Genomic DNA, 115,343 nt, shown 5'->3' on the forward strand with positions numbered 1-115,343 from the left:
CGACCACCAGGTTGTTGTAACCGAAGCAAGAGCCGCGCTCACATAGTATGATCTCGTCGTTACCCGCCTCGTTAAACTTGGTGATGATATGACGCATCTCATGGGGCGCCAGGAACTGCGGCTTCTTCACGTTGATGATGGCGCCAGTCTTGGCCATGGCGACCACAAGATCCGTCTGGCGTGCCAGGAAGGCGGGCAGCTGGATAATATCCACCACCTCGGCCACCGGCTGGCACTGGTAGGGCTCGTGCACGTCGGTGATCAGCGGCAGCTTAAAGGTATCTTTAATCTCCTGGAAGATCTTCAGTCCCTCTTCCATGCCTGGGCCACGGTAAGAGTTCACCGATGAGCGGTTAGCCTTGTCGAACGATGCCTTAAACACATAAGGGATCCCCAGCTTCTGAGTAACTTCCGCATAGGTCTCTGCGATCTGCATGGCCAGGTCTCGCGACTCGAGCACATTCATGCCGCCAAACAGGACAAAAGGCTTGTCGTTTGCAATTTCAATGCTACCTAACTTTATGGTTTTATTACTCATCGCTACTTCTCTCTTAAGAAGCCGGGGCAAGCCCGGCAGGAATCAAATTCTTTATTGGGCCACGACCTGCAGTATCTGACCACACACCCACGCCATATAGGTGCCTACAGCATAGCCTAATACGGCCAGGAGTACACCGACAGGTGCCAGCGCCGGATGGAAGGCCGCGGCCACCACGGGCGCCGAGGCCGCGCCGCCGACGTTGGCCTGACTGCCCACCGCCATGTAAAACAGTGGCGCGCGGATCAGCTTGGCCACCAGCAACATGAAACCGGCGTGGACTATCATCCAGATGATGCCGATGGCGAAATACCAGAGGTTGGCCGGGTCAAACAGTTTGAACACATCCATATGCAGGCCGATAGTCGCCACCAGGATATAGAGGAACGCCGAGGCGACCTTAGAGGCGCCCGCCGCCTCGAGATGACGCACAGGGGTAAAAGACATGGCCAGGCCTATGGTTGTCACCGTCACGATCAGCCAGAAGAACTTAGAGGTCAGGCTGTAATCGCGAGTCCAGGGATAGTTGGCCTCGAAGAAGGGCCCAAGGAAATCGGCGATCACATGAGCCAGGCCCGTGATACCAAAACCCACGGCAACTATCATCATCAGATCTCGCAGGCTGGCGATACGGGCGTTTTCGGCGTGATACTTCTCTACCTTCTGCTTGAGGGTCTCGATGGCGCGGGTATCGGCGCCGGTCTTGGCATCGATCTCCTTGGCCTTAGAAGCCATAAACAACAGCACCGCCATCCAGATGTTGGCCACGATCACATCGACCGTCACCATGATAGAGAAGATGTTGCCACCGGCCTCATAGATCTCCTTCATCGCCGCCTGGTTGGCGCCGCCGCCAATCCAGCTGCCGGCCAGGGTAGTCATACCGCGCCAGACCGCATCTGGGCCAGTCACTCCGAGGATCTCAGGGTTGAGGGTCGACACGATAAGTAAGGCAATTGGCCCCCCTATCACTATGCCGACGGTACCGGTTAAAAACATCACGATCGCCTTGGGGCCCAGGCTTAGGATCGCCTTGAGGTCGACGCTTAAAATCAGCAGCACCAGACAGGCGGGTAACAGGTAACGGGAGGCGACAAAATAGAGGTTTGAGGTATCGCCATCCAGGATATTAAAGGAGTTGAGCAGCGAAGGCAGAAAGTAGCACAGCAGCAGCGCAGGAATAAAACGATAAAACTTCACCCAGAATGGGTGCTGGCTGCTGTTGGTATAAAACACGAATCCTAAGATCACCGCCAACAGGCCCAGGCCCGTGGCATCATTGGTGACTAATGCCGTGGCGTCATTGCTGACTAACGCGGTACTGCTCATCTCATCTCCCTTTTATTTTGTATGGGTTATTTATTGTTGTAGTTATAGTGGTGGCCGCTAAAGCCGATTGGCAATCGCGGCAAATTTCGCCCCCGCGGCAGGCCATCCTGGCCTGGACGCTAAGGGTTAATGATAGACCTCAACCTCGTCGTTAAGCTCTTTTAACTGTAATTTGACCAGCTCGGTCACTGGGTCATGGGGACTGTTATCGACAAAGTGTCGCAGGTCCGCCGCCGCGACGCTGATACAACCTAGCTGCTGGGCGATAAAGGCCCGCTCCCGGTTAAGATTCAGATCGTCTTGGTGCCACTGCAGCAATAAGTTACAGCACTCCATGGCGCTCTCAAACTTGCTCGCCAGGATGGCGCCGGCCTTGAGCTCATGCAGCATGCGTGACAGCAGGCGCTTGAGGCTCGCAGGCTTCAGATAACGCGGCTTAAAGGGCGCGCCATTACCTAACTCGCCGCGCACCAACACGTGAAGTTGATGACGAGTCAGGGATTGCCCGGTGAGCGGGTCGATATAGCGAACCTTATCGTCGATACGACAGCTCAGCACTGTGGTGCCCGGCAACAGCAGCGGCTGCAACACCAGGTCCAGCTGCTTACCCAGCAGCATAAGCACGCTTGCCAGCGTGGTACTGTTCCCCTGCCGCGTGGTGATGCAGCTGGCGAGATCTGCCGCCTCGATACTGAAATAGGACTCTCGCGCACAGAAGCCGAGATCCTGATAGAACCACTGCAACAGCGCCTCGAGACGGGCTTCTCTGTCGACCAGATAGTGGCTAAGTACAGCGCCTGCCAGTTCAAACCAGGCCCACTTAGCCGCTTCCTTATCGGAAAATCCCAGATGCTCGGAAATATCAAAGGCGCTCTCTGGAAGGGAGAGCGCCTCGTTTAAGATCAGGTTTGTCATTAGCTCATTAATATTGCTTGTTTAAACATGGCAATTTTCGCAGCGTACATCACCCAGGCCAGCGCGCCTAGGGCGGCGAAGGTCTTGAAGAGTTTGTTACGGTTAGCCTTAAGCGAGATAGCCGCCAGGAAGATGTAAGCGATCACTGCGCCTATCTTCTCGGTCAACCAAGCATCCTGAAACGGATACTGCTTGATGATGAAGCATAAGGTTAGGCCGGAGAGCAGCAGGAAGGTATCGATCACATGGGGCGCGATCTTAACAAATTTCTTGTCCATGATGGCTGATTGTTTAAGATGCAGCACAAATCGTACGATAAAAAACAGCACACTCACGGCAATCAGGGTGAGGTGTATATGCTTAATAGCTGGGTATAAACTGTCCATTATATCTTCTTTCGTGGCTCGCAAAGGCGCTAGTGTACCCGATCAAAGGCCGGGGCACCAATATCATACTCTTGATTCTTAGCAATAATGCCGCCAGATAATTTTCATACAGGAAACGTCACTTGAACACTGATAGCAAAATTAACTTTACCCATGATGACTCCGATGAATTCGCCGACAGGGTGAAACAAAAAATCGCCGAGTTTAACTGGCAGCGTTGGGAGGTGAGCGAGCGCTTACCCCTGGGGCTTAAGCTAGAGAATGAGGCGGGAGAGATGGTCGCCGGCCTGTCGGCGCGCACATTCGGCAACTGGCTGATGATAGATAACTTCTGGGTGAGCGAGTCGCTCAGAGGACAACAGATCGGCAGCCAGATGTTAGAAGAGGCCGAACGTATCGCCAGGGAACGCGGCTGCATCTACGCCATCTTGGACACCCTAAACTTTCAGGCACGTCCCTTCTACGAGGCCAGAGACTATCGACTTGAGTGGACTCAGGAGCAATACCCTAAGACGGGCTGTAAATACTTCATGACCAAGACGCTCTAAGCAATTAAATCTAAGCGAGCAAATCTAAGCTAACCAAGCTTAGAGAATCAATTTTGACCGCCTGAGGCTTCTTCAAACATTAACGGCCTCTCTTTTAAGCGCTACTGGCCCTCGGCTTCTTTTAACGCCTTGGCCCGCTTCTCGGCCTCCTGCTGCATCAGGGCGTTCATCTCCTTATCGAAGGTGGCGATTTCATCCGGGCGGGTCGGCACCTTAGGACCTGTGCCTTGAGTGGCCTCCAGGGCCGCCTCGGTCTGCTCGCTGAGCACAGGTTGCTTGGCGAGTTGCTGATAATACAAGAGGCCGATGATTAACAAGGCCAGTAACATAGCGATCATTTTCATGGTGTTTTCCTGAGACGCTAGGTCAGCCCTAGCCTGCGACCTGTTGAGTATGGACTATCCTGGGAGGCATTAAAACAGAACGACAATATTACGAAAAGAAAACGCCACAGGCTCAGGCCCATGGCGTTTTTAGTGTCGCGCGGTGAGGTGCTATTGCTGCGGCTTAAGCTAAGAAGCTACCAAATCCAACTATCTTGGCCAGCGACCCAGGGTACACCTGTCGTTGCTGCCAAAATCGCGTACTGTAGCGACCGCCTCGTAACCCAGCTCGATCATCTTATCGCGCACCGTAAGAGCCTGGCCGAAACCATGCTCAAGCAGCAGATAGCCGCCGGGCGCCAGATAATCGCGAGCGGCCTCGGCGATGTAGAAGAGATCCGCATAGCCATGTTCACCTGCGGTGAGCGCGCTATGGGGTTCGAAGCGCACGTCCCCTTGGGACAGGTGCTCATCTTCCTCATCGATATAGGGCGGATTGGAGACGATCAGGTTGAAGTCATAACGATTGATGGCGTCGAACCAATCACTCTGCAGCACCTCCACCTGAGGCAACTTGAGATTGTCGCGGTTGGCCTTTGCCAGGGCGACGGCCTCGAGCACCTTATCTACAGCGGTGATCTGCCAGTGGCTACGCTCGAAGGCCAGCGACAGGGCAATCGCCCCGGTGCCAGTCCCCAGGTCCAGCACCTTAGCATTCTCCGCCAAAGGCAGATTAAGGGCCGTCTCTACCAAAATCTCGGTATCCGGACGCGGGATCAGCGTGGTGGGATTAACCATGAAGGGCAGCGACCAGAACTCCCGTTCGCCGACGATATGGGCGATGGGGGTGCCTAACTCGCGGCGACCAACCATCTGCTTATACTCGGTCACCTGCTCGCTGGTCAGACGCTCATCTGGCCAGGTATAGAGATAACTGCGCTGCTTATGAATGATATGCAGCAGCATCACCTCGGCATCGAGCTTGGCACTGTCAGACACATCCTGGAGTCGAGTCGAGGCCCATTCGAGGGCCTGTGCTAACGTCTGGAACAAAGCATATCCTTAATCACCTAGCGGCAATGATAGCAAGATTAACCTTCGGAAAGGGCTGCTAACATGTCGGCTTGGTTTTCCTGCATCAAGGGGCCGAGGATGGCATCGAGGTCGCCTTCCATCACTTCGCTGAGGCGATAGAGGGTCAAGTTGATTCTGTGCTCGCTCACACGTCCCTGAGGGAAGTTATAGGTACGCACACGCTCCGAGCGGTCACCACTGGCCACCAGGTTACGACGTGTCGATTCCTCTTCGCTGCGGCGCTTCTCATCTTCCACCGCCTGAATACGGGCGGCCAAGACGCTCATCGCCTGGGCGCGGTTTTTATGCTGCGAGCGCTGATCCTGACACTCTACTACGATACCCGAAGGAATATGGGTAATACGGATGGCAGAATCTGTCTTGTTAACGTGCTGACCACCGGCACCTGAGGCGCGGAAGGTGTCGACCTTAAGGTCGGCAGGATTGATTTCGATCGCCTCGGCTTCTGGGATCTCAGGCATTACCACCACGGTACAGGCCGAGGTATGCACACGCCCTTGAGATTCGGTTTCAGGCACGCGCTGTACGCGGTGTCCGCCCGACTCGAACTTGAGCTTGCCATAGACGCCATCGCCTGAGACTTTAACGATGATCTCTTTGAAGCCACCATGTTCGCCTTCGTTGGCGTTCATGATCTCCATCTGCCAGCGGTTTGCCTCGCAATAGCGACTGTACATGCGGAACAGGTCACCGGCAAAGATAGCCGCCTCGTCACCACCGGCACCGGCGCGGATCTCAAGGAAGGCGTTGTTGTCATCTTTAGGATCTTTTGGCAGCAGCAGGATCTGCAGCTCGCCTTCCAAGACGTCCAGGGTCGCCTTGGCTTCTTTAATCTCTTCTTGCGCCATCTCTTTCAGATCGGCGTCATCTTCGGCGAGCATCTCCTGCGCCGAGGCAAGATCTTCTTCTGCCTGACGGTAAGCCTTAAAGCTCTTTACCACGTCTTCGAGTTGAGAATACTCTTTGGACAGAGCGCGAAAACGCTCCTGATCGGCGATGATTTCCGCATCACTCAGCAGCGCCAAAACCTCTTCATTACGCTCAAGCAAGCCTTCGAGCTTGCGAATAACACTGTCCTTCATTACAACGCTAACCTTAGTCTTTATCTAGTCCGAGCGCTGCTCTTAATTGTCCTAAGCTATTGAGGTCACCGCGGCGACTCGCCTGGGTGAGCGCCTGGGTCGGGGCGTGGATCAACTTATTGGTCAACTTGTTCGCCAGTTCCAGTATTAGCTGCTCGCTATCACCACCCTGGGCCAACTTATTGATCGCTCGCTCAACCAACTCATCTCTGATCGCCATGCTCTGGCTTCGGTATTCACGGATGCTGTCGACCGACTCTAGCGATCGAATCCACTCCATGAAATGATGAGATTCCTCTTCAACAATTAATTCAGCTTTCTCGGCCGCCTCACGTCGGGAGGCCATATTCTGTTCAATGATGCTTTGCAGATCGTCAACCGTGTATAAGAAGGCATCGTCCAGATCGGCAACTTCGGCCTCGATATCTCTAGGAACTGCTATATCAACCAATAACATAGGTTGATGACGACGCTGCTTAAGCGCTTTTTCTACCATGCCTTTACCCAGTATAGGTAATGGGCTGGCGGTAGAGGATATCACGATATCGGCCTTAGGGAGAAAATCTGGTATCTGTTCGAGCGTAATTGCCGTCGCACCGAACTCTTCACACATGGCTTCGGCGCGGGAAATGGTACGGTTGGCGACTATCATGGAGTCGACACCATTGTCTTTCAGGTGGCGCGCCACCAGCTCTATGGTCTCACCGGCGCCGATCAGCAGCACCTTAGTGGCGCTCAGCGCCGAGAAAATATGTTTGGCCATGCTCACGGCCGCAAAGGCGACCGATACGGCGGCGGCACCGATCTCTGTCTCGGTGCGCACCTTCTTGGCCACCGAGAAGGTATTTTGGAACAGTCTGTCCATGGTGACGGCAACCGTACCGGCCTCTTTGGCCTTCATGAAAGATTGCTTCACCTGACCTAAGATCTGCGGTTCGCCGAGAATGAGCGAGTCGAGTCCCGACGAGACTCGCATCAGATGCTGTACCACCTGCTGCCCCTGATACTTGTACAGGCAGGGCAATACGTCATCGTGAGATAACTGATGATAAGACTCCAGCCAGCTGATCACATCCGCCTCATCACCCGTGTTGCAATAGAGCTCGGTGCGGTTACAGGTTGAGACGATCACCGCCTCCCCTGTCTTAGTCCGACTGGCAAGACTCTTCATCGCTTCATGAATTTTATCAGGCGCAAACGCTACCTTTTCTCGTAGGTCTACAGTGGCTGTTTTATGATTAATACCGATTGCTACAAGGCTCATCTGACTCTTTCTGGTCTCTAGGGTCTGTTAATCTTGCGAGTTCATTGACTACCGGCCATAGGCCCGAATCATCTCACTTAATGCCAGTCATTCTACGCAATTGAGTCGACTAAAAACAGAATACGCTTAACAAAACCGAACAATAATCTGGCTTGTCACAACTTTTTTCTATTAAACCTGAGGCTTAAAATCAAGCCCTCAGGCTCAAGCGAAAATTAGCCATTGCTAACCCTAGCCTAGGCTGGCAGGAAATTTGGGATTAGTCGTTGGTATTTAAAGTCAGCCCTCGTATGATATGCGCTAGTGATTTTAGCCATAGATGAATAATTTGAACTACTTCACAAAAATTTCGGCAAGCTGTGCGGCCTTAGCGCTAATGACCCTCGCCGGCTGTGCCTCCCACAAACCGATCGACTACGCCCCCACACAGGTAGAAAGTGCTAACCAGGCAGAGGCCTGGGAGCTGCAGGGCAAGCTGGCGGTGCGCACCCCAGACGATAAATTCAGCACCAACCTCTACTGGTTTCATACCCAGACTAACGACGACCTGACCCTGACCACTATGCTAGGCACCACGGTCATGACCCTCAACAAGACCCCTAGCCAGGCGAGCCTAGAGATCGAAGACAAGGTGTATCAGAATAGCGATGCCGAAGACCTGCTCAGGCGCCTCACCGGCTGGTCAATACCGGTCGACACCCTGCCCCTGTGGATCACGGGGCAGGTTTCCGCTCAGGATGAGGTGGTCGCGGTCGACGAGCAGGGGCGCCCCAAGGAGGTGCTCAACCACACGGGCAGCAGCCCCTGGCACGTCAGCTTCAACAGCTGGCAAGAGCAGAGCGGCGCCGAGCTGCCGAGACTGCTGCAGCTAGAGCGCGACGAAATTCGTTTAAAGCTACAGGTCAGCCAGTGGCAGGCACTGACACCCAAGCGCGCATCACAACCGGAATCGACAGATGACAAGCAATAGATCCACCGCCTGGCCGGCACCGGCTAAACTCAACCTGTTTCTCCACGTCAACGGCCGCCGCGCCGATGGCTACCACGAGCTACAGACCCTGTTTCAGTTTATCGACTACTGCGACTACCTGGATTTTGCCGTCAACGACAGCGGCAGCCTCACCCTGCATTCCGAGATGGAAGCTGTTGTTGCAAATAGCGATAACTTAATTCTAAAAGCTGCAAAATCTTTGCAGGAGTACACAGGCACCCATCAAGGCGCCGAGATCTGGCTGGATAAAAAACTGCCAATGGGCGGCGGCATAGGTGGCGGCTCATCCGATGCGGCCACCACACTGGTCGCCCTGAATCATCTGTGGCAGACTCAATTATCACAGGATGAACTGGCAAAGATAGGCCTGTCTCTCGGTGCTGATGTCCCTGTTTTTATTAATGGTTTAGCGGCATTTGCCGAAGGGGTCGGCGAGAAGTTGATCCCGGTCGAGGCGCCGGAAAATTGGTACCTGATCCTGACCCCGGATGTTCACGTTTCCACCGCCGAGGTGTTTAACGATCCCCTGCTGCCACGGGATACGCCTAAGCTCTCCATGGATGATTTAATGAGCAGCGACTGGCACAACGATTGCCAACCCAGAGTCGCCGAGCGATACCCCCAAGTTGCCAAAGCATTGGCGTGGCTGATAGAATATGCGCCGTCCAGAATGACGGGGACCGGAGCATGTGTATTCGGTATCTTCGACACACGCCAGCAGGCAGAGCATGTTTTTGCCAAATTGCCGGCGGGTTTGTGCGGTTTCATCGCCAAGGGGACAAATAAATCACCATTAGTGTTGCGGTTAACGCAGCACTAAGTTCATGCGGGATAGCCTAGGTTATCCCGACAATTACAATGAAGCATACGCCTGAGGTCCATACAGTGCCTGACATTAAACTATTTGCTGGTAACGCAACCCCCAGTCTCGCCAAGAAGATAGCAGATCGCCTATTTTGTAAACTCGGAGACGCTGAGGTTGGCGTTTTCAGTGACGGTGAAATCAGTGTCCAGATTAACGAAAATGTACGTGGGGCGGATGTATTTATCATTCAATCTACGTGTGCACCTACTAACGATAACCTGATGGAACTTATCGTTATGGTAGACGCGTTACGTCGCGCATCTGCTGGCCGTATTACTGCGGTTATTCCTTACTTCGGTTACGCTCGTCAAGACCGTCGTGTACGCAGTGCTCGTGTACCTATTACCGCTAAGGTAGTCGCCGACTTCCTATCAAGCGTTGGTGTTGACCGCGTATTGACCTGTGACCTGCACGCCGAGCAGATCCAGGGCTTCTTCGATGTACCTGTAGATAACGTATTCGGTAGCCCTGTGCTGCTGGAAGACATGCTGGCTAAGCAGCTGGACAACCCAGTCGTGGTTTCACCAGACATTGGTGGTGTGGTACGTGCACGCGCCGTAGCCAAGCTACTGGACGACTCAGATCTGGCTATCATCGACAAGCGTCGCCCACAGGCAAACGTTGCTCAGGTGATGCACATCATTGGTGACGTTCAAGGCCGCGACTGCATCATAGTCGACGACATGATCGACACTGGCGGTACCCTGTGTAAAGCAGCCGAAGCACTTAAAGAGCACGGTGCTAACCGCGTATTCGCCTACGCCACTCACCCAGTATTCTCAGGCAACGCGCCTAAGAACATCGCCGAGTCTGTGATCGATGAAGTGATTGTGACCGACACCATCCCACTAAGTGAAGAGATGGCGGCACTGGATAAAGTGACTCAGCTGACCATGTCTAGCGTGATGGCCGAAGCTATCCGCCGCGTAAGCAACGAAGAGTCTATCTCTGCGATGTTTAAGCACTAATCACAAGCTTCAAGGGTAACGAAAAAAGCCACTCAATCGAGTGGCTTTTTTGTATCTAGCATGACTTAGTGTCAGCGAATGCTTATCTATGCCTACTCTTATCTGACCGTGCGCCTCAAGGCGTCATCACGCACCGCCAGGGTAAGATCATAGGCGATGGTGCGGCGCAGTTTGACCAGCCAGCCACTGACCTTGTCCATGTCGACGTCACAATTCTTGGTGCAGCCTTCGCGCTTGGCATCGATCAGCGTGATGGCGATGCCCTTGTCACTCTCAACCAGCTCGACGTTTATCTCGTAGGTCTTGTAGCTCAGTCTGGCGAAGCGTTTGTCCCCCTCACGCTCGAAGCGCCAGTGGTTGCGAGACACGGCCTTGTCCAGCATATCGTCGTAATCTGCCACATAGCTGCCCAGTGGAATAGGATCTTGATAGAGGTGCAGCCCCTGTGCCTGCAATGGCGCTGCAAGGCTTAGACCTATGAGCATTCCTAGCATAATCTTTTTCATCTTCACGCTTCCTTAACGCATTTGCAGCTGTCTGGCGATGCTGGCTCTGAGGTTCTTGATGTAGTTGAAGTAGCCTCGGCCATTCTTATAGCAGATCCCGTCGATAAGATTTGCGCACTGATAATCGCCCAGGGCATCTTGATACTTGAGCTGCACCAGGGACTCGTCGTATTCGATGCGCATCACATTGGTGTCGCCGCGATAGTCGAAGCGCGCCAGAATATAACCCTCGCCCTCGCCGTCATACACCCAGGCGAAGCCCTTGGTATTCAGCATGCCCATCAGGATGGCGTAGCGGGTCTTATCTAACCCTATGTTATGGGTCTCTATCTCTTGATGCACCGCGCGAATATAGCGGTCTGAAGACTTAGGCTTGGTGTTTTGTTTTATCGTTAGCGCGCTGGGCTGTGCCAGCACCAGAGGGCTAATCATAAAAGAGCTAAGCGCCAGCAGGCTCAGGCCGCAGACTAATGTTTTAATGCTCAAGGTTGTCACTCCCTGTGATAATAAAAAACTCATGCTATCACAGGGGCCTAGCAGCGACTAGCCAGTTAGATCAAAGCTTGAGTCGGCTTGTGACTTGAGGGCTTCACGCAAGGATTGAAGCGACGCTTAAATCTCGAATCAGAGGGGGCAGATTCTGGCCTGACAGGCAACTGATAGATAAACAAATGACGGATAGGTAAAAGACAGATACAAAAAAGCCTGTCACTTGGACAGGCTCTTTGCAATCTTAATAATGGTACGGGAGGAGAGACTTGAACTCTCACACCTTGCGGCACCAGAACCTAAATCTGGCGTGTCTACCAATTCCACCACTCCCGCATCGCTTTACATCTGATTAGATGGCTTAGTTTAACATCTTAAGCTAGATAAAAATGGCTGGGGTACTAGGATTCGAACCTAGGAATGCCGAGATCAAAACCCGGTGCCTTACCGCTTGGCGATACCCCAACAAGCTCGGCTTAGATTACAGGATACACCTATAACCTCAAATAATGGTACGGGAGGAGAGACTTGAACTCTCACACCTTGCGGCACCAGAACCTAAATCTGGCGTGTCTACCAATTCCACCACTCCCGCTTAGCATCTAGTTTTATATCTTGATGAAGATTCTAGTCATATGTCTGAGCCGAGGCTCAACTAACTAGCAGACCTCAAGTTTTACATCTTGAGCAGATGGCGCCGATAACGGCGGATTTACCTGAAATAAGATGGTAGCTATGGCGGGACTTGAACCTGCGACCCCAGCATTATGAGTGCTGTGCTCTAACCAGCTGAGCTACATAGCCACATTTATCTTACTGATAAATGGCTGGGGTACTAGGATTCGAACCTAGGAATGCCGAGATCAAAACCCGGTGCCTTACCGCTTGGCGATACCCCAAGAATCAAATTAAGCAAGAGGAAAATGGCTGGGGTACTAGGATTCGAACCTAGGAATGCCGAGATCAAAACCCGGTGCCTTACCGCTTGGCGATACCCCAATTTTCTTGCTTAAGACTAAAGGTAGACAACCTCTAGTCAAAAATAAATGGTACGGGAGGAGAGACTTGAACTCTCACACCTTGCGGCACCAGAACCTAAATCTGGCGTGTCTACCAATTCCACCACTCCCGCACTGCTTCTAGTTTTACATCTTGAACAGATGATGGCGTCTGCCACTATCAATTTTACATCTTGAAAGGATGGTAGCTATGGCGGGACTTGAACCTGCGACCCCAGCATTATGAGTGCTGTGCTCTAACCAGCTGAGCTACATAGCCATCGATATTTCGCGCCCCTCTTGCTGAGGAACGGGGCGTATTATGCTTATTCAGCGTAGGCAGGTCAACAGCTTTTTTTCGCTAATTTAAACTATCTTAGCCGTTCGCCTATAAACTCACCAAAGTGAACAGGCCTTATGCAATTCGCCCCTAAAAACCTGCAATTAACGCCTATTTTTCCCCATGGGAGAAAGCAAAACGGCCCGATATGAGTATCGAGCCGCCTAAGCGTTTATTGGTTTTCGCCGCCAAGAACGACGTCAACCGCTAAACGTTGAAGAGGAAATGCATCACATCGCCATCTTTAACCACATAGGTCTTACCTTCGACGCGCAGTTTACCCGCTTCTTTGGCACCTGCCTCACCCTTGTAGGCGATGAAATCGTCATAAGACATCACCTGGGCACGAATGAAGCCACGTTCGAAGTCGGTGTGGATAACGCCAGCCGCCTGCGGCGCACAGGCGCCAACTGGCACTGTCCAGGCGCGAACCTCTTTCACACCGGCGGTAAAGTAGGTGTGCAGATCCAGCAGTTCGTAACCGGCGCGGATCACGCGATCTAGACCAGGCTCTTCCAGGCCAAGGTCGGCCATGAACTCGTCACGGTCTTCAGGATCCATCTCGGCCAACTCAGATTCGATAGCCGCACACACGGCCACGACTACCGCATTCTCTTTCGCCGCGATCTCGCGTACCGCATCCAGGTGTGGGTTGTTCTCGAAACCATCTTCGGCAACGTTAGCGATATACATGGTTGGCTTGAGGGTCAGGAAGTTAAGGTAGTTAACCGCCGCCAACTCCTCTTTGCTCAGATCCATAGAGCGCAGCATGTGACCTTCATCCAGTACTGGGCGCATCTTCTCGAGTACGCTCACCTCGAACTTAGCATCTTTGTCGCCGCCCTTGGCACGCTTTTGCTGACGCAAGATGGCGCGCTCGCAAGAATCTAAGTCAGCCAGTGCCAGTTCGGTGTTGATCACCTCGATGTCGCTCGCAGGCGAAACCTTGTTGGCGACGTGTACGATATTCTCATCTTCGAAACAACGCACCACGTGACCGATAGCATCGGTTTCACGAATGTTTGCCAGGAACTTGTTACCCAGGCCTTCCCCTTTCGAGGCACCGGCTACCAGGCCGGCGATATCGACGAATTCCATGGTAGTCGGCAGAACACGTTCAGGCTTAACGATTTCCGCCAGGGCCTCCAAACGTGGATCCGGCACAGGTACCACACCCGTGTTAGGCTCGATCGTACAAAACGGGAAGTTTGACGCTTCGATACCCGCCTTAGTCAAGGCGTTGAACAGAGTCGATTTACCTACGTTTGGTAGGCCGACGATGCCACATTTAAAACCCATATTATTACCTTTATTTAATTAACCTTATCGCCGAGGCGATAATGAAGCTGTTCATTGCCGACGAATCGACTCAACCGGCCTTGTAAGAGTGCAACCTGTGCATCGCCTTACTCATGTCTTCCTTAAAGAGCACCTCGGTGGCGCGCACCGCCTCGTCAATCACCTCTTCGATGAGGCGTTGCTCGGTCTGCGGCGCCTTACCCAGCACATAGTTGCTGACCATGCTCTTGTCGCCTGGATGGCCAATGCCAATCCGCAGGCGATAGAAACCTTTGTCGTTTGCGAGCTTGGCGATGATGTCTTTGAGGCCATTATGGCCACCATGACCGCCGCCCAACTTAAACTTAGCCACACCTGGAGGCATATCCAGCTCATCGTGAGCCACTAAGATCTCATCGGGAGCAATACGAAAGAAGTTTGCCAAGGCCGCCACCGACTTACCACTGAGGTTCATAAAGGTGGTTGGGATCAAAAGGCGCACATCTTTACCGTACAGGGTCGCCCTTGCGGTCAGGCCATAGTATTTGCTGTCGGCCACCAGGCTGACACCGCATACCCGTGCCAGCTCGTTGACATACCATGCACCTGCGTTGTGCCGAGTCTGCTCATATTTGTCGCCTGGATTAGCCAAGCCTACGATAAGCTTTATATTGCTCATTTCACCCTTGTCCATTCGCAAGTGCCAATAAAAAACGCGGCATTTTAGCACTCAATCGAGTCGGCAACAAATTTATCCCAGACAAGGGCAATATGGCCGGAGCTTATAGCCCCATGGCGTATTTCAGCACCTTCTGCTTGATGGGCCCGTCTATGTTAGCCAGCTTGAGGGCGCCGTTTCTAAGCAGTTTCAGCGGCAACAGCTCGTTACTAAAGCCGGCGTAGAAGAGATCCATGGTGGTCATCATCAGCTGATTGTCGGTGTAACGCTTAGCCTGATAGGCCTTGAGTACCTCGTTATCCCACCAACATTTATGGTTAGCGATGGCATCGGCGAAGGTGTCTATCAGGGCGCTGACATCCTTAAAACCCAGGTTGACGCCCTGGCCGGCCAGCGGGTTGATGGTATGGGCGGCGTCCCCCAAGATGACCAGGTGATCGTCAAAGTAGCGCTGGGCGTGGCGACGGGTCAGCTTGAAGCTTCCCTTAGAGAGCACCTTAAACTCACGCGCCAGACGTTTAGGAAAATGGGCATCTATCTGCTCATACAGCGCCTGATTGCTTAGGCTTTGTAGCTGAGCGATACGACTGGCATCGTCGTACCACACCAGGGAGGCGTGCTTACCCGGCAGCGGCAACAGGGAGCGCGGCCCCTTAGGGGTAAACTGCTGCCAGGTGACATCCTGCTCGTCCTGCTCGGTGGCGATATTGATCAGCATGGCCGACTGGGCGTAATCCCAACCCGTCACGCCGATCCCTGCCCACTGGCGTACCTGAGAGTTGGCGCCATCGGCCCCCACCAACAGCCGCGTCTCTATCTCGCTACCATCCTCCAGGGTGAGGCGAATGCCGCCTTCCATGCGGGCAAACTGGCTGACCTTTGCAGGGCAGAGCAGACTGAGATTGTCATGTCGGTCAAATTGTTGCCACAGGGCCAGCTGCACCAGACGGTTCTCGACGATATGACCAAGGTGAGAGGCGCCAATCTGGTCGCTATGAAACTGGGTGATGCAGCCTTCCATCTCCCAGGTCTCCAGACCTTTGTAGGCCACCTGACGCATCTCGCCGAGTGCAGTCAAGGCGTCGAGGCGCTCGAGCAACTGCTCTGAGGCCACGCTGATGGCCGATACCCTAAGATCCAGTTCCTGCTCACTGTCGTAGGCCTTGGGCACATAGGCCTCAACCATCGCCACCGACAGGCCAAGCTGCGCCAACCCGAGGGCCGTCGCCGCCCCCACCATACCGCCGCCTAACACGACAACATCTTTCACTAAGGTCTTGCGCTGGTTCTGACTCACCTTGGGTTCGACTCCCTACTTCTTATTACCAAATATGTCACATCGACGGATTGCGTGTATAAATGTTACCAGGCAGGCAACTACTCACACTCAGTTACAAAGGCGCGGCGCATAACGCCATTTGCGACTTTACACTCTCAGTTCACAGCTAACTTGCAATACAGCTAACCATTACTGCTGAGTGTCACGGAGTGTCCTATGAAAAAGTTACTGCTAGCCAGCCTAATCACCGCCGCCAGTCTAATCTCGGCCTCGGCCCTTGCCGCGCCCACCTCTGGGATGGAGAGGATTACTGTAACCTATCGCAACTCGCTTGATTATGCCCTATATCAATATACGATTGAATTAATGAGCCATTATAGGGCGGAGATCCAAACAAGCATACAGCGTCAGGCCAAAAACAGCAGCCAGGCGATGGCCGATGCCTTCTTTACTCAGACGCCCGAGGCGCAGGTCGCCCTGGTGGATTTCCCGGTCAAAGGATCCGCGCGCACCGAGTAAATTCACCCTTATGACGTGCAAAAGCTAGCCAGCAGGCGGCGCAGAGGGTAAAATGTCGCGCTATTTTTCCCAGTAGTTGCAACAACGGCGCAAAACTGATGAGTAAGAAACTCCACATTAAAACCTGGGGCTGTCAGATGAATGAGTATGACTCATCAAAGATGGCCGACCTGCTCGACGAATATCAAGGCTACACCTTGACCGAAGAGGCCGAGGAAGCAGATGTACTGCTACTCAATACCTGCTCGATTCGCGAAAAAGCACAGGAAAAAGTATTCCACCAGCTGGGTCGCTGGAAGACGCTAAAAGACAAGAACCCTAACCTTATCATAGGTGTAGGTGGCTGTGTGGCGTCTCAAGAAGGTAAGGCAATCAAAGATAGAGCTCAGTGTGTCGACCTGATCTTCGGCCCACAGACGCTACATCGTCTGCCTGAGATGATCGAACAGATCCAGCAAGGCGGCAAAGCCGTCATCGACGTCAGCTTCCCCGAGATTGAAAAGTTCGACCGCCTGCCAGAGCCGCGCGCCGAGGGCCCGAGCGCCTTCGTCTCCATCATGGAAGGCTGTAGCAAGTATTGCTCTTTCTGCGTGGTGCCCTACACACGCGGTGAAGAGGTGAGCCGTCCGGTGGACGACGTGATCCTAGAGATCGCCCAGCTCGCCGAGCAAGGCGTGCGTGAGGTTAACCTGCTAGGTCAGAACGTGAACGCCTATCGCGGCGCGACCCACGATGACGATATCTGTACCTTCGCCGAGCTGCTACGTTATGTGGCCGCCATCGACGGTATCGATCGTATTCGTTTCACCACCAGCCACCCGATCGAGTTTACCCAAGACATCATCGACGTGTATGAAGATACGCCTGAACTGGTGAGCTTCCTGCATCTGCCGGTGCAATCTGGTTCGGATCTTATCCTCACCCAGATGAAGCGTGGCCACATGGCTATCGAATACAAATCGATCATCCGTCGTCTGCGTAAGGCCAGACCCGACATTCAGATCAGCTCTGACTTCATCGTCGGCTTCCCTGGCGAGTCTAAGCAGGACTTCGCCGATACCATGAAGCTGATTGAAGATGTGCAGTTCGACCACAGCTTCAGCTTCATCTACAGCGCACGCCCGGGTACACCGGCATCGGATCTGCCCGACGATGTCTCGCTGGATGAGAAGAAGGAGCGCCTGGCGATTCTGCAAGACAGAATCACCCAGCAGGCGATGCGCTACAGCCGCCAGATGCTAGGCACAGTGCAGCGTATCCTGGTAGAAGGCCCATCGGTGAAGAACCCTATGGAGCTGCGTGGCCGCACCGAAAACAACCGAGTAGTGAACTTCGAAGCCGATCCTAAGCACATAGGTAGCTTCGTCGACGTCGAGATCGTCGATGTGTTTACCAACTCGCTGCGTGGCAAATTCATTCGCGGCGAAGATGAGATGGACCTGCGCCGTGACCTGCGTCCATCAGACATCCTGGCCAAGCATAAGAAAGATGACGATCTTGGGGTGACACAGTTTATCCCTTAGGCATCTCTAAAATGCGAATTGAAAGCGACCCCAGGGTCGCTTTTTTATTGCGCATTTCTATCGTGCATTTTTACTGCGCCTTGAATCCATAAACCTTTTAAGGGCGGCGAGTTTTCGATCAAATGGTGTAATCAAATAGCATTAGCAATTAAACTTAATGCCTCGTAAACTGTCACTATAGTCTGTCGGGCATGACACCCGACGGCACACGCATTCACGACAAACGCAACTGGAGCTATTTTTGTCAAACAAACTCACCACGCTCAATCTGTATCTCGAGCCGTCTGATACCCGTAGGCTAGCCTCACTCTGCGGCCCCTTTGATGACAACATCAAACAACTCGAGCGTCGCATCGGCGTCGAGATCAACTATCGCAATAACCATTTTCAAATTGTCGGTCAGGCCCGCAACTGCCTGACGGTCAATAACCTGCTCAAAGAGCTCTATATCGAGACGCAGCCGGTACGCGGCAGCACGCCAGACCTCGAGCCCGATAAAGTGCACATGGCGATACAAGAGGCGATCGCCCTGGAGGCCGACGCCCCCCGCGACGACAAAGAGCTATATATCAAGACCAAGCGCGGCGTGGTCAAGCCCCGCAACCCTAACCAGAGCGATTATGTCGCCAACATAGTGCGCCACGACATCACCTTCGGTATCGGCCCGGCCGGTACGGGTAAGACCTACCTGGCGGTCGCCGCAGCGGTCGATGCCCTGGAGCGTCAGGAAGTGAGACGCATACTGCTGACTCGCCCTGCGGTCGAGGCAGGAGAGAAGCTCGGCTTCCTGCCTGGCGATCTCAGCCAGAAGGTCGACCCTTACCTGCGCCCCCTGTATGACGCCTTGTTTGAGATGATGGGTTTCGAGAAGGTCGAGCGCCTGATCGAGCGCAGCGTCATCGAAGTCGCGCCCCTGGCCTACATGCGTGGCCGTACCCTGAATGATGCCTTCATCATCCTGGACGAGAGTCAGAATACCACGGTAGAACAGATGAAGATGTTCCTCACCCGTATCGGCTTCAACTCCCGCGCGGTGATCACCGGCGACATCACTCAGATCGACCTGCCCAAGCATCAGAAGTCTGGTCTGCGCCATGCCATCGAGGTGCTTAGCGAAGTCGACGAGGTGAGCTTTAACTTCTTCCAGGCCAAGGATGTGGTGCGCCACCCCGTGGTTGCCCGTATCGTCGAGGCCTACGAGGCGCACGATCAGAAGGTAGCCAGCGAAAAGGCCAAGCGTGAGAGCCAGTTTAAGGCGGAGGAGCCTAAGCACCATGATGCCTGATAGCCCAATAGCACTGCACCTAGATCTGCAGGTTGCGACCCAGGCCGAACAATTGCCGAGCCAGGAAGAGTTCGAGTCTTGGGTACGTCTGGCCCTTGGCAATGCCATGCCCGAGGCCGAGATGACCATACGCCTGGTGGATGAGGCTGAAAGTCAGCAGTTAAATCATACCTATAGAGGCAAAGACAAGCCGACAAATGTGCTATCATTCCCGTTCGAGTCGCCGCCTGAGGTTGAACTGCCTCTGCTGGGCGACTTAGTTATCTGTGTGCCTGTGGTCGAGCAGGAGGCTGAGATCCAAGGAAAAAGCCTTACAGCCCACTGGGCCCACATGGTTGTACATGGTTGTCTGCATCTGCTAGGGTATGATCATATTATCGATAGCGAAGCAGAAGAAATGGAGTCTTTAGAGACTCAACTTATTGAAAGTTTGGGATTTCCCAATCCTTACAAGGAGCAATAGCCGGCCAATTCTGGTCAGGAAATTACTATGAGTGACGATAACCCACCGAGTAGCAACGCCCATAAGAAGGGCTGGTTTGAAAAAGTAAGTCAGTTATTCCAGGGCGAACCACAGAGTCGCGACGAGTTAGTGGAGGTGATCCACGACGCTGAACAGAGAGAAGTGATCAGCGAAGACACGCGCGAAATGATTAAAGGTGTTTTAGAAGTCTCCGATCTGCGCGTGCGTGACATCATGATCCCACGGGCACAAATTGTGGCGCTAAAAATAGACAACACGGTAGAGGAGCTGCTGTCGACCGTCATAGGCTCGGCCCATTCCCGCTTCCCCGTGGTCAACGAAGATAAAGATCATATCGAAGGCATACTGCTGGCTAAAGACCTGTTGCAGTATGGCTTTAAAAATAACGACGAGCCCTTTTCCCTCGAGCAGGTGATCCGTCCGGCCGTCGTGGTGCCAGAGAGCAAACGTGTCGACGTGCTCCTGAAGGAATTCCGTTCCCAGCGTTACCATATGGCGATCGTCGTCGATGAATATGGTGGCGTTTCCGGTCTGGTCACCATCGAGGATATTCTCGAAGAGATCGTCGGCGAGATCGAAGATGAGTTCGATCACGACTCCGCCGAAGAGACAGAGATCCGCAAGGTGGGCAAACAGATCTATATGGTCAAGGCACTAACCCCTATCGACGACTTCAACGAGACCTTCGGCACTCAGTTTAGTGACGAAGAGTTCGATACCGTCGGCGGCCTGGTCTCCCACGCCTTTGGCCACCTGCCCGAGCGCAACGAGAAGATCACCATAGATGAGATTGAATTTAAGGTGATTAGCGCCGACACCCGCAGGCTGGTTCAGCTCAGGGTGAAACTTCCCGATCCCCAGACCGAAGAAGAAAACGCGTAAACCTTCGGTCCCCTGATGAGGCTATAATGCTGCTACGACTTAGGGCAATTGCCCATCATCCTGTAATACGGCTGGTACTCGCCTATCTGGCAGGTGCCAGTACCGCACTGGCTTTCGCCCCCTATGCACTTTGGCCCATCTATCCGCTGGCCATGGCGTTCGCTCTCGGGCACAGTCGCCGGCTTACCCCGAAACAGACATTTCTCTACTGGCTAAGCTTCGGCTTTGGCTGTTTCTCTGTGGGGATCAGCTGGGTGCATGTCAGCATAGACACCTACGGTGGCCTGCCGCTTATCGCCTCACTGGGTCTGATGGCCATCCTGGCCCTCTACCTGGCGCTCTACCCGGCGCTGGCGGCCTACCTCAGCATCAAGCTGGTGCCTAAGTCGCTCACACTGCGCTTTCTCGCCGTCTTCCCCGCCGCCTGGGTGCTGACCGAGTGGGCCAGAGGCTGGGTGCTGACCGGATTCCCCTGGCTCTGGGGCGGCTATAGCCAAACCAATGGACCACTGGCGCCCCTTGCCAGCAACATAGGCGCCCTGGGGCTCAGCCTTGTCCTAGCCATGATCGCCGGCGCCTTAGCCCTCGCCTTTACCCATAGCACTGATAGGCTGGACTCAAATGGAGTGAGCTCAAATGGGCCGCGCTCATTTAGCTTGCGAGTAGCACCGCTGCTCCTTATCGCCGCCCTTGCCGGCCTGGGGGCTTTCGCCAGCGCGCAACTATCGCCCATTACCCCTACGGGCAAGTCGGTCAAGGTGGCGCTGGTGCAGGGCAACATCGCCCAGAGCATGAAATGGCAGCCCGAGGCGCTCTGGCCCACCATGATTAAGTATATGGATCTCTCAAGGCCGTCGCTGGCCGACACCGACCTTTTTATCTGGCCTGAGGCGGCGATCCCCGCCCCCGAGTATATGGTGGAAGAGTTTCTCGACAACGCCAACAAGGTCGCCAACCTGAATAACAGCGCCATCATCACGGGCATCATCAGCAAGCAGCAGAATCGCTTCTATAACTCGCTGATCGTCCTGGGTAACCACCAGCAGCTACAACAAGAGAGCGCCGATTATCGCGGCGATGGCAGCAACGAGTTTCGTAAGCACCATCTGCTGCCCATCGGCGAGTTTGTGCCGCTGGAAGATCTGCTCAGGCCGCTGGCGCCCTTCTTTAACCTGCCCATGTCCTCCTTCGCCAGAGGCGACTTCCAGCAGCCTAACCTAGACGCCGTAGGGCATCAGCTGGCGCCGGCCATCTGTTATGAAATAGCCTTCCCCGAGCAGCTCAGAGCTAACGTCAATGCCGGTACAGAGCTGCTACTCACCGTCTCCAACGATGCCTGGTTCGGCCGCTCAAATGGGCCGTTGCAGCACATGGAGATCGCCCAGATGCGCGCCATCGAACTGGGCAGGCCGCTACTAAGAGCTACCAACAATGGCGTCACCGCCGTGGTCGACCCACAGGGCAAGATCACCCACAGCCTGCCGCAGTTTGAAACCGGAGTGCTCAAGGCCGAGGTGCCGCTGGTGTCCGGCAGCACGGGCTTCGCCCACTGGGGCCAGACGCCACTCCTGCTGCTGTGCACCATCATCTTAATCGGCGCCGTGATCCGCAGACTAAGGCTCTAGCTCTAGCTCTAGATTTAGTGCTATAACTGGCCCTCCAACATTTTTCGAACAGATATAAAAATCCCCGCTATCGCGGGGATTTCTTTGTGAGCCGGTTAGACTCACAACTCAGGTTAGATGCTTATGGGTCTGGCGCTCAGGCATCAAGCGCTCAGCAGATTAAGGTGCCAGCGCCTCACGGGTAAACTGATCGCCATCGCACTCGGGGCAGTCGGGGATCACCCCGGGGAATTCGATGCGCATCTCATGGCCGCAGCCGGTGCAGACCATCACCCCCTGACCCACTATCTCGCCGCTCTGATAATAGCCGTGATGTTTGAAGTCTTGGGTCACCTCGTGCCACTCCACCTGGCTCCTGTCGGTAATCTCACTCAACCAATGCCACAGGGTATTCTCGGCGGCGATGACTGTGGGGCTGTGGCTGAGATCCGTGGCGTTCTTTTCGGCCAGGTAGCTGCCGATATCACGCTTTAAAAATTCTTCCACCAGGGCAAGCTCCTCCTCCTTGGCCTGCTCTTTGAGCAGCAAGAACTCCTTACTCGCCGTGACGGTCTTATATAATTCCTTTGCAGTCATTGAGTTATCTTCAGAGAAATCCGATTTCACCTGCTCGAATAGGGCCTGGTAAAGCGCTAGCAACTCGGTACTTCTTTCACTCATGTTCTATACTCCTTCATGCGAACCTTTTTAATGACTCACTTCTAGTTTATTCTATGCAGATCTAACTCGCGCGCAAGATGCGCAAGATCAAATAAATAGGCGGCATGGCCGGGAATCATCAATGCAAGAGCAATATCTACCTTCAGAGATTGAAGCTAAGGTGCAGCAGCACTGGCAAGACACTAAAACATTTGAAGTAACCGAGGACGAAAGCAAAGAGAAGTTTTACTGTCTCTCTATGTTTCCATACCCTTCTGGCCGACTGCATATGGGCCATGTCCGCAACTACACCATAGGCGATGTCGTTGCCCGTTACCAGCGTCTGCAAGGAAAAAACGTATTACAACCCATAGGTTGGGACTCTTTCGGTCTGCCTGCTGAGAACGCTGCCATCAACAACAAGACGGCGCCAGCCCCTTGGACCTATGAAAACATCGATTACATGAAAAACCAGCTGAAGATGCTGGGTTTCGGCTACGACTGGAGCCGTGAGATCGCCACCTGTACGCCTGAGTACTACCGCTGGGAACAGTGGTTCTTCACCAAGCTGTACGAGAAGGGCCTAGTCTACAAGAAGACCGCCTCGGTTAACTGGTGTCCAAACGATGAAACCGTACTGGCCAACGAGCAGGTTCAAGACGGCTGCTGCTGGCGCTGTGACACCCAAGTGGTGCAAAAAGAGATCCCTCAGTGGTTCATCAAGATCACCGACTACGCCGAAGAGCTGCTGAACGACATAGACCAGCTGGACGAATGGCCAGAGCAGGTCAAGACGATGCAGCGCAACTGGATCGGCCGCAGCGAAGGCATCGAGATGACCTTCCAGGTCGAGGGTAGCGATCAGAGTTTCGACATCTATACCACTCGCCCAGACACAGTAATGGGCGTGACCTATGTGGCGATCGCCGCCGGTCACCCGCTGGCGCAGCAAGCGGCCGAGAACAACCCTGTGCTGGCCGAGTTTATCGAAGAGTGCAAGAACGCCGACACCACAGAAGCCGCCATGGCCGCCATGGAGAAGAAGGGTGTCGACACAGGCCTTAAGGCCATCCATCCGCTGACAGGCAAGCTGGTGCCTATCTGGGCCGCTAACTTCGTGCTGATGAACTATGGTACTGGCGCCGTGATGTCGGTACCGGGTCACGACCAGCGCGACTACGAATTTGCCACTAAGTATGGCCTGCCGATCGAAGGCGTGATCAAGCCTGCAGATGGCGAGCTGGATATCAGCGAAGAAGCCTACACAGAGAAGGGGATCCTGTTTAACTCTGGCGACTCATTCCCAGAGCTTGACGGCCTGGACTTCCAGGCGGCGTTCGATGCCATCGACGCTAAGCTGGCCAGCGAAGGCAAGGGTAAGCGTCAGGTGAACTATCGTCTGCGTGACTGGGGTGTCTCCCGTCAGCGTTACTGGGGCGCGCCAATTCCTATGGTCACCCTGGCCGACGGTACGGTAATGCCAACGCCTGAAGATCAACTGCCGGTGATCCTGCCAGAAGATGTGGTCATGGATGGTATCCAGAGCCCAATCAAGGCTGACAAAGAGTGGGCCAAGACCCAGGTTAACGGTCAGGAAGCCTTCAGAGAAACCGATACCTTCGACACCTTCATGGAGTCTTCTTGGTACTATGCCCGCTACTGTAGCCCTAAGGCCGACCAGATGCTGGATCCGGCCAAGGCCAACTACTGGCTGCCGGTGGATCAATATATCGGTGGTATCGAGCACGCCTGTATGCACCTGCTCTACTTCCGCTTCTTCCACAAGCTGCTGCGTGACATCGGCCTGGTTAACAGCGATGAGCCAGCCAAGCGTCTGCTGACCCAGGGCATGGTGCTGGCCGATGCCTTCTACTACACAGACGACAAGGGTGCCCGCGTGTGGGTATCGCCAAACGATGCCAAGGTTACCGAAACCGACGACAAGGGCCGTATCGTCAAGGCCGTCGACAGCCAAGGTCATGAACTGGTTTACACCGGCATGAGCAAGATGTCTAAGTCGAAGAACAATGGTATCGACCCGCAAGAGATGGTGGACAAGTACGGCGCCGATACCGTGCGTCTGTTCATGATGTTCGCCTCGCCACCAGAGCTGACCCTGGAATGGCAAGAGTCGAGCGTCGAAGGAGCTCACCGCTTCATCAAGCGTCTGTGGAAACTGGCCCATGACCATGTGTCACAAGGCCCAACTGTTGCCCTGGATGTTGCCTCACTCGATAGCGCTCAAAAAGAGCTGCGTCGTGAACTGCACAAGACCATTGCCAAGGTGGGTGACGATATTGAGCGTCGTCAGATGTTCAACACCGCCATCGCCTCTGTGATGGAGCTGATGAACCGTCTGCAAAAGGCGCCGATGGAGAGCGAGCAAGACAGAGCCCTGATGCAGGAAGCCCTATGCGCCGTGGTGCGTCTGCTCTACCCTATCATCCCGCACACCAGCTTCGAGCTGTGGCAGGCACTGGGTCACGAAGAGACGATTGAAAACGTGCTTTGGCCAGTCGTCGATGAGTCGGCGCTGGTCGAAGACAGCAAGCTGATCATAGTACAGGTGAATGGCAAGCTACGCGCCAAGGTAACAGTGGCCGCCGACGCCGACAAAGAGACGGTGGAAGCCGCCGGTATGGCAGAGGAAGGCGTTATCAAGCACACCGAAGGCAAGACGGTACGTAAGGTGATTTATGTACCTGGTAAGCTACTCAATATCGTAGCCAACTAATTGCCCGCTTTACTCGGCCACCTCTGGTGGCCGAGTCTTATCAAACATGGAAATAGATGGCTTAGCCTATGCTTATTAAACGCTTATGTTTTGCAATCTTAGCCCTCTCGGTGCTGCTTAGCGCCGGATGTGGTTTTAAACTTCAGCGCAGCTACTCGATCCCAGATTCTCTTAAGACGCTCACCCTGAGCAGCCAGGACGAATACAGCGAGCTGACCCGCCTGGTGCGCGAACGCCTGCGTCTCAACAGCATCGCAGTGGTGGAAGATGACGCCAGCGTGCCTACCGTGCGGATCCTCAACGACTCGCTGGACAGAAGCACCCTCTCCCTCTACCCCACAGGGAATGTAGCGGAGTATGAGCTCAACTATCATGTGCGTTTCGCGGTGCAGTATCCCGAGCGCGAGGCCAAGGCCTTCGATGTCGACATTCACCGCGACTACCTCGACGATCCCCGCACCGCACTGGCAAAGAGCCGTGAGATGGAGCTGCTCGTAAAAGAGATGCGCATCCAGGCCGCCGACCAGATCATCCAGATCTTGGCCTCTATCGAGACCAACTGATGCGCGTCTACCCGGACCAACTCGCCAAGCAGCTCTCGCCGCTCAAGCCCTGTTATCTCATCTTTGGTGATGACCCTTGGCTGTGTGAAACCAGCAAGCGGGCGATCTTCGATCAGGCCAAGCGAGAAGGTTTCGAGGAGCGCATAGTGCTCACTCAGGAGACTGGCTTTAACTGGCGTGAATTGCAGGATGAGTGGAATACCATGAGCCTGTTCGCCAGTCGCCGCATCATAGAGCTGCACCTGCCCCAGGCCAAACCCGGCAGCGAGGGCAGTAGCCAGCTACAGAGTCTGATGGCGCAGGTGAATCCGGATATTCTGCTGGTGATCACAGGGCCAAAGCTTGCTAGCGAACAGACCAAATCGAAATGGTTTAAGCAGCTGGATGACAAAGGGATTTATATCCCTTGTGCCACGCCAGAAGGGCCACAGTTTCAGCGCTGGTTACAGACCCGCATTCGCGAGGCAGGGCTAAACCTGACTCCGGACGCCCAGCAGCTGTTGCTGAGTCTGTATGAAGGCAACCTGCTGGCGGCGGATCAGGCGATACAGCTACTGATGCTGCTCAGCCCCAGCAGCCAGATCACCAGCGAGCAACTGCAAAACTACTTCGAAGATCAGTCCCGTTTCAGCGTGTTTCAGCTGGCCGATTGCCTGCTGGCTAATCAACAGGAGAAGGCCCAGCATATCCTGGCCCAGCTCCAGGCCGAGGGCACGGCCCTGCCGATACTGTTATGGGGCCAGTTTAAGGAGCTGACCACACTGTTACAGCTCAAGCAGGCCCAGGAGGCGGGAACGCCACTACAGAGTCTGTGGAGTCAGTTCAGGATCTGGGACAAACGCAAGGGACTATATCAGGGCGCGCTGTCGCGCCTGAGCCTAAGTCAGATAGAGACGGCTCTGGCCAGCGCCTCGAAGATCGAGCTAAAGCTCAAGCAGCAGGGGGCTGAGGATTGGACCGCCATGAGTCACCTCTGCCTGCTGTACGATCCCAAGGCCCACGCTCATCTTAGCCATATCGAACTCGGCTAGGGATAAGCAAGATGAAGATTGGCATACTGGGCGGCACCTTCGACCCCATTCACTATGGTCATATCAAGCCATTGCTTGAGGTACAGGCCGCCCTGGGACTCGACGAAGTCTGGCTGATGCCCAACCATATTCCGCCCCACAAGGACGGCACCAACACCTCGACTCAGCATCGCCTTGCGATGGCCCAGCTGGTGTGTCAGCAATACCCGCAACTCAAGCTGTGTGACATAGAGGCAAACCGCGACCAGCCCTCCTATTCGGTAGAGACCCTGAAGCACCTGCGTCAGACCCACGGCCAGGATCAACTGGTGTTTATCATGGGGATGGACTCCTTCGTCGGCCTGCCGACCTGGTATCACTGGCAACAGCTGTTCGACCTGTGTCATATCGCCGTCTGTCAGCGCCCCGGCTGGACACTTGCTGATGACAGCGAGATGGCCACACAGCTTAATACCCGCCGCGCAGACAAGGCGGGGCTTGATAAGGCAGCCGAGTCAGATTGCTACGCCGGTCTCATCTTCCCGGTGACCATCACACCTCAGCCCTACTCCTCTACCGAGATTCGCCAGCAGCTGGCCCAAAATCAGCTGGCGACCGATGCCATGCCGCAAGCTATCGCCGACTATATCGCCGCCCATCGGCTCTATCGCTAACAGCCAGATAACAAGGCTTCAACCTTTAGCCAAACTCACGCCGGTTAGGGTGCAGACAGGCATTTCGCGCACCGCTATTAGCAATTACTTTAGGGGCATAACCTGTTATACTGCCTCGCTGTTAAAAATGAATGAGGAATTTAGCGTGCAAAGCGCCGAGCTTAAACAGTTTGTAGTCGACAAGGTCGAAGATTTAAAAGCAAAAGATGTTGTAGTACTGGAAGTCACCGACAAGTCGAATGTGACCGACTATATGGTGGTCTGTTCGGGTACTTCTAAGACCCACGTCAGAGCGATCGCCGAGAACGTGGTACTCGAGGCCAAACGTGCCAACCTACATATCCATGGCGTCGAAGGCCGTGACAGCAGCGAATGGGTGCTGGTCGACCTAGGCGACGTGATTGTTCATGTGATGCAAGACAAGACCCGCGACTTCTATCAGCTTGAAAAGCTGTGGTCTGAAAAGCCAGCTTAATGAAGTTACAACTCGTTGCCGTGGGCACTCGCATGCCCGCCTGGGTCACCACAGGTTTCGAAGAATATCAGCGCCGTTTCCCCAGGGACATGGCGTTCGAACTTATTGAGATCCCTGCCGGCAAGCGCGGTAAGAATGCCGACATCGCCCGCATCTTGCACAAAGAGGGCGAACAGATGCTGGCGGCTATCCCTAAGGGAAACCATATCGTCAGCCTAGATCTACCGGGAAAAAACTGGACCACGCCCGAGCTTGCCACTCAGCTCAATCGCTGGCAACTGGACGGTCGCGATGTTAGCCTGCTTATCGGCGGCCCCGAGGGACTGGCCCCCGCCTGTAAACAGGCGGCGAATCAGAGCTGGTGTCTATCGGCCTTGACCCTGCCCCACCCCTTGGTACGCGTCTTGGTGGCCGAGAGCCTATACCGTGCCTGGAGCATCAACAACAACCACCCGTATCATAGAGAGTAGTGCGCCGCGCGATACTCGAGTCAATCGAGGGATAGACGATGATAGTGACAACCAACATACTGCCGGAGAGAGTATAATTGGCGCCACGTAAACGGATGGCCATGCATGATCATGCAGCCGAAGCCTCGCTGTTCAAACGCCGCGCCATCTTCACCTTTGGTTGTGTGATAATCCTACTGAGCATACTGCTGGGCAACCTCTATCATCTACAAGTCTTGTCCTACAAAGACTACGAGACCCGCTCCAACGACAACCGCATCCGTGTCGTGCCAGTGGCGCCAAGCCGCGGCCTGATCTACGACAGACACGGCCAACTGTTGGCGGAGAATCAGCCCTTCTACTCGCTGGAACTGATCCCCGAGAAGGTCAAAGACATTCCCGCGACCCTGGATGAACTCGCCAAGGTCGTCGAGCTCAGCAAGGATGACAGAGAAAGCCTGGTCGCCTCCCTCAAATACCATCGCCGCTTCAAGCCGATAACGGTCAAGAACCGCCTGTCGGAGGAGGAAGTGGCGGTCTTTAGCGTGAACCAACACAGATTCCCTGGCTTCTCCATCGACGCGGGCCTGAAACGCCACTACCCCTACGATGGGCTGCTGACCCATGTGCTGGGTTATGTGGGCCGCATCAACAACCGAGATCAGGCCGCATTGCAGCGCAACGGCCAGTGGCAAAACTACGCCGCCACCAAGGATATCGGCAAGCAGGGGATCGAAAAGTTTTATGAGAGCCTGCTGCACGGCATGCCGGGTCATCTCGAAGAAGAGGTCAACAATCGCGGCCGCACCATTCGCACCCTTAAATCTGTGGCGCCAGAGCCGGGCCAGGACATCTACCTGACCCTGGATCTTCAGCTGCAGAAGAAGGCGATGGAACTGCTGGCGGGTCGTCGCGGCTCAATCGTGGCTATCGATCCCCGCGACGGTGGCATACTGGCCATGGTCTCCAGCCCCAGCTATGACCCGAACCAGTTCGTGCACGGCATCAGCTCCAAGGCCTATAGCGATCTGCTCAACGCCCGCTCACGCCCTTTGATCAACCGCGCTACTCAGGGGCAGTACGCCCCGGCATCGACGGTGAAGCCTCACATGGCGCTGCTGGGCCTGGAAGAAAAGGTAGTGACCCCTAAGACCCGGGTGTGGGACCCAGGCTTTTGGCAGATCCCCGGTGTCGAGCGCAAGTATCGCGACTGGAAACGTTGGGGCCACGGCTGGGTCGATGTCAACGGCGCCCTGGTGCACTCCTGTGACACCTACTTCTACGACATGGCCTACAAGACAGGCATAGATAAGATCAGCAACTTCATGCAGCAGTTCGGCTTTGGCGAGCGCACCGGCGTGGACATCTTCGAGGAATCGGCCGGTAACATGCCATCCAAGGACTGGAAGCGCCTCAAATATAATCAGCCCTGGTATATCGGCGATACCATCTCGGTGGGGATCGGCCAGGGTTACTGGACCACAACACCCCTGCAGCTGGCCAACGCCACCGCCATCATGGCCAATAAGGGCGAACGTTTCGTGCCGCACCTGCTGAAGTCGATCAAAAATGATACCGTCAAGGTCGACACGCCGGTAGATAAGATGGCGCCCGTGGTGCTTAAGAGTCCACACAACTGGCAGATCATCAACGAGGCGATGAGAGATACCGCCCATAAGTCGCGCTTCGTCGACGCCGGCTATACCGCGGCGATGAAGACGGGTACCGCCCAGGTCTTCAGTGTAGCCGAAGATGAAAAGTATGACGCCGAAAATATCGACGAACACCTGAGGGACAACGCCTTGATCGTCGCCTACGCCCCCTATGAGGCGCCGCGTATCGTGCTGGCAGTGGTACTGGAAAACGCCGGTTGGGGTGGCGCCAACGCAGGCCCCGTGGCCCGCGCCCTGCTGGATGAGTATATGCTTCGCGACAACCTGCCCTTAGAAACCGCCGGGAGCCCACACAATGAACGCCCATAGCCATAGACCCAACATCTGGCAGCGCATGCATATCGACCTGCCACTGCTTCTTGGGCTACTGGCACTCATGTGCTATGGCCTGTTCGTCATCTATTCCGCCGGTGGCGAAGATATAGCGCTGATGGAGCGTCAGCTGATCCGCATGGGACTGTCGCTGGGGATCATGCTGTTTGTCGCCCAGATCAACCCCGAGGTGCTCAGGCGCTGGGCCTTCCCCATCTATATTGCCGGGGTGATCTTGCTACTAGGGGTGCATTTTTTCGGTGAGATTAACAAGGGCGCCCAGCGCTGGCTCAACCTGGGCTTCATGGAGTTTCAGCCCTCAGAGCTGATTAAGCTGGCCTTCCCCATCACCATGGCCTGGTATATCAGTAAGTTTCCCCTGCCGCCGAAGAAGCGTTATCTGGCCGGTGCCGGGGTAATTCTGCTCATTCCGACACTCTTGATTGCCAAGCAGCCGGATCTCGGTACCTCTATCCTGGTGGCGGCCTCAGGGATCTTCGTGCTGTTTCTCTCCGGCATGAGCTGGGCCATCGTCGGCAGCTTCATCGGCGGCGTGCTAGCCATGCTGCCTGTGCTCTGGTTCTTCCTGATGCACGATTATCAACGTACCCGGGTATTGACCCTGCTGGATCCGGAAAAGGACCCACTGGGCGCCGGCTACCATATTATTCAGTCCAAGATCGCCATCGGCTCCGGTGGGATCTGGGGCAAGGGCTGGCTCGACGGCACTCAGTCTCAGCTGGAGTTCCTGCCTGAACGCCACACAGATTTCATCTTCGCGGTTATCGGCGAGGAGTTTGGCCTGATCGGCAGCCTTATTCTGCTCTGCCTCTACCTCTATGTGATCGGCCGCGGCCTGGTGATCGCCTCGCGCGCGCAAACCAGTTTTGCCCGTTTACTCGCTGGCAGTATTACTTTAACCTTCTTTGTATATGTCTTTGTGAATATTGGCATGGTATCGGGGCTACTCCCCGTGGTCGGTGTGCCCCTGCCTCTCATCAGTTACGGCGGTACCTCTATGCTGACCCTGATGACAGGCTTCGGCATCCTGATGAGCATACATACCCATAGACGATTCATTGACCGTTAAAGGAAGACGATTTGAAACCAGTTTCAAAGCTATTTTTCACCCTGATGCTGGGCGGCGCCAGCTTGCTGGCCCAGGCCGATGACAAGGTGATCCCCCAAGAAGGTGATATCAGTGAATTGAAGACAGCCTTCACCGAGCAGCAACTCGGCGCCGGCTTCACCCAGGCAGAGATAGACAGCTTTCTCAGTAGCGCACAGTACAACCAGAAGGTGATCGACGCCATCACCACCCCTTGGGAAGCCAAGCCCTGGTTTCAATATCACCCCATCTTCCTGACAGATAAGCGTCTGGAAAAGGGACTGTCCTTCTGGCGCACCCATGATGCGACCATCGCCAAGGCGGCAAAGACCTACCAGGTAGATCCTGAGATCATCGTTGCCATTATCGGCATCGAGACCTTCTACGGCGGCTACATGGGCACCTATCCGGTGATAGACGCCCTCTACACCTTGGGCTTTCATTACACGCCACGAGCCGACTTCTTTCGCAAGGAACTGGCCCAGCTACAGACCCTGGCCAAAGAGGAAAAACTGGACCTGAGCTCGCTAAAAGGCTCCTACGCCGGCGCCATGGGTTATGGCCAGTTCATTCCCTCCAGCTATCGTCATTTCGCGGTGGATTTTAGCGGCGACGGCCGCCGTGACTTGGTCGGCAATCCGGTCGATGCCATCGGCAGTGTCGCCAACTATTTCCATCAACATGGCTGGCAGAAAGGCGCCCTAGTCACACTACCTTTGACCACACATCATCTGCCCGCGCATCTCAAAGCCTGGTCCGGTGAGAAGCTCTCCTATAAGGTTGCCGACATCCTGTCGCCAACCATCTCCCTGGCACAGAATGTCGATCTCGACGTGCAACAACCCGCACTACTGGTTGAGCTTGAGCAGCAAGACGGCAAAGACTACTGGCTGGGACTGAACAACTTTTACGTGATCACCCGCTACAACCGCAGCCCGCTATACGCCATGGCGGTGTATCAATTTAGCCAACAACTTAAAGATGCTTATGCGAAACAGTAACGCCCTGTCACTGCTCTCCTTCATCCTGCTACTGGTTTTGGCGGGCTGCTCGTCGCAGAGCGGCCGATATAAGATTGCCGACGACTTAGCGCCGACCGACGCGCCCGACGTCTCCAAGGTCGAAGATGCTCACCCTAAGTTTGAGCCCTACAGCCGCGGCGGCAACCGCAAGGAATATACGGTACTGGGCAAGACCTACCGGGTGCTCGACACAGGCAAAGGCTATCAGAAGACGGGCATCGCCTCCTGGTATGGCGCCAAGTTTCATGGTCACCTCACCTCCAATGGCGAGACCTACGACATGTATTCCATGTCGGCGGCCCATAAGACGCTGCCACTGCCGAGCTATGTGAAGGTAACTAACCTGGCCAACGACAAATCGGTAGTGGTGAGGGTCAACGATCGCGGCCCCTTCCACGATAACCGTATCATAGATCTCTCCTACGCCGCGGCGCATCGCCTGGACATGCTCAAGACGGGCACGGCCAAGGTGCAGCTCGAGGTGATCTACATCGAAAATCCCGAGTCGGTGGCTTTGGCCGCACTGCAGGAAACCAAGCTTCACTATGTGCAGGTGATCGCCTCCTCAGATAAGGGGCGCATCGATCATCTGGCACAGACCCTGGCGGACCAATATCAGGTGCAGACCCGTATCCAGCAGAGCGGCAACCTCTATCGCCTGCAACTCGGCCCCATAGGACGCCAGCAGATCGCCGCCCAGCTGCATCAGACACTGCAGCAAAACGGCTACCCCCAGAGCTATCTGGTGACAGAATAAGGTAACGACCCGAAATCGGTGCGCTTTTCCTTAAGATTAAGGAACCTTCACTGATTTCGATGGTCGACTAATGTTATACTCGCCCGACATAGCGCCCAAATTTTTGCATTCAACCAAAAGACGTGCCTTGATAATATGAAATTACTGAATCACAGCTTTAAAACACTCCTCCTTGTCTCCTCTCTCTCTATCACGGCAGCCAACGCGGCACCCGTTGTTACGCCTGATGCACCTAAGGTGGCAGCCAAAGCCTTTATCCTGATGGATTACAACTCGGGCCAGATCATCGCCGAAGAGAATGCCTATGAGAGCCTGAACCCGGCCAGTCTGACCAAGATGATGACCAGCTATGTGATAGGCCACGAGATCAAGGTGGGCAACATCTCACCACAAGACAAGGTGACCATCAGTAAGAATGCCTGGTCGAAGAATTTCCCCGACTCCTCCAAGATGTTTATCGAGGTGGGCAAGCAGGTCTCTGTCGAAGAGCTCAACCGCGGCATCATCATTCAATCGGGTAACGATGCCTGTGTCGCCATGGCCGAACATATTGCCGGCACAGAAGATGGTTTCGTGGATCTGATGAACTCCTGGGCCAAGCAGCTGGGCATGCGTGACAGCTACTTCGAGAACTCCCATGGTCTGGACTCGGAAAATCACAAGACCACAGCCTACGACATGGCGCTACTGGGAGCCGCGCTGATCCGCGACGTACCCGAGGAGTACCGCGTCTACTCGGAGAAGTCTTTCACCTATAACGGCATCAAGCAGTACAACCGTAACGGTCTGCTGTGGGACAAGAGCCTGAACGTCGATGGCATCAAGACGGGCCACACCTCTGGCGCCGGTTATAACCTGGTGACCTCGGCGACCAAAGATGGCATGCGCCTGGTGTCTGTAGTCTTGGGCACCGCCAGCGAGTCGGCCCGTAAGGCCGAGAGCAAGAAACTACTCAACTATGGTTTCCGCTTCTTCGAGACCATCACCCCCTACAAGGCAGGCGACAGCTTTGTGACCCAGAAGATCTGGTACGGTGACAGAGAATCAGTGGATCTGGGCGTGCTGACAGATACCCCTATCACCATCAGCCGTGGCCAGGCGAAAAACCTCGAAGCCAACTACGAGTTGAACAAGGAGCTGACCGCCCCTATCGCCAAGGGCGAGACAGTAGGCCGCATCTACTTCCAGCTTAACGGCAAAGACATTGCCCAGTTCCCGCTGGTCACCCTGCAAGAGGTGAACGAAGGCAGCTGGTTCAGCAAGCTGATGGACTACTTTAAGCAGATGTTTGCCAGCTGGTTTAACTAATTCCACAGCGACAAATGCATGAGATAGTAAAAAGTCACCTAAGGGTGACTTTTTTGTTTTTAGCCTCTCAGGCTTGAATTAGGTATAATAACCCCCATTTTATAGCCATTAAGTTAGGCAAGAGATAGACACCTATGTTAGACACCAAATTTCATGAACTCCTAGACTTCCCCGCGGCCTTCCCTTTCAAAGTCGTGGGCGACGCCAGAGACACACTCGCCGATGACGTTGTTGCCGTTGTGCAGCGTCACGTGCCAGGCGACTATATGCCAACCTCCAGGGCCTCAAGCAAAGGCAGCTATCATTCGATCACCGTCAAGGTAACGGTTCACAGTAAAGAGCAGATCGAACTGCTTTACATCGAGTTAGCGGCTATCGAAGGGGTTAAGCGCGTCCTCTAAGATGCGCCCTCCTGGTAGGAAATGTGATCTACCTTACATTTCCTGATTTCGCGCGTATAATAGGCGCACTTAAACGCTGAGGGGAGAGGTTGCCCTTGAAAGATACGGTTTTACATATTCGTCATCTTGGTCGCCAGGATTACGAGTCGGTATGGCACGCCATGCAGGAATATACCGATAATCGCGATGAAACGAGCCGAGATGAGCTTTGGATAGTCGAACATCCTCCGGTGTTCACGCAAGGCCAGGCAGGCAAGAGTGAGCATATTCTCAACCCCGGCGATATCCCCGTCATTCAAGTCGACCGTGGTGGCCAAGTGACCTACCATGGCCCAGGACAGCTAGTCGCCTATCCACTACTGGACATCAAACGCCTCAAAATCGGCGTTCGCCAACTGGTGACCGACATAGAACAGAGTATCGTCAAGATGCTCGCCCTCTATGGCATCGAAGCCTATCCCAAGGCCGACGCTCCTGGCGTCTATGTCGAGGAGCGCAAAATAGCCTCTCTGGGTCTGCGGATCCGTAAAGGCTGCTCCTTCCACGGCCTGGCCCTGAACGTCGATATGGATATGTCCCCCTTTCAGCGCATCAACCCCTGCGGTTATGCCGGATTAGAGATGGCTCAATGTAAGCCGCTCAAGGGGCCCCAAAGCGTCGAAGAAGCCGGCGAGAAACTGATACAAACCTTTAGCCAAGAATTGGGCTATCAACATCTAGAACATCATCAAGGGTTAACAGACTAATATGAGTAGGCCTGAAAGATTACAACCCGGAGTCAAGTTACGCGATGCCGACAAGGTCTCTCGTATTCCGGTCAAGGTCGTGCCTTCCGAGCGCGAAACCATGCTACGCAAACCCGATTGGTTGAGAGTCAAGCTCCCGGCATCGAATCAACGTATCGTCGACATCAAACAGGCGCTGCGTAAGAACGGTCTGCACTCTGTATGTGAAGAGGCCTCCTGCCCTAACCTTGCCGAATGTTTTAACCATGGTACCGCTACCTTCATGATCTTGGGCGCCATCTGCACCCGTCGCTGCCCCTTCTGCGACGTGGCCCATGGTCGTCCACTCAAGCCTGATGCCGAAGAGCCGGTAAAACTGGCACAAACCATCAGAGACATGAAGCTGAAATATGTGGTGATCACCTCTGTGGATCGTGACGATCTGCGTGATGGTGGTGCCCAGCACTTTGCCGACTGTATTCGCGAGATCCGTAAGCTCAACCCAGAGATCAAGATTGAGATCTTGGTGCCCGATTTCAGGGGCCGCATCGACGCCGCCTTGGAGATTCTGGCCACAGAGCCACCCGATGTCTTCAATCACAACCTGGAAACTGCGCCTAAGCACTACCGTAAGGCTCGTCCAGGGGCGAACTACCAATGGTCACTGGATCTGTTGAAGAAATTCAAAGAACAACACCCACATATTCCGACTAAGTCGGGCCTGATGATGGGTCTGGGTGAGACCAACGAAGAGATCGCCGAGGTGCTTCGCGACCTGCGTGCGCACAATGTTGAGATGCTGACACTCGGTCAATACCTGCAGCCTTCTAAATTCCACCTGCCGGTAGAGCGTTACGTGCCGCCAGCCGAGTTTGACGAGCTGAAAGACTATGCCGAAGAGATAGGCTTTACCCATGCCGCTTGTGGTCCTATGGTGCGTTCTAGCTACCACGCCGACCTGCAGGCCCAAGGTAAAGAGGTTAAATAACCTAAGGCCTTAGGCACGCAATTGTCTTTAGCGTTCAACGCTTAGAAACAAAAATAGCGCCCTTGCGGCGCTATTTTTTTATTCCCGAGTACAAACCCAAACGGCTAGAACAAACGCTCCATCAAGATAGCGTCTTCTTTCCCCTGTTCCAGCTGATAATAGTTGGCCCGCATTCCCGTCTGCTCGAAGCCCATCTGGCGATATAAGGCGATTGCCCTTTCATTAGAGGCTCTCACCTCTAACATCATACGTTCGGCCCCCTGAGTGGCTGCCAGCTCGATTAACGCCTCGGTGAGGCGCTTACCCAAACCTTGCCCCTGAGCGTCTGGCCTGACGCAGATATCCATCAGGGTGGCATCTTCGAACAGTTGATGCAGAATGCTGAAGCCCAACAGCGTCTCATCATCATAGAGACCGATAACATGGTAGAAACGCCCGAAACAGGTCTCAAGGTTACTCAGGGACATGGGGAAACTATGGCAGGCCGACTCCAGCTCATGCAACTTAGGAGCGTCTTCTTTGGTCAGCGTCTTAAGCGTTAGCGTCATAGGCATCGCTCTCCCAAATATGCTGCCATAGCTCGCGCTTGGCCTTAGATTCTTGCTCGAGAACGGCTATAGGTGCAGAGCTGATGGCACATGCCAGCTTAGGTAACCTGAGACTTCGCATATCCCAAAACACCTCTTTGGTGCTGCTAAGCGAATCGCTGACGACGACCTGCTTATCCTGCTCGGGAAAGAGCGCCAATACCTGGCGGATAAGCGGGTGGTCACCTGAGACGCTCGCGCCTCGATCCACAAGAATATGGTACAGGGGAAGCTCGGCTCCCTTCTCTACCCAGCGGGTTATACCCATCACATCTAAATATGCACTCGGTTCCAAATCGCCTCCAGACAAATGCTAACCCCTTAAGGATAACCTCTGCCCAGGCGAGTGTCACGACGACCAGAGACTATATGAACTTGAGTGAAATGATAAAACTCAGAAAAGCAAAAAGCCGTTCATTTCTGAACGGCTTTTCTAGAATGTGGCAGGGGTGGCAGGACTCGAACCCGCAACCATCGGTTTTGGAGACCGCTGTTCTACCAATTGGAACTACACCCCTGTTGACGTGGGGCATTATGCTAAAACCCCTCCCAAAGGTAAAGGACTTTTTATGGCTAACTCGCTCAATTGCGGCTTTTTCATGCAAGATAGCGAATATTAAGTCATATCCTCACTTTCCCACTCAAAAAATGGCCATCCATACCATCATTCAACCTGCTTTTAATGACGTTATACGTCACTGATTAATGGCATATCGAGCCTGAAATCCCCCAAGCAAGTTCTATTAATGATTACCTTCGTAGGCAAATAACAGCCCGGCCTATAGCATCCAAAATAAAGCCTACATAATTTTGCATCGAGCCTCTTCGAGACTAGCATTAGGGGACAAATACATAGAGACCTGCTACCCGCACCTTCCTCTTTCTATCCTAGGCACCACAAACGAAAACCTTACTAGCTATTCCACAGATCAATACATCAGCTTTTAGTGACCAAGCCACCATATGAGAACAAAATAGGGCCAAGACACTAAATAGCAACAGCGCAAAAACAGATGTTCTTGCGAGCCCTCCACCTCACGAGAAGGCATTCGCCTTAAATAATCGAAGCGTCGATATAGAACAAAGGGTTGAAGATATAGAGGGAGATATAGGTCCATTTTAACTAGACGGCTGAAGCACAGATTACAGGGTTGAATGCTAGGAAACCGCTATCTAGTCATATCTCGAAAAATGGAATCCGCCGAAGGTTTCTCACGTGGAGCAGAGAAGTCCTACTATAGATGCGCAGCATCCAAGGCCTTTGTAGCGCAAAGCACAGACTGAGCAGTCGCTACAAATAAAAGAAAGGCATTTACATAGCCAGCTCCTAGCCAGATACCAGATACCAGATACCAGATACTAAATCGCCCAATCTCACATGGAGACGTAAGGCAATCTTTTATCAAGCGAAGCTTGATGGATGACAGGAGCGCGAAGCAGCCAGGCTGTGAACCGGGGCAAGGCACATGGATGTGCCGAATGCCATAAACGCAGGATGCAGTTTATGCCCAAGCTCAGCGGTGGGCGACCGTCATGGATGGCGGAAGTATCTATATATAAGGAGTATTTATCGACCGACATCGGGATTAGGCGCTTGTCATCGCCAGCTTCGAGTCAGACATCAGATACTAACTCCCATCTATCTCACATGGGGTGTAAGGCATCCGTTTATCAAGCGCAGCTTGTGGCACGAAGCAGCTAGGCTGCAAGCTGGGGGGCTAATGAATACAGAGAAAAGGCGCCTGTCATGGCCAGCTTCGAGCAGAGCTCTCCGCGTTCAGCCCTTGCATCAAACTTTGTTTGATAAACGCAAGAGCTTCACCCTACTTCACATGGAAATGCACCTCACTACGTTCGGGCTCTTTATATTCCCCATGTTCGAGTAGATATTTCAAAAGCTGTTAAACGAAAAAATCCCCAGCACAGTGTGCTGGGGATTTCTCGTTTATTAGGCGTCTGGAAATGACCTACTCTCACATGGGGAGACCCCACACTACCATCGGCGCGATTGCGTTTCACTTCTGAGTTCGGGATGGGATCAGGTGGGACCACAATGCTATGGTTTCCAGACAAATTTGGAAATTCGGAAAGCTGTACTCTTATCTAAGAGTCAATCTGAGTTCGCACTTCAATCAAGTACTTTTGTATTCTTTTGATTACGTAAAACCATCTTACGAAACCCTTTTGGGTTGTATGATTAAGCCTCACGAGTCATTAGTACAGGTTAGCTCAACGCCTCACAACGCTTACACACCCTGCCTATCAACGTCCTAGTCTCGGACGGCTCTTTAGAGACCTTAAAGGTCTAGGGATGACTCATCTTAGGGCTCGCTTCCCGCTTAGATGCTTTCAGCGGTTATCGATTCCGAACGTAGCTACCGGGCAATGCCATTGGCATGACAACCCGAACACCAGCGGTTCGTCCACTCCGGTCCTCTCGTACTAGGAGCAGCTCCCTTCAATCATCCAACGCCCACGGCAGATAGGGACCGAACTGTCTCACGACGTTCTGAACCCAGCTCGCGTACCACTTTAAATGGCGAACAGCCATACCCTTGGGACCGACTTCAGCCCCAGGATGTGATGAGCCGACATCGAGGTGCCAAACACCGCCGTCGATATGAACTCTTGGGCGGTATCAGCCTGTTATCCCCGGAGTACCTTTTATCCGTTGAGCGATGGCCCTTCCATTCAGAACCACCGGATCACTATGACCTGCTTTCGCACCTGCTCGACGTGTATGTCTCGCAGTTAAGCTGGCTTATGCCATTGCACTAACCGTACGATGTCCGACCGTACTTAGCCAACCTTCGTGCTCCTCCGTTACTCTTTGGGAGGAGACCGCCCCAGTCAAACTACCCACCAGGCACTGTCCTCAACCCCGATTCAGGGGCCAGAGTTAGAACATCAACACTACAAGGGTGGTATTTCAAGGATGACTCCACGAGAACTGGCGTTCCCGCTTCAAAGTCTCCCACCTATCCTACACATGTAGGGTCAATGTTCAGTGCCAAGCTATAGTAAAGGTTCACGGGGTCTTTCCGTCTAGCCGCGGGTATACGGCATCTTCACCGCAATTTCAACTTCACTGAGTCTCGGCTGGAGACAGCGTGGCCATCATTACGCCATTCGTGCAGGTCGGAACTTACCCGACAAGGAATTTCGCTACCTTAGGACCGTTATAGTTACGGCCGCCGTTTACCGGGGCTTCGATCATGAGCTTCTCCGAAGATAACCCAATCAATTAACCTTCCGGCACCGGGCAGGCGTCACACCGTATACGTCATCTTGCGATTTTGCACAGTGCTGTGTTTTTGATAAACAGTTGCAGCCACCTGGTATCTGCGACTCCCGTCAGCTTAGAGAGCAAGTCTCATCACCAACAGGAGCGTACCTTCTCCCGAAGTTACGGTACCATTTTGCCTAGTTCCTTCAGCCGAGTTCTCTCAAGCGCCTTGGTATTCTCTACCCGACCACCTGTGTCGGTTTGGGGTACGATTCCTACTAACCTGAAGCTTAGAAGATTTTCCTGGAAGCATGGCATCAACTACTTCATCACCGTAGTGACTCGTCATCAACTCTCAGTATTAGGTACCCGGATTTGCCTAAGTACCCTACCTACAGCCTTAAACGCGGACAACCAACGCCGCGCTAGCCTAGCCTTCTCCGTCTCTCCATCGCAGTTAGCAGAAGTACGGGAATATTAACCCGTTTCCCATCGACTACGCCTTTCGGCCTCGCCTTAGGGGTCGACTCACCCTGCCCCGATTAACGTTGGACAGGAACCCTTGGTCTTTCGGCGAGGAGGTTTTTCACCCCCTTTATCGTTACTCATGTCAGCATTCGCACTTCTGATACCTCCAGCGTGGGTTACCCCTTCACCTTCAACGGCTTACAGAACGCTCCTCTACCGCACCAGCGCAAGCGCTAGTACCCATAGCTTCGGTGTATTGCTTAGCCCCGTTATATCTTCCGCGCAGGCCGACTCGACTAGTGAGCTATTACGCTTTCTTTAAATGATGGCTGCTTCTAAGCCAACATCCTAGCTGTCTAAGCCTTCCCACATCGTTTCCCACTTAGCAATAACTTTGGGACCTTAGCTGATGGTCTGGGTTGTTTCCCTTTTCACGACGGACGTTAGCACCCGCCGTGTGTCTCCCGAGTAGTACTCATTGGTATTCGGAGTTTGCAAAGGGTTGGTAAGTCGGGATGACCCCCTAGCCTTAACAGTGCTCTACCCCCAATGGTATTCGCTCGAGGCGCTACCTAAATAGCTTTCGAGGAGAACCAGATATCTCCCGGTTTGATTGGCCTTTCACCCCCAGCCACAAGTCATCACCGCATTTTTCAACATACGTGTGTTCGGTCCTCCAGTTGATGTTACTCAACCTTCAACCTGCCCATGGCTAGATCACCGGGTTTCGGGTCTACACCTTGCAACTAAACGCGCAGTTAACACTCGGTTTCCCTACGGCTCCGCTATTCGCTTAACCTCGCTACAAAATGTAAGTCGCTGACCCATTATACAAAAGGTACGCAGTCACGGTCTCAAGAACCGCTCCCACTGCTTGTACGTATACGGTTTCAGGTTCTATTTCACTCCCCTCACAGGGGTTCTTTTCGCCTTTCCCTCACGGTACTGGTTCACTATCGGTCAGTCAGGAGTATTTAGCCTTGGAGGATGGTCCCCCCATATTCGAACAAGATATCACGTGTCCCGTCCTACTCGTTTTCACCTAAAGTTAGTTTTCATGTACGGGGCTATCACCCTGTATCGCTGTGCTTTCCAACACATTCCACTAACACCCTCTAGGCTTAAGGGCTAATCCCCGTTCGCTCGCCGCTACTAGGGGAATCTCGGTTGATTTCTTTTCCTAAGGGTACTTAGATGTTTCAGTTCCCCTCGTTCGCCTCACTAAGCTATGTATTCACTTAGTGATGACACCTTATGGTGCCGGGTTTCCCCATTCGGACATCGTTAGCTCAAATGCTTGTTACTAGCTCGCCAACGCTTTTCGCAAGTTACTACGTCCTTCATCGCCTCTGACTGCCAAGGCATCCACCGTATACGCTTAGTCACTTAACCATACAACCCAAATGAGTTTCATCTGAGCTGCATCGCAACTAACGGTTTCTACTTTCGCCAAAAGAATACTCAAGTCACTTGATTAAAGTGTGTTTTGAGAACTCAATTATTTTTCGCAATAACCTTTCGGTTATTACTATCAGCTTTCCAAATTTTTAAAGAACAAGCATCGCCGCTCGGACGTGCCACTCGCTCTAACAAGAACAAGTTATCTGTGTGAACACTCAACAAATATCAGTCAATCGTATAGGTAAGGAGGTGATCCAGCCCCAGGTTCCCCTAGGGCTACCTTGTTACGACTTCACCCCAGTCATGAACCACACCGTGGTAAACGCCCTCCCGAAGGTTAAGCTATCTACTTCTGGTGCAGCCCACTCCCATGGTGTGACGGGCGGTGTGTACAAGGCCCGGGAACGTATTCACCGTGGCATTCTGATCCACGATTACTAGCGATTCCGACTTCATGGAGTCGAGTTGCAGACTCCAATCCGGACTACGACCGGCTTTGTGAGATTAGCTCCACCTCGCGGCTTCGCAACCCTCTGTACCGACCATTGTAGCACGTGTGTAGCCCTACTCGTAAGGGCCATGATGACTTGACGTCGTCCCCACCTTCCTCCGGTTTATCACCGGCAGTCTCCCTAAAGTTCCCGGCATTACCCGCTGGCAAGTAAGGATAAGGGTTGCGCTCGTTGCGGGACTTAACCCAACATTTCACAACACGAGCTGACGACAGCCATGCAGCACCTGTCTCAGAGTTCCCGAAGGCACCAATTCATCTCTGAAAAGTTCTCTGGATGTCAAGAGTAGGTAAGGTTCTTCGCGTTGCATCGAATTAAACCACATGCTCCACCGCTTGTGCGGGCCCCCGTCAATTCATTTGAGTTTTAACCTTGCGGCCGTACTCCCCAGGCGGTCTACTTAATGCGTTAGCTTGAGAACCCAGTGTTCAAGACACCAAATTCCGAGTAGACATCGTTTACGGCGTGGACTACCAGGGTATCTAATCCTGTTTGCTCCCCACGCTTTCGTACCTGAGCGTCAGTCTTTGTCCAGGGGGCCGCCTTCGCCACCGGTATTCCTTCAGATCTCTACGCATTTCACCGCTACACCTGAAATTCTACCCCCCTCTACAAGACTCTAGTTGACCAGTTCGAAATGCAGTTCCCAGGTTAAGCCCGGGGCTTTCACATCTCGCTTAATCAACCGCCTGCGTACGCTTTACGCCCAGTAATTCCGATTAACGCTTGCACCCCTCGTATTACCGCGGCTGCTGGCACGAAGTTAGCCGGTGCTTCTTCTGCGAGTAACGTCACAGCTAACGGGTATTAACCGTTAACCTTTCCTCCTCGCTGAAAGTGCTTTACAACCCGAAGGCCTTCTTCACACACGCGGCATGGCTGCATCAGGCTTGCGCCCATTGTGCAATATTCCCCACTGCTGCCTCCCGTAGGAGTCTGGGCCGTGTCTCAGTCCCAGTGTGGCTGATCATCCTCTCAGAACAGCTAGGGATCGTCGCCTAGGTGAGCCATTACCTCACCTACTAGCTAATCCCACCTAGGTACATCCAATCGCAGAAGGTCCGAAGATCCCCTCTTTTCCCCCGTAGGGCGTATGCGGTATTAGCAGTCGTTTCCAACTGTTATCCCCCTCGACTGGGCAGTTCCCTAGGCATTACTCACCCGTCCGCCGCTCGTCAGCAAAGAAAGCAAGCTTTCTTCCTGTTACCGCTCGACTTGCATGTGTTAGGCCTGCCGCCAGCGTTCAATCTGAGCCATGATCAAACTCTTCAATTAAAAGTTTTTGTGTTTGGCTTGCGCCAAACGACTCAATGAATTCTGATTCACATAAATGACTCGGAAGAATCATCTATATGTTTGTACATATTGCTATGAACACTCATCGTTGCATTGAGATTTAAATCGTTTTCGATTAACTCAATACCTGCGAGTGTCCACACAGATTTCTTGTTTTATCTTGTTAAAGAACGTTCGCCTCATACTGGACTCCAGCGGGCTAGGGCTGCGTATTCTACGCTTCTCCCTGTCGGCGTCAAGCGCTTTTTTCAAAAGATTTTTAAGTGGTTAATTACTGTGCTTTCGCGTTGTAACTACCGGCTTAAAAACTCGAACCGCTTATCGCCTTGACTCGACATTCGTTACCTACTCACTTGGTAAGTAGCGCCGTTTGCCGTGTCAGTGGGAGCGCATTATAGGGAGCCAAATCTTTTGCGCAAGGGCTTTTTTAACGAAAAACATCGATCGAACAAAAAACATGCAAAACGAGATAGATTCAGCGAAAAGCCACACACAAAGGCAACATGCGAGTAACGACAACACCACAAACTATCGATTGGGCGACTCGCTTGTTTGAAACCGGAAAATAAGTTTGGCACAAAAAATTCGACTCTGCCAAAAATCTGAGCAGCCTGATTGCAAGGCTGCCCTGTTGGCTTATTTACACTATATAGCAAGCCCCCTTATGTCGCCTTATCTCTGTGTCGCCTTCTTTTGGCTACTTATATGGGTATAGGCTTAGAATATAAGCTTATGGGTTACTGCTTCTTATCGGCATCTGAATCATCTTGCTCAGTTTGTTTAGATTCATCAGTCTCTTGAGTAATATCTATATCGGTTTCGTTCTCATCGCCCACCACATGGCTCACCTTTAACTTCTTCACCGTGCGTATGGTGTAGATGGGACCAGAGAGTGCGTAGAGACTAAAGACGATAAACAGAATAGTGGCCGGTTGAACCGAAACCACCACAAACAAGCCCACCAGGGCCAGGATCACCATGAAGTTAACCCGGCCTCGCCAGTCATAGTCTTTGAAAGAGTAGTAGCGGAAGTTACTCACCATCAAGAGACCGGCACCAGCTGTCATTAACAGCGCCAGTATGCTGACCTGCTGACCCTCTATCTCATAATAGGTGCCTGTCCAGATGGCGCCGGCAATAATTGCCGCGGCGGCCGGGCTCGCCAACCCCTGAAAGTAGCGCTTATCTGCGACGCCGACCTGGGTATTGAAGCGTGCAAGCCTGAGCGCGGCGCCGGCACAATAGATAAATGCCGCCAACCAACCTACCTTGCCCAGATCGGCCAAGGCCCAGTTATAGGCGATTAACGCCGGGGCCACCCCGAAGGAGACCATGTCGGCCATGCTGTCATATTCGGCGCCGAATGCACTCTGGGTATTGGTCATCCTGGCGACACGGCCATCGAGGCCATCGAAGATCATGGCGACGAAGATGGCAATGGCTGCAGCCTCGAAGTGACCATTCATGGAGGCGATCACCGCATAAAAGCCGGAAAACAATCCCGCCGTGGTGAACAGGTTAGGTAAAAGGTAGATACCGCGGTTCTTCACCGTCTCTTTGTTTAAATTTTGCATATACTAAGGAGCAAGGTTATCTTGATAAAATAAAAAGATAACACAGATTTAAGCTCACTTTTTATACGGACCTCTAATTGTTGGCAGATGAGTCACTCCTGCACTCTCTCCCGGCCTAGATATGGATACTATGATGACCGGAAAATTTTATCTCAGCGCACTGTTAAGCCTATTCCTTTGCGCCCCAGCATTTGCAACGACCATCTATAAGTGGGTGGACGAAAACGGTGTCACCCACTACAGTCAGGAAAAGCCCCCCGAGGCAAAGACAGAAAAACTCTATAGCGAAGATATCGAACAGAAGAAGGTTGGCTTCACCGCACCTAAGGTCGTCGAAAAACAGGGCGAGCAGAAGAGCGAGGCCGCATTAGCCGCCGAGGCAATCAATGAGAAAGATAAGGCACAGGCCAAGGCCATCTGCGAAAATGCCAAGCATCAGTTAAATGTGCTTGAGACCCATACTCGCCTGACACGTAAGAATGAAGAAAATGGTGAAATGGTGCGTATGACAGAGGAAGACAGGCAGTCAGAGATCGCCGCGCAGAAACAGCGCATTAAGCTCTTCTGTGGCAAGTAGCTCTGCTACTTTATACACTCCTTCTAAATATACACAGCCCGCCTGGCTGCGACTCCTCTATTATAGAGAAGTAAAAAAGTAGAGAAGAAATAGAGAAGCGACAACCAAAATGAATCTGGTTGTCGCTTCTTGTTTTTAGGTTTACCGTCCAAAAAGCCTTAACCGACCGAATCTAGCCGCTCGCTTTCACCGTATACATAGAACGGCTCACCCCATCCTGACAGGCCTGAGTACCGGCGTCCCAGCCTTTATCAAACTCGCTCAAACCATCCAACACTTTATCTTTCATTCCTTCTAAGGTATCGGCGCCTGGGTTTTGCTTCAAGTAACCGGCGCTGCGGCATCCCGTGTTGTAACCATAGTGATAGAGGCTGTCATAATCGACACTGCCGACGCCGACAAAGGCCGGGCCACTGCTTTGCATTGGTGCTGAGCTACAGGCCGTCATCAACACGGCCAGAGATGCTATAACTGCTAACCTTGCTTTCATCCAGTACTCCTTCACAGTATAAAAACTTAAATTAGGAAGAGATCTCACCCTTTGCAAGCTAGTGCAAATAATAGCCAAAAGCAATCTGATACCAGTGATAAAAAAAGCCCAAACCTAGGTTTGGGCTTCTTGCATAAGGCTAAGGCTTATTGATGGAAGGCGAGTTCGCCACCCGCGGCTTCGACCTTGATGGGCGCGCCAGGTAACAGCTCACCACTCAAGAGTTTCTGAGCCAGTGGATTTTCCACCTCTTGCTGCAGGGCGCGTTTCAGCGGCCTTGCACCATAGACGGGATCGAATCCGGCCTGAGCAATCAAGGCTAAGGCATCGTCACTCACCTCAAGCTCAAAGTCTTTCTCCGCTAGTCGCGCCTTCAGATTGTCTATCTGGATCTGCGCGATATGGGCGATATGTTCAGACTCAAGCGGATGGAAGACCACGCTTTCATCGATTCGGTTGAGGAACTCGGGTCTGAAGCTGTGGGTCACCACATTCATTACCTCGCTCTTCATCTCGGCATAACTGGCGATACCGAAACGCTCCTGAATCACATCTGAGCCCAGGTTAGAGGTCATGATCACCACGGTATTACGAAAATCGACCGTGCGTCCCTGGCCATCGGTCAGACGACCGTCGTCCAGCACCTGCAACAGTATGTTGAACACATCGGGATGAGCCTTTTCCACCTCATCGAGCAGGATCACCGAATAAGGCTTACGTCTCACCGCCTCGGTCAGATAACCGCCCTCTTCATAGCCAACATAGCCTGGAGGCGCCCCTACCAGACGCGACACCGAATGCTTCTCCATAAACTCGGACATATCGATCCGCACCATGGCCGCTTCGGTATCGAACAGGAACTTCGCCAGCGACTTACACAGCTCGGTCTTACCCACACCGGTAGGACCGAGGAAGAGGAAGGAACCGATAGGACGATTCGGATCCGCAAGGCCAGCGCGGCTACGGCGAATGGCATTGGCCACCGCATCCACGGCCTCGTTCTGGCCAATCACCCGGGTATGCAGCGCCTCTTCCATGTGCAGCAGCTTCTCTTTCTCCCCTTCGAGCATCTTAGATACAGGGATACCGGTCGCCTTAGACAGCACCTCGGCGATCTCCACATCGGAAACCTTGTTGCGCAGCAGCGTCATATCCTGCATCTCTGCCTGAGCGGCCAGATCCAGCTGTTTCTCCAGCTCTGGAATACGGCCATATTGCAGCTCAGACATGCGCGTCAGATCCCCTGCACGTCTGGCCACCTCAAGATCCATGCGGGCCTGCTCGAGATCTGCCTTGATATGCTGAGTGCCCGCCAGCGCAGCCTTCTCGGTATGCCATACTTCATTAAGTTCGGCCGCCTTGGCCTCGACCTCGGCAAGCTCGCTACGCAAGGTGGATAGTCGACGCAGACTCGCCTCGTCACTCTCCTTGCTTAGGGCCTGCTCCTCCAGCTTCAGCTGTATGGTGCGGCGCTCTAATCTATCCAGCGGCTCTGGCTTAGAGTCTATCTGCATACGAATACTGGACGCCGCCTCATCGATAAGATCGATCGCCTTATCGGGCAGCTTCCTGTCAGAGATATAACGATGCGACATGCTGGCCGCCGCCACGATAGCGGGATCTGTGATCTCCACATGGTGGTGCAGCTCATAACGCTCTTTCAGGCCGCGCAGGATGGCGATGGTGTCTTCGACACTCGGCTCATCCACCAGCACCTTCTGAAAACGTCGCTCGAGGGCGGCATCTTTCTCGATATATTGACGATACTCATCTAAGGTAGTCGCACCTACGCAGTGCAGGTCGCCCCTGGCCAAGGCAGGCTTGAGCATATTCCCCGCATCCATGGCGCCATCGCTCTTACCGGCGCCCACCATTGTATGTAGCTCGTCGATGAAGAGGATCACCTGCCCCTCTTCCTGAGCCAGCTCATTGAGCACCGCCTTGAGACGTTCCTCAAACTCACCGCGATACTTGGCCCCGGCTACCAGGGCGCCCAAGTCGAGTGACAATACCCGCTTATTCTTGATCCCCTCAGGCACCTCGCCATTGATGATGCGTTGGGCCAGCCCTTCGACGATGGCCGTCTTACCCACACCCGGCTCACCGATGAGCACAGGGTTATTCTTGCTGCGGCGTTGCAGCACCTGGATGGTACGACGGATCTCATCATCACGACCGATCACTGGGTCTAGCTTGCCCTGCTCGGCGCGCTCGGTGAGATCCACGGTAAACTTCTTCAGCGCTTGGCGCTGATCTTCGGCATTAGGGTCGTCGACATTCTTGCCAAGACGCACCTCTTCTATCGTCTTCTCCAGCAGCTCCTTGGTAGCGCCAGATTTCTTCAGGCACTGCGCCAACGCATCGCTCCCCTCGAGGGCGGCCAGCACGAAGAGTTCGCTGGAGATATATTTGTCTTTGCGCTTTTGCGCCAGCTTGTCACACAGGTTCAGCAGACGAATCAGTGCCTGCGAGAGCTGCACATCGCCGCCCGTGCCCTCAATTTGCGGTAAACGTTCGAGCTCCTGGCTCAGGGCGGAACGCAAAGTGCTGACCGAGATCCCGGCCTGGGTCAACAGTGGATGAATTGAACCACCATCTTGATTAAGCAGCGCCATCATCAGATGGATCGGCTCAATAAACTGATGGTCACGCCCCAACGCTAATGACTGAGCATCGGAGATTGCTATCTGGAATTTGTTCGTCATACGATCGAGTCGCATACAGCCTCCTAAAAATTAACGAATGAAGGAAACCTTCAGTGCTTTGTTACCAGTATAAATGGGGACTTTTTAGGAGGATTCAAGCAACAAGGAAAAAATTGCTGAAAATTTGCGCTATTTTTCCAGCCAGATAAATGAGGCCATGCGCCCGGTTTTTGCCTCGCGGCGGTAGGAGAAATAATCTGCGCTCATGCTATAGGTGCAGTGTGTCAGTTGATAGACGGAAGCGATGCCGAGACGCTCTGCCCGGTAACGAGCGATCCCTTGCAGGTCGGTCAAAAACTTATCGCCTCTCGGGGTAAAAAAGGCATCTGTTTCGGCATGCTGGGCGATAAACTGCGCCCTGACTTCCGCCCCAACCTCGAAGGCCTTGGGGCCGATACAGGGGCCAAGATAGACGAGTAGCTCATCGGCGGGCGCATCGAACTCGGCGATAGCGGCCTCGACTATGCCGTTACACAAGCCGCGCCAACCGGCGTGCACCGCCGCCACCTGAGTCGCCGCGCGATCGCAGATAAGCACAGGCAGACAGTCGGCGGTCATCACCACACACGTATGCTCGCCACTGCGGCTGAAGCTACCATCGGCGACACGGTTAGTGTCCAGATCCAGGTTTACCAGCTCAATACCATGAACTTGCTGCAGCCAGGCTGGCTTACCAGACATGCCCAAGGCCTGAGCCGCAAGCAGACGATTTTGGCGAACATGCTCGGGATCATCCCCGACATGGTCACCAAGATTGAGACTATCGAAGGGAGCCTGGCTCACACCGCCCTGACGCCGGCTAAAAGCCAGCTTCACGCCAAGGGGAATGAACCAGTCTTGAGGCAGCATTAATATTCCACCGGATGAGCCTTAGTGTCGTCACGCAGGGCGCGGGTCAAGGCCACCATATCTTCTGGGATTGGCGCCTGCCAGCTCATGATCTCACAGGTGAAGGGGTGTGCCAGCTCGAGGCGCACCGCATGCAGCGCCTGACGCTTAAAGCCGTTCAGCGCCTCCATCAATTCAGGTGTCGCCTTCTTCGGTGGACGAGGACGACCACCATAGACGGGATCCCCCACCAAGATGTGACCTATATGCGCCATGTGCACCCTGATCTGGTGGGTACGACCGGTTTCCAGACGCAGACGCAGACGGGTATGGGCGCGGAACTTCTCTGCCACACGGTAGTGGGTCACAGAGGGGCGGCCACTATGATGCACCGCCATATGGGTACGCTTGGTTGGGTGACGCGCAATCGGCTCATCCACCACGCCGCCGGCCGTCATGGTGCCACTCACGATCGCCTCATATTCACGGGTGATCTCGCGGGCCTGCAGGGCTGCAACCAGATGGGTCTGGGCCTCGACCGTCTTGGCCACCACCATCAAGCCCGTGGTGTCCTTATCGAGACGATGCACGATACCCGCCCTAGGGACGAGCTCAATCTCGGGGCAATGGTGCAGCAGCGCGTTCATCAGGGTGCCGTCGCTGTTGCCCGCTCCCGGATGAACCACCAGACCCGCCTGTTTGTTGATCACGATAATATGGTCATCTTCGTAGACGATATCCAGATCGATCGCCTGAGCCTCTGCCTTGATCTCTTCCTTAAGAGTGGCTTCGATCTCAATTTCCTGGCCTTCGAGTACCTTTTCTCTCGGCTTAGTCTGCACCATACCATCGACGTAGACGGCACCAGCCTGAATCCACTCTTTAATACGTGTACGGGAGTAATCAGGGAACAACTCGGCCAAGGTTTGGTCTAATCTCTGCCCGGTTTGTGTTGCTGTGATCTCGCTTTTTAGATTAATCTCTTGTGTCATAGGAACCGTACCCGCGTTTTGGGGTCCAAAATAAAGTGCTATCTGTTACAATCGGATTGTTTCTATTTTATCGTGAAATGGAAAAATTCTTAAACAACAACTTACAAAGAATCGAATTCAAGTATGCATAATTTTGCTAAAGGCGCAGCTATCGCCTTGTTGTCATTGGCCTTAGCGGCGTGTAGTAGTAAACCCGAAGATGATATTGAACTGAGCAAATCTTCCCCCGAAGTCCTCTATTCTCAAGCCAGAACCTCTATGGAACTGGGTAACTATAGTAAAGCGGTGCGCTCTTTGGAGGCCCTAGACTCTCGTTATCCCTTCGGTCCACACAAGACTCAGGTGCAGTTAGACCTGATCTACGCATACTACAAACTGGACGATTCGGCGTCAGGCATTGCCAATATCGATCGCTTCATTCGCCTCAACCCCACACATAAAGATATCGACTATGTCTACTATATGCGTGGCCTGGTGAACATGCAGTCGGACAACTATATGTTCCACGACATGCTCAACATCGACAGAACCGACCGAGATCCCAAGGCCGCCCAGGACGCCTTCAAAGACTTCGATCGTTTGATCAAGCAATATCCTAACAGCAAGTATGCCGCCGATGCGCAAAAACGCATGCAGTTCCTGAAAAACCGCCTGGCCAAGTACGCCGTCACGGTTGCGGAATACTACATCAAGATGAATGCCTGGAGCGCCGCAGCAGTGCGTGCCCAGACAGTGCTGGAAACCTACCCGGGTACTCCTGCTACCGAGCGCGCCCTAGAGATCATGGCAACCGCCTACGAGGAACTCGGCCAGCAGAAGCTGAAAGATCACGTACTAATGGTGATGCAGAGCAACTTCCCTAACAACGATATGCTCAAGTAAGCCTGGCAATAATTGAATTAAGAGGCCCCGCAACTGCGGGGCTTTTTTTGATCTGTTTTTATCTCGGGAGCCTCTTACTCGCTATCTAGCCTCTTACCCACCACATGGCCCAACTGTCGGCACAAATTACCATTACACCTTATCGGTTGTTACACCTTGTCCGTTATTATCGAAATAACCATCCATTCCGCCTATAAGCAGTCAGATTTCACCGAGATAAACGACCAAGAACTAACTCCCCAGTCCACGTCCTTTCTCACTCCTCCCTGAGGTCTTACAGCGACATTTGATCTAAAAATCGACGTTTCGGGTAAAAGTTATCCAAACAAGCGTGAGAAACAAAGTTTTTGCAAAAATGTGTTGACTCAAATGCGCAAAAGCCTTTTAATGCACCCCGTCGCCCGAATAGCTCAGTCGGTAGAGCAGAGGATTGAAAATCCTCGTGTCCCTGGTTCGATTCCGGGTTCGGGCACCATATTCTGAGGGTGCCTAGCGCACCACACAAAAAAGCCTCGCACTGCGAGGCTTTTTTGTTTCTATTCATCTTACCCATTTCAATCTTTTGCTATACCTATAGATACGTCATAAGTTTTAGCTTTCTGCTATTTACTCCTTCATTTGGGTATCTATATGAACAATATTCAAATCAAGCACAAGATGGCTTTCGGCATCTTACTCCCCCTCTCGCTCCTCATCTGTATCTGCATCTTAGCAATCAACATGATGAATAATATAGAGAAAGGTGTCGTCACCATCTATAACGACAGAGTCGTTCCGCTAGAAGATCTCAAGGTGATCGCCGACGATTACGCGGTATTTGTCATTGATGCCATCAACAAGGCCAATGCCGGTGAGTTCAGCGCCGAACAGGCCAATCAAGCCCTGCAGGAAGCAAGCAACAACATAGACAGCAAGTGGCGCCAATACGTCGCCACCGAACTCACCACGGATGAGAAACGCTTGGTCGATGAGGCCGAGCGCCTGTTTGTTCCGGCCAACCAGCGTATCACCCATCTGGAACAGCTGCTCGGGGGTAAGTCAGGTAACATTGCCGGCCAGCTGCGGGAGGAGATTATCCCACTCTACCGGGTGATCGATCCCATCAGCGGCACCATCGCCGAGCTGATCAGCCTGCAGCTCAAGGTCGCCGGCGAAGAGAAAGACAGGGTCGCCGAGATCTACGAGTCCTCTATCTCCCTCTTTATGCTCATCACCCTGGTGGCCGCCATTGCCAGTATAGTGCTTGGCGTCTGGATCAACCGCAGCGTGATGAAACCCATCAACCACATACGCACTCAGCTACATACCATACAGCAAGACTCAGATCTCACTGTCACCTTCGAGCAACTGAACAAGGACGAGCTGGGGCTGATCTCCACCGGGCTCAACGATGTCTTTCGCCACCTGCGCGGCATCCTCAAAGGCGTTGCCGAGGCGGCCAACAGCGTCAGTGACTCGGCGTTAGCCCTCAACGAGTTCACCCAGATCTCCAATGCCCGCATTCAACAGCAACAGGCGGAGACAGAGCAGACCGCCACGGCCATGAATGAAATGACGGCAACGGTCAACGAGGTAGCGCAAAGCACCACGGCCGCCGCCGACTCGGCCAGAAATGCCGACCGATTCGCCGCCAACGGTAATGATATCGTCCAGCTGTCGATTAGCAGCATGCAGGCGCTGTCGATGCAGATCCAGAGCACCTCAGAGGTGATCACCCACCTGTCACACGAGAGCCAACATATCGGCAGCGTACTGAGCGTCATCAAGGGGATTGCCGAGCAGACCAACCTGCTGGCCCTCAACGCCGCTATCGAGGCTGCCAGGGCCGGTGAGCAGGGGCGCGGCTTTGCCGTGGTCGCCGACGAGGTTCGCTCCCTCGCCCAGCGCACCCAGGAGGCGACCCAGGAGATCGAGACCATGATAGAGACGCTGCAGAGCGGGGTGAACGAGGCGGTCACCGCCATGGATGTGGGCATTAAACAGGTGGATGATGCCAATCAACAAACCAACAAGGCGGGGGAAGCGTTGCAGGAGATAGTCGCCTCGGTCGACAACATCACAGAGATGAACACCCATATCGCCACGGCGGCGGAGGAGCAGAGCAGTGTCGCCGAGAGCATTAACCGCAGCATTATCGCCATCAGCGATATCGCCAGCCAGTCAACGGAATCTGCCTTAGAGCTGGGTCACTCAATCGCTCAGCTCACCTCACTGGCCGACTCGATGCGGCAACAGGTCACCACCTTCAGGCTCTGACTCAGCCGACCACGAAGAGCGGGCTCACCTTGCGATGCAGTATCTGCAAGTTATTTCGCCCGCTCTCTTTTGCCTGATAGAGCTGCTCGTCGGCCAACTTGACCATATGCTGCCAGTCGTCATCGGCAAACTCGGGATGATAGCCGTCGTAGAGCACGGCGCCCATGCTGACGGTAATGATCTCGTAGGGCGAGGCTTGGTGATAGATGTTGAGGTCCCGCACCCTTTGCAGCATGCGCCTGGCCAGCAGCTCCATCTGCGCCAGGTTATCGCCGTGGATCACCACACAAAACTCTTCGCCGCCATAACGGGTAACTAGCTCGCCACGGCGACGACACTCAAGCATCAGGGCCTGGGCCACCTTGATCAGGGCCTGGTCGCCACTCTGATGCCCGACCGTGTCGTTATAGGGCTTGAAGAAATCGATATCCAGCATGATGAAGCCAATCGCACCCTTACCCTCGCGCCACTGTTTATGAGCACGCTCGGCGAACACCTCCAGGCTGCGGCGATTGGCGATGCCTGTCAGGGGATCGTTAAAAGAGAGAGATTCCAGATAGTTTTGATGCCGCTCCAACTTTTCCACCACCAGATTGAAAGACTCGGTCAGCTTAGCCACCTCGGTGATCGCCCAACCCGTAGGCATGGTGAGTAACACACCTCTGTGGGCCATCTTATCCAGCACGGCGTTGGCGACCCGCAGCGGCCGGACCACCAGCGCCGAGAAGGGGACGATGGCGATGTAGGACATCACCAGGACGCTTAAAAACATCAGGATTGACTCTACGGTAAAGATAGAGGGGATAAGGTTCCGGTCGTGGATCACAGTGATCTTGAGGGAAGGCACGTTAAGCGCATCATGCAGATACCAAGAATGCTGGGCAGCGATCTCATCCACCTTAGGTGTCTCTCTAAAGCCCAGCGAGGTCTCACCGGAAAGCTCAGGTTTAGCCAGCACCTCGAGATCGAACTTGATCAGGCTAAACTGCTCTATCTCCTCATGAATCGCCTGACTTACGTTACGTACTGTCAGCAAGCTACCCGCCACCTCTCCCTCGCCGTTACTGGGCAAGACGGTGACATTGCTGAAATAGACCACCCTAGATCCCATGCGCAGCAGACCGCTGCGCACCGAAGGCTTCCCTGCATCCATCTCCACCTTTGAGGGGAGAAGCTTGCCTGCCACACCAACCTTGCCTAAGGGCAGCTGCTGCGAGTCAAAATCGGCGCCACTTCGATATTGCCACACCAGCTGATTTTGGCGGTTAAACACATAGAAACCATCGACATTGGCCGCCTCAAAGGCGTTATCAAACAAATTCTTGGTCACAAACTCAGGCGATACATTATCGACAAAGCTCACCATATCATCCCAGATGGCGTAGTCGTAGCAGAGGGTGTCCAGGTTTTTTTGGGCGTAGGCGATCCCCTTTTGGACCGCCTGCAGATCTCTGTCTTGCCTTGAGATCACTTGCTCTTCAATTCTTGGCAGGTAGATGAGGTAATAGATGCCGCTTGCGGTCAGAAATGACAGCAGCAAGAGCCCTAGGGCTAAAATATTTAGGAAGTGATTTAATCGCATCGACCACTCTCTTTGTCCTGCACTCTAGACTAGCTTAGTCGACCCGACGACAGAATTTGAGTATAAACCCAGCATTTCACAAATAAATTTCAAAAAAAAAGGGGCCTAAGCCCCCTTTCTAAATCAACCGCCTAAATCTTAAACAGACTCACCGCCTGATAGAGAACCTGGGTGCGCGCCTTCACATCGTCGGAGGCCTTGGCGTTTTCATCCGCCGCCTGGGCCGACTCGGCGGCGATGTCGCGGATCACCACCACATTCTTGTTCACCTCGGAGGCCACCATGCTCTGCTCCTCGATGGCCGCGGCGATTTGCGTGCTCATATCCATGATGTTGGTGACATCGGCATTGATCTGCTCCAGCAGGGCGCCGGCACTCGCCGCCTGATCGGCACTCTCAATGCCTTGCCTTTGGGTCGCTTCCATCAGCTGCACGATAGAACGGGTCCGAGACTGCAGTGTCTGAATGATACCGGCGATCTCTTCGGTCGACTCCTGGGTACGCATCGCCAGACTTCTCACCTCATCGGCGACCACGGCAAAGCCTCTGCCCTGCTCGCCGGCCCTGGCGGCCTCGATGGCGGCATTTAGCGCCAATAGGTTGGTCTGTTCTGCGATGCCTCGGATCACATCCAACACGCTGCCTATGGTCTCGCTGTCTTTCTCAAGCTCGGAGACCACCTGAGCCGAGTCGGTCAGCTGCGCCGCCAATGCCTGGATCTTCTCTATGGTGTGCTCGACGCCGACCTGGCCTTGCTGAGCATTATCATGGGTATTGCCGGCCCGCTCTGCCGCCAGCTCGGTATTGCTGGCAATCTCATCTATGGTCGCGCCCATCTCGGTGATCGCGGTCGCCACCATGTCGGTCTCGTTAAGCTGACGCCCTACCCCTTCCGAGGCGCGCATCGAGTTCTCCGACAGCTCCTGACAGGAGTGATTCACCACCTCGACCGAGGTCAGCACCTCTCGGATCAGCGACTGAAACGACTCCACCATGCTATTAAAATGACGAGCTATCTGGCCAATTTCGTCATCCACCTTAGTATCGCATCTCAGGGTTAGATCTTTGGTTGCCTCGATGCGGGAGATCGCATCGCTGATCCGCTGCACAGGCTCCATGATGCTGCGAATGATCGCCAGAGTGAAACCGATTAAAACCAGAGTAATTAGGATAAAAACAACGATACTGATGGTAACAGTTGCGCTCTCAGCATCGCTAATCGCGTCCATGGATTGTGCCTTAAGCTGCACTAAAGATTTCTCTGCAGAGGCGATACTATCTCGCAGGCTCGCCATGCTGCCACTGTCTTTGTCCAACCCCAGCTCCTGCTCTTTGCTGACCAGGGCCTTGAAGTTCTTCTCATAATCGTCGATCAGGGCATTAAGTTCACCTTTGACCGAATCGCTTAACATGGCGCCAGAAACTTGCTGTCTCAACAGCGCCAAGTTGCCATTAAACTTATCCAGATAACTCATGGCGCGCCTGAGCATAAAATCCTTCTCGTTGCGGCGTAGCTGCAACATGGTCACCATCAGCTCGGGCTCGCTCTTCTCCTTCACCAGGGTCTCTACGTTATGTACCGCACTGCGCAGCGCACCATAGAGCCCATCCTTAGGATGCAGGCCAATCTGCTTTTGCAGCTCGGCAATCTCGGCAAAGATAGACTCGTAACGGGTCAGGTTCTGCCTAAAGGCCTGCAGATCGCTCTGGGAGATATCATGCCGATCGAAGATGGCTCCCAGGCTAACCATCTTCTCGTCTAACTCTCTCGCCTGCGTCTTGTGCTTATCTAGATAGGCCAGATCCAAACGGGCAAAGAAGTCTTTTTCATCTCGACGTAAACTCAAAACATCCTTTTCAAGTTCGATAACTTGTTGTGCAGCATGGGACAAATCATCCAGCTTTGCCGCCGAAAAGCGCTGCAGACCAAACATCGCTATCACAGAACAGATAGAGACTGCTGCGCTAACGAGTAATTTGTGACGAATGAGCATAGGGGGAGATCCTTTTTGTTGAAGTTATTGCTTTACTTGTCTTCAACGACAATTAACACCTTGGAATGCCAAATTTGATTCCAATATTGAGTATAGTAACTATCGACTTACATACATTCATCTTTAATGAATTATTAATAATTCAGCCGCTTGCCGAGCTCGATTGACTAAAAAAAATCCACCATCAGCTTTAAGTATATGGCCCAGCTTTCAATTCAATCACAAACTGCATACAATATCCCAAAATAAATAGGAGGTACTATGCAAGTTATCGATGCTGAAGCGGTGCACCAGGCACTGGACTTCCCCAGTCTCACCGCCGCCCTAAGAGACACCTTTGCCCAGCCCGCCGGAATGCCCCAGCGCCAAGTCTTTCCGTTAGACGACAGCAGTCACAGCGATGCCTTTGCCGTATTGCCGGCCTGGAACCAGAAGACCATAGCGGTGAAGGCCTTCACCTATTTTCCCGGCAATCCCAAGAAGTCTCCCGAACTTGAGAGCCTCTACTCCAAGATTTTGATCTTTAACCGTGAAACCGGTGAGCCCCAGGCCCTGGTCGATGGCACTAGCGTCACCTACTGGCGCACGGCAGCAATCTCAGCGCTGGCGAGCCAGTATCTGTCGCGGTCTGATGCCAAGCATCTGCTGCTGTTTGGTACAGGACGGCTGGCGACCTTTATGGCATTGGCGCATGCCAGCGTGAGGCAGCTAAAAACTATAGCAGTATGGGGCCGCTCGCCGGATAAGGTTGATAAGACCATCAGCGCTATCCAGGCCGCCGCGCCGCAGATAGAAGTGAAGGCCTGTGAGGATCTGCCAAAGGCCGTCGCCGCGGCCGACATCATCAGCTGCGCCACCGGAGCGCCAGCGCCACTCTTCGATTCCGCCTGGGTCGCGCCCGGCAGCCATGTGGACTTGGTGGGCAACCACAATCATGACAGACGCGAATGCGACAGCGAGCTGGTCGTCAAGGCCGAGGTTTATGTGGATGCCAAGGTCAATGTCTTCGCCGAGGCGGGCGAGCTGCTGATCCCTGTGTCGGAAGGCGTGTTTGAGCTGTCCCAGGTCAAGGGCGAACTCGCGGATCTTTGTCGCGGTGACATACCTGGTCGCCAAGACGAGCAAGGCATTACCCTATTTAAATCGGTCGGCACCGCGCTTGCGGATCTGGTGGGTGCCCAGCTAGTATATGAAAAACAGGCCTTACGCTTATAAGATGACACCATGGGGCGGCTAAGCTAGTACAGCTAATCCAGTACAGCTAATCCAGTAGAGCTAAGCCGCCCTGTTTTCTTAGCCCCTTTTAACCGTTGCCTCCTTCGACATTCGCTCCTTCAATGACGGTTTCTTCATAGGCTGCTTCACCATAGCCTCGAATGTTTCTACCTCTTCAATTACGACTTTTCCCACCTGGTTGGCATTCGAATCTCGCTGATATACCTTAAGCCAACACTTTTTTTCATTTCGCTTTAAACCATTTCAATCACTGCCTATGTCTAATAGGTATTGTTCACTCACAGGGAAGACAGATTTGAGCGCACTCACGAGTCCAGATGATGCTCACCAGCTCCTCGATGCCGTATTGGTGCAGCGCGCCAAGCAGGGAGACAAGACGGCATTTCGACAACTCTACGATCAGCATCACAGACGCGTCTACGCCCTCTGTTTTCGTTTGGCCGGCCAGACCGAGCTGGCAGAAGAAGCCACCCAGGAAACCTTTGTGCGCCTGTGGCAGAAGCTGCCCCTGTTCGATGGCAAGAGCCAATTTACCACCTGGCTCCACAGCCTGACGGTGAATCAGGCGCTGAGCTGTATCAAGAAGCATAAGAGCTTCTGGGCCAGGTTTATGCCGAGCGAAGAGACCCATGCAGCCGCCATCGACTTCGACTATCAGGGGGTGGACAAGTTGCTGCTGCGTCTGCCGGAGCGCGCCCGTATCGTCTTCGTCCTCTACGCCCTGGAGGGATATCAGCATGACGAGATCGCCAAGCGCCTCAATATTGCCCCCGGCACCAGCAAGGCGCAGTACCACAGGGCCAAGAAATTACTGCAGGAGATGATCTAATGGTCGACAAGGCAGACACACTCAAGCGTCTCCTCGAAGAGACGCCGAGGGAGATGACGCCAGAGCGGGATCTCTGGCAAGGGGTCGAACTTCGCCTCGATGCGCCCAAGGATAGCCCCCGCAGCTACTGGCGTCCCATGGCAATCGCCAGCACCCTGTTGCTGGCGCTGCTGGTCGGCAAGTTGAGCCTTGGGCCAACAATGCCTGATGCCGAGAACGAGGCCCTCATTCAGACCCTGGCCGCCATTCAGGTCCAGCATAAGGCAAGCGTCGACACGCTTAGCCTGACCAAGCGAGTCGATTGGCGCAGCAGCCCTTACAGCCAGCCGGTCGAGCAAGGGATAGAACAGCTAAGAGCCGCCGCCAAAGAGATCTATGAGGCGCTAAAGCTCAACCCGACTGACAAACAGCTGTGGCAGCTTTGGCTATGGACCCAGCAACGCGAGATTGAATTAATCAAACAGGGGCAGAAACTCCCTGTCGATCGAGATACCACAGGAGAGATGATATGAAAATACAACTAAAAACTACCGCCCTGGCATTGCCTTTTATCTTATTAAGCCAATCTGTGCTGGCGGCTCAGAGCGTGGATAAACGCATCGAAGTCGAAGGTGACCTGCGTCTGAACCTGGAGGTGCAGCGCGGCGAAGTCGAGATCCTCTCCTGGGATCAGGACGCCATCTCCATCACGGGCACCCTGGATGAGCTGAGCGAAGGCCTCACCGTAGAGCAGAAGTCCGGCACCATCTCTATCGAAGATAAACTGCCACGCCACTACTCGGGCAGTAACAAGGAGGGCTCACGACTGACCATCAAGGTGCCGGCAAAGCTCAAGCTCAACGGCGAAGGGGTCTCGGCCAATTACAGAGTGAGTAAGCTCGCCGGTGACATCAATGTGCAGACCGTCAGCGGTAACATCAAGGCCGAAAATCTCACCGAGCAGGTGGCCATCAATACCGTCTCGGGCAATATTGTCAGCCAGGGGCTTGAAGGCAAGCTCAAGCTGGAGACAGTATCTGGCAACATCAAAGATAAACAGAGCCTCGGCAAGGTCAGCTACACCCTGGTCAGCGGTAAGCTCGAGGCCGACAGCGGCGCCGACCAGGTCTCTATCGAGCTGGTATCGGGAGATGCCAAGGTGACTCTAGATAAAGTGGACCGACTCAAGGCCCAGAGCGTCAGCGGCGACCTCAACCTGTCGGTTTCCGCCCTGGCCACCAAGGCCAGCCTGGACAGTGTCAGCGGCGATATCAGCTTCAGCCTACCGGCGAACCTGGATGCCACCTTCGCCATCGACGGCGGCCCAAGTGGTGACATCGACAATCGCCTGACCCAGGATAAACCGAAACGACCTAAGTATGGTCCTGGCAGCTCGCTACAGTTCCAGATGGGCAAAGGCAGCGCCGATATTTTGATCAACACCATCAGCGGCGATATCAATCTCAAGTCAAACTAGGCTCAACGGCCAAGGCCAATCCAATCTGGGTTGGCCATTAAAACCCACTCGCCCTATTCAAATGATCCGCAAACAAGGCCTGAACAAATTGCTCGGCCCCCAGGCTGAGACGACGATTCTTCATCGAGACCACACTAAAGTTGGCGCGAATATCTGGCATACCCACCACCTCTAGCGCCACCAAGTCACCCGAGGCGAGTTCCGCCTGCACCGAGATGTCCGGCGTCAAGACCACAAGGTCACACCCTTGCAGCGACGCCTTGATCGGCTGAAACTGATCATATTTCAATAAACCGGCGTAGTCGTGACGATCTTCATCAAACAGATCATCAAACTGCTCTCTCAGGCGATCGGGAAAGGCTCTTGGCACCCCGAGGGGGTAATCCCTCAGGCTCGGCAGATAGACACGTTCGAGCCGCGCCAACGGATGTTCGCGGCGACAACAAAATATGGCATTTGACTGGGGTAGACGACATGTCTCGATATTATCGCGCTGGTCAAGCAAGGTGGCATTGGTCTCGGCAATAAACAGATCCAGCTGTCCCTTGAGCAACATCTTATAGAGGCGGCTCCAGCTCTCCACTTTCAGCTCGATCAGCACCTGGGGATTATCACGAATAAAGCCCCCCAATGCCGGGCCTATGATGCTGTTAAGTGGGATGGGGCTGGCGCCGATAACCAGGCGCTTCTGCGCTATGCCCTGGCGACTCTTGATCTCAGACTCAAGATATTCGAGCTGACTGACAATCTGCTCGCCCTGGGCTAACACCATCTGACCATATTCGGTCAGGGCGAACTGCTTCTCATCTCTGGCCAACAGGCTGGCCCCCAGACGCTCCTCCATCTTCTGGATGCTGCGCGATAGAGAGGGTTGAGCCAGATGCAGCTCATTGGCAGCCTTGCTAAAACTCTTTAGCCTCGCCAGCGCGATAAAGTGTCGTAAGTGTCTTAGTTCCATCGGTTAGCCCATAGGTCAGCCAGATAATCAGGTAAAATATCTACGCACGCCCCAGCGTCATGCGAGATAACATATCTATCATTTACCACTTCATAAAGACATAGCGGGCACCCGACACTAGGCGATGTTTCTCGCACAAAGCGAGCAAGAGGTAACGAAGCCGCAAGGTAGCAAAATGACATTAAAATAAATAATATCAATCTATTATGTTAAATTTTAGTCGACGCCACCCAGACTAAAAATCGCCCCAATCACCAAGCAACAAAGTTTTAACAATTTGTATCAGAATGCGACCAAATGCTACAAGCGCGCTAAAAACAACCACATGATTAATCTACAAACAGAACAGCCATTTCTAGCGATATTCTTCAAGAAATTGACGTAAAACAGAATTTGTCACCAGTAAAACAAGCCTAAAACAACAAAAGCTTCAGCCAACGTGTTTCCTCACCTCTTAACAATATTACCAACTGCTTAACCATGAATGCATGACAGCTATAGCCCTATAGCTTTTACGCATTGGCGTCTTTATCACCAACTCATTAACAATCGATAGCCGTACGAGTGCCTTACTTTTACATCGACGCCTCGGCGTTACCTATAAAAAGAAAAGGGAACAACCCATGAAACTGAAGAAAGTTAGTCTCATGACGATGGCGGCCATCTATGCCGCTGGCGTCGGCGGTGCAGCCGCTTCGAGCAATGCTAATAACCACGAGATGCGCGCCATAGAAATTACCGATGCCATCATCCAATACAACGAAGACCTGTATAACGGTAAACGCCGTAATGGTACCCAGGCCGACAATCAGCAAAACACACGCGCGGTCTCGACCAAAAACGTACACCGCGCCATCGCGACCAGTAAAGATAATAAGGTGCCTTTCAAATTCGAAGCGGGCATCACAGGCGAGCAGACCTATATTGTCGAGCTTAGCGATAAGCCGGTTTCACTATATCGCGGCGACCTCCCTAGCCTGGCGGCCACCTCACCGACCATGAGCACAGTGCCCGTGATGCTCAATGCGCGCAGTCACAACAAGGTCGACATGAATAGCCGCGCGGTCAAGCGCTACAGCGACTATCTCACCAATAAGCAAGATGAAGCCTTAGCCCAGATGGCCAGCTCGGTTGGCGGTAAGCTGGATGTTAAGAAGCGCTACCAACTCGCCTTCAACGGTATGGCGATGCGCATGACCCAAGATCAGGCGGCGCGCGTTGCGGCGCTACCAGGTGTACGTAACGTCACGCTGGAACAGACCTATCAACTACACACAGATGTCGGGCCACAGCACATAGGCGCCGACGGTATCTGGACAGGCACCACGGCCGATGACAAGTATATGGGTGAAGGCATAGTGGTCGGTGTGTTGGATACGGGGATCAACACAGACCATGCTTCATTTGCCGCCGTCGCCGGTGATGGCTATGTGCACCAGATGCCTGCGCGTTACAGCCACTATCTAGGTGACTGTGAGAAGGCTGAATTTGCCAGCATGTGTAACGACAAGCTGATCGGGGTGCGATCTTACGAGGAGATCACAGATTCCTACCTAGACCCAGCCTTCCAGCCAGGTATCCCAGCTTGGCAGATTGAAGAGCCTAAGCGCCCACAAAACGGTGAAGACTACAACGGTCACGGCTCACATACCTCATCGACTGCCGCTGGTAACGTACTGCTAGACGTAGACCATGTAGTACCGCTGCCGGGTGAAGTCGGAGACGGTGTGCCGACAGGCCTGAAATTCCCACGCATCTCGGGTGTCGCACCGCGCGCCAACGTCATCATGTATCAAGTCTGTTACCCGGGTGATGGCAGCTATGGCGAGAGTTTTGGTGGTTGCTTGGGCTCGGCCCTACTCGCGGCTATCGATGATGCCATTGCCGATGGCGTGGATGTGATCAACTATTCTATCGGTAAGACCTACGGCTCTTTCCCTTGGGATGATCCTATGGAGCTGGGCTTCCTGGCCGCCCGTGAAGCGGGCATCTCAGTGTCGGCCTCTGCCGGTAACTCCTATATGCCAGAATATGGCATTCAGGCGCGCGGCGCGATCGACCATCTATCACCTTGGCTCACCTCTGTCGCAGCCACCACACACGGCCGTGAGATCGCCGTCGAAGGTAAGATGCTGACCAATGCCACGGGCGGCGATCAGCCATTAAGCGATCTGGTTGGCTCGGGGATCACCAATGCCTACACAGGTCCAATTGTCGAGGCTAAGGCCTACGGCAGCGAGTATGAGATGTGTAACGAGCCCTTCCCGGCCGGTTTCTTCGACCTCGACCCACAGGGCAATGCCTACAGCAAGGCGCCAATCGTCGTCTGTAAGCGCGGCGAGATCCCTCGCGTCGAGAAGGCCACCAACGTGCAAGCGGGCGGTGCCGGCGGTTTCGTTCTTTGGAACCCTGAGTACTCAGATCCAACCCATAACGATCCTTATGCCATCCCTGGCATCAACATCGATTATCAAGCCTACTATGGCGGTTGGGACAATGGCTATTTCGGTCTCAGCCAGTGGCTCGCCTCGGGCAGCAACCATGAGATCACCATTGCCGCATCAGAAGTCGTGACCAAGCAAGGCACCAGCGATTATGTGGCAGACTTCTCTTCTCGCGGCCCTAACCTTCAAGTGCCGGACGTAATGTCACCTAACCTGGCCGCCCCTGGTGTAAGCGTATTTGCCGCCTGGGCCGATGAGATGCCTTTTAGCGCGCTGGCAATGCCCGCCGACTATGCGGCCATCAGTGGTACCTCTATGGCAGCCCCGCACGTTGCTGGCGCCATGGCACTATTAACTCAGGCGCATCCGGACTGGACACCGGCGCAGATCCAATCGGCGCTGATGACCACAGCTTCAATCGACGGCGTGACCCGCTCTCGCGATGGCTATCCTTATGATGTGGTGAAGGCAAATCTGACTGACGCGGGTAGCGGGGTGATCAACGTATCACGCGCCAACAACGCAACACTGCTGCTGGATGAAACCGGCGACAACTACCGCGCGGCCAACCCAAGAAATGGTGGCAATATTCATACCCTGAACCTGCCATACTTCTTCAATACCGAGTGTGCTGGCACCTGCAGCTGGATGCGTATCGTCACCGCGACGGAAGATGGCACCTGGACGGTCGATGCCACCCCAGAAAGCATAGATGGCGCCCCGATGCTAGAGCTAGAGGTATCACCTAAGACCTTCACGCTGAAGGCGGGCGAAACCCAAGCCATCAGCCTAACCGCCAAGGTGTTAGAAGTTGAGGCCTATCGAGCCGATTCATCGCAGCTCCAACTCAACGGTTTAGTGTCTATCACGCCATCAGACACCAGCAAGCCTGCCCAAAACCTGCCTGTGGGCGTGGTGTACAAGGGCGACAATCTGCCATCTCAAGTCTCTGGCATCATACATAGAGACAAGGGTCACACCCTGACACCTATGTTAAATACCGCTGAGATCCAACAGCTTAACTCTCATGTTTATGGCCTATCTAAGGCAGAAAACCACGATGTCGCCCTCAAGAGCGCCACGGTGAGAGACTATGCTCAGGGATTCACCCGTGAAGAGATTGAGGCCGGTGGTGCCAAGGTCGTCTTCTTCGACGTCCCCGAAGGCACTAAGCGTATCGTCTGGGAAGTGTTGAAAGCGCCACGAATCGCCTATACCGCACTGGATCTGGGTATGGATATCAACGGTGATAACGACATTCAGTGGGCAGATGAAGCCATCTGTTACTCCTACTCGGATGCCGGCGATTTCTGTGCCATCAACGACCCTATGCCTGGCCGCTACTGGGCCATCGCCGCTAACATGAAGTGGGATTGGGAAGATGCTAAGAACAGTGCCGACCTGTTTGAGCTGCGACTCGGTATCGTCGGTGAGGACAGTCAAGCCAATATGACGGTTGACGGCCCTGCCACTAACGACGGTATGACCCCTTTCCAACTGAAGCTTAACCATGATCTGTCTGGCGCAGAAGAAGGTGATGTCTACTACGGCGTGGTCAGTATCGGCAGCGACAGCTACAACGACAGCAACCTAGGCGATTTTGGTGTTAAGCTACAACACAAGGGTAGCGACACTGAGATTGAAGCCTCGCAAACCGCTGCAAAAGAAGGTGACATCATAGACTTCAGCGTCAAGCTGGCGCCTAACCTGTTAGGCGGTGAGCGCGAGTTTACTCTTAATGCTCAACTATCCGATGGCCTGGTACTGCTGGCAGACTCGGTAAAAGTAGGCGGATTGGGAACCTATGCCGAAGACACAAGTGTTGAAGGCAATCTGATCAGCATCGCCAGCACTCAGCCATCTTCCAGTGATATGAAGCGTCACTATGTCTATACCACCAACGAGACGGACGCCAGCTGTAAGGTACCTTATGGCGAAGACGAGGCATTCTACGATCTTCCTTCCGCCGGTTTTGGTCATATGGGGATCTCGGGTTACTCGAACCGTCCATTGTATCTGCCGTTAAGCGCCAGTGACCTGCCACGAGTGCCTCTGTATGCTAACCCAGAGGAATATAGCTATGACATCTTAGGTATCTCGCCATTTGGCTATCTGCAGTTAGATCCTATGCCTATGTTCTGGAACCAAGACCGTCCATTTAGCGACAACTTCCAGGACTTCCCTGACACCTTGATCGCCCCACTTTGGCGTGGTGACGTGAGAATGCCAGAGGCCTGGTTCGACTGGGATAACCTAAAGTATCAAGATGCCGTCTATGGTGTGGTCACCAACAAGCACTACATCTTCCAGTGGGTTGGTGGCGAAGAATGGGCAAACTTCCTGGTAGGTGCTAACTATCCGGATCCAGATGCGCAATATAATATCGAGACCATAGTGGCCACAGATATTAGCTTCGAAGAAGAGACACCTGAGATCATCTTTGCCTATCGCACCCTGAAATCGGCTAACTCTAACCTGGGTTCAATCGGCCTACATGGTTACTGGGGTGAACGCCACACCTTCGGCCCAATCCATGGCTATTCAAACGACGGCTTTGCCTATCGTGACGTCGACAGCAAGGTGAAAGAAGGCTTGGTGATCTGCGCCGATTATCGCGGTCCAGAGCAGTCAAGCGTTTCACTCACCTTCTCGGCCAGAGTCTCTGCCTCGGCAGTTGGCAAGGATAACAGCGTTACTGTTGATACCCAGTACGCCGACTCTGAGCCGGTCTCTGTCACCCATCATGTGGCGAGCGCCACTAACATCTCGGTTGCGCCTATTGCCGACATGATGATGGAAGAGAACACCACGCTGGAAGGCATCACAGTTACCTACAACGATGTTAAAGGCACAGCCAACGGCATCATGGTATCGGGTGAACACATCACGGCAACTGTGGATGGTGACAGCGTCAGTATCACACCTGATGCCGACTGGTATGGTGAGACCCTGGTGACGGTAACCGTACACGATATGGCCTACCCATCTGACGCCGCGTCCACCAGCTTCATGCTGACGGTGAACTCAGACGGTGTTGAGCCAACGCCTCCGGCGCCAGAAACCCCAGATCAGGGCGGTGACTCTGACTCGGGCGGTAGCCTTGGCTTCCTGGCTCTGGGCCTACTGGGTCTAATCGCCGGACGCCGTAAGCTGCACTAAGCGTCCAACTATTTAGTTCGACCTTGTCTTTGGGCCCTCTCTGAGGGCCCTTTTTTATGCCATCTTAAATTGGCAAAACCACTAGTTCATGCCGTGGCAATCACTGCACTCTTTGATGGTCAGCTCTGGGGTATGCACCTCTGCATCGGGGGCATGGGCATCCTTCATGGCGTGACAATCGTTACAGCTTGCCAGTGTGGCCTCTGACTCAGTATGCATGGTCAGGTCGATAGGCTCATGGCAATCTTTACAATCCATGGCAACGGCGGCGCCAGCAAATAGCAGGCCGGCGGCTAGGGTGATCAATGTTTTCATCTCGGGCTCCTGGTTTTGGCAAGTCAAACAATTAAAAAGTTTACATTCAAAGGCTTGCCGCCTGGTATGGCCAAAGCGGGCAAGATCCAAGGCGCAGCAAGCTATCCGGCGAGCATTACCAGCCAAGATTAAGCCAAACTTAAAAAAGCCGTCGCGATGAAAGAAGTGCCGACAGGATCATAGGCTTAAGTAACGCTTTGTGATCCAAAGCAAAATTTCATCTTGCATAAGACACAAAAAAGCCGCACTGAGGCGGCTTTTTTAAAGCGCAAACGGCTAAGCCAAAGAGGTTAGAAAGAGGTGCGCTTATAACGGCGATATTCCGCCGTCCAGAAGTTATCTTCAATCGCCTGCATCAGCAGCTCATCGCTGGCCGGCAGCGCATGGCCCTGCTCGATGGCAACTTTGCCCACCGCGAAGGCGATATGCTTACTGACAGAGTGAATATCTTCCAGTGCCGGCAGCAAGGATCCCTCGCCGTCCTTCGCCAGAGGCGAGCACTCGGCCAGGGCGCGGCTCGAGGCCATCAGCATCTCGTTGCTGACGCGCTTGGCACCAGAGGCCAGCACGCCCAGGCCAATACCAGGGAAGATATAGCTGTTGTTACACTGGGCGATCTCATAGGTCTGCTCCTCGATCACCACAGGCTCGAACGGGCTGCCGGTTGCCACCAGCGCCTGACCCTTGGTCCAGTGCAGAATATCTTTCGGCGTCGCCTCGACGCGGCTGGTCGGGTTAGACAGCGGGAAGATGATTGGGCGTTCACAGTGAGTGTGCATCGCCTTGATGATCTCTTCGCTGAACAGACCCGGCGCGCCAGACACACCGATCAGCACGGTCGGCTTACCATTGTGCATCACATCCAATAGCGAGATGTTCTCACTCTCAGTGTTCCAGCCCTCGACCTTGGCTACCTGCTGCGCCAGATTCTGCTGGAAAGGCAGCAGGTTAGGCATGTTGTCTTGCAGCAGTCCCCAGCGGTCTACCATGAACACCTGCTGGCGCGCCTGCTCGTCGCTAATGCCCTCTGAGACCATCTGGGCGATGATCGCCTCGGCAATACCACAACCTGCACTGCCGGCGCCCAGGAAGGCGATGCGCTGCTGGCTCAGCTTACTGTTCGCCGCCTGACAGGCCGCCAGCAATGAGCCAACAGTCACCGCCGCGGTGCCCTGAATGTCGTCATTAAAGCAGCAATATCTGTCCTTGTAACGCTCAAGCAGCGGCATGGCGTTCTTCTGGGCGAAGTCTTCAAACTGGATCAACGCATCCGGCCAGCGTCTGTGTACCGCCTCCATGAAGGCCTCGACAAACTCGGCATACTCTTCGCCGCCGATACGCTGATTACGCCAGCCCATATACATAGGATCTTCCAGCAGATGCGGGTTATCTGTGCCCACGTCTAAGGTGATAGGCAAGGTATAGGCCGGGCTGATACCGCCACAGCTGGTGTAGAGCGACAGCTTACCGATAGGAATACCCATGCCGCCGATCCCCTGGTCACCCAGACCCAAGATACGCTCACCATCGGTAACAACGATGATCTTCACCTTCTGACGGGTCGAGTTATTGAGTATGTCGTCGATGCGATCCTTGTTGGGATAGGAGATAAACAGGCCGCGGTTACGACGATAGTTTTTCGAGAAACGCTCACAAGCCAGGCCAACCGTCGGCGTGTAGATGATGGGCATCATCTCGGTAATGTGATTCTGCAGCAGACGGTAGTACAGGGTCTCGTTGGTATCCTGAATGTTACGCAGATAGATATGACGGTCGAGATCGTTGCCGAAGTTCTTGTACTGATCGTAGGCGCGCGATGCCTGCTCTTCGATGGTCTCGATCACATGAGGCAGCAGTCCCTCTAGGTTAAAGAAGATACGCTCCTCTTCGGTGAAGGCACTTCCCTTGTTGATCAAGGGGGCTTCAAGAATGGCAGGGCCGGCAAAAGGAAGATATAGCGGGCGTTTATTATCGTCCATTGGTAACCTTTTCTCTATCTGTGGGTATGTTGGAATGGCTGTGCTTTCAATTTTGGCAAGATTACCACAAAGTGTGATCTTTGTTGCCTTTCACGCGATCATTTTTTTGATTATTTTCACACTCCGGTTGTTTTAAACAGCCATGGCTTTAGCCTAAACCCAGGCATAAAAAAACGCGGCCTGAGCCGCGTCTTTAAAGAATGATATTATTTACTTACCGCGATACTTGATCGACAGACCCATCAAGAAGTTACGCAGCACCTGGTCGCCACACTCTTTAAAATGTTTGTGGCCGGGTTTTCTAAACAGGGCACCCAGCTCGGAACTCGTCATTCTGAAGTCCGCCAGGGCTAAGGTCTCGATGATATCTTCTTCACGCATCTCAAGGGCGATCCTCAGCTTCTTGAAGATCAGGTTGTTGTTTAACTGAGACACGGGAGCGGGGATCTCTGCCCCATCGCGCAGACCGCGTTTTTCGATGATCAAACCATCTAGAAACAGGCACAAGGTCTTGTCGTTACAGGGCTTATACCCCTCCTCGGCCTCTTTCTTGAGCATGTTGAGCAGGACTTCCTGGCTCATCTCATGTTTGACCTTGGCGAAGATCTTGATCATCTTGGCATTCTTGTAATCGAATACGAATCGTAGACGGCGTAAAATATCGTTATTTATCATGACTTAAATTCTTAAATTACTGGCTCGCGCGGGTGCGCCTGCCATAGCGACGACATTATAACCGACTTTGCGTCGGCGCCGAGGCATTATTTTCAAGCTTGCGACCTGCCATCAGAGTCTCTCGCAGCGCCTGGCGCAGTTTATCGTGCAGGCCAAAGGCTTGATTACTCTCATCAATGGGCCAGGAGGCGTTTTCAAGCACCACCAGATAAGTGTCTGACTCGGGATAACTCAGGCTCAACGATTGATAGCCAGGCAGATAACCAGAATGGCTGTACTCCTTTATCCCCTGCTGGTTCACCTGCACGCCGAAGCCGTAATAGAGCTGCGACCAGCGATGCGGCCGCAGTATCTGAGGAGCCATCATCGCCTGATAGGCATCATCGCTCAGCAGCTTTCCGCCATGGAGCGCCCTGAGATAAGTAAGTAATCCCCTGGCCGAACCCGTCATGCCGCCGCCCGGTAAGAGGTTCATCTGCACCTCATATTCCATCGGCTCTTGGGTAGCGATCTCTATTCCTTCAATCAGCCCCTGCTGCGCCCCAAGCTGGGCCTTGATGCCTTCGACGCCATGCTCGGTCAAAAAGGTATTCACCAGGGTGGCAAAGTCCTGCTGATAGGTGATTTCGAGCAGCTCCGCCAGCACCTGAAAGCCCAGATTGGAGTATTGAAAATCGCTGCCGGGCGCGAACCGATTCGCCTTGCCCTGAGGCGCTATGCCAGAGCTGTGGCTTAGCAGCTGAGCGATAGTGATCCGCTCGTCATAAGTCGGCAGATTGTTGGATGCCATATAAGGATTGATCTTATCCTCCAGAGCCAACTTGCCCTGGCTTACCGCCTGCATCACCAGGGCGGCGGTGATCATCTTGCTCTGTGAGGCCAACATGACCCAGCTATCCAGTGTCGGCGCGGCGGCCTCACGATAAGCATTAGTCTTCACGTAGCGCAGCTCACCATGCTGCATCAGGGCGATCACCCCATAGAAGGGCCGCTCGTTGGCGGCGATGATGCTATCGAAAGCACTGCCTAGCTCGGCAAAAGCCTCGCCAATCGCCAAGTCATGCGCAGAGGGTACATCAACCCGCTCACCCGCAGCTTGCTCAAGCTTATCCGCGATAACAAACTCACTAGCAGACACGCAGTCGCTGGCCAAGGCCCCCAACAGACAGAGGCTGCTCGCCACGACACTCATCTTCATCCTTGTTCTCCTACACGGCTTAACCGATAAACTTCCAGTAGACAAATAAAGCCGCAAACCCTAGCAGATAAGTCATGCCGATCCAAGAAAGCAGCCGCATGGCCACGCCGTAGCGATCGCCGGGCGCCAGATTGTCACTGGTCATCAGGCGATAGTTGAGCCAGGCGAAGATGATGGTGGTCATGAAGGCCAGGGTCATCACAAACTGCAACAGTGGCAGCAATGCCCCCTTGAAGAAGAGTATGATCCCTAGCCCCAGCAGGCTCACGGCCAACATGGTCAGGTTAAGGCCGCGCTCGCTGACCTCATCCTTACGCAGAAGCTGCACACTCAGGATAAGGGTACGGCTGTAACCATCCACTACGGTAACCGTGGTGCTGAAGATACAGAGCAGGGCCACCAGAGCGATCAGGTAACGGCTCCCCTCCCCCAGCACCTGGCTATAGAGCTGAATCAACTGCTCGGCAAACTTGGCCCCGGAAGGCGAGAAGTGCACGCCCGAGCCGTGCATCACCATGGCACCGAGCGAGAGAAACACCACGGCCAGTATCGCCGTGGTGATGAAGCCCAGATTAAAATCGAACAGCGCCTGCTTAGGGGTCACCATCTGCTGTTTCTGCTTTTCCAAAAGCCAGAGGGAGTTCCAGCAGCTCACCTCGATAGGCGCTGGCATCCAACCCATCATGGCTACCAAGAAGCCCACATGAGCCCACTGCCAGGGGGAAGGCGACACGAAGCCAGGAGCCAGAATAGGTTCGGCGTTAAAGGCCAGCGCGGCGGCACTCAGGGTGGTCACCGTAAGGCAGAGCATGATCACCTTGGTCACCCTGTCCAGCACCCGGTAATGACCCAGCACCAATAGCAGCAGGCTGGCGACCAAGACGATCAGCGCCAGCAGATCGATAGGCAGGGGAATAAACTGGGTGAGCAGCGCGGCAGTTAACATGGCGACGCCTGCGGTGCTGGCCACCGCCGCCAGGGCGTTGAGCAGCGAGAAGAGCAGCAGGTAACCGCGTCCCTGGCGTTGATAGCCATGTAGCAGGCTCTCACCGGTTGCCGCCGTATAACGGGCCCCGGCGGCAAAGAAGGGATACTTGAGCAGGTTCACTAGGAGTATCACCCAGGCCAGCTGCCAGCCAAACTCGGCGCCGGCGCGGGTCGAGGCCACCAGGTGCGAGGCGCCGATGGCCGCGGCCGCCATTAGCAGACCAGGGCCCGTGGCGGTTAACAAGCGGCGGCACTGCAACCAAAGGCTAGTCTGGGTTGTATTTACACTAACGTTTTCCACTCTCGATTTTCCTTCAGATAAACTAAAAATGCTCGCCCAGGCAGGGCTCTGTCAGCACGAGCCTTTAGCCTGCTACGGCTGATGCAAAGACTGAGCCAGCTTGGCCTCGATGCGCCTCAGGGTCTGGTCGATACTCTGCAGGCAGGCCAGGGTCTGGGCGGCCACGTCCACTTTCGCCTCGCTGGGCTGACTCTGCTCGGCCAGCGCACTCTTTTGCGCCATCACGGCGGCGCGAAACTCGGCCACCGCCTCGACGCCGGTAAGGCTTATCAGCGCACCATTGCCCGACTGCCCCGCCGTCTCTATGGTCAACTTGTGGATGCCAAACAGGCGCATCAGCGGTCCCTGGATCATCGCCATGTCGGTGATCTTATCCAGCGGCACGGTATTTTCGGTGCGGGTGAGTATTCCCTTACGCACGATAAGCTTCTTGGTGGTCAGCTCGGCGCTCATGTTGGCGATATACCTGTGAGTCGCCCACAGGCCGATGGGATACCAGAGCAGCAAGAGCGGGATCCCGACGACAGAGACGGCAAGCACTACCGCCCCCGAGGTCAGCCAATAGTGCCCAAGCTTGTGGTGAAAGCGCGCCTCGAGCAGTGTTTTTTCTTCCATTTTATTTACATCTCCCCATAGGTCTGACGGGAACCGAGCTATGACAATGCCAAGAGCCTAGGTATTAATCAATCAAATTCATGGGTTTATTTATTTACATTTGTTATCAATTCGCCCTATTGACTTTGTTACTTAAGGAATTAGTTTAGTAACGTTAATGTAACAAATGGTGGCGGTAGTTGAGTGGTAGTCACTGAATTAAAAATATAATGATTCAAAAGGGATGAACATGAAAAGACCTCAATATTGGCCCAGCGCCTGCGCTATCGCCATTACCATTGCGCTAACCCCACATGTTTATGCGGCCGACGAAGGAGTCGAGCGCATAGAAGTCACAGGCTCTCGCATTAAACGTACCGATATCGAAGGCCCATCGCCGATCCAGTCGATCAACAAAGACGATATCGCCAACATGGGTTTCGACAACCTACAACAACTGCTGGAACGCATGCCAGCCAACGGCGCGGGCGCCTTCTCGACCCGTGGTAACAGCCAGGACTCTACCGCCAACGGCGCGGCCTCTATCAGTCTGCGCGGCATGGGCCCAGATGCTACTCTGGTACTGATCAACGGCCGCCGCGTGGCCATCAGCTCATTCGCCGAAGGGATCACTAACTCCTTCGTCGACATCAACAATATTCCGGTATCCGCCATCGAGCGTATCGATATCCTTAAAGATGGCGCCTCGGCCATCTATGGTTCAGACGCCATCGCCGGTGTGGTCAACATCATTCTGCGTAAAAACTTCGAAGGTATCGAAGTCAACCTGGGCTACGGCGAAGCCTCTGGCTCCGGCTATGACGAACAGAGCGGCTCTATGCTTTGGGGCATGCAGTCCGATAAGGGCAGCGCCTCTATCATTCTCGATTACTTCAAAAACAGCACTCTCGCCGCCAGTGAGATGGGCCGCTTCGGCACCGCCAACCAGAGCCCATACGGCGGTGAAGATTTCCGCTCGTCACGCGGCTTCCCCGGCTACTTCTATGTCGATGGCGTAAAGACCATAGACCCTGACTGTCCGGCCGACTCGGCCACCGCCAGCGGCAGCTGTCTGTTCGACTACGGTCCATACAACCTCACCATCCCAGCCGCCGAGCGTGTGGGGGCAATCGCCCAATTCGACTATCATCTGAGCGACGAGATGACCGCCTTCCTGGAAGTCGCGGCCCAGCACAACACCTCTGAGGCAGGCGGCGCGCCGACTCCGCTGGATGAAGATGCCATGCTGACGGTTCCAGGCACCCACCCTAACAACCCGTGGGGCAAGGATATCGAGATAGGTCGTTACCGCACCGTGGATGCCGGCGCCCGTCGCTGGGACATAGAATCTGACACCCTACGTCTGGTTGCCGGTCTACGTGGCAACATAGATGAATGGGATTGGGAAGTCTCGGCTCAGAAAGGCCGCAGCGAATCAACCCAGAAGGGTGACAGAACTCAGGGCTGGGTGCGCACCGACTTCCTGCAAGCCGAAATCGACGCAGGTAACTACAACCCATTTGGCGGCACCATGAATTCACAGGATGTGATCGATCGCATCACCACCAGCCTGGTTCGTCAGGGTGTGTCACACCTGACCGCTTATGACGCCAGCATCACGGGTCCGGCCTTTACCCTGGCGGATCGTGAAGTCATGATGGCCGCGGGCGTCGAGTACCGTGAAGAGGACGTGAGCGATGTCCCGGATGATCAATTCCAGCGTGGCCTGATCTTCGGTACCGAAGCCGTGTCAGCCCAGGCCGACCGCGACCAGTACGCGGCCTATGTGGAATTCTCTATCCCAGTTACCGACAACTTCGAGCTGCAACTGGCCGGCCGTTACGACCACTACAGTGATTTCGGTTCAACCACCAACCCTAAGGTTGCCTTCCAGTGGGGAATTAGCGATCAGCTGACCGCTCGCGCCTCTTGGGCGACCGGTTTCCGCGCGCCATCTCTGGCACAAATAGGTCTTGGCCCATCGAGAGAGAGTAGCTTCTTCATCGATACCTACCGCTGCGCCGCCGACAACGTCGACTGTACCGCGCTGGACTACAACACAGAATTTGCCGGTAACTCAGAACTGGACGCCGAAGAGTCAGAAACCTGGAACGCGGGCCTGATCTGGGCACCTAGCCAGAAGTTTGATATCGGCTTCGATGTCTTCAGTATCACCCAGGACAACAAGATCGATAAGCAGCCACTGGGCGAGATCTACCTGGCCAACTGTAACGATCAAAACAGCACTGTGTGTGAGCGTCTGGCGCCGCAGCCGGGGCAAACTCTGGGCCCAATCAGCCTGATCCACTCAAGCTTCATCAACTTAAGTTCGCAAGAGGTTCAAGGGGTGGACGTTTCCAGCCACTATGGCCTGGAGATGGACCGCTTCGGCGACCTCAAGTTTGGTCTGGAATACAGCTACCTGCACAAGTTTGAGAAGGACAAGCTGGATTACACCGGCGAGTACCGCTACCCGCAACATCGCTGGTTGCTGACCACCAACTGGACCATGGATGACTTCGCCGCCAACATCAACTTCAGCTACATCGGCGAGTTTGAAGATACGCCAGATATTGACTTCGACGGCTCACTCGACTTCGAGGTCAACAAGTCGCGAATGGTTGAGTCTCAACTCTTGGTGGACATGTCCGGTTCATACCGCTTCAACGACACCTTCAAGTGGACAGTCGGCGTCAACAACGTATTGGATGAAGAACCGCCATTTGCCATCGGCGACGGCGACACAGACCTCTACGGCTATGTGATTGCCACCCATAACCCAATGGGCCGCTACTTCTACACCAAGTTGAGCATGAGGTTCTAATACCAATCACAGTAAGTAAGCTATCAGAAATAGCGTAAAAAAACGTTTGATAACCAGGCAGGATTTTCGATAACTAGTTATTCTACAATCAAAAAACCTAACATAGTTATCGAACGTTTTAACGAGCTAGGATGATCAGCTATTTACTCGGATAGGTAAAACATACACTGTCACAAAAATGGCATCCAAATGGATGCCATTTTTATTTACACTCATTACTCACCTAAAGATAAGCGAGGAAAAGGATGATCACTCTATATGGAACCCCAAGAAGCCGCGCCCTGCGCGTCTCCTGGCTACTGGAAGAATTAGCTATCGACTGGCAATTTCATTTCATCAACTTTGCCAAGGGCGACAACCGCAGCGAGGCCTTTCTGGCCATGAACCCTTGTGGCAAGGTGCCCGTCATAAAGGACGATGACCTGGTGCTCACCGAATCCGCCGCCATCTGCCAATATCTGGCGGAAAAATATGGTCAGGGACAGTTTCTGCCCACACCCGGTACACCACAAGCCGCTCATTACCACCAGTGGATGAGCTACATCATCTGCGAACTGGAGCAGCCCCTGTGGACCATGGGCAAGCATAAGTTCGCCCTACCCGAGGAGCACCGCCTGCCAGCCATACTGCCTACAGCGGTATGGGAGTTCGACAAGGCCGCTACCATCGCCGAACAGTGGCTGCCGGACAGCGACTTCCTGCTAGGAGATATCCCAACGGTTGCCGATATCATGCTGGCCCATACCTTGATGTGGGCGACGGTATTTGAGCAGCAGATCCCGCCTAAGCTGGCCGCCTTCAGAGACAGGATGAAGACACGCCCGGCCTTGATCCGTGCGCTGGAAAAAACCGAAGCCGTCGCCGCTCAGGCAACAGAGTAGTTAGGCGTAAAAGGTTTAGCAGCATAATGTCTAACACTTTAGAGATTATGCTGCCATCCACTGCCATGAGGCCTTACTGAATGGCCTAACGCTTTGCTATTGGAAGCAAACGATTATCACTCAGATGGGCAGCCTGGCACCTTGGAGAGATCCAAACTGATCTCGTCAAACCTAGCGCTTATCTTCAAGATATGCTCATCCAGGCTCACCTCATACTCCCCCATCCAGTCCAAGGTTTGAATCGGCGCCAATCGATACCGCCACAGGGGCAGATCGCACTGCATCCATACCCTGTGATAGGCCTTGCCCATGGCGCCGGGATCTACGGTCTGCACCCAGATGGCGTAATCTTCATAGCGCTTAAACTGACTCTGCTCATTGGCAGGCGCGCTAAACACCAGGCTCATAAACAGACCCAGCACCAAGAAGATCAGCTGCACGGCCCCCAGCAGATAACTCAGCCCCATAACAATCGTTAACGGCCAACTGCCTTTGACGACCTGTGCAAATTGACGACGAAAACGCTCCAACAGCGACAATCCAAACAGTAGGGCAATCAGCTTGATCAGCAGGGTCACAGGTTGTGCCTTAGCCATAAAGCTAGGATCAACCCAGAAGGCGCCAAACAGGCCGGGTAACAGGCTCTCAATCAGCGGCAAATAGATAAGCGCTGCGATGGCAATGAAGAATGAAGTAGGCTGACGAGGGCTGGTAGCTTGGTACATATCCTTGTCCAAATGGAGTTAACCTTTAAGTAACATCTGCACAAGATAGCATTGAGCTCCTTGAAGCAACACAGTTTAAAGATGAAAGATAATTAAAAAAGCCCCGCTTTAACGAGCGGGGCTTTTTATCGAATCAGGGACTAACTCACAGCTGAGTGGCAGCCCACTTGGCGCGGCTCTCGCGGCTCTCTTTCAGGCCTTCCTTCTCGCGATAAGCCTTGTAAGCCTCGACGTCCAGCGGCACCAGGGTGACCTCGACTTCCAGCATCAGCTTACACTCTTTCTTGATGCGCCAGGCGGCCGTGTTGTACAGCTCGGTCAGCGGCAGCGAGCTTAAGAACTCGGGGTTGTACTGGGTGTAGATGGCCTGTGTCGGGTAGACCACGAAGCTCAGGCGGCGCTTAGGCTCCTTCTTAAACAGTTCCTCGATGCCGTCACAGGTGTTGAGCACCTGCATCTCTATGGTCTCATCCAGTTCCAGCAGCTTCTTAGCCGCCAGACCCGACACCTCGGCCTCACCCGCTTCCCAGGCCAGTACGTCGGCTTCACTGCACTTGCTCAGCTCGCCCACTTGGGCGGCACTCAGGCCGAGTGAGTGACGCAGGTATTTAATTTCTATTGCATTTAATTCAGCTGTCTTTGCCATCTTGATATCCAAATTTGAGTTAATCTTGTCACGCGCCTAGGCGGGGATCCAAACCTCTTCGACCCATTGCCAGAACGACTCCCAGCTCTCCTCGGCCAGCTCGCCGTCTTGCCACAGCATCACCTGACCTTCCTGATCGATACAGTAAAAGTCATCGCCCTGCTGACAGATGGCGATATATTCCCTCGGCATGCCGATAGACCAGGCATAAGAGGTTACCTCTGGCAGATAGGTATGGGCATAAGGATCCGCTGCGGTCACAGGCTCTAAGGTGCCGTGAATCACGTCGCTGGCGTAGAGGAGATACTCTTTCAACTCAGCGGGTAAGGGGATCAGGATCTGCTCTTCCACTTCGACCAGTTGATCGAAGCTGGGCAGCTCCAGAGGAACGGGAACTGTCTCGCTCAGTTCCCTGAGTTGCTCGATAAGATCGTGCATTGTCGTCTGCTCTAAATGGGCTAATGGCCGCAAGTATAATCGCTTTAAGCCCAGATTGTTAATCCAATTTATCGCAGACGCTGCACCTCAATGGGATTAGGCCGCGGCGGCTAACAGCTCGGCGCTGTCCAGCCTTTTATAGTAGAGCCACGCCTTGTGGTACTGCTTGTGGGAAGCCTGACGCAGATGGGTTATCTGCGCCAGCTCCAGCTGACTCAAGTCGCGAGACTGGGCGATGGCCCGCGCCTCGATGGCCTGGATCTGCTCGTAGGCCTTATGTTCCTCACCGCTCTTGATCTCGGCGATAGCCTTGAGGTGCAGCTGCACCTCGGCGATCATGCCGGTTTGCGGTAACTGCACCAGCAGGTTGAGGTCGCGATAACCAGAAGCCTTAGGCTCGGCGAAACGGTTTTTCACCTGCAATACCTTGACCTGCTGCTGAAGATCCTCAAACGCCGTCATCAGCCCCTGAATATCGTTAGCTACCAGGCTGGCCCTGGCAAGATCCGTGATGCGGCTGGCATCGCCGTCAAACTTGGCGGCAATCTTGGCCTTAGCACGCTCATAGCTTTTCACTTCGGGGATCAGCAGTTGGTAACTCTCTTGGGTATTTAGCCCCTCTAGCAGACTGGTCAGCTCCTGCTGGGCATTCTGGGCCTGGGCATAGAGGCTATCGAGGTCGTCGCTACTCTGGCGGATCAGGGCGGCGGAGCTACTGGCGATGGCGTGCAGACCATGCTGGTCTTTACTGAAGGACTGTTTCTGGGCGTAGCAACCAGATTCCTCTTTGGTGTCGATTAAGGCGTCGTAATTGGTCGCCAGGGCGCTACGGGTGGAGACAAGTAACAGGAAGATAAAAAAGGGTCTAAACAACTTATTCATAACCGTCCTCGGTAAAAGCGCAAACCTTATACCCTTAATCTAGCCAGGGTTCACTTAACCCTTGCTGAATGGATGATGAACAATTATTTATCATGAAACAGACATAAAAAAAGAGCGCCAAGGCGCTCTTTTTTATCAAGAAAACTCGAATTACCAGATCTTCACACGCTGAGCGGGTTCGATGTACATGGCATCGCCCTGCTTAACGTCGAAGGTGGTGTAGAACTCAGGCATGTTAGACAGCGCGCCCAGGGCACGGAACTTAGCCGGTGAGTGTGGATCGGTCGCCACGCGGTTACGCATCGCCTCTTCCTTGATCTTGGCACGCCAGATCTGGCCAAAGCCGATGAAGAAACGCTCGTCGCCGGTCAGGCCGTCGATAACCGGTGCTTCCTTACCATTGAGTGACATCTTGTAAGCCTTGTAGGCGATGGTTACGCCTGACAGGTCGCCGATATTCTCACCCAGCGTCAGTTCACCGTTAACATTCAGATCGTCGAATACCGAGTAACCATTGTACTGATCTACCAGCGCCTTACCGCGCGCAGCAAACTCTTTCAGATCTTGCTCTGTCCACCAGTCGCGCATGTTGCCTTCGCCGTCGAACTTAGCGCCCTGATCGTCGAAGCCATGGCCCATCTCGTGACCGATCACCGCGCCGATACCGCCATAGTTCACCGCGTCATCTGCCTCCATGTTGAAGAAAGGAGGTTGCAGAATTGCCGCCGGGAAGACGATCTCGTTCATGGTTGGGTTGTAGTAGGCGTTCACCGTCTGTGGTGTCATGTGCCATTCCCACTTACGGATTGGCGCACCTAGCTTCTCAAGATCCTTCTCATGGCTCAGCTCGCTGGCGCGCATGCTGTTGCCTACCAGGTCATCGGCCTTGATGGTCAGCTTGTCGTAGTTTTCCCAGCGATCTGGGTAACCAATCTTAGGATCGAACTTAGCCAGCTTGTCTTTGGCCGCGACTTTAGTGTCTGGGCTCATCCACTCCAGGCCATCGATGCTCTCGCCATAGGCGCGACGTAGGTTTTCAACCAGCTCCTGCATGCGGTGCTTGGCTTCAGGCTTGAAGTGACGCTTCACGTAAACCTTACCCACAACCTCACCCAGCAGGTTGTTTACCGTGCTCACGCCGCGCTTCCAGCGTGGCTGTTGCTCAGCCTGACCGTTGAGTGTCTTAGAGAAGAACTCGAAATTTTCACGGTCAAGATCTGTGCTCAGATCGCCGGCGAAGTGGGTCAGGGTCTGCCAGGTCATGTAGGTCTTCCACACAGACAGATCGTTAGCCTTGAGCACTTCATTGAAGCCTTCGATGAAGCTTGGCTGGTTGACGATGATGTCGGCCTGCTTGTCAGCGCCCAGAGTCTTGAGGTAACCGTTCCAGTTGATGTCCGGCGCCAGCTTAGGCAGATCGGCCACCTGATACAGGTTATAGGTCTTAGTGCTGTCGCGGGTCTCAACCACGTCCCAATGACGGCTGGCGATAGCGGTTTCCAGCGCCAGGATATGCTCGGCGCTCTCTTTCGCGTTTGGCAGACCGGCCAGGGTGAACATCTTCTCGATGTGGGCCACAAACGCCTTACGAATATTGACGAAACGCTCGGCTTCGTTGAAGTAGTAATCCTTCTCAGGCAGGCTCAGACCATATTGCCAGATATGAGTGGCATAACGGCTAGAATCTTTAGAGTCGATGTCGATGTAGAATGCCAGCGGCGTGCCGCCACCAATCATCTGGCTGTGGGCAAAGTATTCCACCAGCTGATCTTTGTTCTCCAGAGCGGCGATCTTGTTCAGCTCACCCTGAATCGGCTTGATGCCCAGCTTGTCTAGCTGGTCCGTGTCCATGAAAGAGCGATACAGGTCGGCAACCTTCTGCTCGTCGCTGCCCGCCTTCAGGTTAGGGGTAGCCGCCACTTCTTCGATGATGGCTTTAACATCGTCACGTGACTTCTCACGCAGGTCATAGAAGGCGCCTGTGCTGGTGCGATCGCCCGGGATCTCAGTGTTCTTGATCCAGGTGCCGTTAACGTAGGCATAAAAATCATCTTGCGGACGTACCGACTTGTCGAAGTTAGCAAAATCGATACCCGAGGTCAGGGCTTGTTGTACCGCTACCGCGGTTTCTGTCTTGGCGGTTTCCGGGGCCTTAACTTCTGCCTGGTCGCTGTTGCAAGCGCTAAGACCAAGAATCAAAGAGGCGCAAACCCCTCCAACGAACACTTTTTTCATGTGAATTCCTTTTATGCTTAATTGTTTTTTTGTTAGCAATGCGACTGTCATGGCGAAGCCAAAATGGTGCAAAAACTGCTTCAAGAGACCTATGTTAAAGGGATTGGGTCAATGTAAACAAGTTTATCTGCTACCCTTGGGCGAATTTCTGGTCACTCATATGTAAGTAAAGATTTCCTCTCCCTGGCGCTAACGCCCTATTACGCCTCAAGGTGGCGTATCACCCGCGCCGGATTACCACCGACTACCGTCTTAGCGGGGACATCTTTAGTGACCACGGCGCCCGCCGCGACAACGGCCTCGTCGCCTATGGTTACGCCCGGTAAAATGATCGCCCCGCCGCCTATCCAAACCCGCTCACCGATATGGATAGCCTCGGCCAACTCCCAGCCCTGACAGCGACGCGCCGCATCCAGCGGATGGTTGGCGGTATAGCACTGCACGTTTGGCCCTATCATGGTCTGGCGCCCTATGGTGATAGGAGCATTATCTTGCAAGGTGACGTTGACGTTGATGAACACCTGAGGCGCGACATGCAGATTCTGCCCATAACTGATATAGAGCGGCAGCTTAATCACCGCCTTCGCGTCCAGATGAGGCAGCAGCTCATTGTCCACTTCCCTGCGGCGGTTCATCTCGGCATTGGCCTGTTGCTGCGCCTGCCAACGGCTCTGCAGCTCGCCGTCGAGACAGTTGTACTCCTGGCCGCTGACCATCTTGTCAAATTCGCTCACTTCTTCCATCGCCTATCGGCTCCTTTCGAGGATGCATACTGTGTCTGAAATTTGCCATGCTAACACTTTCCAGGGCTAGCTCTTTTCCTCACGAATGCTTTTCGTGACGAGTCCTTTTTAATTGCCACTTTCCATTAATTCTCGGCGGCCTCATAATACCGCCCCAAAGTAGCATCCTTAGGATAATCCAGTGCGTCTAGACAAATTTATCAGCGAATCCACCCAGCTCACCCGCTCTCTGGCCAAGAAGGCCCTACACAGGGGCGAAGTGACCGTCGATGGTCAGGTCATCAAAGATGGCAGCTTCAAGCTGAATGAGAACCAGAAGGTCTGTCTGGACGGCGAGCCTATCTCGCTGATTGGGCCGCGTTTTATCATGTTGCACAAGCCGGTGGACACCCTCTGCTCCACCGTCGATGAGGTCTACCCTTCTGTGCTCAACCTGCTCGAGCTGCCCCACAAAGAGGAGCTGCATATCGCCGGACGCCTGGACGCAGATACCACGGGCCTGGTGCTAATCACCAGTGACGGTCAATGGTCCCACAGGGTCACCTCGCCGAAACGCGAATGCGGTAAGACCTATCTGGTGCAGCTTGCCGATCCCCTCAAGGCTGAGTGGGTCAAGCAATTTGCCACCGGGCTGGCGCTACGCAGCGAAGAGGGACTCACAAAACCGGCTACACTTGAGCTGCTGGGCAGCCACGAGGCGAGACTCACCATCACCGAAGGTAAGTATCATCAGGTGAAGCGGATGTTTGCCGCCGTCGGCAACAAGGTGGTGGGACTACACAGGGAATCTGTTGGCGAGATAGTGCTGGACGAGAGTCTGGCACCGGGTGAATGGCGCTACCTGACAGAGGCTGAGATAGCCTCGGTCAAGTAGCGCGCCGCAATCAGTTATCGACCGGCGATGACCGCCTTGATGCTGTTGAGCAGGGCGCGGTCGGTGCGCGCCTTCTTCAGCTTCTTCACACTTTCCTTGAGCGAGGCGTCCGCCAGGCGGGTGAAGATGTTGTTGTACTCCTTCTCCTCGATCGCCTCGTCGCTGTCGGCCAACTCGGCAATATCCTGAGCGACGCGGCTAAGTTGCAACCAAGAATTCGCGATATAGAAGCCGTGGAATTCGGCTTGGCCAATTAACCCCTTGGCGCTGGCAGGCAAGGCGTCCCAGGCAGCCGCGAACTTCTCCTCTTCATCGCTGAGCAGCTCATTGAACAGATTGGCATAGGCCTCCAGCAGATTCGCCGGCACCTTATCCATGGGGATCACTGTGTTGCATACATTCAGCGCCGCCTGCTCGGCGATCGCCTGATATTCTTGACTGGGTTTACTCATAAAACACTCTCGACACAAAGCGCCGCATTCATCGCGGCAGGTTCGCCTATCAAAACTTGCCAAATAGAGCCGACAAGCAGGCGCAGAATAAAGGCTGACGTTATACCCTAGTCTGACTGAAAAGCAAAATTGACACTTTTGTTATATAAAAGTTAAAAATAAACGCATAAAAAATATACTTTTTACTGTCAATAAACTGTCATCCGTATAATATAGTTACAAAAAAAGTGTTTATGCTATGGTTAAATGGTCACATAGCAAGGTTGGCAAAGCTAAAAATGACAAGAACAACAAAAGCAAAATCCTGGATAACTTCTCTGCTGCTGATCAGTCTTAGCCTCTCACTCTTAGGCCTCAGCCCATTGAGCCAAGCGCAAGAAGATAGCGCCGAAGAGATAGACGCCATTTTTAAAAAGTTCGACCAGGGCGAGTATAAAGATCAGCAGGCGATCAAAGAGGCGCTCGACTACCTGACAGCCAATATTACAGCCGACGACATGGAGCGTTACCTCAAGCTGCAGACGGTACTTTGCTGGAATAACTACGACATCACCAAGCAGCAGGCACTCAAAGACGCCATCGCCTTTGCCGATCTGAAACTGCTCACCGAAGGGGTTGCCGCCTCGGCGGAGGCCACCACAGATCTCAAGCTATGCCGCGCCTTCATGCATCAATTACTTGGCAAGGTCGATATTGCCCTGGAGGAGTACAACAAGGTTGTCGCCGAAGCCTACCTGATAGAATCGCCACGGCTCATCGCCGACTCGCGCTCACTGCGCGGCGCCATCTATTCTTTCCAGGGTAACTTTGCCCAGGCGCTGGAAGATCTGATCACCGCCCAGCACCTCTATGAGTCCCTCAACCTGCAACACTGGGCCATCTACAACCTCACCGAGTTGGCCACCAGCTACCGCCGTTTCGGCGATCCCCAGACGGCAATAAAATATTATCGCAAGCTGGAGAAGGGCTTCGAAGATACCGGCGATAAAGATGGCGCCAACGCCATCAAGACGGAGATAGGCTTCGCCTTGGAGGAACTTGGCGAATATGAGGCGGCGCTAAAGAAGCACAAGGAAGCCTACCAATACTGGCGTGAGACTCTGGGCGAGGAAGCCAGTGCCCACACGGCGGTAAATGTCGCCGGCGTGCTGATTCAGCTGCATCGTCAAGGGGAGGCCAAGCCCTACCTGGATGCGGCGCAGAAAAGCATCACCCCGGACCAAGGCGCCAGCTACAGCTTCATGCGTCTGTATCAGGCGCAATCTGCCCTCACCAATGGCCAGTATCAACAGGCGCTCGATTATATCGACATGGCCGAGGAGACCTTTAAGCAGATCAAGAATGCCCGCGGCCTGGAACAGCTGCACATGGTGCACAGCCAGATCTTCGTCGCCGAGAAAGACTGGAAACAGGCCTACGAGGCGCTGCTGAGCTACATACAGACCCATAAGTCGCTGGATGCCACCCAGCAGACCAACCGCACCACAGAGATGCGCACCCGCTTCAATACCGAGCAGATAGAGCGCGAGAACCAGCAGCTGATCGAACTGCAGAAGATCAAAGAGAACGAGCTGGTGATCCTCAAGCAGAACAAGTATCTGCAGCTGGCGGTGATCGTCCTGGGCTGTATTATCATGATCATTCTCTCCATCGTCGCCTACAAGCAGTCGCAGAAGTCCAAGCTGCTCTCAATCCTGGCGTTGACGGACCACCTGACCCAGCTGCCCAATAGGCGCTACACCTACTCTAAGGGTGAGGGTTACTTCAAGTCTAAGGATGAGGGCCACCAGCCGCTGTCGATCATACTGTTCGATGCCGACCACTTTAAGAAGGTCAACGACAAGTATGGCCATGACATCGGCGACAAGGTGCTCATCGCCCTGGCCAACATCAGCAACGGACTGATGCGCAAACAGGATCTGGTGGGGCGGGTCGGCGGCGAAGAGTTTTTGGTGATCTTACCCGGCACCACGGCCGAGCAGGCGCTCAATGTGGCGCAGCGCCTAGTGACCACAGTAGAGAGCAGCAACTTCGATGACGTCTACATGAACTTCAAGCTCACCATCAGTGCCGGTATCGCCTGCACTGACGGCGACAAGAGCTTCGAGCATCTGCTAAAACGCGCCGACGATGCCCTCTACCGCGCCAAGTCATCGGGTCGTAACTGCGCCATATTAGATACCTAATATTCTGAAAAGCAAAACGAAAGCGAGATCGCGATTCAGGCTAATAGCGCCCAATCGCTGTATCCTTAGTCGCCGTGTTTAAGCAGCTCGACACGGCTCGGGGGATTTAGCTTGGGAAACCAAGCATGATAGAGGCGGGCCATCTCACCCGAGGCCTGTAACTTAACCAAAGCCCCATGCCAGCGACTCACCCGCTCAGGGTCGGTCCCCTTAGAGAAGGCCAGGTAGAGGTCTATCTGCGCCAGTTCCATTACGGGATGCACCTCATCCAGCCCCATATTCACCTCGGCCAACAGACGCTCCACCGCCAGATCCGCCTGACACCAGAAACGTATCCTGTCATGTTGTAGCTGGCGCGCCGACTGCTGTGGAAAGCTGGCCACCGTCAGGTGCTCGACTCCTTGACGGGTCAGGATAGATTCTCCCAGAGAGCCGCGATAGACGCCGACGCTGCCCAGAGCGTCCAGCTCGGCCACCGAGGCGGGGGTCACCCTGTCATCGGCCTTGGCATAGATAGAGATACTTGTGGTGGCTATGGGACCGACGAAATCGAAATCCCTGCTGCGCTGCTCGTTAAGGGAGGTGGCAAACAGCAGCACATTGGCCTGCCCCTCTGCGATGGCAAAGGCGCGGGCCCAGGGCAGCACCTCGATATTGGCCTCCTCACCGAGCTCCTTGGCAAGACGCTGCACCAGGCTGACGCCATAGCCCATGGGAAGCCCCTGCTCCTGATAGCTCATGGGCGCCCACTCTTCGGTGAGCATGCGCAACGATGCCGCCCCGACGGGCCGGGATGACAAGACCAGCGACATGCCGAACAGTGATAAGCCCGTCAGTAATAGGCCTGCCAGTGATAAGCCGGTCAGCGATATGAGCCGCACGCTACGCCTGATCAAATAGTTCTCCCGGAAATGAGGCCAACGCCTGTTATTGATTATCGTCTAAGATGGACAGGCTTTCCCTGAGCCATGAATGCTGAGCGCTTTCCAAACTTGCTTTGTTCAACATAAATAGCGCCCAACCAAATTGCAATAGGCACTAGCTGAGGCAAGACCAGACACTCTCTTTCCGTCCATCTTTCCGTCTCTCTTTCTCTCTTCTCTCTTTCTCGATGTATCAGGCAATCCCCAAGTCGGCTTAAGTTTTCTCCTCCCACGCAAAACTGGTATCATGGCAACACTGTTCACCCTGGCCACTCGCCCTTAGCCCTTAGCCCTTAGCCCTTAGCCCAAGTATGTCAGACCATAGCCCCCTCTCGCCTCAAGCGTTACAGCAGCTAGCCCTCAAGATTAAAACCTGGGGCAAGGCGTTAGGCTTTGCGCAAATCGGCATCTGCGACACGGATCTTCGCGCCGAAGAGCCCAAGTTTCAGGCCTGGCTCGATAAGGGCTATCACGGTGAGATGGGCTACATGGAGAGCCATGGCATGATGCGCGCGCGCCCACAGGAGCTACATCCGGGCACTGTGCGGGTCATCTCGGCGCGTATGGATTACCTGCCACCAGAGGCGGGTTTTGCCACCCATCTCAAGGATCCCAACCTGGCTTATATCTCACGTTATGCCGGTGGTCGCGACTACCACAAGATGATCCGCAATCGCCTGAAGAAGCTGGGGCAACAGATTGAGGCCGAGCTGGAAACCTTAGGACTCGAGCGCCCCAACTATCGTCCCTTTGTGGATTCGGCCCCCATCCTGGAGCGCCCCCTAGCCGACAAGGCCGGACTCGGCTGGACAGGCAAACATAGCCTGCTGCTCAATCACGAGGCGGGGAGCTGGTTCTTCCTGGGTGAACTCCTGATCGACCTGCCACTGCCGGTAGACATTCCGGTGCAGGCCGACTGCAACACCTGCGTCGCCTGCATCAAGTCCTGCCCCACCAACGCCATCGTCGAGCCCTATGTGGTGGACGGCAGACGCTGTATCTCCTATCTCACCATAGAGCTTCAAGGGGCGATCCCCGAAGAGTTCAGGCCTTTGATGGGCAACCGCATCTATGGCTGTGACGACTGTCAGCTGGTGTGTCCGGTCAATGGCGAGGCGCCACTGACCCAGGAGAGCGACTTCCACACTAGAGATCCGCTCAAACATCCCAAGCTGCTCACCCTCTTCGCCTGGAACGAGGCAGAGTTTCTTAAGTTTACCGAGGGGAGCGCCATCCGCCGCATCGGCCACAAGCGTTGGCTGCGCAACATAGCGGTCGCGCTGGGCAATGCACCGGCTTCACAGGAGATCATCGCCGCCCTCGAAGCACGCAGGGAAAGCGATGAAGTAGATGAGATGGTGCGCGAGCATATCGACTGGGCACTGTCTCGCCAGAGGCTTGGCGACTATCAGGCCAACCGTAAGACACAGCGAGTGATCCGCACCGTCGAGAAAGGGCTCCCCAGAGACGCCTAGGCCATGAGCACAAGGCACTCAGCAGACGCCTCAGAGGAGATATTAATACCAATCACGATGAGTAAGTGATCAGAAATAACGCTGGAAAAACCTTCGAGAACAAGGCAGCATTTTTAGATAAGTAGTTATTCTACAATCAAAAATGATAACACAGTTATCGGACGTTCTAACAAGCTAGAGTGATCAGTTATTTACTAGGATTGGTATCACTAGTCTAAGGTAAAGCCCACCTTGACCGTCACCTGCCAGTGGGCGATCAGCCCAGCCTCCAGGTGCCCCCGGGTCTCGACCACCTGAAACCACCTCAGATGATGCAGCGACTGACTGGCCGATGCGATGGCATTCTTAATCGCCTCGTCCGAACTGATGGGCGAGGAACCAACGAGTTCGATGATCTTGTAGGTATGACTCATGGCGGATCTCCTGTTGCAAATCGGCTACCCACTTGAGTATAGAAGAAATAATGCCTTTCCTTATTACCGAAAAAAGAAACCACCTCTAGGGTGGTTTCTTATCCATAGGCTTGTCTTGAACATCACTAAGGCATGACGATGTTAAACCAGAAGTTAAAGTCGTCTAGCATCCCGAGGAACGAGGTAAACAGGGCCTTATCGCCAGTTAGCTTCACCTCGCCGCTGGCAATCGCATCATCGAAGCTCAGCTCCTTCAATTGAATGCTGTTCATGGTCTTCATGCTCATGGTCAGCTTAACATCGGGTTGCTCCACCTTGCGTTTACTGTGATGCAACACCGCATTCTCAACGGTGAGGGTATAAAGGCTGTCGAGATCGGAAAAGGCGATCTCTATATCAAACTGCTTTCCTTCCGCCTTGGCGGCATCTAGCCTCACCGCCAGATAGTCAAACAACATCTCGGGGGTCATGGCTCGAATCGTGTCGGGCGTGGCCGTTTGTGTTCCACCGGCCGCCGGGACACCATTTCTCAGCTCATATGCCCCTTGCAGGTAAACTGAGCGCCACGGGCCAGATTCAGCCTGATACCCAAGCTGCTCTAACGCGTCGGCTAACAACTCTTTAGCGTCGATGCTTTTGGGGTTGGCAAATACGGCATGCTTCATCACCTCGGCTACCCAACGGTATTCCCCCTCATCAAAGGAGGCTCTCGCCTTACGGATGACCTCAGCCTCGCCCCCCATAAACTGAACATATTTCTTAGCGACGGCTTCTGGCGGCAGATTGTTAAGGTTAGCCGGATTGCCGTTATACCATCCCATATAACGCTGATAGACGGCGCGACTGTTGTGACGCAAGGTACCGTAGTAACCGCGGGTAGACCAACTCTGTTCCAGCTCTTTTGGCAGTGAAATCATCTCCGAAATCTCTTCCCCGGTGAAACCTTGGTTCATCAGGCGCACAGATTGATCATGGGTAAACTTATAGATATCTCGTTGTTTCTTGAAGTAGGGAATAATCTTGTCATTGCCCCACATTGGCCAATGGTGACTCTGAAACTTCACCTCAGCCTGATCTCCCCAGAGGTCAATAGTCTCATCCAGAAAACTCGACCAAATGAGTGCATCCCTCACCTGCGCGCCTCGCAGGGTTAGGATGTTGTGCATGGTATTTGTGGTGTTCTCGGCCATCCACAGAGCCTTAGCTTGAGGAAACCAGGTGTTCATCTCCGCAGGCGCCTCACTGCCCGGCGTCAATTGAAATACCATATCAATGCCATCTATGGTCAACTTTTCGCCTGTCTTGGTGATCTCATGGGTGGGTAGCAGCAGTCCGGCCAATCCTGTGGATACCGTCATCCCCAGGCCGCCATTTACGCCGCCCTTGGCATTACGAGGCAAGAGTGCGCCATACATATAGACGGCGCGCCGTCCCATGGCGTTGCCCGCGATCACATTCTCCGATACCGCATGCTCGGTAAAATGCTCGGGGGCTATGATGGCCACCTTGCCCGACTCAACCTCATCCAAGCTGACCAGCCCTGTAGCACCGCCATAGTGATCGATATGGCTATGGCTATAAACAATCGCCACCACGGGACGCGTACCGACTTCCTGGTTGATAAAATCGAGGGCCGCCTTAGCGGTCTCAGGTGAAATGAGCGGATCAAAAACAATCCAGCCCTTATCCCCCTTGATGAAAGTGATATTGGTAAGATCGAAGCCACGGATCTGATAGATCCCCTCTGTCACCTGATATAGCCCGTGGTGCATTCCAAGCTGGGCATTACGCCATAGGCTGGGGTTGACCGTATCAGGTGCTGACTTATCGTCTGCAATATAGGTTTTATACTGCTCAAGATCCCAAACAACATTTCCCTTAGCGTCTTTAATGGTGACGACATCAGGCTTTGCCATAAAGCCCCGCTTGGCATTTTCAAAGTCTTGTTTATCTTGAAATGGCAATTCTTTGAGAACCGCAGCATTGGCCTTCTGGGTATGGGGCGTCGCAGGCTTGGCCTGGGTTGCAGCCAGCGACGGCAGTGCAATAACGAGTGAAGCTACCGCAACAACGAAATTAAGATGGCGCATAGAAACTCCTTTCTAAAGCATGATGAACGATCTACTTCCCTTTCCTGACTATTGAAGTTAGCCACAGAGTTCAGTAATCGCCACTCAAATGCCCCTTAAAAGGAGGAATAAGCGAATAATTTACATTTAGGTTGAAGTCTCAGAGGCGCTCGCGAGCCTCGCCAGCAGCTTATCGGCCACCCGAAAGGCGTTGGCATAGATGGTCAGAGTCGGGGTGACACTGCCGCCGTTCGGCATAAAGGCGCCGTCGGTCACATACAGGTTGCCACAGTCGTGGACCCGGCAATCAGAGTTCAGCACCGAGGTCTTTGGATCCGTACCGAATCGACAGCCACCGGCCACCAGATTGGCCGTCGGATCGCTAAACACATTGCCCCAGGCCTCATCTGCGCCCATCGCCTTCATCACCTCTACGCCCCGGTCGACCAGGTACTGGGCCACCTTAAGATCGTGTGGATGAAATCCGGCGCGCACCTTGGCCACCGGCTGGCCCCATTTGTCTCGCTCCTCATCGTCCAGGGTGACATAACAGTCGTCATTGGTCAGCCAGTCACAGAATACCTCGAACTTAAAGTCCCGCGACTGGGTAAAGTGTGTCTTGAGTTTCTGCTTGAGCGGCGTCCCCCAAAGCAGGTTGCCCTGCTGCCACTTGAGGGCATTCGCCTCACTGGTGGGCGATGGCGGGTCAAACACGAAGTCTAAGGTGCCGCCCTTTACCGGTTTATCGAACGCCGTCTTGTCGTCGATCAGATACCAGTCCTGCAGGGCGCGGTTAAAGAAGGGCCCACGCTGCTTGAGCCCCCTGGCCGTATCCTTAGGCAGCTTATCGAGCTTAAACACCCCATGGCCCGTGCCCCCGGCGCAGCAGTGCAGGTTCTTACCCAGCTGATCGAAGCGATTGCCTATCCCCTTGGGATGTTTCTCCCCTGGGCTGGCCAGCAGTAGGCGGGTACTCTCTATGGCGTAGCAGGCGACCACAAAGATCTTGGCCATAATGCGCCGACTTTGGCCACTGGCATCGAAATAGTCGGCAGAGCTCACTCTTCCCTGGGCATCTGTATTGAGGCGATACACCTTGGCCCGGGTGATGATGCGACAATTACCGCTGGCCACCGCATCGTTTAGCAGCGCTGCCCGCGAACTGCCCTTGGCGCCAGAGTGGCAGCCATAGCTGCCGCAGTAGCCGGAATACTCGCAGCTCAGACGCTGCTTAAAGGGGCGAGACAGAATCGCTCGCGCCATGGGCAAAGGATGTAGCCTAAGTGTCTGACAGGCCTTATCAAAGCGCGCGGCTATGGGGTGCTCGGCGGTTGGCGGAAAGGGAAAGTCTGGGGTCGATCTCGGCTCTAACTGTGGATGCTTCACCACCCGGCCGCTGACGCCGACAATCTGCTCCACCTTGGCATAATAAGGCTCGAGCTCCTCATAACTGATGGGCCAATCTACCGTGTTGGCCCCGGGGATAGCCCCGAACGTGGAGGCGAGGCGAAAGTCACTCGGCTTGAGGCGATGAAAATAGCCGCTCATGAAGTTAGAGGCGCCGCCGACGATATTGCCGCCCCAAAACTGCGCCGTGGTCTCCCTGCGCCAGCCGCCCTCGCCGTCGGGAAGCTCGAGCACATGGCGCTCCTCATCGAACTGAGAGCGAAACACCCTATGGCGCGGCAACTGCTCATCTTTGACGAAATCCTGCTCGGTATACCAGTCGCCCTTCTCGAGCACGGCAACTTTAATCCCCGCCTTGGCCAGTTCATAGGCGATGGGGCCGGCGCCCGCGCCGCTGCCGACGATACACGCTTCAAACTGTTGCGGCGCCTGCGCCTCACCCTTAACTGTTAATCCCATTTAAAGCGTCCTGTAAAAAGTAACCTGTCTTCCCGACTTAAAAATCCAGATAACTCTTACCCGTCACGGGCCGTGGAAAGCCTGGCTGATGCTCGAGCCAACGCCAGCCAATCTCATCCGGGTTACCGCCGTAGAGTGGATCTAACATCAATGCCTCAATCAGGTAATAGAGCAGCAGGGAAAGCCAGTTTTCACCTGCGCGGCTCTTGGCGATCGCTGTTAGCAGCGCCTCCTGCTCATCCCAGCTCAGCACCAGGAAGCTGCGTCCTGTCTGGGTATCGGCCCAATCTTCCAACCAGGCCGCCCCCTGCAAGATAAACTGCCTGTCCTCATCGGCGCGATTGTCAGGATCTTCTATGGCCCACAGCAGATAGCGATAGGCGTTCAGCTCCTTAGCCGAAGGGCCATCACCATCGTCGGGAAACAGGTGCAGCTGTACGCTCTCTATGACGGCGCGGTTGATCACGTCGAAATCTTTGGGGCGCGTGGTGAGAGAGAAACCTTCGTCGCCGGCAAGGCTCAACTCAGGCTTCGCCGCCAGCAGCAGGCCCAGGGCGCCGCTGCGCACAAGAAAGTCGCGCCGGGTCAGGCCGCTTTCGAAGGCATATTGTCTAGTTGCTTCGCGCTTACTCCTCGCCAACTTAATCTCCCGTTTGCTCACTAGATCTGTCTGTTTTATTGCCCATGACATAAGTCAGAACGCCTTACATAAGACCCTGATTATCGCCAAATTGATTCAATTGAGTGTGAATTTTTCGGCGCGCCGGGTCAACACTCACATCGAGTATCGAGAGACGATGACGAAGGAGATTAACAAAAGGTCGCGAGGCGGCGACCCGCCACAAAAGCGCCTAGACTAAAGACAACAGCCGCGTAGCAAGCCTAAGGAGCTCCCATGGTTAAACCCGTCATCGCCGATAACAAGCCCAAAAAAGTCGAGCTAACCAAAGGAAAGGAATACTATTTCTGTGTCTGCGGCCGCTCAAACAGCCAGCCCTTCTGCGATGGTTCCCACAAGGGAACGGGATTTAGCCCCAAGGCCTTTACCGCCGAGCGAAGCGGCGAGGCCTACCTTTGCGCCTGTAAACACACGGGCAACGCCCCCTACTGCGACGGCACCCACAAACAGTTTAGCGCCGAACAGGTGGGCAAGGAGGGCCCGGGCCGCGAGGCGATCGCCACAGATGGCAACCAGGCTCCCAAGGCGGTCGCGACCAAAGAGGAGCCAGGCGTCGAGTTGATCCATCAGCTCGCTAGAGATGGACTCAAGACACTCGGGCATCATGGTCCCATGGTCGCCATGGGGGTGCCCAGATATCAGCTGCCCAGCTGGGATGAAATTCAGATCATGACGGCCCAGATGGCCAGCAAGCCCCTGTTCGAAGAGGAAGCAGTCGATACCGAGCTAGTCATAGGCCCGGAGGCAAGAAAGCCCCTGAGGCTAAAGATCCCCCTGCTGGTGTCAGACATGAGCTTCGGCGCCCTGTCGGAAGAGGCCAAGGTCGCCCTGGCCAAGGGGGCCGAACTTGCGGGTACCGGGATCTGCTCCGGCGAGGGCGGTATGTTGCCCGAGGAGCAGGCGGCCAACTCACGTTACTTCTACGAGCTGGCCAGCGCCCAATTTGGCTATCAGGAAGCCTTGATGGCCAAGATACAGGCGTTTCACTTCAAAGGCGGCCAGGGCGCCAAGACAGGCACAGGCGGCCATCTGCCGGGCAGCAAGAACCAGGGGAAGATAGCTGAGATCCGCGGCATTCCGGCGGGCCAAGATGCCATCTCGCCGCCAAGGTTTAGGGAGCTCAACTCTGTGGCCGACTTTAAACGCTTCGCCGATAGGGTACGTGAACTCAGCGGCGGCGTGCCTATCGGCTTTAAGCTCAGCGCCAACCATATCGAACGGGACATTCAGTTTGCCCTGGATGCCAGCGCCGACTACATCATACTCGACGGCCGTGGTGGCGGCACAGGCGCTGCGCCGCAGATCTTTCGCGACCACATCAGCGTGCCCACCATCCCCGCCCTGGCTCGCGCCCGCCGCTACCTGGATCAGCAAGGTGCCAGCGGCCGGGTGACGCTCATCATCACAGGTGGCCTTAGGCTCCCCATGGACTTCGTCAAGGCGATGGCGCTAGGCGCCGACGGCGTTGCCCTGGCCAACAGTGCCATGCAATCGATAGGCTGTGTCGCCGCCCGCATCTGCAACACCAACAACTGCCCCGCGGGTATCGCCACTCAGAATGCCGATCTGCGCCAACGCCTCAACATAGACAAGTCGGCGCAGCAACTGGCCAACTTTCTGGGCGCCTCCACCGAGCTGATGCAGGTGATGGCCAGGGCCTGTGGCCATCAGCGCCTGCAGGACTTTACCCTGGAGGATCTCGCCACCTGGCACAGCGAGATGGCAAGGCTCTCCGGCATCTCCTACGCAGGCGTGACACCGATTTAATGTGACAGGTTACACTCACCTGCCCGCCTCCCCCAGCCCGTCCCATTCGATCGCGGGCGGGGCACTCAACTCTATTAAGACCAAAACAATAAGGCAAAGCTCCCGCCAGTAAAGACTTGTTTAACAAGATAAATAGGTGCACACTTGCCAGCGATTTAGGACAATCCATCGCCTAAGACCAAAAGCCTAAGGCCAAAAGCCACGTCAATTCAGCCATAGATAATGTGAAGGATCACAATGCAAGTCGTTATTTTCTCGGTAATCTTAGCCCTACTCTTTATCAGCCTGCTGCTGGTCTATTTAAACTGGCGCAGCAAACAGCCCATCGAAGTCACCGGCGGCCCGGATGAGGTCATTTTTCTCGCCAACCAATTGCTGCACAGCGATCGGGAAGCCCAGGCCCTCGATTATCTGGAGCGCGCTGCCGCCATGGGGATGGCGCACGCGGCGCAGTTCCTGGGTGAACTCTACAGCCTCGATGATCATCATCTATATGATTTAGACAAGGCCAATCATTGGTTTCAACAAGCGGGCGAGCTGGATGAACAATTTGCCCAGATTCAACGCCAGATGCTCAAGTTGAAGCTTCATCCAAGCCAAAAAGGTGGCAGTCACGAACTGGAAGCCATGCTGAAACCTGGCGCCGATCAGGGCAACAGCCAGCATCAAGGCGAACTGGGCAGACTCTATCAGGAGAGCCCACTGCTCGACCCCGACGGCAGCAAAGCGCTGCACTATCTCGAGCTTGCGGCCGAGGCGGGTGATGCTGAAGCGAAATACCATCTGGCCAAGGTGCTGCTGGAACCGCGCCATGGCAAGCCGGATCCCATCAGGGCCAGAGCCCTGCTCACGGCCATTGCCGACAGCGATCCTCTGGCCAAGAGCCAACTGGCGCAGATGCTGCTTAGGGGAGAAGGCGGCCCGGCCGAGCCACGTGAGGCCGAGCGCCTGATGCGCGAGGAAGCAGAGGACAACGAGTTTGCCCTCATCGAGCTGGCGCACCTCTATCAGGAAGGTAAACATCTGCCTAAGGATATCGATACGGCTGAGGAGTGCCTAAGACAGGCGATGGCCATGGAAAACAATAGCGCCACCTACCTGTTGGGGGAGCTACTGCTCAAACATAAACGCGCCAACGACAGTCACCTTGAGGCGATCGCCCTGCTCACGCCATTGGCCCAGCAATGGATGACAGACGCCCTCTTCCTTATGGGTCATGCCCACGAAGAGGGGCTTGGCACCCGTCGACATCTCCCCACGGCCCTGGCTTACTATCGTTTGGCGGCGACGGATCCCGCGCCCTATCATCTTGAGCGGGTCGAGACATTAAGTGCCAAGATGGGCAGCTATGAGAAGGAGCAGGCCGAGAACCTGTATCAAGCATTTCTCACCGAGCATCCCATAGAGAAGTCCCAGCAGGCCTGCATAGATCTGACCCACGGCCTGCGTCTGCTCCATGAAGACGATAAAGGTAAACGCCATCCGAGAGAGGCCATTAGCTTCCTGGAGCGCGCCGCACTCGCCGGCGAGAACCTGGCATTTAAGCCTCTGCATAAAGCCTGCGCCGAGCTGAGCCAGAGGGTCGATGCCGCCGTCTGGGCACAGATCGCCCTGGAAGATCAGTTCTATTTTTTGCCCACGGGCGAGATGGAGAGCAGCTTAGCCAGTCTCAAGCAAGGCTTTAGCGAGGCCGAACAGGCGCTGTTTGAGCAGCGCTTACAAGAACGGCGAGAGACACTCACAGGTCACTAGGCTTTCACTAGCGACTAGTCACTAAGTTCAAACGCCCTAAACCCCAAAAAAAGCGCTAAGCCCAAAACATAAGCCCAAAAAAGGGTGGCCAGTAAGCTGGTCACCCTGAGTCTAAAAACGGGGATTTTAAGAGACTAACCCAGGCGGCGTCTTAGCTCCTTAGTCGCCTTCACCATGTTTTGCAGCGCAGGCTCCACCTCATCCCAGGTGCGCGTCTTGAGGCCACAGTCTGGGTTCACCCACAGCTGTCCCACAGGGATCTTGGTCGCCGCCTTCTCAATCAATGCCACCATCTGCTCCACAGTCGGAATGTTCGGGCTATGGATGTCATACACCCCCGGGCCTATCTCGTTGGGATACTCGAAGTCCTCGAAGGCATTGAGCAGCTCCATATGCGAGCGCGAGGTCTCTATGGTGATCACATCGGCGTCCATGGCGGCGATGGCATCTATGGTGGCGTTGAACTCGCTGTAGCACATGTGGGTGTGGATCTGGGTCTCATCCTCGGCGCCCGCCGCACTGAGTTTAAAGGCGGCCACCGCCCAGTCGAGGTAATGCTGCCAGTCACTGGCTTTCAGTGGCAGACCTTCACGAAACGCCGGTTCATCTATCTGTATGATGCCGATACCCGCCGCCTGCAGGTCGGCTACCTCGTCGCGGATCGCCAGGGCAAGTTGATTGGCGATCTGCTCGCGGCCGATATCTTCCCGGGCGAAGGACCAATGCAGTATGGTGACCGGGCCGGTCAACATCCCCTTCACCGGCCTGTCGGTCAGGCTCTGGGCGAAGCTTGCCCAGGCGAGCGTCATCGGCTGACGACGTGACACATCGCCATAGATGAGCGGCGGCTTGACGCAGCGTGAGCCGTAGCTCTGCACCCAGGCAAACTGCGTAAAGCCTACCCCGTCGAGCTGCTCGCCGAAATACTCCACCATGTCGTTGCGCTCGGCCTCGCCATGGACCAGGACGTCGATCCCCAACTTAAGCTGACGTGCTATGCTGTCCCGGGTCACCGCCTCGAGCTGCGCCACATAGGCCTGCTCGGTCAGCTCGCCCTTACGCCAGCGACTGCGCAGGCCGCGAATGGCCGGCGTCTGTGGGAAGGATCCAATGGTGGTGGTAGGCAGCAGCGGCAGACGAAAACGGGCCTGTTGCTTTTGGCGACGCTCGCCAAAACCGCTAGGACGATTGAAATCCTCAGGCGTTAGGGCCTTGAGCCTCGCCTGCACCTCAGGGTTGGCCGCCTGCTCACGGGCCTGACGCCTCGCCTCACAGCGCGCCACTATCGCCTGGGCCGCCTCGCTCTGTGGGGCAAGCAACAAGGTGCGCAGCGCCGCCAGCTCGTCGAGTTTCTGCTTGGCAAAGCTGAGTTGATTGGCGAGCTCTGGCGCCAGCTCGGTTTCGCTCTCCAGATCCACGGGCACATGCAGAAGCGAACAGGAATGCGCCAGCCAGATCTGCTCTCCAAGATCTGCCACCACAGCGCGCAAACGCTCGGCCAAGATATCGAGATCCGCCGCCCACACGTTGCGGCCGTTGATCACCCCAAGGCTGAGCACCTGCGTCGGCTTAAGGCTGGCGCCAAACAGGGTGAGCTGCTCGGCATCGCTCACCAGATCCAGATGCAGGCCATCGACTACGAGCTCCTTAATCAAATCATGATGATGGGCCACAGAGCCATAGTAGCTGGCCAGTAGCAGCTTAACCCCCTGGCCACTGAGTTCTTTGTATGCCGGCTCGAAGGCCGCCAGCCAGTCATCATCTAGCTCCAGCGCCAAGATAGGCTCGTCGAGCTGCACCCAGGTCACGCCCTGGTCGGCAAATCGCGCCAGAATCGCTTGGTAGGCCTCGAGCAAGTTGGGCAGCAGGCTCAGCTTGTCGAAGGGCTCGCCCTCGCACTTGGCAAGATAGAGGTAGCTGACCGGGCCAAGCAATACCGGCTTAGGCTGATGCCCCAGGGATTTAGCCTCGGCCACCTCGTCGAACAGCTGCTCATAGGCTATCTCGAAGCGCTGACCCGCCGTGAGCTCGGGCACTATGTAGTGATAGTTGGTGTTGAAGTATTTCTTCATCTGGGCGGCGCGGCTCGCCTCCCCGGTGGGGGCGCGGCCACGGGCCACTCGAAACAGGGTGTCGAGATCCACCTGCTCGCCGCTACGATGGCGCGCCGGGATGGCATTGATGGTGGCGCTCAGGGTGAGCACCTGATCGTAGAAGGCAAAGTCCCCAACCGGCACTTGCTTCACCCCCGCCGCCTGCTGCCACTGCCAATGGGTTCTGCGCAGTTCACTGGCGAGCGATTGCAGCTGCTCCTGGTCTATCTCGCCACGCCAATATTTTTCCAGGGCGAATTTGAGTTCCCGTTGACGACCTATGCGGGGAAAGCCTAATGATGCGATATCTAGAGTTTGCATATTGTATACCTTTTGCATTAAGATGAGCGAAATTCATGGTTAGCGCCCTTCGCTGTCATCGCAATACAGGTTTGAGAACTGAAATTGCACAACAAACTAAAACAGGCGTCTGGACGTCTAGAAGTTTATTGTGCTAGTCTGTTGTCTCGCAATCGAATTGATTTCACGAGCAACATGAGCCAAATTCATGTGAGGTAAAAATGATAGAGCTTAGGCATTTACGTACATTGGTCGCCCTGAAAGAGAGCGGCAGTCTCGCGGGCGCAGCCAAGAAGCGCTTTGTCACCCAGTCGGCCTTATCCCACCAGATCAAGGAACTGGAGACCCGCATCAACTCGGCGATTTTCGTGCGTAAGAGTAAACCCCTCTCCTTTACTCAGGAGGGCGCTCGGTTGCTCAATCTGGCCGAGGAAATCTTGCCTAAGGTGATAGAAACCGAAATCGATCTCAAGAATGGCCTGGGCAGCGAGGCGAGAGATCTCTATGTCGGTATCGAATGCCACAGCTGTTTTCGTTGGCTGATGCCGGTGATCGAGCAGTTTAATGCCAGCTTTCCCCACACCAACTTGGAGCTCTCGAGCCGCCACCTGTTCGACTCGCTAACCGCGCTCAAACAGGGACAGCTGGATGTGGTGCTCACCTCAGACCCTATTCCCGACCATGATATCGCCTATCAACACCTGTTCGATTTCGAGGTCAAACTCCTGGTCGCCGCGGATCATCCGCTGGCCGAGCTCCCCTATGTCACGGCGGCGCAGCTTAAGGATCAGACCCTGCTCACCTACCCAGTGCCACTAGACAGGCTGGATATCTATCGCCACTTCATGGAGCCTGCGGGCGTGCCGGTTGCCAAGCAGATCCGCTGCGATCTCACCGCCATGTTGCTGCAACGCATCGCCTGCAAAGATGGGGTTGCCGCCCTGCCGAGTTGGTCGATCAACGAGGCTCATGGTCTGTCGCTCAAGGCGGTAAAACTGGGATCAGAAGGGCTCAGACGCCCACTGTTTGGCGCCTATCGCAGCAACGGCAGCAGCGCGCGCCTCGCCCAGCAGTGGCTCAATCTGGTGACCTCTGAGGGGCTGGAGCGTCAGGGGCACTAAAGGCGCAATTTCAGAAAAGCTAAAATTAAGGCACAAAAAAACCTGCACTCGGCAGGTTTTCTTTTATCAGGTCGAAGGCCCTAGGGCCTGTTGGCCTTTTGAGAACAAATTTTGTTCTAATTGAGCATGTTCAAATCGCGGCTCGAGGCTTGAGATATAGTTATTCTATATAAAAGCCGAGTAACAAAGAGTTGAACGTGCTCAAGACGAACCCTGCGGGCAGCGTCTGTATCATTTTTCTACTGCGTTATCGCTCATTGATGTAGCTCACTAGATTACAATCACTCTGCCTTGTATAAAATCGATACAGAATGCTGCAAAAATGAACGTAAAAGGTCAACAGGCCCTAGAGCGGGTTGAGCAGTTGATTGCGCATGGATAGCACTCTGCGCAGCACCAGACCCGGAGAGTCTGGATTGCGAGTCTGACGTAGGTTATGGGCGATCATAAACTCTTCTCTGAGTTCCTCATCCAGGCCTAATGACTCGAATGCCTCAAGGGTCAGCGTCTGCTTCTGATTATCGATCAGCGACTTGATGATAGAGAGCGGGAACGACTGCTCCGACTCGGCATTCAGGTAGGCGAAGGCGGTCAGGGCGATGATCTCGCCAAACACGCTAAACAGCGCCAGGGTCTGCACCTCATCGGGATTGATGTTCACCCCTTCCATATGATGCAGGCTATCCACGGCGTCGGTAGCTATGCTCTCGGTGAGCGCCCAGTAGCCGTATACCAGCTTCTTGTAGGGCTGTGGCAGCTCGTCCAGACGCTCCTTGAGGTAGAAAGTGAAGGCATAACGGTAGATATTGACCTGACCCAGGCGCACCAGGGCATCTTTCAATGAACGGTTCTTCGATGACACGCTGGCGTTAGCCGCCGAGTTGCTGCGCCATAGCAGATGTGCCGCCAACGCGGGATCGGAAGAGACTATATCGATCACATTGCGGATATCGCCATCGGCAATAATGGCTTTCTTCAGCGGGATCAGAATACCCCGTCGTCCGATAACCTGTTCTTCATTGGCAATAATTGCGCGTACTTGAGTGAATACCTGATGCTCAAGATCTGTCATGAGAAGTTATTAACCTGATTTATTATTGGCACGGCGCCATTTGTTATCCGAGAATTTACCCATAAAACGACTGTCTGGGTCAAGTCGATTTGGGGTAAAAACGGACATTAACCTAAATAAATTCATCTTGCCACTCACGCCTGAGCTTTCAGCCCACAATCGACGAAAGATAAACGACAAAATTCCGCCACTTAACCAAGGGGTGACGCCCATTGACTGGCTACTGCCAGGGCCATTTTAGCTATAGGGCACCTGCCTGTTGCAGACGCTGATATAGGTGCTCGGCGAGACGACGATAGCCTTCATCGTTGAGGTGAATCGCATCAGATTTTACCTCTGATAATTTTAGCAGTTCTGTCAGAAAATCCTCAATAAATAGCGGCTGATATTGCGCTGCCAGCTGTCCATACAGAGGCGCCGTTTCCAGCCAGATGCTCTTCTGGGGCACGCCAATCAACACCACAGGAATATCGCGCCGCTGGGCCTGTGCCAGCATAGCAGAGAGGTTGGCCTCGACCTGCGCCGCGCTGCCATTGCGCAGAAAATCATTGCCCCCCTCGAGCAAGATGATGAGATCCGGCGCCGTCTCATTCAGCACTCGGGCGAAGCGCTCGCGGCCCCGGGATGTGGTCTCCCCCGAGATGCCGGCGTTGATCACCTCGCGTCCGCTCATTGCTTGCAGCTGCGCAGGATAATCCATGCCAGGGCTGGCTCCCACGCCCTGAGTCAGGCTATCGCCAAAGGCAAGGATCCTGGCACTCCCCGGCAAGGGAGCAAGTGAGGGCCCGCCACTTGGCCAGAAGATGATGGCCAAGAGTAAAATAACGGGCACAAGCAACCACTTTAGTTTCATCCCACAGACTCCCAAATGATCTATGCCCTATGATGAACAGCAGGCAATAAAAAAGCCAGTCAGATCTGACTGGCTTTTAAGGCTAAAGCCGCGTTAGAAGCGGTAGCTGGCGGTCAGGCGCAGCGCCCGGCCTGTGCCAGGGTAATAACCGCTACCCCAGGTGCTGAAATACCCTGAGCTGACATACTCCTTGTCCAGCAGGTTATCGACCCGCAGGCTGGCCAGCCAGGCATCGCGGGAATAGTTGATGGCGATATTCGCCAGGGTATAGGCATCGAGCTTATCGCCTAAGTTGGCATTGTCGCCCTCCATGTAACGCTCACCCGTGTAGACCGCCTCGGCGAAGAGCTGCAGATGCTCATATACATCGTAGCTGACATAGCCACGACCTGAGTTCTTGGCTACCCAGGAGAGTGCCTTACCCTCGTTTAGTCCTTCGGTAAACTCGGCGTCTATGTAGTTGTATTCAAGCCCAAGCATTAGATCCTGAGTCGCCTGCCAATCCCAGTCTGCGCTTACCCCATAACGGCGTGAGGCATCAGCGTTCACGTTAGCGCCGGGGAAGCTGCCACCTGCAGGTGTCTCGGCGCTCGGGTCGAAGACGATCTCATCTTCGAGATCCAGTCGATAAGCACTCAGGCGCAGGGTATTGCGCTCGAGCAGCAGATCCCACCCCGCCTCGTAGGAGCGACCCGTCTGCGGCTTGAGCCCCTGAATGCTAGCCGGGGTATAGGCCTGCTCATCCACCTTGGCGAAACGGAAGTTATCGTCGGCCCGCAGGTAGAATCTATGTTGCTGGCTCGGGCGATAGTTGATGCCAAGCTCGAAGGCATGGGCATCCTGATCCAGATCTATCCCATTAGGGTAGGCACTGGCGTCCACCAGCTCATCTGTCACCTCGGCGTAACGACCGCCCACCACATAGCTGAAGCTCTCGGTGAGGGGCACGGTCGCCTGCAGATAGGCGCTGGCCAGCTTCTGCACATTGCTGCGATTACTAAATGTCGCCTCGCCGCGGCTAAGATCCAGGCCGGTCACCAGCTTGAGCTCGCCGTTATCCGTCTTGATGTTGCCCACGGCCTTAGGCTTAAACTCCAGCAGGGAGCGGGTATCGCGGCGGCTTGTGTTCCAGGTGCTTAGCCCGGTTGTTAGGGTGTCGCTGTAGTTAAGGTCGGCGCCCAGTGCCCAAGCATCATTCAGCTGGCGCTGATAGCCGGTGCGGGCCGCCGTGGTCATCTCATGTAGGTAGGCATCGATAAAGAGATCGCCCTGCTTCAGGTCACCCATTTGTCTTGGGTTTTGCTTGATCTGCTCGTCGGTCAGCGCAGCAGCCAGTTCGCGATGGTTGTCATAGTGACTCGCCTCGGCGAAGAACTGCTGCACCTCATCGTCATACTGCAGGCGTCCCAGCACTGAGCTGGTCTTGCTGGCATTGTGATCGCGATAGTTGTCGCTCTTGAGATGGTTGGCCGCGCCATAGAGGCGCCAGTTGTCGTTGATGGCGACCGACCCCTCGGCCTTGGCCTCAAGGGTGTCGAAGCTGCCGCCGGAGAGCTGCAGGCTGCCGCCGTTATCTTTCGGCGCCTTGGTGATAATGTTGATCACCCCGCCGACCGCCTGGTCACCATAGAGCACACCGGCGCTGCCTGAGAGGATCTCGATTCGCTCCACCTGATTGAGCCCGATGGCACTGATGCTCGGCGCGGCGATATCGATGTTATTGAGGCGACGACCATCGATCAGGATCAAGGTGTTGTTGACGGCCTGACTAGCACTGAAACCGCGCATGGCAAATACGGCACCCGAGTTTGAATCTGATACCTGAATGCCGCTCTGTCCGCGCAGCAGCTCGGTGAGGTTGGTGGCACCGCTAAGTTCGATGGCGGCGGCGTCGATCACATTGACGTTAGCCGCGATATTGATAGGGGTGTTTTCGGTGCGGCCGATAACCGTGATGGTTTCATCCACAGGCCCTGGGGTGCCCGAACTTTCCGCTAAGGCAGGAAAGCTCCCGACCAGACAGGCGCCAAGAAGTAGCGCAATTTTACTAGGTTGTGTACCCATTTTCCTTTAACTCCTAAAAGGGAAACAGGGCAAGGCGTCACGACTGGGCGCAGTCCATCAAACCGCCAGGGTCGCATTTCGAGATCTGCCCGCCGAAATCTCAAAATCACCTTAAGGGCCGGTCTCCGGACTGAGGCTAAGTCTAAACAAAAGGTTTAAACGACGAGCGTAGATTTTTTTAACGCCATGATGTTAAAGGCATGGCGCACCCAGCTCTCACCTATCACCGTTGCGGGGGCAGTGCCAGATTCTCACTGGCTTCCCGATTATCCCTTGCGCCATTTTGGCTAGGGCACCACATAAGGTTGACTAAATTAGGTCACGCTCTGTCTCATGGCAAGCCGCGGCTTATGTGCGGCGTTGAGGAGAGGCTCTCTCCCGCTCCTGTGACAGAACGCGGGCATTATAGACGTCTACACGTATAAATGTCTAATGCTCCCATGATGGCCCGAATAGGCATCTTCACCCAAGGGCTGTATTACTGCCTAAAAACAACAAAGGAGGCATAAGCCTCCTTCATCGCAGATAGAAAAAAATTACGCCTCGGCCAAAGCCTTAGGGTTTTCACCATATTCGTTGCCTTCTACGCTGTCTTGTACATAGAAGACGATCAGCACGATAGCGCCAATAAGCGGGATTAAACCTATTAGCTGCCACCAGCCCGAACGGCCGGTGTCGTGTAGGCGTCTGGCCGAGATAGCGAGAGTTGGGATAAGCAGTGCCAGCGAGAAGATACCGCTCAGCATATACAGACCTGTCACCACATCTATGGTTGCCGCCACGGCATAGAAGATGATGTAGAACAGGGTAAACATCCAAAATTCTTTGCGACGTGCACGACCGGTGAAATCAGCAAACTTCTTCAACGCACCAATAAAATATTCCATATAGTTCCCTTTGTTTACGTAAATTGACTGAAAAACTCCAATAAAAGAGGGGGCCATTCCTAAGCCCCCTATTGGATAAGTGTCATAATATATCAATAGTTTAAAAAATATAAATTGAATTTTAATGACAATCTTTTTTCACTCACAGGCGCGACTTCACCACCTTGCCACCTTTCATCACGAAGCCCACATCCAGCAGGGCCGAGATATCCTCCAGAGGGTTACCCTGGGTCGCGATAATATCCGCCTGCTTGCCGACACTCAGGGTGCCCAGGCTATCTGACATATTCACTAGCTCGGCGCCGTTGATGGTGGCCGAGATCAGCACATCTTTATTGTTCATGCCCGCCTGATTCATCAACACAGCCTCGCGCGCATTGGTGCCGTGGGCCGAGACGCCGCTGTCGGTACCATAGGCAATCTTGACCCCGGCCTTATAGGCGCGGGTAAAGTTAGCCGTCATATCGGCACCCACTCGCACCGCTTTCTGCTTGATGGCCGGCGACATGAAGTCAGACTCCTTGGCCATATGCACCACGGTATCGCCCGCCAACAGGGTGGGCACCAGGAAGGCGCCATTCTTCTTGAGCAGCTTGATGCTCTCCTTATCGGCGTAGCTGCCGTGCTCTATGCTATCGACCCCGGCGCGCAGGGCGGCGTTGATCCCCTCTGTCGCATGGGCATGGCTGGCCACCTTACGCCCCAGGGCATGAGCCGTCGCCACAATTTCTTTGATCTCATCATCGTTCATCTGCTGGCCCGTGCCCGTGTCGGTATCCGACAAGACGCCACCGGTGGAGGTGATCTTGATAACATCGGCACCAAACTTGATGGCGCGGCGGGTGGCGCGGCGACAGTCATAGGGGCCGTCGCAGATGGTCTTAGTGGTGAACTTATCCAGCAGATCTGGGCTCATGCCGTCCACATCGCCATGGCCGCCGGTCACCGACACCCCGCCTGAGGCGATGATCCGCGGCCCGTCTATCCACCCCTTAGCAATCGCGTCACGCAGGGCATACATCTGCTCCGGCTTGGCGCCGAGGTCTCTAACCGTGGTGAAGCCCGCCATCAGGGTCTTGTTGGCGAAATAGGCGCTCTGCATCGCCACATCGGCGTCTGACATCCTAAGGCGCTGGCTATCATTCTTGGGCCCCAGCTCACCTTGCAGATGCACATGCATATCCATCAACCCCGGCATCACAAAGCCCTGCTTGAGATCCACATACTTGGCGCCGGGCGCGACGGTCTCGACGCTCAGATAACCGGGGGAAACCTGGCTAATCTTACCGTCGGTGATCACCAGGGTTTGTTCGCTGAGCGGCTTAGCGGCCGGGTCGGCCAGCAGGGTGCCGGCATGTATAACTGTCACATCATTGGCAAACAGGGATGGCGACAAGAGAGCAGCCGTCAGCGCGGCGAGGGGGAGCAGAGTATTATTTTTCATTATGGCCCGTTAATCATGTCTGAAGGAGTGAGAACTCGCCTCACCTTGCCGAGAAAGCTTCCGGTAAGGACAAGGGCGAGCGCCTAAAACTTGACTAACATGACAACAAATTGGCCTAAAAACAACCACAAAAGCGGTCATTGTTAACCCTGACTAAAGCAGCGTCGCAAGCAAGGGCCGAGCAGGCGTTATCGCAGGCCCGACATATCGGCGATGCGCTCGACGGGCGGTGCTATCTTAAGGGAGGAGAGGGATAACAAGGCCTCGCCCCGCGCCGATTGATGCAGCAGAAACAGATCCTCCTTGCCGGCAATCACAGTATAGTGACCTATCTCGCCGACCGGCTTATCTATGCCCGGCTCGCCTCTGTGGGTCTGCGGCATCTTATCGCAGGTCAACATGGCGCTATAGCTCGCCTTACCGCCGAGCTCGCTGGCGCCCAGTTTCTGGTATTGCATCTCCCCCTCGCAGGTATGGCGATACTGCTCGGCAAAGCCGTCGAGAAAGGCCTCGGGATCGATACGCTGCGCCATCCCCTTAAATCCCTGCACGCAGTAGAGCGATGACCAATGGGCCAGCAGCTCCTGGGCGGGTACAAACTCGGCCGAGAACATATCGCCGCGCTGCTCGCTGTAGGCAAGGCGCCAGTTGGCGGGGAAATGCAGGCCAAGATTCTGCTTGAAGATAGTCAATTGACTGGGCTGAACATGGGCCTGTGATGACATCTGTGCCAGCTCGGTGGCGGTCGCGTCCAAGGGCTGCGCGAACAGGGGTAGTGCGAACAGGCCAAGCGTCAACCCTTTGGCCAACGCCGGAGTGAATACCTGTAGTGAAAAATCCATTTTATCTACCTCATCCTCAATGCTGCGACACCCAGATAGCCGACAAAGATAGCCGACAAACCGATAACAATCTGCGGCCATTTGCAGTGTGAATCACTAAACACCAGTGATTTCCAGCAGATATTACTACAAAGTTACCCAGAGGGAGCGGATGATTTACAAAAATTAAGACTGAAAAATTCCTTGACGCTTTGGATTACAGATGTAATCTTAATTAAAAATTACAAACGTAATCGTAAAAGACGGTCCTATCATGAAAGAGATTAGCAACGCCGAACTGTCGGTACTCAACATCCTATGGCAAGACTCGCCCCTAGGCGCCAGCGAGGTGGTAGAGGCGCTGGCTAGCAGCCAGGGCATGCACGAAAAAACCGTGAAGACACTGCTCAACCGCCTGGTGAAGAAACAGGCCCTGGGCTTTGAGAAGCAAGGTCGAGCCTATCGCTACTTCCCGCTGATCGATCAGAGCGAGTATCAACTCAAGGAGAGCCAGTCTTTCGTGGAGCGGGTGTTCGCCGGTAAGGTCGCCCCCCTGGTGGCAGGCTTTGCCAAGCAGAAACAGCTGAGCCCAGAGGATATCGCCGAACTTAAGGCACTCATCGATAACTGGGAAGAGGAGCAATCCTGATGATCTCGCTAATCATAAATCTGATGCTGCCGCTAACCCTGCTGTGCGCGGTTATCCTGTTGCTGCACAGGCCGCTGCTGGCGCGTCTGGGTGCCCACAACACCTACATGCTCTGGGCCTCGGTGCCCTTGTTGTTGGCGGGCACACTACTGGGTCTGCTGGTTCCCGCCAGGCTTGCCAGCCCCTCACTTGAACAGCTACAGCACTATCGCGTGCTGGCGGGCGAGCTGTTATCCCAGGGCGATAACCCGACACTAAACCTGATATTGGCCAGCATCTGGCTGCTAGGCAGCCTGGCACTGCTCGGCGCTCTGCTCTATCAGGCGACTCAGCTTAAACGCCTGAGCAATAGAGCCGAAGCGATCGAGCTGCCGCAAGCGACTAGCGAGCGCCCACTTCCTCTGACAGGGCGCGAGGCATCTCTGGTGATCAAGTGCCACCCAGAGATAGATTCGCCCATGCTCGCGGGACTGTTTAAGCCAGTGGTCTTGGTGCCGACGGGGTTTACACAGCTCGCCCTGTCACAGCAGGCGGCGGTACTCAGCCATGAGCTTAAGCATCTTACCCGCCACGACATAGCAGCCAACCTCTTTGGCTACCTGCTGGCAACGCTGTTTTGGTTCAACCCTGTGTGCTGGCTAGCCTATCGTCGTTTTCGTGACGACCAGGAGCTAGCCTGCGATGCCGAGGTCACCACCCACATGGATAAACAACAACGAATTGCCTATAGCCAAACGCTATTGGCCTACTCCCAGCAGGCCCACCTGGGCATGCTACACACTCACTATGGAAACAAGACCATCCTCAAGGAGCGGATCATGCAAATGAAGAAAACACACACCAAGCGGCCCCTCGCCATTTTAGGTCTGGCACTTACACTGGGCCTGTCGGGCGCCTTGATCAACCAAAGCGCCATCGCGGGCGACAAGCATAATGACAAACACCAGGAAAAGGCCAAGGCCCCGAGCCCTGTGATGCGCATCGAGCCAGCCTATCCGGCCGAGGCGGCGAAACAAAGTGTCGAGGGCTATGTGCAGCTAGCCTTTGATATCGACAAGCAGGGCAAAGTCAGTAATGTGTCTGTTATCGAGTCATCCCCTGCCGGTGTATTTGACGTCGAAGCGGTTAAGGCACTGAGTCAGTGGCGCTATGAAGCCTCGCCCGAGGGCGTCAGCCAGGCTAAGGTACAGCTGGATTTTATGATGTCGGCGCCTAAGGCTGAGATCGAAAGAGTTCGGGTCACCGCCGGCTAAAGCCAGGCGAAAAATCCGAAAAGTGAAAAGGGGCCGCGTTGCTCTTTTTCTGTTACCAAAACTGCTCAGGCCATCTCCCGCCTAACTAAACATTTCCTAAACTTGTCAATCAACAAGGCTCCCGCAAACAGGCTCATCCGGATCTCTTGGTTTCTTCCTGGCAATAGACCTACCACCGTCCTTAAATTGACCCTCTTGATTGGATAGGGTAAAACAATCACTTATATAACAATTATATGAATTCCCTTAGCCCCAAAGGTCATCGATGAGTTCAACCACCAATGCCCGCACCCTCAAAGTCCCTCTCGTCAATGTGTATGCCAAAGGTGGCTACAGTGCCCAGTTAAGAATTGGCGCCGAGAAGCACCCGCTGAACCTGATCTTAGATACCGGCAGCAGCACGCTGGTCGTGTCCGGCAGCGACTATGTCGAGGAGCGCGACACTGCCCTCACCCCCACCAGCTTCGCCCAGGAGGTGCTTTACGGTATAGGCGGCTGGGACGGCCCAGTGGTCTACACCCGGGTGGGGATTCGTGAGGATGCGATAGATTTCGATCTCCATGACGACCATGTTCCCCATGCCCATCATCCGATTGTGCTTGAGCAGTGCCCTGTGGCCGTGGTGTCATCTCTTGCCCAGGAGACCAGCTTTGCCGATGCCGACGGTATATTAGGTCTGGCCTACGACGCCCTTAACAAGGTCTATGATCTCAAGAACTATTTTCATCACTACGGCATAGCCCCGGCACTCACCTTCCCCTGGCCCTTCGATGAGGAGATCCACCTGTGCAGCCAGCACTATCGCCCGATACTCACTGACGCGAATCATGACTTCTCCATGGGTCAGGGCGCGCTCACCGCGCAAGACTCCCAGTGGCATCAGGCGACCGAGACGAGCTTCAATAGCGAAGATCTACGCCAGTTTAAGCGTTTTCTACGCACCCAGCCGACAGATGATCTGCCGCCCTATTTCAGCAATTTAACCAGCCACGGCCTGACTCCTAACAAGTTTGCCTTCTTCGCCCGCCGCTCCAGCATACATGTGGCCAGCCAAGAGGTGCTCGCCCCCAACTGCGCCAACGAGTTCGCCTTCCTCGGCCAGGATCCCCTCAACCAGGGCTGGTTGATCTTAGGTGGCGGCGAGGAACATACCGAACTGTACCAGGGCGAATTTAAGACCATAGCGGTGATCGAAAACCGGTATTACAACGTCAACCTGGTGGGACTAAAAATAGGCGATGGCGAGATAATCCCCAGCCTGCTGACACAATCTATAGAGGATGCAGAGCAGCAAGCGTTAGCGGAGCAAGAGTTAGCAGAGCAACATGAAGTAGCAGAAACAGGCGAGGCCCTGCCAGAAAAGGCACCATCAGACACTAGTGCACTCTGCCCAGACGGCCAGCACCTGCACACCCACGGGGTGCATATCTGCGACACCCTGAGAGGGCAGAGCAATGCCATCATAGACACGGGCGCCTCGGCAATCGTACTCACCCGTCACCTGTTTGGCGCGCTGACTCAGGCCCTAGAATCGATAGATCCCAAGTTCACCGAGCAGATAGCCCCCTTTAGCGATATCGCCTTTCAGCAGACAGGTATCGACATGGCAGAGCTACAGCTGGAGCGCTGGCCAGATATCACCTTCTATTTTGTCGGCCCGCGAAACGAGCATGACGCGGCGCCGAGCTGCAACGATCCCGACTGTCCGCCGGAATGCGAGCCCATCGCCATCCGCGTCACGCCACAGCACTACTGGCAGATCAACACGCCGACTCAGGGCAAGGCCTGCTTCAAGCTGTTGTCGCAGCTGCCCAACTGGCCGAATCAATCCATATTGGGTCTGCCGCTGATGAGCGCCTACTATGTGGTGTTCGACCGCTCGGTGGATGACAAAGGGGTGATCCGCTTCGCCGAGCAGCGACCGCTGCAGATGTCCGAGGCGCAGCATGCCAGATAATGAATCCTTCTCATCAAAACAACTCCCCTCAAGGAAGCAGCCTACAAGCGAGTTGCCCTCTAGGTTGACCAACTACCTGGAAGACCATGGTTTTGCCAGCGAGCGCCTGACCATGCGCCCAATAGATGAGACAGACAAGGCGCTGTATCGCCGCCTCTATTGCGACGAGAGGGTGATGCGCCATATCGGCACGCCGCTCACCCAGGCCCAGGCCGACAGGGCGTTTCAAACAGCCTTGAGCCAGATGCACCGGGCACTATCTGGCGCTGCATCTAGTTGCCAATATATGAACTGGGCGATAGTCGAGCAGCAAAGCCTGCACGCTATCGGCATACAGGGGCTCACCTGGCAGGGCGAGGATCGCACCCTGGCCGAGATAGGCATAATGCTGATGCCCCAAGCCAACGGTAAACTCTACCCGGAGGAAGCCATGGGGGCACTGATGGAGTATGCCTATCTTAAGCTCGGCGTGACGCGTATCCTGGCAAACTTTGCCGCCAAGAACCTCGCCACCGAACGCTTCGTCAAGAAGCTGGGATTTGTATTCGACGCAGATGCTTTGCCCCTGGCATCCACAGAGGCAAAAGAGGCTCGCCAGATGAAATCCTGCTTCGCCGATTCACACCACTATAAAAGGTCGAAATAAGTATTCAATTCAAGGCAATTAGCGGTTTTAAAACAGAGAAATTGCTGTTAGCTTTAACCCTTAATTAACATGCATAACATCAGGACCCAAATTCATGGCGGGAAGCCTGGCTTGTGTCGGCATAGGGATGACCTTAGGCGCCCATATCTGCCCGCTGGCACGCAGCTATATTGAACAAGCCGACGTCGTTTTCTCGGGCGTTTCAAACGGCATAGTAGAACTCTGGCTACAGGAGATGCACCCAGACGTACGCTCGCTACAGGTCTACTACGGCGAGGGTAAGTCACGCCATATCACCTACCGAGAGATGGTCGACGCCATTCTGACAGAGGTCAGACAAGGCAAGAAAGTTGTCGGCGCCTTCTACGGTCACCCCGGCGTATTCGCCCAAGCGCCCCATAGATCCATAGCGGCGGCGCGCGCCGAAGGGGTCGAGGCCGTCATGGTGCCCGGCATCTCCGCCGAAGATTGCCTCATCGCCGACCTCGGCATAGACCCAGGCCAATTTGGCTGCCAGCAGTTTGAAGCCAGCCAGTTTATGTTTTACCAGCGGCGCTTCGACCCCTCCTGTTACCTGATCCTATGGCAGATAGGCCTGGCAGGCGACAAGAGCATGGCCAGATTCGCCACCGGCAAGGCCCATCGTCAGGTGCTGATAGAATTGCTGGCAGAGACTTACCCCTTAGATCATCAGGTTATCCTCTACGAGGCCGCCGTGCTCCCCATAGATAAGGTGCGCAAACACACTCTGCCGCTACGGGACCTGGCCGATGCCGAGATCTTCATGCATACCACCCTGGTGATCCCGCCCAGCGAAAAGATGCGGCCAAACCCTACAATCTTGGAGAAGCTGGCTAAACTTGAAACGGCATACCGAGTCGATAACACCCTAATACCCGAAAGCTAATCAATAACAAACTAACCACCAACAACAATAAGGACGAACAATGTCGAACATTATTCAATTACTGGAACGCATGGGTCAGGATGCGGCGCTACAAAACCAAGACGCTAAAGCACAAGAAATTTTAGCTGCCGATGTCGCGGCTGAAATTAAAAACTCGCTACTGGTCAACGACACAGAAGCGCTGCACGAACAGCTGGATATCTGTCCTGACGTCGTCGCCTTCCTACTGCCGGCAGAAGATGAGCAGAAAGAAGATGAAAATAATGAAAACGAAGAACAGGAACAGGCCAGCGCAGTTAACCAATAATCTTATTCAGACTATTTAGATGAAAGTCAGATATTTATTATTATTGTTAATATTCTTCTTCAGCCAGTCTATGGCTGAAGAAGTCGATATTGACGCAACCTTAACTCAGGCTGATCAACTTAAGAGCAGCAATCCAAAAGCCTTCTCTGAGCTGCTAAATACCCTAGAAAAGGAATCACTCAATCCACAACAGAGATATTTTTTAGACTACCTGCGCGGATATGAGCTTACCTACCAAGGCAAGCAAGCGCAGAGCATCGACGTATTCAACAAGATCCTTAACTCGAACACCAACGAAACACTAAAATTCCGGGCCAATCAAACCTTAATCAACATCTATGCCATCTCCCAGGATTGGTCCAAAGGCCTGACGCATCTCTCCAAAAACTTTCAATTTATCGAGCAGATAAAAGACCCCGAAACGGTTCAGAGCGGACTGGCCATCGCCGCCATTTTTTACAACCAGATCGAGCAGTATGAGTTAGGCCTAAGCTACGCCGAAAAACTAAGAAGCAGCAAGCCATCGAAAAGAAACACCTGCCTAGCCAATGGCTTAGCCATAGAGGCGCAGCTTGGCCTCAATCAACTCGAGGTCGACTCGCCCAGCCT

96 protein-coding genes, 10 tRNA genes, 3 rRNA genes and 1 riboswitch (2 of these 110 running past the window's edge) are annotated in these 115,343 nt (G+C 54.3%); of the genes, 48 read left to right on the forward strand and 61 right to left on the reverse strand.

The annotated features are described in order from the left end of the window. The 4 genes from kdsA to K0I63_RS15040 all read right to left on the reverse strand — a co-directional run. Window positions 1-538: the 5' portion of a 3-deoxy-8-phosphooctulonate synthase gene (kdsA, locus tag K0I63_RS15025; protein ID WP_220043122.1), read on the reverse strand. Its footprint begins 311 nt before the window's first position; 538 of the gene's 849 nt are visible here — the first part of the coding sequence; the start codon lies at window positions 536-538; its stop codon lies beyond the left edge, outside the window. A 51-nt stretch (window positions 539-589) separates the two neighbouring features. Continuing rightward, entirely contained in the window at window positions 590-1,867 is a 1,278-nt protein-coding gene (locus K0I63_RS15030) for a DUF819 family protein (RefSeq protein WP_220081550.1), read from the reverse strand. A 126-nt stretch (window positions 1,868-1,993) separates the two neighbouring features. Continuing rightward, on the reverse strand, window positions 1,994-2,782 hold the full coding sequence (locus K0I63_RS15035) for a transglutaminase family protein (RefSeq protein ID WP_220078906.1): 789 nt from the start codon (window positions 2,780-2,782) through the stop codon (window positions 1,994-1,996). Next, the gene (locus K0I63_RS15040) at window positions 2,782-3,168 is read right to left on the reverse strand and encodes a SirB2 family protein (RefSeq protein WP_011866704.1); all 387 of its coding nucleotides are present in this window, start codon (window positions 3,166-3,168) and stop codon (window positions 2,782-2,784) included. The genes K0I63_RS15035 and K0I63_RS15040 overlap by 1 nt, the downstream gene beginning before the upstream one ends. A gap of 122 nt (window positions 3,169-3,290) precedes the next feature. Here K0I63_RS15040 and K0I63_RS15045 point away from each other — a divergent pair, with 122 nt between their 5' ends. Continuing rightward, on the forward strand, window positions 3,291-3,716 hold the full coding sequence (locus K0I63_RS15045; protein ID WP_258406888.1) for a GNAT family N-acetyltransferase: 426 nt from the start codon (window positions 3,291-3,293) through the stop codon (window positions 3,714-3,716). A gap of 101 nt (window positions 3,717-3,817) precedes the next feature. Here K0I63_RS15045 and K0I63_RS15050 read toward each other — a convergent pair whose 3' ends face one another. The 4 genes from K0I63_RS15050 to hemA form a co-directional block, all read right to left on the reverse strand. Continuing rightward, window positions 3,818-4,060, reverse strand: a complete 243-nt coding sequence (locus tag K0I63_RS15050; RefSeq protein WP_220078907.1) for a hypothetical protein — start codon at window positions 4,058-4,060, stop codon at window positions 3,818-3,820. A gap of 189 nt (window positions 4,061-4,249) precedes the next feature. After that, the gene (gene prmC / locus K0I63_RS15055; protein WP_220072077.1) at window positions 4,250-5,092 is read right to left on the reverse strand and encodes a peptide chain release factor N(5)-glutamine methyltransferase; all 843 of its coding nucleotides are present in this window, start codon (window positions 5,090-5,092) and stop codon (window positions 4,250-4,252) included. A 38-nt stretch (window positions 5,093-5,130) separates the two neighbouring features. Further along, window positions 5,131-6,216 carry a peptide chain release factor 1 gene (gene prfA, locus K0I63_RS15060; protein ID WP_144203669.1) on the reverse strand — a complete coding sequence of 362 codons (1,086 nt, stop codon included), beginning with the start codon at window positions 6,214-6,216 and terminating at the stop codon, window positions 5,131-5,133. A 13-nt stretch (window positions 6,217-6,229) separates the two neighbouring features. After that, window positions 6,230-7,480, reverse strand: a complete 1,251-nt coding sequence (hemA, locus tag K0I63_RS15065) for a glutamyl-tRNA reductase (RefSeq protein WP_220081551.1) — start codon at window positions 7,478-7,480, stop codon at window positions 6,230-6,232. A 319-nt stretch (window positions 7,481-7,799) separates the two neighbouring features. Here hemA and lolB point away from each other — a divergent pair, with 319 nt between their 5' ends. The 3 genes from lolB (at window position 7,800) to K0I63_RS15080 (ending at window position 10,304) form a co-directional block, all read left to right on the forward strand. Further along, a complete protein-coding gene (gene lolB / locus K0I63_RS15070; RefSeq protein WP_220081552.1) occupies window positions 7,800-8,450 on the forward strand; it encodes a lipoprotein insertase outer membrane protein LolB in 651 nt (216 codons plus the stop codon). Further along, on the forward strand, window positions 8,437-9,291 hold the full coding sequence (ispE, locus tag K0I63_RS15075; protein WP_220081553.1) for a 4-(cytidine 5'-diphospho)-2-C-methyl-D-erythritol kinase: 855 nt from the start codon (window positions 8,437-8,439) through the stop codon (window positions 9,289-9,291). Before lolB ends, ispE begins: the two co-directional genes overlap by 14 nt. Window positions 9,292-9,356: 65 nt before the next feature. Continuing rightward, window positions 9,357-10,304, forward strand: a complete 948-nt coding sequence (locus K0I63_RS15080) for a ribose-phosphate pyrophosphokinase (protein WP_041407381.1) — start codon at window positions 9,357-9,359, stop codon at window positions 10,302-10,304. Between the two features lie 98 nt (window positions 10,305-10,402). Here K0I63_RS15080 and K0I63_RS15085 read toward each other — a convergent pair whose 3' ends face one another. The 13 genes from K0I63_RS15085 to K0I63_RS15145 form a co-directional block, all read right to left on the reverse strand. After that, the gene (locus K0I63_RS15085; RefSeq protein WP_220081554.1) at window positions 10,403-10,810 is read right to left on the reverse strand and encodes a hypothetical protein; all 408 of its coding nucleotides are present in this window, start codon (window positions 10,808-10,810) and stop codon (window positions 10,403-10,405) included. Window positions 10,811-10,822: 12 nt separating this feature from the next. After that, window positions 10,823-11,305, reverse strand: coding sequence for a hypothetical protein (locus tag K0I63_RS15090; protein ID WP_258406840.1), 483 nt, complete (start codon window positions 11,303-11,305; stop codon window positions 10,823-10,825). Between the two features lie 245 nt (window positions 11,306-11,550). Next, window positions 11,551-11,635, reverse strand: a tRNA-Leu gene (locus K0I63_RS15095). Between the two features lie 54 nt (window positions 11,636-11,689). Beyond that, window positions 11,690-11,764 (reverse strand) — tRNA-Gln (locus K0I63_RS15100). Between the two features lie 45 nt (window positions 11,765-11,809). Continuing rightward, window positions 11,810-11,894 (reverse strand) — tRNA-Leu (locus K0I63_RS15105). Between the two features lie 132 nt (window positions 11,895-12,026). Further along, window positions 12,027-12,103, reverse strand: a tRNA-Met gene (locus K0I63_RS15110). A 20-nt stretch (window positions 12,104-12,123) separates the two neighbouring features. Next, window positions 12,124-12,198 (reverse strand) — tRNA-Gln (locus K0I63_RS15115). A 25-nt stretch (window positions 12,199-12,223) separates the two neighbouring features. Continuing rightward, window positions 12,224-12,298, reverse strand: a tRNA-Gln gene (locus K0I63_RS15120). Between the two features lie 48 nt (window positions 12,299-12,346). Next, a tRNA-Leu gene (locus K0I63_RS15125) sits at window positions 12,347-12,431 on the reverse strand. Between the two features lie 69 nt (window positions 12,432-12,500). After that, a tRNA-Met gene (locus K0I63_RS15130) sits at window positions 12,501-12,577 on the reverse strand. A 267-nt stretch (window positions 12,578-12,844) separates the two neighbouring features. Continuing rightward, window positions 12,845-13,936: a redox-regulated ATPase YchF gene (gene ychF / locus K0I63_RS15135; RefSeq protein WP_220081555.1), complete on the reverse strand. Its 1,092-nt coding sequence runs from the start codon at window positions 13,934-13,936 to the stop codon at window positions 12,845-12,847. A 70-nt stretch (window positions 13,937-14,006) separates the two neighbouring features. Then, window positions 14,007-14,594 carry an aminoacyl-tRNA hydrolase gene (gene pth / locus K0I63_RS15140; protein ID WP_220043130.1) on the reverse strand — a complete coding sequence of 196 codons (588 nt, stop codon included), beginning with the start codon at window positions 14,592-14,594 and terminating at the stop codon, window positions 14,007-14,009. 103 nt (window positions 14,595-14,697) lie between these two features. Next, window positions 14,698-15,834: an FAD-dependent monooxygenase gene (locus K0I63_RS15145; RefSeq protein ID WP_434086802.1), complete on the reverse strand. Its 1,137-nt coding sequence runs from the start codon at window positions 15,832-15,834 to the stop codon at window positions 14,698-14,700. A gap of 255 nt (window positions 15,835-16,089) precedes the next feature. Between K0I63_RS15145 and K0I63_RS15150 the strand changes: the two genes are divergently transcribed. The 6 genes from K0I63_RS15150 (at window position 16,090) to lnt (ending at window position 22,191) form a co-directional block, all read left to right on the forward strand. Beyond that, window positions 16,090-16,392: a hypothetical protein gene (locus K0I63_RS15150; protein WP_220078912.1), complete on the forward strand. Its 303-nt coding sequence runs from the start codon at window positions 16,090-16,092 to the stop codon at window positions 16,390-16,392. Between the two features lie 98 nt (window positions 16,393-16,490). After that, entirely contained in the window at window positions 16,491-17,915 is a 1,425-nt protein-coding gene (miaB, locus tag K0I63_RS15155) for a tRNA (N6-isopentenyl adenosine(37)-C2)-methylthiotransferase MiaB (RefSeq protein WP_011866720.1), read from the forward strand. 241 nt (window positions 17,916-18,156) lie between these two features. Then, complete coding sequence (locus K0I63_RS15160) at window positions 18,157-19,200, forward strand: PhoH family protein (RefSeq protein WP_144203653.1); 1,044 nt, start codon at window positions 18,157-18,159, stop codon at window positions 19,198-19,200. Further along, the gene (gene ybeY / locus K0I63_RS15165) at window positions 19,190-19,663 is read left to right on the forward strand and encodes an rRNA maturation RNase YbeY (protein WP_434086775.1); all 474 of its coding nucleotides are present in this window, start codon (window positions 19,190-19,192) and stop codon (window positions 19,661-19,663) included. The genes K0I63_RS15160 and ybeY overlap by 11 nt, the downstream gene beginning before the upstream one ends. Before the next feature lie 27 nt (window positions 19,664-19,690). After that, complete coding sequence (gene corC, locus K0I63_RS15170) at window positions 19,691-20,566, forward strand: CNNM family magnesium/cobalt transport protein CorC (RefSeq protein ID WP_011866723.1); 876 nt, start codon at window positions 19,691-19,693, stop codon at window positions 20,564-20,566. A gap of 26 nt (window positions 20,567-20,592) precedes the next feature. Then, a complete protein-coding gene (lnt, locus tag K0I63_RS15175; RefSeq protein WP_220081557.1) occupies window positions 20,593-22,191 on the forward strand; it encodes an apolipoprotein N-acyltransferase in 1,599 nt (532 codons plus the stop codon). A 159-nt stretch (window positions 22,192-22,350) separates the two neighbouring features. Here the strand turns inward: lnt and K0I63_RS15180 are convergent, their stop codons facing one another. After that, entirely contained in the window at window positions 22,351-22,851 is a 501-nt protein-coding gene (locus tag K0I63_RS15180) for a zinc ribbon-containing protein (protein WP_011866725.1), read from the reverse strand. 121 nt (window positions 22,852-22,972) lie between these two features. Here K0I63_RS15180 and leuS point away from each other — a divergent pair, with 121 nt between their 5' ends. From leuS to lipA, 14 genes are all read left to right on the forward strand, one after another. Continuing rightward, complete coding sequence (leuS, locus tag K0I63_RS15185; RefSeq protein ID WP_220081558.1) at window positions 22,973-25,564, forward strand: leucine--tRNA ligase; 2,592 nt, start codon at window positions 22,973-22,975, stop codon at window positions 25,562-25,564. A 68-nt stretch (window positions 25,565-25,632) separates the two neighbouring features. Further along, window positions 25,633-26,127 carry an LPS-assembly lipoprotein LptE gene (locus tag K0I63_RS15190; protein ID WP_220081559.1) on the forward strand — a complete coding sequence of 165 codons (495 nt, stop codon included), beginning with the start codon at window positions 25,633-25,635 and terminating at the stop codon, window positions 26,125-26,127. Then, window positions 26,127-27,158, forward strand: a complete 1,032-nt coding sequence (holA, locus tag K0I63_RS15195; RefSeq protein WP_220081560.1) for a DNA polymerase III subunit delta — start codon at window positions 26,127-26,129, stop codon at window positions 27,156-27,158. Before K0I63_RS15190 ends, holA begins: the two co-directional genes overlap by 1 nt. Before the next feature lie 11 nt (window positions 27,159-27,169). Then, complete coding sequence (gene nadD, locus K0I63_RS15200; RefSeq protein ID WP_220081561.1) at window positions 27,170-27,811, forward strand: nicotinate-nucleotide adenylyltransferase; 642 nt, start codon at window positions 27,170-27,172, stop codon at window positions 27,809-27,811. 145 nt (window positions 27,812-27,956) lie between these two features. Then, window positions 27,957-28,286, forward strand: a complete 330-nt coding sequence (rsfS, locus tag K0I63_RS15205) for a ribosome silencing factor (protein WP_041407387.1) — start codon at window positions 27,957-27,959, stop codon at window positions 28,284-28,286. Continuing rightward, window positions 28,286-28,756, forward strand: coding sequence for a 23S rRNA (pseudouridine(1915)-N(3))-methyltransferase RlmH (rlmH, locus tag K0I63_RS15210; RefSeq protein ID WP_041509028.1), 471 nt, complete (start codon window positions 28,286-28,288; stop codon window positions 28,754-28,756). The genes rsfS and rlmH overlap by 1 nt, the downstream gene beginning before the upstream one ends. A gap of 77 nt (window positions 28,757-28,833) precedes the next feature. Then, a complete protein-coding gene (gene mrdA / locus K0I63_RS15215; RefSeq protein ID WP_220081562.1) occupies window positions 28,834-30,717 on the forward strand; it encodes a penicillin-binding protein 2 in 1,884 nt (627 codons plus the stop codon). Then, complete coding sequence (gene rodA / locus K0I63_RS15220; RefSeq protein WP_220081563.1) at window positions 30,704-31,810, forward strand: rod shape-determining protein RodA; 1,107 nt, start codon at window positions 30,704-30,706, stop codon at window positions 31,808-31,810. Before mrdA ends, rodA begins: the two co-directional genes overlap by 14 nt. Window positions 31,811-31,821: 11 nt before the next feature. After that, window positions 31,822-32,829 (forward strand): lytic murein transglycosylase B, encoded by a 1,008-nt coding sequence (gene mltB / locus K0I63_RS15225; RefSeq protein ID WP_220081564.1) that lies wholly within the window; start codon window positions 31,822-31,824, stop codon window positions 32,827-32,829. Continuing rightward, a complete protein-coding gene (locus tag K0I63_RS15230) occupies window positions 32,810-33,607 on the forward strand; it encodes a septal ring lytic transglycosylase RlpA family protein (RefSeq protein WP_220081565.1) in 798 nt (265 codons plus the stop codon). Before mltB ends, K0I63_RS15230 begins: the two co-directional genes overlap by 20 nt. Before the next feature lie 135 nt (window positions 33,608-33,742). Continuing rightward, window positions 33,743-34,915: a serine hydrolase gene (locus tag K0I63_RS15235; RefSeq protein ID WP_011866736.1), complete on the forward strand. Its 1,173-nt coding sequence runs from the start codon at window positions 33,743-33,745 to the stop codon at window positions 34,913-34,915. 134 nt (window positions 34,916-35,049) lie between these two features. Continuing rightward, a complete protein-coding gene (gene ybeD, locus K0I63_RS15240; RefSeq protein WP_011866737.1) occupies window positions 35,050-35,316 on the forward strand; it encodes a DUF493 family protein YbeD in 267 nt (88 codons plus the stop codon). A gap of 95 nt (window positions 35,317-35,411) precedes the next feature. Then, window positions 35,412-36,062 (forward strand): lipoyl(octanoyl) transferase LipB, encoded by a 651-nt coding sequence (lipB, locus tag K0I63_RS15245; protein ID WP_041406693.1) that lies wholly within the window; start codon window positions 35,412-35,414, stop codon window positions 36,060-36,062. Window position 36,063: 1 nt separating this feature from the next. Further along, window positions 36,064-37,029, forward strand: a complete 966-nt coding sequence (lipA, locus tag K0I63_RS15250) for a lipoyl synthase (protein WP_011866739.1) — start codon at window positions 36,064-36,066, stop codon at window positions 37,027-37,029. A 104-nt stretch (window positions 37,030-37,133) separates the two neighbouring features. Here lipA and rimI read toward each other — a convergent pair whose 3' ends face one another. The 7 genes from rimI to pssA form a co-directional block, all read right to left on the reverse strand. Beyond that, window positions 37,134-37,577, reverse strand: a complete 444-nt coding sequence (gene rimI / locus K0I63_RS15255; protein WP_258406517.1) for a ribosomal protein S18-alanine N-acetyltransferase — start codon at window positions 37,575-37,577, stop codon at window positions 37,134-37,136. After that, window positions 37,561-37,911 (reverse strand): hypothetical protein, encoded by a 351-nt coding sequence (locus K0I63_RS15260; protein ID WP_220081566.1) that lies wholly within the window; start codon window positions 37,909-37,911, stop codon window positions 37,561-37,563. Before K0I63_RS15260 ends, rimI begins: the two co-directional genes overlap by 17 nt. Window positions 37,912-38,057: 146 nt before the next feature. Beyond that, a tRNA-Trp gene (locus K0I63_RS15265) sits at window positions 38,058-38,134 on the reverse strand. A gap of 1,436 nt (window positions 38,135-39,570) precedes the next feature. Further along, a 5S ribosomal RNA gene (gene rrf, locus K0I63_RS15270) occupies window positions 39,571-39,686 on the reverse strand. Between the two features lie 123 nt (window positions 39,687-39,809). Next, window positions 39,810-42,702, reverse strand: a 23S ribosomal RNA gene (locus tag K0I63_RS15275). A gap of 251 nt (window positions 42,703-42,953) precedes the next feature. Then, window positions 42,954-44,498 (reverse strand): 16S ribosomal RNA (locus K0I63_RS15280). The 16S, 23S and 5S rRNA genes sit together here, the layout of an rRNA operon. Before the next feature lie 758 nt (window positions 44,499-45,256). Next, complete coding sequence (pssA, locus tag K0I63_RS15285) at window positions 45,257-46,093, reverse strand: CDP-diacylglycerol--serine O-phosphatidyltransferase (protein ID WP_220043142.1); 837 nt, start codon at window positions 46,091-46,093, stop codon at window positions 45,257-45,259. A gap of 121 nt (window positions 46,094-46,214) precedes the next feature. Between pssA and K0I63_RS15290 the strand changes: the two genes are divergently transcribed. Beyond that, entirely contained in the window at window positions 46,215-46,670 is a 456-nt protein-coding gene (locus tag K0I63_RS15290; RefSeq protein ID WP_220081567.1) for a DUF4124 domain-containing protein, read from the forward strand. Between the two features lie 172 nt (window positions 46,671-46,842). On the opposite strand, the gene K0I63_RS15295 is transcribed toward K0I63_RS15290, so the two are convergent. The 4 genes from K0I63_RS15295 to rluD all read right to left on the reverse strand — a co-directional run bounded on the left by K0I63_RS15295 (window position 46,843) and on the right by rluD (window position 51,685). Beyond that, on the reverse strand, window positions 46,843-47,160 hold the full coding sequence (locus K0I63_RS15295; protein WP_220072096.1) for a hypothetical protein: 318 nt from the start codon (window positions 47,158-47,160) through the stop codon (window positions 46,843-46,845). Window positions 47,161-47,306: 146 nt separating this feature from the next. Next, a complete protein-coding gene (gene clpB / locus K0I63_RS15300; RefSeq protein ID WP_220081568.1) occupies window positions 47,307-49,880 on the reverse strand; it encodes an ATP-dependent chaperone ClpB in 2,574 nt (857 codons plus the stop codon). Window positions 49,881-49,994: 114 nt separating this feature from the next. Next, window positions 49,995-50,714 (reverse strand): peptidoglycan editing factor PgeF, encoded by a 720-nt coding sequence (gene pgeF / locus K0I63_RS15305; protein ID WP_220081569.1) that lies wholly within the window; start codon window positions 50,712-50,714, stop codon window positions 49,995-49,997. Continuing rightward, a complete protein-coding gene (gene rluD / locus K0I63_RS15310) occupies window positions 50,714-51,685 on the reverse strand; it encodes a 23S rRNA pseudouridine(1911/1915/1917) synthase RluD (protein ID WP_011866747.1) in 972 nt (323 codons plus the stop codon). Before rluD ends, pgeF begins: the two co-directional genes overlap by 1 nt. A gap of 123 nt (window positions 51,686-51,808) precedes the next feature. On the opposite strand from rluD, the gene K0I63_RS15315 reads away from it, so the two are divergent. The 3 genes from K0I63_RS15315 to K0I63_RS15325 all read left to right on the forward strand — a co-directional run bounded on the left by K0I63_RS15315 (window position 51,809) and on the right by K0I63_RS15325 (window position 54,823). Further along, complete coding sequence (locus tag K0I63_RS15315; RefSeq protein ID WP_220043147.1) at window positions 51,809-52,567, forward strand: outer membrane protein assembly factor BamD; 759 nt, start codon at window positions 51,809-51,811, stop codon at window positions 52,565-52,567. Between the two features lie 399 nt (window positions 52,568-52,966). After that, window positions 52,967-53,042 (forward strand) — tRNA-Phe (locus K0I63_RS15320). 155 nt (window positions 53,043-53,197) lie between these two features. After that, window positions 53,198-54,823 carry a methyl-accepting chemotaxis protein gene (locus K0I63_RS15325; RefSeq protein WP_220081570.1) on the forward strand — a complete coding sequence of 542 codons (1,626 nt, stop codon included), beginning with the start codon at window positions 53,198-53,200 and terminating at the stop codon, window positions 54,821-54,823. A 1-nt stretch (window position 54,824) separates the two neighbouring features. Here K0I63_RS15325 and K0I63_RS15330 read toward each other — a convergent pair whose 3' ends face one another. Together K0I63_RS15330 and K0I63_RS15335 are read right to left on the reverse strand one after the other, a co-directional pair. Beyond that, window positions 54,825-56,405, reverse strand: a complete 1,581-nt coding sequence (locus K0I63_RS15330) for a sensor domain-containing diguanylate cyclase (RefSeq protein ID WP_220072099.1) — start codon at window positions 56,403-56,405, stop codon at window positions 54,825-54,827. 131 nt (window positions 56,406-56,536) lie between these two features. Next, window positions 56,537-58,399 carry a methyl-accepting chemotaxis protein gene (locus K0I63_RS15335; RefSeq protein WP_220081571.1) on the reverse strand — a complete coding sequence of 621 codons (1,863 nt, stop codon included), beginning with the start codon at window positions 58,397-58,399 and terminating at the stop codon, window positions 56,537-56,539. Window positions 58,400-58,660: 261 nt separating this feature from the next. On the opposite strand from K0I63_RS15335, the gene lhpI reads away from it, so the two are divergent. From lhpI to K0I63_RS15355, 4 genes are all read left to right on the forward strand, one after another. Further along, window positions 58,661-59,614, forward strand: a complete 954-nt coding sequence (gene lhpI / locus K0I63_RS15340; protein WP_220081572.1) for a bifunctional Delta(1)-pyrroline-2-carboxylate/Delta(1)-piperideine-2-carboxylate reductase — start codon at window positions 58,661-58,663, stop codon at window positions 59,612-59,614. 277 nt (window positions 59,615-59,891) lie between these two features. Beyond that, entirely contained in the window at window positions 59,892-60,464 is a 573-nt protein-coding gene (locus K0I63_RS15345; RefSeq protein ID WP_011866753.1) for an RNA polymerase sigma factor, read from the forward strand. Beyond that, window positions 60,464-60,976 carry a hypothetical protein gene (locus tag K0I63_RS15350; RefSeq protein WP_220081573.1) on the forward strand — a complete coding sequence of 171 codons (513 nt, stop codon included), beginning with the start codon at window positions 60,464-60,466 and terminating at the stop codon, window positions 60,974-60,976. Before K0I63_RS15345 ends, K0I63_RS15350 begins: the two co-directional genes overlap by 1 nt. Further along, entirely contained in the window at window positions 60,973-61,920 is a 948-nt protein-coding gene (locus tag K0I63_RS15355; RefSeq protein WP_220081574.1) for a DUF4097 family beta strand repeat-containing protein, read from the forward strand. The genes K0I63_RS15350 and K0I63_RS15355 overlap by 4 nt, the downstream gene beginning before the upstream one ends. Before the next feature lie 37 nt (window positions 61,921-61,957). On the opposite strand, the gene K0I63_RS15360 is transcribed toward K0I63_RS15355, so the two are convergent. Then, window positions 61,958-62,878 (reverse strand): LysR family transcriptional regulator, encoded by a 921-nt coding sequence (locus K0I63_RS15360; protein WP_220081575.1) that lies wholly within the window; start codon window positions 62,876-62,878, stop codon window positions 61,958-61,960. Window positions 62,879-63,501: 623 nt separating this feature from the next. On the opposite strand from K0I63_RS15360, the gene K0I63_RS15365 reads away from it, so the two are divergent. Beyond that, complete coding sequence (locus K0I63_RS15365) at window positions 63,502-68,481, forward strand: S8 family serine peptidase (RefSeq protein WP_220081576.1); 4,980 nt, start codon at window positions 63,502-63,504, stop codon at window positions 68,479-68,481. Window positions 68,482-68,562: 81 nt separating this feature from the next. On the opposite strand, the gene K0I63_RS15370 is transcribed toward K0I63_RS15365, so the two are convergent. From K0I63_RS15370 to K0I63_RS15395, 6 genes are all read right to left on the reverse strand, one after another. Next, a complete protein-coding gene (locus K0I63_RS15370) occupies window positions 68,563-68,796 on the reverse strand; it encodes a hypothetical protein (RefSeq protein WP_220043157.1) in 234 nt (77 codons plus the stop codon). A gap of 290 nt (window positions 68,797-69,086) precedes the next feature. Continuing rightward, window positions 69,087-70,775 carry an NAD-dependent malic enzyme gene (locus tag K0I63_RS15375; protein WP_220081577.1) on the reverse strand — a complete coding sequence of 563 codons (1,689 nt, stop codon included), beginning with the start codon at window positions 70,773-70,775 and terminating at the stop codon, window positions 69,087-69,089. 210 nt (window positions 70,776-70,985) lie between these two features. Beyond that, window positions 70,986-71,450, reverse strand: a complete 465-nt coding sequence (locus tag K0I63_RS15380) for a YehS family protein (RefSeq protein ID WP_011866760.1) — start codon at window positions 71,448-71,450, stop codon at window positions 70,986-70,988. 55 nt (window positions 71,451-71,505) lie between these two features. Continuing rightward, entirely contained in the window at window positions 71,506-72,648 is a 1,143-nt protein-coding gene (locus K0I63_RS15385) for a serine hydrolase domain-containing protein (RefSeq protein WP_220081578.1), read from the reverse strand. Between the two features lie 19 nt (window positions 72,649-72,667). Then, window positions 72,668-73,894, reverse strand: a complete 1,227-nt coding sequence (locus tag K0I63_RS15390) for an Nramp family divalent metal transporter (protein ID WP_258406841.1) — start codon at window positions 73,892-73,894, stop codon at window positions 72,668-72,670. Between the two features lie 114 nt (window positions 73,895-74,008). Beyond that, on the reverse strand, window positions 74,009-74,551 hold the full coding sequence (locus K0I63_RS15395; RefSeq protein ID WP_220081579.1) for a PH domain-containing protein: 543 nt from the start codon (window positions 74,549-74,551) through the stop codon (window positions 74,009-74,011). Window positions 74,552-74,780: 229 nt separating this feature from the next. Between K0I63_RS15395 and K0I63_RS15400 the strand changes: the two genes are divergently transcribed. Together K0I63_RS15400 and K0I63_RS15405 are read left to right on the forward strand one after the other, a co-directional pair. After that, window positions 74,781-77,354 carry a TonB-dependent receptor gene (locus tag K0I63_RS15400; RefSeq protein ID WP_220081580.1) on the forward strand — a complete coding sequence of 858 codons (2,574 nt, stop codon included), beginning with the start codon at window positions 74,781-74,783 and terminating at the stop codon, window positions 77,352-77,354. 245 nt (window positions 77,355-77,599) lie between these two features. Next, window positions 77,600-78,235, forward strand: coding sequence for a glutathione S-transferase family protein (locus K0I63_RS15405; protein ID WP_220081581.1), 636 nt, complete (start codon window positions 77,600-77,602; stop codon window positions 78,233-78,235). A 116-nt stretch (window positions 78,236-78,351) separates the two neighbouring features. Here K0I63_RS15405 and K0I63_RS15410 read toward each other — a convergent pair whose 3' ends face one another. The 6 genes from K0I63_RS15410 to K0I63_RS15435 form a co-directional block, all read right to left on the reverse strand. After that, a complete protein-coding gene (locus K0I63_RS15410) occupies window positions 78,352-78,960 on the reverse strand; it encodes a hypothetical protein (protein ID WP_220081582.1) in 609 nt (202 codons plus the stop codon). Window positions 78,961-79,105: 145 nt separating this feature from the next. Further along, window positions 79,106-79,606 carry a DUF4447 family protein gene (locus K0I63_RS15415; protein WP_220081583.1) on the reverse strand — a complete coding sequence of 167 codons (501 nt, stop codon included), beginning with the start codon at window positions 79,604-79,606 and terminating at the stop codon, window positions 79,106-79,108. A gap of 36 nt (window positions 79,607-79,642) precedes the next feature. Further along, a complete protein-coding gene (locus K0I63_RS15420; RefSeq protein WP_011866768.1) occupies window positions 79,643-80,044 on the reverse strand; it encodes an SMI1/KNR4 family protein in 402 nt (133 codons plus the stop codon). A gap of 96 nt (window positions 80,045-80,140) precedes the next feature. Beyond that, the gene (locus tag K0I63_RS15425; protein WP_220081584.1) at window positions 80,141-80,926 is read right to left on the reverse strand and encodes a RelA/SpoT domain-containing protein; all 786 of its coding nucleotides are present in this window, start codon (window positions 80,924-80,926) and stop codon (window positions 80,141-80,143) included. Between the two features lie 150 nt (window positions 80,927-81,076). Continuing rightward, window positions 81,077-83,161, reverse strand: coding sequence for a M13 family metallopeptidase (locus tag K0I63_RS15430; RefSeq protein WP_220081585.1), 2,085 nt, complete (start codon window positions 83,159-83,161; stop codon window positions 81,077-81,079). A gap of 200 nt (window positions 83,162-83,361) precedes the next feature. Beyond that, complete coding sequence (locus tag K0I63_RS15435; protein ID WP_220083472.1) at window positions 83,362-83,895, reverse strand: sugar O-acetyltransferase; 534 nt, start codon at window positions 83,893-83,895, stop codon at window positions 83,362-83,364. Window positions 83,896-84,085: 190 nt separating this feature from the next. Here K0I63_RS15435 and rsuA point away from each other — a divergent pair, with 190 nt between their 5' ends. Beyond that, window positions 84,086-84,778 (forward strand): 16S rRNA pseudouridine(516) synthase RsuA, encoded by a 693-nt coding sequence (gene rsuA, locus K0I63_RS15440; protein ID WP_220081586.1) that lies wholly within the window; start codon window positions 84,086-84,088, stop codon window positions 84,776-84,778. A 14-nt stretch (window positions 84,779-84,792) separates the two neighbouring features. Here the strand turns inward: rsuA and K0I63_RS15445 are convergent, their stop codons facing one another. Further along, window positions 84,793-85,230, reverse strand: coding sequence for a DUF3069 domain-containing protein (locus tag K0I63_RS15445; RefSeq protein WP_220078944.1), 438 nt, complete (start codon window positions 85,228-85,230; stop codon window positions 84,793-84,795). A gap of 362 nt (window positions 85,231-85,592) precedes the next feature. On the opposite strand from K0I63_RS15445, the gene K0I63_RS15450 reads away from it, so the two are divergent. Beyond that, window positions 85,593-87,416, forward strand: coding sequence for a GGDEF domain-containing protein (locus tag K0I63_RS15450; RefSeq protein ID WP_258406890.1), 1,824 nt, complete (start codon window positions 85,593-85,595; stop codon window positions 87,414-87,416). Between the two features lie 65 nt (window positions 87,417-87,481). Here K0I63_RS15450 and K0I63_RS15455 read toward each other — a convergent pair whose 3' ends face one another. After that, the gene (locus K0I63_RS15455; protein ID WP_258406891.1) at window positions 87,482-88,297 is read right to left on the reverse strand and encodes a substrate-binding periplasmic protein; all 816 of its coding nucleotides are present in this window, start codon (window positions 88,295-88,297) and stop codon (window positions 87,482-87,484) included. Window positions 88,298-88,650: 353 nt separating this feature from the next. On the opposite strand from K0I63_RS15455, the gene queG reads away from it, so the two are divergent. Then, the gene (queG, locus tag K0I63_RS15460) at window positions 88,651-89,814 is read left to right on the forward strand and encodes a tRNA epoxyqueuosine(34) reductase QueG (protein WP_220081588.1); all 1,164 of its coding nucleotides are present in this window, start codon (window positions 88,651-88,653) and stop codon (window positions 89,812-89,814) included. 209 nt (window positions 89,815-90,023) lie between these two features. On the opposite strand, the gene K0I63_RS15465 is transcribed toward queG, so the two are convergent. The 4 genes from K0I63_RS15465 to K0I63_RS15480 form a co-directional block, all read right to left on the reverse strand. Beyond that, window positions 90,024-90,227: a dodecin gene (locus tag K0I63_RS15465; protein ID WP_011866777.1), complete on the reverse strand. Its 204-nt coding sequence runs from the start codon at window positions 90,225-90,227 to the stop codon at window positions 90,024-90,026. A gap of 125 nt (window positions 90,228-90,352) precedes the next feature. Next, a complete protein-coding gene (locus tag K0I63_RS15470; protein WP_220081589.1) occupies window positions 90,353-92,317 on the reverse strand; it encodes an alkyl/aryl-sulfatase in 1,965 nt (654 codons plus the stop codon). Between the two features lie 126 nt (window positions 92,318-92,443). Beyond that, on the reverse strand, window positions 92,444-94,162 hold the full coding sequence (locus tag K0I63_RS15475; RefSeq protein WP_220081590.1) for a GMC family oxidoreductase: 1,719 nt from the start codon (window positions 94,160-94,162) through the stop codon (window positions 92,444-92,446). 37 nt (window positions 94,163-94,199) lie between these two features. Beyond that, on the reverse strand, window positions 94,200-94,853 hold the full coding sequence (locus tag K0I63_RS15480) for a gluconate 2-dehydrogenase subunit 3 family protein (RefSeq protein WP_220081591.1): 654 nt from the start codon (window positions 94,851-94,853) through the stop codon (window positions 94,200-94,202). Window positions 94,854-95,057: 204 nt separating this feature from the next. Between K0I63_RS15480 and K0I63_RS15485 the strand changes: the two genes are divergently transcribed. After that, window positions 95,058-96,608, forward strand: coding sequence for a glutamate synthase-related protein (locus tag K0I63_RS15485; protein ID WP_220081592.1), 1,551 nt, complete (start codon window positions 95,058-95,060; stop codon window positions 96,606-96,608). 237 nt (window positions 96,609-96,845) lie between these two features. Next, window positions 96,846-98,360: a tetratricopeptide repeat protein gene (locus tag K0I63_RS15490; protein WP_220081593.1), complete on the forward strand. Its 1,515-nt coding sequence runs from the start codon at window positions 96,846-96,848 to the stop codon at window positions 98,358-98,360. Window positions 98,361-98,494: 134 nt separating this feature from the next. Here the strand turns inward: K0I63_RS15490 and metE are convergent, their stop codons facing one another. After that, window positions 98,495-100,774, reverse strand: coding sequence for a 5-methyltetrahydropteroyltriglutamate--homocysteine S-methyltransferase (metE, locus tag K0I63_RS15495; RefSeq protein WP_220081594.1), 2,280 nt, complete (start codon window positions 100,772-100,774; stop codon window positions 98,495-98,497). 200 nt (window positions 100,775-100,974) lie between these two features. Between metE and K0I63_RS15500 the strand changes: the two genes are divergently transcribed. Then, the gene (locus tag K0I63_RS15500) at window positions 100,975-101,874 is read left to right on the forward strand and encodes a LysR family transcriptional regulator (RefSeq protein ID WP_220081595.1); all 900 of its coding nucleotides are present in this window, start codon (window positions 100,975-100,977) and stop codon (window positions 101,872-101,874) included. Window positions 101,875-102,220: 346 nt separating this feature from the next. On the opposite strand, the gene K0I63_RS15505 is transcribed toward K0I63_RS15500, so the two are convergent. The 6 genes from K0I63_RS15505 to K0I63_RS15530 all read right to left on the reverse strand — a co-directional run bounded on the left by K0I63_RS15505 (window position 102,221) and on the right by K0I63_RS15530 (window position 109,036). Then, window positions 102,221-102,946 (reverse strand): HDOD domain-containing protein, encoded by a 726-nt coding sequence (locus K0I63_RS15505; protein WP_011866785.1) that lies wholly within the window; start codon window positions 102,944-102,946, stop codon window positions 102,221-102,223. A 241-nt stretch (window positions 102,947-103,187) separates the two neighbouring features. Continuing rightward, on the reverse strand, window positions 103,188-103,799 hold the full coding sequence (locus K0I63_RS15510) for an arylesterase (RefSeq protein ID WP_220081596.1): 612 nt from the start codon (window positions 103,797-103,799) through the stop codon (window positions 103,188-103,190). 93 nt (window positions 103,800-103,892) lie between these two features. Then, window positions 103,893-105,863: a TonB-dependent receptor gene (locus K0I63_RS15515; RefSeq protein WP_220081597.1), complete on the reverse strand. Its 1,971-nt coding sequence runs from the start codon at window positions 105,861-105,863 to the stop codon at window positions 103,893-103,895. Between the two features lie 99 nt (window positions 105,864-105,962). After that, window positions 105,963-106,179: riboswitch (cobalamin riboswitch) on the reverse strand. Window positions 106,180-106,399: 220 nt separating this feature from the next. Then, window positions 106,400-106,750, reverse strand: a complete 351-nt coding sequence (locus tag K0I63_RS15520; protein ID WP_011866788.1) for a DUF805 domain-containing protein — start codon at window positions 106,748-106,750, stop codon at window positions 106,400-106,402. 142 nt (window positions 106,751-106,892) lie between these two features. After that, window positions 106,893-108,194 (reverse strand): metal-dependent hydrolase family protein, encoded by a 1,302-nt coding sequence (locus K0I63_RS15525; protein ID WP_220081598.1) that lies wholly within the window; start codon window positions 108,192-108,194, stop codon window positions 106,893-106,895. 188 nt (window positions 108,195-108,382) lie between these two features. Continuing rightward, window positions 108,383-109,036 (reverse strand): hypothetical protein, encoded by a 654-nt coding sequence (locus K0I63_RS15530; protein WP_220081599.1) that lies wholly within the window; start codon window positions 109,034-109,036, stop codon window positions 108,383-108,385. A 253-nt stretch (window positions 109,037-109,289) separates the two neighbouring features. Between K0I63_RS15530 and K0I63_RS15535 the strand changes: the two genes are divergently transcribed. From K0I63_RS15535 to K0I63_RS15565, 7 genes are all read left to right on the forward strand, one after another. Further along, window positions 109,290-109,664, forward strand: a complete 375-nt coding sequence (locus K0I63_RS15535) for a BlaI/MecI/CopY family transcriptional regulator (protein WP_220043179.1) — start codon at window positions 109,290-109,292, stop codon at window positions 109,662-109,664. Next, on the forward strand, window positions 109,664-110,917 hold the full coding sequence (locus tag K0I63_RS15540; RefSeq protein WP_220081600.1) for a M56 family metallopeptidase: 1,254 nt from the start codon (window positions 109,664-109,666) through the stop codon (window positions 110,915-110,917). Before K0I63_RS15535 ends, K0I63_RS15540 begins: the two co-directional genes overlap by 1 nt. A gap of 265 nt (window positions 110,918-111,182) precedes the next feature. After that, window positions 111,183-112,874 carry a pepsin-like aspartyl protease gene (locus tag K0I63_RS15545; protein WP_220081601.1) on the forward strand — a complete coding sequence of 564 codons (1,692 nt, stop codon included), beginning with the start codon at window positions 111,183-111,185 and terminating at the stop codon, window positions 112,872-112,874. Beyond that, complete coding sequence (locus K0I63_RS15550; RefSeq protein ID WP_220081602.1) at window positions 112,864-113,520, forward strand: GNAT family N-acetyltransferase; 657 nt, start codon at window positions 112,864-112,866, stop codon at window positions 113,518-113,520. The genes K0I63_RS15545 and K0I63_RS15550 overlap by 11 nt, the downstream gene beginning before the upstream one ends. A 94-nt stretch (window positions 113,521-113,614) precedes the next feature. Beyond that, window positions 113,615-114,427, forward strand: a complete 813-nt coding sequence (locus tag K0I63_RS15555) for an SAM-dependent methyltransferase (protein WP_220081603.1) — start codon at window positions 113,615-113,617, stop codon at window positions 114,425-114,427. 40 nt (window positions 114,428-114,467) lie between these two features. Then, window positions 114,468-114,734: a hypothetical protein gene (locus K0I63_RS15560; RefSeq protein ID WP_220060067.1), complete on the forward strand. Its 267-nt coding sequence runs from the start codon at window positions 114,468-114,470 to the stop codon at window positions 114,732-114,734. Between the two features lie 70 nt (window positions 114,735-114,804). Next, window positions 114,805-115,343, forward strand: the 5' end (the start) of a protein-coding gene (locus tag K0I63_RS15565; protein ID WP_258406892.1) for a GGDEF domain-containing protein. Its footprint extends 1,168 nt past the window's final position; only the first 539 of its 1,707 coding nucleotides appear in the window; the start codon lies at window positions 114,805-114,807; its stop codon lies off the right edge, out of view.

This window comes from Shewanella rhizosphaerae, from assembly GCF_019457655.1.
GTDB lineage: Bacteria > Pseudomonadota > Gammaproteobacteria > Enterobacterales > Shewanellaceae > Shewanella > Shewanella loihica.

Coding starts and splice junctions, on each gene's coding strand:
- rluD (WP_011866747.1), bottom strand. CDS start 51,685: ATGACACAAGAGATTAATCTAAAAAGCGAGATCACAGCAACACAAACC.
- K0I63_RS15030 (WP_220081550.1), bottom strand. CDS start 1,867: ATGAGCAGTACCGCGTTAGTCAGCAATGACGCCACGGCATTAGTCACC.
- queG (WP_220081588.1), top strand. CDS start 88,651: ATGTCAGACCATAGCCCCCTCTCGCCTCAAGCGTTACAGCAGCTAGCC.
- leuS (WP_220081558.1), top strand. CDS start 22,973: ATGCAAGAGCAATATCTACCTTCAGAGATTGAAGCTAAGGTGCAGCAG.
- K0I63_RS15515 (WP_220081597.1), bottom strand. CDS start 105,863: ATGGGTACACAACCTAGTAAAATTGCGCTACTTCTTGGCGCCTGTCTG.
- K0I63_RS15335 (WP_220081571.1), bottom strand. CDS start 58,399: ATGCTCATTCGTCACAAATTACTCGTTAGCGCAGCAGTCTCTATCTGT.
- K0I63_RS15430 (WP_220081585.1), bottom strand. CDS start 83,161: ATGAAAAAAGTGTTCGTTGGAGGGGTTTGCGCCTCTTTGATTCTTGGT.
- K0I63_RS15485 (WP_220081592.1), top strand. CDS start 95,058: ATGGTTAAACCCGTCATCGCCGATAACAAGCCCAAAAAAGTCGAGCTA.
- K0I63_RS15520 (WP_011866788.1), bottom strand. CDS start 106,750: ATGGAATATTTTATTGGTGCGTTGAAGAAGTTTGCTGATTTCACCGGT.
- K0I63_RS15040 (WP_011866704.1), bottom strand. CDS start 3,168: ATGGACAGTTTATACCCAGCTATTAAGCATATACACCTCACCCTGATT.
- K0I63_RS15050 (WP_220078907.1), bottom strand. CDS start 4,060: ATGAAAATGATCGCTATGTTACTGGCCTTGTTAATCATCGGCCTCTTG.
- rimI (WP_258406517.1), bottom strand. CDS start 37,577: ATGACGCTAACGCTTAAGACGCTGACCAAAGAAGACGCTCCTAAGTTG.
- K0I63_RS15325 (WP_220081570.1), top strand. CDS start 53,198: ATGAACAATATTCAAATCAAGCACAAGATGGCTTTCGGCATCTTACTC.
- K0I63_RS15505 (WP_011866785.1), bottom strand. CDS start 102,946: ATGACAGATCTTGAGCATCAGGTATTCACTCAAGTACGCGCAATTATT.
- K0I63_RS15400 (WP_220081580.1), top strand. CDS start 74,781: ATGAAAAGACCTCAATATTGGCCCAGCGCCTGCGCTATCGCCATTACC.
- K0I63_RS15480 (WP_220081591.1), bottom strand. CDS start 94,853: ATGTCATGGGCAATAAAACAGACAGATCTAGTGAGCAAACGGGAGATT.
- prfA (WP_144203669.1), bottom strand. CDS start 6,216: ATGAAGGACAGTGTTATTCGCAAGCTCGAAGGCTTGCTTGAGCGTAAT.
- K0I63_RS15180 (WP_011866725.1), bottom strand. CDS start 22,851: ATGAGTGAAAGAAGTACCGAGTTGCTAGCGCTTTACCAGGCCCTATTC.
- K0I63_RS15510 (WP_220081596.1), bottom strand. CDS start 103,799: ATGAAACTAAAGTGGTTGCTTGTGCCCGTTATTTTACTCTTGGCCATC.
- K0I63_RS15475 (WP_220081590.1), bottom strand. CDS start 94,162: ATGGGATTAACAGTTAAGGGTGAGGCGCAGGCGCCGCAACAGTTTGAA.
- K0I63_RS15530 (WP_220081599.1), bottom strand. CDS start 109,036: ATGGATTTTTCACTACAGGTATTCACTCCGGCGTTGGCCAAAGGGTTG.
- K0I63_RS15405 (WP_220081581.1), top strand. CDS start 77,600: ATGATCACTCTATATGGAACCCCAAGAAGCCGCGCCCTGCGCGTCTCC.
- miaB (WP_011866720.1), top strand. CDS start 16,491: ATGAGTAAGAAACTCCACATTAAAACCTGGGGCTGTCAGATGAATGAG.
- pssA (WP_220043142.1), bottom strand. CDS start 46,093: ATGCAAAATTTAAACAAAGAGACGGTGAAGAACCGCGGTATCTACCTT.
- K0I63_RS15365 (WP_220081576.1), top strand. CDS start 63,502: ATGAAACTGAAGAAAGTTAGTCTCATGACGATGGCGGCCATCTATGCC.
- K0I63_RS15540 (WP_220081600.1), top strand. CDS start 109,664: ATGATCTCGCTAATCATAAATCTGATGCTGCCGCTAACCCTGCTGTGC.
- metE (WP_220081594.1), bottom strand. CDS start 100,774: ATGCAAACTCTAGATATCGCATCATTAGGCTTTCCCCGCATAGGTCGT.
- K0I63_RS15330 (WP_220072099.1), bottom strand. CDS start 56,405: ATGCGATTAAATCACTTCCTAAATATTTTAGCCCTAGGGCTCTTGCTG.
- nadD (WP_220081561.1), top strand. CDS start 27,170: ATGAAGATTGGCATACTGGGCGGCACCTTCGACCCCATTCACTATGGT.
- K0I63_RS15560 (WP_220060067.1), top strand. CDS start 114,468: ATGTCGAACATTATTCAATTACTGGAACGCATGGGTCAGGATGCGGCG.
- ybeY (WP_434086775.1), top strand. CDS start 19,190: ATGATGCCTGATAGCCCAATAGCACTGCACCTAGATCTGCAGGTTGCG.
- lhpI (WP_220081572.1), top strand. CDS start 58,661: ATGCAAGTTATCGATGCTGAAGCGGTGCACCAGGCACTGGACTTCCCC.
- K0I63_RS15145 (WP_434086802.1), bottom strand. CDS start 15,834: ATGGTGGGGGCGGCGACGGCCCTCGGGTTGGCGCAGCTTGGCCTGTCG.
- K0I63_RS15425 (WP_220081584.1), bottom strand. CDS start 80,926: ATGAATAAGTTGTTTAGACCCTTTTTTATCTTCCTGTTACTTGTCTCC.
- K0I63_RS15290 (WP_220081567.1), top strand. CDS start 46,215: ATGGATACTATGATGACCGGAAAATTTTATCTCAGCGCACTGTTAAGC.
- K0I63_RS15235 (WP_011866736.1), top strand. CDS start 33,743: ATGAAATTACTGAATCACAGCTTTAAAACACTCCTCCTTGTCTCCTCT.
- K0I63_RS15415 (WP_220081583.1), bottom strand. CDS start 79,606: ATGGCAAAGACAGCTGAATTAAATGCAATAGAAATTAAATACCTGCGT.
- lnt (WP_220081557.1), top strand. CDS start 20,593: ATGCTGCTACGACTTAGGGCAATTGCCCATCATCCTGTAATACGGCTG.
- K0I63_RS15295 (WP_220072096.1), bottom strand. CDS start 47,160: ATGAAAGCAAGGTTAGCAGTTATAGCATCTCTGGCCGTGTTGATGACG.
- K0I63_RS15360 (WP_220081575.1), bottom strand. CDS start 62,878: ATGGAACTAAGACACTTACGACACTTTATCGCGCTGGCGAGGCTAAAG.
- lipA (WP_011866739.1), top strand. CDS start 36,064: ATGAGTAGGCCTGAAAGATTACAACCCGGAGTCAAGTTACGCGATGCC.
- K0I63_RS15555 (WP_220081603.1), top strand. CDS start 113,615: ATGGCGGGAAGCCTGGCTTGTGTCGGCATAGGGATGACCTTAGGCGCC.
- K0I63_RS15035 (WP_220078906.1), bottom strand. CDS start 2,782: ATGACAAACCTGATCTTAAACGAGGCGCTCTCCCTTCCAGAGAGCGCC.
- K0I63_RS15535 (WP_220043179.1), top strand. CDS start 109,290: ATGAAAGAGATTAGCAACGCCGAACTGTCGGTACTCAACATCCTATGG.
- K0I63_RS15465 (WP_011866777.1), bottom strand. CDS start 90,227: ATGAGTCATACCTACAAGATCATCGAACTCGTTGGTTCCTCGCCCATC.
- K0I63_RS15355 (WP_220081574.1), top strand. CDS start 60,973: ATGAAAATACAACTAAAAACTACCGCCCTGGCATTGCCTTTTATCTTA.
- rodA (WP_220081563.1), top strand. CDS start 30,704: ATGAACGCCCATAGCCATAGACCCAACATCTGGCAGCGCATGCATATC.
- K0I63_RS15315 (WP_220043147.1), top strand. CDS start 51,809: ATGCATAATTTTGCTAAAGGCGCAGCTATCGCCTTGTTGTCATTGGCC.
- hemA (WP_220081551.1), bottom strand. CDS start 7,480: ATGAGCCTTGTAGCAATCGGTATTAATCATAAAACAGCCACTGTAGAC.
- K0I63_RS15385 (WP_220081578.1), bottom strand. CDS start 72,648: ATGAAGATGAGTGTCGTGGCGAGCAGCCTCTGTCTGTTGGGGGCCTTG.
- lolB (WP_220081552.1), top strand. CDS start 7,800: ATGAATAATTTGAACTACTTCACAAAAATTTCGGCAAGCTGTGCGGCC.
- K0I63_RS15230 (WP_220081565.1), top strand. CDS start 32,810: ATGCTTATGCGAAACAGTAACGCCCTGTCACTGCTCTCCTTCATCCTG.
- corC (WP_011866723.1), top strand. CDS start 19,691: ATGAGTGACGATAACCCACCGAGTAGCAACGCCCATAAGAAGGGCTGG.
- K0I63_RS15410 (WP_220081582.1), bottom strand. CDS start 78,960: ATGTACCAAGCTACCAGCCCTCGTCAGCCTACTTCATTCTTCATTGCC.
- clpB (WP_220081568.1), bottom strand. CDS start 49,880: ATGCGACTCGATCGTATGACGAACAAATTCCAGATAGCAATCTCCGAT.
- K0I63_RS15345 (WP_011866753.1), top strand. CDS start 59,892: ATGTCTAATAGGTATTGTTCACTCACAGGGAAGACAGATTTGAGCGCA.
- K0I63_RS15420 (WP_011866768.1), bottom strand. CDS start 80,044: ATGCACGATCTTATCGAGCAACTCAGGGAACTGAGCGAGACAGTTCCC.
- K0I63_RS15445 (WP_220078944.1), bottom strand. CDS start 85,230: ATGAGTAAACCCAGTCAAGAATATCAGGCGATCGCCGAGCAGGCGGCG.
- K0I63_RS15395 (WP_220081579.1), bottom strand. CDS start 74,551: ATGGAAGAAAAAACACTGCTCGAGGCGCGCTTTCACCACAAGCTTGGG.
- K0I63_RS15375 (WP_220081577.1), bottom strand. CDS start 70,775: ATGGACGATAATAAACGCCCGCTATATCTTCCTTTTGCCGGCCCTGCC.
- holA (WP_220081560.1), top strand. CDS start 26,127: ATGCGCGTCTACCCGGACCAACTCGCCAAGCAGCTCTCGCCGCTCAAG.
- K0I63_RS15545 (WP_220081601.1), top strand. CDS start 111,183: ATGAGTTCAACCACCAATGCCCGCACCCTCAAAGTCCCTCTCGTCAAT.
- K0I63_RS15350 (WP_220081573.1), top strand. CDS start 60,464: ATGGTCGACAAGGCAGACACACTCAAGCGTCTCCTCGAAGAGACGCCG.
- K0I63_RS15150 (WP_220078912.1), top strand. CDS start 16,090: ATGAAAAAGTTACTGCTAGCCAGCCTAATCACCGCCGCCAGTCTAATC.
- pth (WP_220043130.1), bottom strand. CDS start 14,594: ATGAGCAATATAAAGCTTATCGTAGGCTTGGCTAATCCAGGCGACAAA.
- ispE (WP_220081553.1), top strand. CDS start 8,437: ATGACAAGCAATAGATCCACCGCCTGGCCGGCACCGGCTAAACTCAAC.
- K0I63_RS15085 (WP_220081554.1), bottom strand. CDS start 10,810: ATGAAAAAGATTATGCTAGGAATGCTCATAGGTCTAAGCCTTGCAGCG.
- K0I63_RS15525 (WP_220081598.1), bottom strand. CDS start 108,194: ATGAAAAATAATACTCTGCTCCCCCTCGCCGCGCTGACGGCTGCTCTC.
- K0I63_RS15380 (WP_011866760.1), bottom strand. CDS start 71,450: ATGATAAATAACGATATTTTACGCCGTCTACGATTCGTATTCGATTAC.
- K0I63_RS15550 (WP_220081602.1), top strand. CDS start 112,864: ATGCCAGATAATGAATCCTTCTCATCAAAACAACTCCCCTCAAGGAAG.
- K0I63_RS15490 (WP_220081593.1), top strand. CDS start 96,846: ATGCAAGTCGTTATTTTCTCGGTAATCTTAGCCCTACTCTTTATCAGC.
- K0I63_RS15370 (WP_220043157.1), bottom strand. CDS start 68,796: ATGAAAACATTGATCACCCTAGCCGCCGGCCTGCTATTTGCTGGCGCC.
- K0I63_RS15190 (WP_220081559.1), top strand. CDS start 25,633: ATGCTTATTAAACGCTTATGTTTTGCAATCTTAGCCCTCTCGGTGCTG.
- pgeF (WP_220081569.1), bottom strand. CDS start 50,714: ATGCTGCCTCAAGACTGGTTCATTCCCCTTGGCGTGAAGCTGGCTTTT.
- K0I63_RS15500 (WP_220081595.1), top strand. CDS start 100,975: ATGATAGAGCTTAGGCATTTACGTACATTGGTCGCCCTGAAAGAGAGC.
- ybeD (WP_011866737.1), top strand. CDS start 35,050: ATGTTAGACACCAAATTTCATGAACTCCTAGACTTCCCCGCGGCCTTC.
- ychF (WP_220081555.1), bottom strand. CDS start 13,936: ATGGGTTTTAAATGTGGCATCGTCGGCCTACCAAACGTAGGTAAATCG.
- rlmH (WP_041509028.1), top strand. CDS start 28,286: ATGAAGTTACAACTCGTTGCCGTGGGCACTCGCATGCCCGCCTGGGTC.
- K0I63_RS15470 (WP_220081589.1), bottom strand. CDS start 92,317: ATGCGCCATCTTAATTTCGTTGTTGCGGTAGCTTCACTCGTTATTGCA.